We start from the raw sequence: 115,343 nt of genomic DNA, 5'->3' as shown, positions 1-115,343 counted from the left end.
CACGCGCGCACCACCGGGGATGGCGCCAAAGCGGGCGTCGAAGGCGGCGGGTGTGGTGAAGTGCGGGTTGGTGCCCACTCCGGAAAAAGCGAACTCCACCATGTGGGTGCGGCCCACAATGCTGCCGCCCGCGGCGCGCAGCCGGGCCACGGCGGGCGCATCGCTTGCGGCTGCCGGGGCGTCTTGCAAAGCCAGCGAACCTGCTGCGGTGACTTGCCCTGCCATGTCAAAAAGGTCTTTGACGGAGATGGCCAGGCCCGCCAGGGGTTGGTGTGCTGTTTCGGTGTGTTGCAACCGATCACGTTCTTGCTCAAAGGACGAGGAAAGAAAACAGTGGGCCGCAGCAGGGGCTTGTGCCAAGCGCTCCGATGCCTCCATGGCCTGGGCTGCGGTCAGGGCGCCCTCTTGTATCAGGGCGCGGGTCGCGATCAGGTCGGCTTGCATGGGTGTGCTAGAATCTTTGGGTTTTGCTGTACGCGGTGGCGCGTGGTCTTTTGGCCTGAGCCCGCAGTTGCGGCAAAACCAATCGCAAACCAGCCCCGTCAAGGTGTTGCGGCTTCAAGCAGAAGTCGCAAGTTATGGGGCTGGATTTTAGACCCAACCTTTGGAGTATTTTTATGTCCGTTACTATGCGCGAGATGCTGGAAGCCGGTGTCCACTTTGGTCACCAAACCCGCTTCTGGAACCCCAAGATGGCCCCGTACATCTTCGGTCACCGCAACAAGATCCACATCATCAACCTGGAAAAGTCGCTGCCACTGTTCCAGGAAGCCCAAAAATTCGCCAAGCAACTGGCTGCGAACCGCGGTACCATCCTGATGGTGGGTACCAAGCGCCAAGCTCGCGAAATCCTGTCCACTGAAGCGCAGCGCGCTGGCGTGCCATTCGTGGACCAACGCTGGTTGGGCGGCATGCTGACGAACTTCAAGACCGTGAAGACTTCGATCAAGCGCCTGAAGGACATGAAGGCCCAGATGGAAACCGGTCTGGACAGCCTGAGCAAGAAAGAACAACTGACTTTCAGCCGCGAAATCGCCAAGCTGGAAAAAGACATCGGCGGCATCCAGGACATGGCTGCCTTGCCTGATGCCATCTTCATCATCGACGTGGGCTTCCACAAGATCGCCGTGGCTGAAGCCAAGAAGCTGGGCATCCCACTGATCGGTGTGGTTGACACCAACCACTCGCCTGAAGGCATCGACTACGTGATCCCTGGTAACGACGACTCGGCCAAGGCTGTGACGCTGTACGCCCGTGGCATCGCTGACGCGATCATCGAAGGCCGTGCCAACGCCGTGAACGAAGTCGTGAAGGCTGTGGCTTCGGAAAGCACTGACGAATTCGTGGAAGTGCAAGAGTCGGCTGCCTGAGCGCCCGGCTGCGCGACCGTGGTCGCGAATGAAAGCGGGGCTCCTGGTTAGCCCCCTTTTTTTTAGCCCGAGTTTTGAATCGTTTGAACTGAATACTGAAGGAACACAGATGGCTGCAATTACCGCAAGCATGGTTGCTGAACTGCGCGGCAAGACCGACGCTCCCATGATGGAATGCAAGAAGGCACTGACAGAAGCCGACGGCGATATGGCGAAGGCGGAAGAGCTGCTGCGCGTCAAGCTGGGCACCAAGGCTGGCAAGGCTGCTGCCCGCGTGACGGCTGAAGGCGTCGTGGCCAGCTACATCAACGGCGATGTGGGTGCCCTGATCGAAGTGAACAGCGAAACCGACTTCGTTTCCAAGAACGACAGCTTCATCGCCCTGGCCAACGCTGCTGCCAAGCTGGTGGCTGACCACAACCCCGCTGATATCGCTGCACTGAGTGCTCTGGCCTACGAGCAAGAGACTTTTGGCCCCACGCTGGAAGACGTGCGCAAGGGTCTGATCGGCAAGATCGGCGAGAACATGTCGTTCCGCCGCTTCAAGCGTTTCTCGGGTGGCAACCTGGCTTCCTACCTGCACGGCACGCGCATTGGCGTGGTCATCGAATTTGACGGTGATGCTGCTGCTGCCAAGGATGTGGCAATGCACGTGGCTGCAATGAAGCCCGTGGCGCTGACCAGCGCTGATGTGCCTGCCGAACTGATCGAAAAAGAGCGCTCGGTGGCCGCAGCCAAGGCGGCTGAAGACAAGGCCAAGGCCGAAGCTGAAGGCAAGCCAGTGCAGTCCGACGAAATCGTGTCCAAGCGCATCGAAGGCGGCGTGCAGAAGTTCCTCAAGGAAGTCTCGCTGTTCAACCAAGTCTTCGTGAAGGCTGCGGATGGCAAGCAAACCGTTGAGCAAATGCTCAAGGCCAACAACACCACCGTGAAGGGTTTCACCCTGTACGTGGTGGGTGAAGGCATTGAGAAGAAGGTGGACGACTTTGCTGCTGAAGTGGCTGCCCAAGTGGCTGCTGCCAAGGCTGCTGCCTGATCTACTGACTCCCGCTTAACCCTCAAACACCATCATCCATTGGAGAAATTGCCCATGACCACCGCCGCGCCAGCCCACAAGCGTATTTTGCTCAAGCTGTCCGGTGAGGCGCTGATGGGCGATGACTCCTTTGGCATCAACCGCGCCACCATCGTCCGGATGGTGGAGGAAATTGCAGAGGTGACCCGCCTGGGTGTCCAGGTCGCGGTGGTGATTGGGGGGGGAATATCTTCCGTGGTGTGGCGGGCGGCTCGGTTGGTATGGACCGGGCCACTGCCGACTACATGGGCATGCTGGCCACGGTCATGAATGCCCTGGCCTTGGCAGATGCCATGGACAAGCAAGGCCTGACGGCGCGGGTGATGTCGGCCATTGCCATTGAGCAGGTGGTTGAGCCCTATGTGCGCCCCAAGGCGCTGCAGTACCTCGAAGAGGGCAAGGTCGTGGTGTTTGCCGCAGGCACGGGCAACCCGTTTTTCACCACAGACACCGCCGCTGCCCTGCGCGGCGCCGAGATTGGTGCTGAGGTGGTGTTGAAGGCCACCAAGGTCGACGGCGTATATACTGCCGACCCTCACAAGGACCCCACCGCAACGCGCTACACGAAGCTCAGCTTTGACGAGGCTATGTCCCGCAATCTGGGCATCATGGATGCCACGGCGTTTGCCTTGTGCCGTGATCAAAAGCTGCCCGTGCGCGTGTTCTCCATCATCAAGCATGGCGCTCTCAAGCGCGTGGTGATGGGTGAAGACGAAGGTACCTTGGTCTACGCCTGACCATCCGAGTGCCCCGCAGCAGCTTCGCCCTGAGGAAACAACATGACGATTGCCGATATCAAAAAAACCGCTGAAACCAAGATGGACCAGTCCATCGCAGCGTTCAAGAACAACCTCCAGAAGATCCGCACGGGCCGTGCCAATCCTGCGTTGCTCGATAGCATCCAGGTGGAGTACTACGGCTCCATGGTGCCCCTGAGCCAGGTGGCCAACGTGACCCTGCTGGATTCGCGCACCATCAGCGTGCAGCCCTGGGAAAAGGGCATGGGCGCCAAAATCGAAAAAGCCATCCGCGAGAGCGATTTGGGCCTGAATCCAGCGTCGATGGGGGATTTGATTCGCGTGCCTATGCCGCCCATGAGCGAAGAGCGTCGCAAGGAAATGACCAAGCTGGCCCGCAATGAGGGCGAGAGCGCCAAAATCGCCGTGCGCAACCTGCGTCGCGATGCCAATGAATCCGTGAAGAAACTGGTCAAGGACAAGCTCGCTTCGGAAGACGACCAAAAGCGTGCAGAAACCGACGTGCAGAAATTCACCGACAAGCACATTGCTGAGATCGATGCGCTGGTCTCTGCCAAAGAACAAGAAATCATGGCGGTCTAAGCTCCCGTCAATGGAGCTGACTGATCGTTTGCATGTCTGATTCGCCGGTGGTGCCCCACCACATCGCCATCGTGATGGATGGCAACGGCCGCTGGGCCAAGCGCCGCTTCATGCCGCGTTTGGCCGGGCATAAGCAGGGTGTGGATTCGCTGCGCCGCTGTGTTCAAGCCTGTGTGCAGCGGGGTGTTGCGGTGCTCACCGTCTTCGCCTTTTCATCCGAAAATTGGAATCGCCCTGCGGATGAGGTCTCTGGCCTCATGGAGTTGCTGGCCATGGCCTTGGGGCGCGAGGTGCCGCAGCTCAAAAAAGATGGGGTACGGCTTTATTTTGTAGGCAGCCGTGAAGGCCTGTCGCCCAGGGTGCGCGACGGCTTGGCCCAGGCCGAAGCAGCCACGGCCGACAATACGCGCCTGATCCTCAATGTGTGTTTCAACTATGGCGGCCGTTGGGACATCGCACAGGCGGCGGCCTCACTGGCAGCCCGTGGCGAGGCCATCACCGAAGCGAGTTTGCACGCTGCCATGGGAATGTCCCATGTGCCAGATCCAGACTTGATCATTCGCACTGGAGGGGAGATGCGTATCAGCAATTTCCTCCTCTGGCAGGCAGCCTATTCCGAGTTGTACTTCAGTGATCGCTTGTGGCCTGACTTTGATGAGTCGGCCTTGGACGAGGCATTGAACGCCTTCCAGGCGCGTGAACGCCGCTTTGGCAAAACGTCTGAACAAATAGTGTCCGTGCATCCTGATCCGATGCCGGGCTGAAAAGGCACCATGCTTCTACAGCGCGTTATCACTGCCCTGGTCTTGCTGGCCATTTTGCTGCCAGCCCTGTTTTACCCCTCCATCGCGCCCTTTGCCTTGGTGGTATTGGTGTTCATGGCCGCCGCCGCGTGGGAGTGGGGTCGTTTGAATGGGTGCAGCCATGCTGTGTCCATCGGCCTTGCCGTGGTGTGCTCCGCTTTGTGTGCGGCCGCATGGTGGGCAGGCTGGGTGGTGCAGCCCTTGTCCACGCTTTGGATGGTGGGCGGTGGGCTGTGGGTGGTCTGCGCCGCGTGGTTGTTACGCGCCGGGGTACCGGGCTGGCCTCAGGTGCCTGCGCCTGTGCGCATCGTGCTGGGCGTGCTGGCGCTGTGGCTGGCGTGGCTGGCCGTGGTGCAGGCGCGTAGTTTGGGTATCAATTTTCTTTTGTCCGTGCTCACGCTGGTGTGGGCGGCTGATATTTTTGCCTACTTTGCGGGGCGGGCATTTGGCCTGCGTTTTACGCGGGGCAAGCTTGCGCCCTCCATCAGCCCAGGCAAAAGCTGGGAGGGTGTGTGGGGGGGCTGGCAGGTGTCTTGTGTCTGGCCATCGTCTGGGTCGTAGCGGATCGCTATTGGCAAGCAGATGTCGCCAGCTTCTACACGCGGCTTTATGGTGCGGGGTGGTGGTTTTTGGCGATTGCCGTGGTGTTCATGGTGGCCATGAGCGTGGCGGGTGACTTGGTGGAATCGCTGATCAAACGCAGCGCTGGTGTGAAAGACAGCAGTGGCCTGCTGCCAGGCCACGGTGGGGTGCTGGACCGGGTGGATGCCCTGCTGCCTACCTTGCCGCTGGCGTTGATGCTCACCCGACTTATTTCTGTATGAAGCAAAGAATCACGGTATTGGGCTCCACGGGCTCCATTGGCAAAAGCACGCTGGATGTGGTGTCTCGCCACCCTGAGCGGTATGAGGTGTTTGCTCTGAGTGCGGCGACCCAGGTCGATCTGATGCTGGAGCAGTGCGCTCGCTTTCGCCCCCAGTTTGCGGTGATGGCCAGTGGGCCGCACGCCCAGCTGTTGTCAGAAAAAATCAAGCAAAATGGGCTTCCAACGTCCGTGTTACAAGCGCAAGATGCTCTTGAAATCATAGCGTCGCATGAGTCGGTAGATGCGGTGATGGCGGCCATTGTTGGGGCAGCTGGGCTGGCGCCCTGTTTGGCTGCCGCCCGTGCGGGCAAGCGATTGCTGCTGGCCAACAAAGAGGCCCTGGTAGTGGGCGGCGGCTTGTTCATGCAGGCGGTGCGCGATGGGGGCGCGACGCTGCTGCCCATCGACAGTGAGCACTCCGCCATTTTCCAGTGCCTGCCAGAAGACCCAGCCTGCTGGGCCGAGCGCGTTGACCATATTTTGTTGACGGCTTCGGGTGGCCCGTTTCGTACGCGTGCGCCTGACACGCTGGCGCAGATCACACCGCAGCAAGCCTGTGCGCACCCCAACTTCTCCATGGGGCGCAAAATTTCGGTGGACTCCGCCACGATGATGAACAAGGCGCTGGAGGTGATCGAAGCCCGTTGGCTGTTTGGCTTGGCACCCGAGCAGATCAAGGTGGTGATCCATCCTCAGCAAATCATCCACTCCATGGTTCAGTTCAACGACGCTTCCATCCTTGCCCAACTGGGTACGCCGGACATGCGCGTGCCGATTGCCTGCGGCCTGGCCTGGCCTGAACGCATTGAGAGCGGGGCCGGCCGATTGGATTTCGCTGCGTTGACGGCGTTGACCTTCGAGCAAGCCGATGCCCACCGGTTTCCGGGCCTGCATCTGTCCTGGCAAGCATTGAATGCGCCAGAGGGCACCACGGCGGTGCTCAATGCCGCCAATGAAGTGGCGGTGGAGGCCTTTTTGGCTGAGCGTTTGCGTTTTGACCATATTCACGCGGTCAACCTTGCAACTTTAGAGGCCGTGCCGCCCTCCAAGCCGGATTCGCTGGAGTCGCTGCTGGGGCTGGATGTACAGGCCCGCGATGCAGCCCGGCGCATTGCCGCCTCCATGGCGCTTTGATCGGCCGTTTCTTCTGGAGCTTCGTATGCTGACCGTGGTTGCTTTTTTCGTCGCGCTGGGTCTGCTCATTGCTGTGCATGAATACGGGCATTACCGTGTCGCAGTGGCTTGCGGAGTCAAGGTGCTGCGGTTCTCCGTGGGTTTTGGCAAACCCCTGCTGATGTGGCGTGCCAAGGGCTCAGGCACTGAGTTTGTTTTGGGTCTGTTTCCTCTGGGAGGCTATGTTCGCATGCTGGACGAGCGCGAAGCCCCGGTAGAGCCCCATGAGCGCCACCTGGCTTTCAATACCCAGCCCTTGCGGTCGCGTGCCGCAATCGTGGCGGCAGGTCCCTTGGCCAATTTGTTGTTGGCGGTTTTGCTGTATTCGCTGGTCAATTGGGGGGGCGTGCAAGAGCCCAAGGCCGTTTTGTCCAGCCCCGTCGCGGGCTCTATCGCCCAAAGTGCAGGCTTTGCGGGCGGCGAGTTGGTGCGTCGCGCTGCGGCGGGCGATGAAGAGCTGGCCCCTATGCGTTCTTTTGAAGAGCTGCGCTGGGTTTTGACCCAGGGCGCCCTGGATGGCCAGCGTGTGCGCCTGGAGCTGGAGCCTGCACCCGGCGCATCACTGCGCGAGGTGACTTTGGACCTGTCCACCCTGAACGTGCGTGATGCCGATGCCCAACTGTTTCGGAAGATTGGGGTGTTTGCACCCTGGACGCGCCCAGCCATTGGCGAGGTGATGGCTGGCGGTGCTGCCGAGCGTGCGGGCCTTCGCCAGGGGGATCTGGTGCGCAAGATTGGGCAGACTGCAGTGGTGGATGGCATGCAGTTGCGTGAATTGATTCGCACGTCGGTGCGCGGCGATCAAGATGTCATGCAGTCGTGGCAGGTTGAGCGCGGGGGGCAATTGGTGGCGCTGGAGGTGATGCCTGATGTGGTCCAGGAGCCCACGGGTGCGGTGGGGCGCATCAATGCCTACGTCGGTGGCAACCCTGAAATGGTGGAAGTGCAGTACGGCCCCCTGGAAGGCTTGCTTAAAGGCGCTGACCGTACCTGGGAGGTGTCTGCCCTGACTTTGCGCATGATGGGGCGCATGCTGGTGGGCGAAGCATCGCTCAAGAACCTGAGCGGCCCATTGACGATTGCTGACTACGCAGGCCGCTCGGCTGAAATGGGGTTGATGCAGTACTTGGCCTACCTGGCTCTCATCAGCGTGAGCCTGGGGGTGTTGAACCTGTTACCTCTGCCAGTGCTCGATGGCGGGCACCTGATGTATTATCTTTGGGAGGGAGTCACAGGCAAAAGTGTCTCCGACACCTGGACGGAATACCTTCAGCGTGGCGGCGTTGCAGTCCTTGCCGTGATGATGTCTATCGCTCTCTTTAACGATATCTCCCGATACCTCGCCAAACTTCTGGCCGTATTTGCCTAGCCATATCGGCTTCAGTTTCATTCATGAAAAAACACATTACTCGCCTTGGCGTGCGTACTGCATCTGCCGTTGCTGCCATGGTATTCGTCGCCAACGCGGCGTGGGCCCTGGAGCCTTTCAAGGTCCAGGATATCCGTGTGGAAGGTCTGCAGCGCGTGGAGCCTGGGACGATCTTTGCCTCCATGCCGCTGCGCGTGGGCGACGATTACAACGACGACAAGGGGGCGGCCGCCATTCGCGCGCTGTTCGCTTTGGGTTTGTTCAAGGATGTGCGTCTGGAAGCCAATGGCAATGTGTTGGTGGTCGTGGTGGAAGAGCGCCCCACGATTGCCGATGTCGACTTTGCGGGGACGCGCGAATTCGACAAAGAGGTTCTCAAGAAAGCCATGCGCGACGTGGGCCTGACGGAAGGGCGCCCGTTTGACAAGGCGCTGGCAGACCGTGCGGAGCAGGAACTCAAGCGCCAGTACATCAACCGCAGCCTGTATGGCGCCGAAGTGGTGACGACGGTGACCCCCATTGAGCGCAACCGGGTGAACCTGACGTTCACCGTGGTGGAGGGCGAGCCCGCCCGCATCAAGGAAGTGCGCATCAATGGCAGCAAGGCATTCAGCGAATCCACGCTGAAAGGCTTGTTTGACCAGGACACTGGCGGCTGGCTGAGTTGGTACACCAAGTCCGATCGCTATTCGCGCACCAAGCTCAACGCCGATCTGGAAACCCTGCGCTCTTACTACCTGCAGCGTGGTTACCTTGAGTTTCGGGTGGACTCCACCCAGGTGGCGATTTCGCCAGACAAGCAGGACATCACCATCACCGTGAATGTGACCGAGGGCGAGCGCTTTGTGGTGGCAGGAGTGAAGCTGGAAGGCAACTACCTGGACCGTGAAGACGAGTTCAAATCGCTGGTGAGCATCCGTGCGGGTGAGCCCTACAACGCAGACCAGGTGACGGAAACCACCAAAGCTTTCTCTGAATACTTTGGCCGTTTTGGTTTTGCTTTCTCGCGCGTTGAGGCGGTGCCTGAAATCGACCGCGAAAACAACCGCGTCACGCTGGTGTTGCAGGCTGAGCCATCGCGCCGTGCCTACGTGCGCAAGATCAATGTGAGCGGTAACAACCGCACCCGCGACGAAGTGATTCGCCGTGAGTTCCGCCAGTACGAGGCCGCATGGTACGACGGCGAGCGCATTCGCCTGTCGCGCGACCGCGTGGACCGCCTGGGCTTCTTCACCGAAGTGAATGTGGAGACGCAAGATGTGCCCGGTTCTCCTGATCAGGTGGACCTGGTGGTGAACGTGGCTGAGAAGCCCACAGGGTCGCTGCAACTGGGCGCTGGCTTCTCCAGCGCTGAAAAAGTGGCGCTGTCGTTCGGCATCAAGCAAGAGAACTTCTTTGGTTCGGGCAACTACCTGGGCATTGACGTCAACACCAGCAAGTACCGCCGTACGCTGGTGTTCAGCACCACCAACCCCTATTTCACGCAAGACGGTATCTCCCGCACCGTGGACGTGTACTACCGCACCGACAAGCCTTACGAGGACCAGGGCGGCAACTACGAATTGGTCACCACGGGTGCCTCCATGCGCTTTGGTGTGCCATTCAGCGAGATCGACACCGTGTTCTTTGGTGGTGGTCTGGAGCAGACCCAGATCAAGGCAGGGACCAACATCCCCGCCACGTACTTGGCCTACGCCAACACCTATGGCGCCACCAGCAACTCGATTCCTTTGACGATCGGCTGGTCGCGCGATGACCGTGACAGTGCCTTGGCACCCAACTCGGGTCGCTACCAGCGACTCAATTCCGAGTGGTCGGTGGCCGGTGACGCCCGTTATGTACGAGGCAACTACCAGTACCAGCAATACATCCCTTTGAACAAGCGCTTCACGGTCGCCTTCAATGGTGAGTTTGGGTATGGCAAGGGGCTCAATGGCCGTCCGTTCCCTGTGTTCAAGAACTTTTACTCGGGTGGTCTCGGCTCCGTGCGTGGCTTCGATCAAGGCACGTTGGGTCCTCGTGACGTGACTGGCGCATCCTTGGGTGGCCCGAAGAAGGTCACGCTCAATGCCGAGTTGGTGGCCCCATTCCCAGGCGCGGGCAATGACCGCACTTTGCGCGTCTTCACTTTTGTGGACGTGGGTAACGTGTACGGCGAAGACCAGAAGGTGACATTCAGCGACATGCGGGCTTCGGCAGGGGTCGGTTTGAGCTGGATTTCCCCCTTGGGCCCATTGCGCCTAGCCTTTGCGCAGCCAGTGCGTAAGTTCGCTGGCGATAAAATCCAGAAACTGCAATTCCAGATTGGAACGTCTTTCTAATGAAATCCCTTTTCCGTCAGACATCTTTGGCCCTGTTGATGGGCGCAACCGTCTTTGCCGTCTCGGCACAGGCGCAAGAGTTCAAGGCAGGTTTCGTCAACACGGATCGTATCTTCCGTGAAGCCAACACCGCCAAAACGGCGCAGGCCAAGCTGGAGCAGGAATTTGCCCGTCGTGAGAAAGAACTGGTCGACATCGGCAGTTCGCTCAAGACCGCCACTGACAAATTCGAGCGCGAAGCCCCCACCATGGCGGAGAGCCAGCGCACCACCCGCCAGCGCCAGTTGGTCGATCAAGACCGTGACTTTCAGCGCAAGCGCCGCGAGTTCCAGGAAGACCTGAGCGCCCGCAAGAACGAAGAGTTGGCCCAGGTTCTGGAGCGCGCCAACAAGGTCGTCAAGCAAGTGGCTGAGGCCGAAAAGTACGACGTGATCCTGCAAGAGGCTGTGTACATCAACCCCAAGCACGACATCACCGACAAGGTGATCAAGGCTTTGAATGCTGCCAAGTAATTGGATGCAACGGGTGGTCGGCGCGTGAGCTTGCTTCTTGGGCAGATGGTGGATGCGCTGGGCGGCTCGCTCGAAGGTGGGGGGCGGGACACCGCCATCCACCGGATCGCGCCGCTGGAGGTTGCCGGCCCGGGTGACATCAGTTTTCTGAGCCACCCGCGCTACCAACAGCAACTGGCCGCCTCTCAGGCGGCCTGTGTCATTGTGGCGCCTGCCATGCGCGAGGCCGCCTTGGCGCGCGGCGCCTGCATCGTGGTGGACAACCCTTATGTCTACTTTGCCAGGGCCACGCAGCTGTGGAAGCAGCAGCATGCGCCTGCGCGCCCGGTGGGCATTCACCCCAGTGCGGTGGTGGATCCCACGGCTCAAATTCACCCCACGGCCACCATCGGTCCGTTGTGTGTGGTCGAGCGCGGTGCTGTGGTGGGGGAGGGCACAGTGCTCACCTCTCGGATCACGCTGGGCGAGAACTGCCGCGTGGGTGCGCGTTGTCTGCTGCACCCCGGCGTGGTCATTGGGGCCGATGGCTTTGGATTTGCGCCCTCTCAAGGCACCTGGGTCAAGATTGAGCAACTGGGTTCGGTGCAGATCGGGGACGACGTGGAGATTGGCGCCAACACCTGCATTGACCGTGGCGCACTGCAAGACACCGTGGTCGAGGACGGTGTGAAGCTCGACAACCTGATCCAGATTGGGCACAACGTGCGCATTGGACGCCACGCGGCCATGGCGGGGTGCGTAGGGGTGGCCGGCAGTGCCACCATTGGCGCCCACTGCACTGTGGGTGGTGGTGCCATTGTGCTGGGCCACTTGGAACTGGCAGACAATGTGCACGTCTCTGCAGCCACGGTGGTCACCCGCTCGCTGTCGCGCCCAGGTCAATACACTGGCATGTTTCCCATCGACGACAATGCGAAGTGGGAAAAGAACGCTGCAACACTCAAACAACTGCACAGCTTGCGTGAGCGCATCAAGGCGCTGGAGCAAGCCCTCAAAGCAGCATGAACGGAAGAACAATTCGATGATGGATATCCACGCAATTCTCAAGCAACTGCCCCACCGTTACCCGTTTCTACTGGTGGACCGCGTGCTCGAGCTCGAGCGCAATGAGCGCATTCTGGCCATCAAGAATGTGACTTTCAACGAGCCCTATTTCATGGGGCATTTCCCAGGCCGCCCTGTCATGCCTGGGGTGCTGATTCTGGAAGCGCTGGCACAGGCCGCAGGCCTGCTGGCCTTTGATGCCATGGGCCAGGTTCCTGACGAAAACAACATCTACTACTTTGTTGGCATTGATGGCGCCCGTTTCAAGCGCCCGGTGGAGCCTGGTGACCAACTGCACCTGGAGATCAAGATCGATCGCGTGCGCGGTGGCATCTGGAAGTTCAAGGGCGTGGCCCGCGTGGGCGATGAAGTGGCCTGCGAGGCTGAGTTGATGTGCACCATGCGTGCCGTGGGCTGATTTGACCGATCGTGAGCAATATCCACGCAACTGCGGTCATCGATCCAGCCGCCAGTATTGACCCGACGGCGACCATCGGGCCTTATGCGGTCATTGGCCCGCAGGTCTCGATCGGCGCGCGCACGGTAGTGGGTGCCCATTGCGTGATCGAGGGGCGCACCACGATTGGCGAGGACAACCGGATTTTCCAGTTTGCCTCGCTCGGGGCGCAGCCCCAGGACAAGAAGTACGCGGGCGAGGCCACCGAGCTGGTTATTGGCCATCGCAACACCATCCGCGAGTTCTGCACCTTCAACACCGGCACGGTGCAAGACCGTGCCGTGACCCGTGTGGGGGATGACAACTGGATCATGGCTTACGTGCACATTGCGCACGATTGCCAGGTGGGCAACCAGACCACGCTGGCCAACAACACCACCTTGGCGGGCCATGTGGATGTGGGTGACTGGGCCACGGTGGGTGGCTTGACCGGGGTGCTGCAGCGCATGCGCATCGGTGCGCACACCATGGTGGGCTTTGCCAGCCATATCGGCAAGGATGTGCCTCCGTTCATGGTGGTCGATGGCAACCCGCTGGCTGTGCGCGGCGTGAACCTGGTGGGTTTGCGCCGCCGCAGCTTTTCTGATGAGCGCATTGCGGCCATCCGTGAAATGCACAAACTGCTGTACCGACAGGGGCTGACGCTGGAGCAAGCGCGTGAAGCGATCTTGGCGTTGCCCCAGCAGATGCCGCAGGCGCAGGACGATGTGGCGTTGATGGACGCCTTCATCGCCAGCTCTGCCGCTGGCATTGCCCGTTGAGCGCGTGCTGATGGAATCCACCCCTCGCATCGCAATGGTGGCGGGCGAGGCCTCTGGCGACTTGCTTGCAGGCCTGCTGCTGGATGGTTTGCAGGCCCAGTGGCCTGACCTCCAATCCCAGGGCATTGGCGGCCCGCACATGGCACGCCGGGGTTTTGAATGCCTGTGGCCCAGTGAAAAGCTGGCCGTGCATGGCTACAGCATGGAGGTGCTGCGCCGTCTGCGCGAGTTGCTGGGCATCCGCAAGCAACTGCGCGAGCGGCTGCTGCGCGAGCGCCCCGGCGTCTTCATCGGTGTGGATGCCCCCGATTTCAATCTGGGGCTGGAGGCGGACTTGCGGGCGGCGGGCATCAAGACCGTGCATTTTGTCTGCCCCTCCATTTGGGCGTGGCGTGCCAACCGGGTGGAGAAAATCCGCCGCAGTGCCGACCATGTGCTGTGCATTTTCCCGTTTGAACCTGCACTGCTGGCCAAACATGGCATTGCTGCCACCTACGTGGGCCATCCCCTGGCCAGCGTCATCCCTCGGGTGCCTGACCGGGCCGCGGCACGCGCCGCGCTGGGGTTTGCGGATCAAGACGAGATCCTGGCGATCCTGCCCGGCAGCCGTTCGTCTGAGGTGCAGTACATTGCGCCGCCCTTCTTTTCGGCTGCAGCGCTTATCCATCAAGCGCGACCAGCTACTAAATTCATAGTGCCAGCGGTGCCGCTGCTGCAGGGGCGCATTGAGCAACTGGTGCGTGCCGCCGGGCTCGAAGGGGTGGTGCGCGTTGTCACGGGCCAGTCGCACACGGTGCTGGCCGCCTGCGATGCCACCTTGATCGCCAGTGGTACCGCCACGCTGGAGGCCGCTTTGTTCAAGCGCCCCATGGTCATCGGCTACCACATGCAACCGCTGAGCTGGTGGCTGATGCGCCGCAAGCAATTGCAGCCCTGGGTGGGGTTGCCCAATATTTTGTGCGGTGAGTTTGTGGTGCCGGAGCTGATCCAGGATGCCGCCACCCCCCAGGCGTTGTGCGCGGCCACCCTGCAATGGCTGCAGGCCAAAGAGCAGCAGCCTGAAAAGATCCACGCGCTGGAGCAGCGCTTTGATGCCCTGCATGAAAGCCTGCAGCGCAACACCTCTCAACTGGCCGCCGATGCGATCCAAAAAGTCCTCGCATCCTGACGCCTTTCCTGAGCAAACCAGCCTGCCGTGGCACCCGCCAGGGCTGGTGGCGGGGGTGGATGAGGCCGGGCGCGGCCCGTTGGCTGGGCCTGTGGTGGCGGCGGCCGTCATCCTGGACGACCTGCGCCCCATTGCGGGCCTGGCCGACTCGAAGAAGCTCACCGCCGCCCGGCGCGAAAAACTGTTCGATGAAATCCGTGCCAAAGCCCTGTGCTGCAGCATTGCGCAGGCCAGTGTGGAAGAGATCGATCAACTCAACATCCTGCAGGCCACGATGCTGGCCATGCGCCGTGCCGTCATGGGCTTGCGGCTCAAGCCGGTGATGGTGCTGGTGGATGGCAACCGCATCCCGCAGCTCGATATCCCTGCAGAGGCCATCGTCAAGGGCGATGCGCTGGTGCAATCCATTTCCGCAGCGTCCATTTTGGCCAAGGTGCACCGCGACCGCTGGTGCACCGAGGTGCACGGGCAATTCCCCCAGTACGGGTTTGCAGGGCACAAGGGCTACGGCACGGCCGTGCACATGGCCGCCTTGAAAGAGCACGGGGCCTGTGTCCACCACCGCCGCTCGTTTGCGCCTGTAGCGCAGGTGCTGGCGATTGCCGCTGGTGCCCCTGAGAAAACCATCGCATGACCTCTGCTGCCGTCACCCTCATCCAGTCCCGCGACAACGCCCTGATCAAGGACTTGCGCCGCCTGGCGCAAGACACCACGGCCTACCGCAAGCAAGGCCGCGTGTGGCTGGAGGGTGACCACCTGTGCCGCGCAGCGCTGGACCGCTCGATCCGCCCCTCCATGGCGGTGTTTTCAGAGTCTTTTTGGCCCCAATGGCAATACGATAAAGCGCTGGCAGCTATCAAAATAGTAGTGATTCCAGACGCCTTGTTCAAAGACATCAGCGGGCTGGAGTCTCCGGCCGGCATGGGGTTCTTGTGGGACATGCCTGCGGCACAGCCCCTGGACCCCGCCGCTGCCACGGTGGTTCTGGACCGGGTGCAGGACGCGGGCAATGTGGGTTCCATCTTGCGCAGCGCTTCGGCCTTTGGCTTTCGCCAGGTGCTGGCCATCAAGGGCAGTGCGGCCCTGTGGTCGCCCAAGGTGCTGCGTGCGGGCATGGGTGCCCACTTCGCGCTCAGCTTGGTCGAGGGGGTGAGCGAGCAGGATCTGGACGCCTTGCAGGTGCCTCTGGTGGTGACCAGCTCCCATGGCGGCAGCTACCTGCACCAGGCAGCCTTGCCCTGGCCTTGCGCCTGGGTCATGGGGCACGAAGGGCAGGGCGTTGCTGCGTCGCTCGAATCCCGGGCTGCCTTGCGCATCCGCATTGCCCAGCCGGGGGGCGAGGAATCTTTGAACGTGGGCGCCGCCGCCGCCATTTGCCTGCATGCCAGCGGCGCCATGCGCTCCGCGTAAGCGAGCGCTTAACCCTTTCTCTGCGAACCATGTTGCGGTGCATCATTTTGCATCGTGGTTTTTGCCTGATGCGGGTATAATCGGGGGCTTTTCTCGCAACAGCGTCGCCCGACCGCACCCAAAGCAATAACCCATCTGAGAGCAGCCACTGGCACTCGCCTTGCGAGTGGCCTGCAGGCGCCGGGCGACCGTAACCATCCGGAGAACCCAGTGCTTTTGTCTATCCAGGGAACCTTCCCGCCCGCCATCCTGGCGCTCGCAGACGGCACGGTCTTTATCGGCAATTCGATTGGTGCCACCGGCACCACCGTCGGCGAAGTGGTTTTCAACACCGCTATCACCGGCTACCAGGAAATCCTCACAGACCCCAGCTACTGCCAGCAGATCGTGACGCTCACGTATCCGCACATCGGCAACTACGGTGTCAATGCCGAGGACGTCGAAGCCGACAAGATCCACGCCGCAGGTCTCATCATCAAAGACTTGCCTTTGCTGTCCAGCAACTTCCGCGAGTCCGAAACGCTCTCGCAGTACCTGGTCCGTGAAAACACGGTCGCCATTGCCAACATCGATACCCGCAAGCTCACCCGCCTGCTGCGCAGCAAGGGCGCGCAAAACGGCGCGATCGTCGGTCTGGCGGCAGGCCAGTCGGTGACGCAGGCATTGATTGATGAGGCGGTGGCCAAAGCCAAGGCTGCCCCCAACATGGCGGGCCTGGACCTGGCCCAGGTGGTGACCACGGCCACCCGCTACGAATGGACCCAGACCGAATGGAAGCTGGGCTCGGGCTATGGCGAACTCACTGCCCCCCAGTTCCATGTGGTGGCTTACGACTTTGGCGTCAAGAAAAACATCTTGCGCATGCTGGCCGAGCGCGGCTGCAAGGTCACCGTGGTGCCCGCCAAGACGCCCGCTGCCGACGTGCTGGCCCTCAACCCCGATGGCGTGTTCCTGTCCAACGGCCCGGGTGACCCAGCCCCTTGCGACTACGCCATTGCCGCTGCGCGCACCTTGATGGACAGCGGTGTGCCCACGTTCGGTATCTGCCTGGGCCACCAGATCATGGCCCTCGCCTCGGGTGCCAAGACCTTCAAAATGGTCAACAGCCACCATGGTGCCAACCACCCCGTGAAAGACCTGGACACTGGCCGCGTGAGCATCACCAGCCAGAACCATGGCTTTGCGGTGGACATGGAGTCGTTGCCCGCCACGCTGCGCCCCACCCACATCAGCCTGTTCGATGGCACGCTGCAAGGTCTGGAGCGCACTGACAAGCCCGCGTTCTGCTTCCAGGGCCACCCTGAGGCTTCTCCCGGTCCGCACGACATCGCCTACCTGTTTGACCGCTTCACTCGCGCCATGCAGGCAGCGAAAGCTGCGTAAGAAGCTCGTTTCGAGAAGGTCTTGCCCCATGAAATTGTTCAGTTTCCCCGCAGCCTCGCTGGAAAAAGCGATCCACAAGCGTGTGCTCACCTTGCCTTCGCCCCACAAAGAGTGGTTCACCGAGCGTTGGCAGCAAAAGCCTTACAAAAAGGCGTTCATTGAAAACAAGGCCATGCCGTTGGTGACCCTGGTGGCCAAGGGCAAAACCTGGGATGACGCCACGTTTGCCGAGGCAATGCAGGACTGGGATGTGACGTTTTATGAGGCCGAAGCCGAAGTGCTGCGCCCGCTGATTCAAGGCGATGGCCTTTTGCAGCTGATGCAAAAGAACCTGCCCCCAGAGCGTGTGCAGGCCCTTCTCGACAAGCTGACCCTGCGGCGCGACGCGATTGCCGCCGCCCCATCCTCCAGCCCCCAGGCAGCCGAACCTACGATCGACTGATCGACGCACCATGCCAAAACGTACCGACATAAAAAGCATCCTCATCATTGGCGCCGGCCCGATCATCATCGGCCAGGCCTGTGAATTCGACTACTCCGGCGTACAGGCCTGCAAGGCCCTGCGCGAAGAGGGCTACAAGGTCATCCTGATCAACAGCAACCCCGCGACGATCATGACCGACCCGGCCACGGCCGACGTCACCTACATCGAGCCCATCACCTGGCAGACGGTCGAGAAGATCATCGCCAAGGAACGCCCCGACGCCATCCTGCCCACCATGGGTGGCCAGACCGCGCTGAACTGCGCGCTGGACCTGTGGCACAACGGCGTGCTGGACAAGTACAAGGTCGAGCTCATCGGCGCCACGCCCGAGGCCATCGACAAGGCCGAAGACCGCTTGAAGTTCAAGGACGCCATGACCAAGATCGGTCTGGGTTCCGCGCGCTCGGGCATCGCCCACAGCATGGACGAAGCCTGGGCCGTGCAAAAGAGCGTGGGCTTTCCCACCGTGATCCGCCCCAGCTTCACGCTGGGCGGCACGGGCGGCGGCATCGCCTACAACCCCGAAGAATTCGAGACCATCTGCAAGCGCGGCCTGGAAGCCTCGCCCACCAACGAGCTGCTGATCGAAGAGTCGCTGCTTGGGTGGAAAGAGTACGAGATGGAAGTGGTCCGCGACAAGGCGGACAACTGCATCATCATCTGCTCCATCGAGAACCTGGACCCCATGGGCGTGCACACGGGCGACTCGATCACCGTGGCCCCCGCGCAAACGCTGACGGACAAGGAATACCAGGTCTTGCGCAATGCGTCCCTGGCCGTGCTGCGCGAAATTGGCGTGGACACCGGTGGCTCCAACGTGCAGTTCTCGATCAACCCCAAGGACGGCCGCATGGTCGTGATCGAGATGAACCCGCGCGTCTCGCGCTCCTCGGCGCTGGCCTCCAAGGCCACGGGCTTCCCGATCGCCAAGGTCGCGGCCAAGCTGGCGGTGGGCTATACGCTCGATGAGCTCAAGAACGAAATCACGGGCGGTGCTACGCCCGCTTCGTTCGAGCCCTCGATCGACTACGTGGTCACCAAGATCCCACGTTTTGCGTTCGAGAAATTCCCGACGGCCGACAGCCGCCTGACCACGCAGATGAAGTCCGTGGGCGAAGTCATGGCCATGGGTCGCACCTTCCAGGAATCCTTCCAGAAGGCCCTGCGCGGCCTGGAAGTGGGCGTGGACGGCATGAACGAGAAGACCCAGGACCGCGAAGTGCTCGAAAAGGAACTGGGCGAGCCCGGCCCCGAGCGCATCTGGTATGTAGGTGACGCCTTCGCCATGGGTTTGTCGGTCGACGAAGTGTTCGACCTCACCAAGATCGACAAGTGGTTCCTGGTGCAGATCGAGCAGATCGTGAAGATCGAGTTGGACATCGACAAGCTCGTCGCTGAAAAGGGCGAGGGCGCCCTGGCGGCGCTCGACGCGGGCACGCTGCTCACGCTCAAGCAGAAAGGCTTCTCCGACCGCCGCTTGGCCAAGCTGCTCAAGACCACGGAAAAGGCGGTGCGTGAAGCACGCCGCGCGCTCAAAGTACGCCCCGTGTACAAGCGTGTGGACACCTGCGCCGCCGAGTTCGCCACAGACACGGCCTACCTGTTTTCGACCTATGAGGTGGCCACGCACGGCGGCGTTGCGGAATGCGAGTCGGAGCCCACCAGCAACAAGAAGATCATGGTGCTGGGCGGTGGCCCCAACCGCATCGGCCAGGGCATCGAGTTTGACTACTGCTGCGTGCACGCGGCGCTGGCAATGCGCGAAGACGGCTACGAGACCATCATGGTCAACTGCAACCCCGAGACCGTGTCCACCGACTACGACACCTCCGACCGCCTGTATTTCGAGCCCGTGACGCTCGAAGACGTGCTGGAGATCGTGGACAAGGAAAAGCCGGTCGGCGTGATCGTGCAATACGGTGGCCAGACGCCCCTCAAGCTCGCCCTGGGCCTTGAAGCCGAAGGCGTGCCGATCATCGGCACCAGCCCCGACATGATCGACGCCGCCGAAGACCGCGAGCGCTTCCAGAAATTGCTGGGCGAGCTGGGCCTGCGCCAGCCGCCCAACGCCACGGCCCGTACCGAGCCCGAGGCGCTGGAAAAGGCCGCCGCTCTGGGCTATCCCCTGGTGGTGCGTCCCAGCTACGTGCTGGGCGGCCGCGCGATGGAAATCGTGCACGAACAGCGCGATCTGGAACGCTACATGCGCGAAGCCGTCAAGGTGAGCAACGACTCGCCGGTGCTGCTGGACCGCTTCCTCTCGAACGCTATCGAGTGCGACGTGGACTGCGTGCGCGATTCGACGGGCGTGACCTTCATCGGTGGTGTGATGGAGCACATCGAGCAGGCCGGCGTGCACAGTGGCGACTCCGCCTGTTCGCTGCCGCCGTACTACCTGTCGCAGCCCACCATCGACGAGATCAAACGCCAGACCGCCGCCATGGCCGATGGCTTGAGCGTGGTGGGCCTGATGAACGTGCAGTTCGCCATCCAGGAAGTCGACGGCCAGGATGTGATCTACGTGCTGGAAGTGAACCCGCGTGCCTCGCGCACGGTGCCGTTCGTGAGCAAGGCCACTGGCATCCAGTTGGCCAAGGTGGCTGCGCGCTGCATGGCCGGCCAGACCTTGGCCTCGCAAGGCATTGCCAAAGAGGTCACGCCCCCTTACTTCAGCGTGAAGGAAGCTGTGTTCCCCTTCGTGAAGTTCCCGGGTGTAGACACGATTCTTGGCCCCGAGATGAAGTCCACCGGTGAAGTGATGGGCGTGGGAAAGACCTTTGGCGAAGCCTTCGTGAAGAGCCAGCTCGGCGCGGGCACCAAGCTGCCCACCTCGGGCAAGGTGTTCCTCACCGTGAAAAATGCCGACAAGCCGCGTGCTGTGGACATCGCCCGCCAACTGGTGGCGTTGGGCTTTGAGTTGGTGGCGACCAAGGGCACCGCCGCTGCGATTGCCGAAGCTGGCGTGCCTGTGGGCGTGGTGAACAAGGTGACCGAAGGTCGCCCGCACATCGTGGATGCGATCAAGAACAACGAGATCGTCATGGTCATCAACACCGTGGAAGAGCGCCGCAATGCGATCGCCGATTCGCGTGCGATCCGCACCAGCTCGCTGCTGGCCCGCGTGACCACCTTCACCACCATCTTTGGTGCCGAGGCGGCTGTGGAAGGCATGAAATACCTCGACAAGCTTGATGTGTATTCGGTGCAGGAACTCCACGCCCAATTGGCAGCTTGAGGCGCCCCGATCGCATTGTTTGAGGGTGGCCCTAGCCATCGCAAAAGCGGCATAATCGGCCCCTGACCAGACACCGCCGCGCGGCAACGTGCGGCGGTTTCCTTTTGTAGGGTCGTGAATACGTGGTGTCTGCGCAGCAGCACCGACCGACCTCATACCGACCCAATGGCTGCAGCCCTGTGGCGCTGCAGTTGTCCTGATTTATGGAGAGTGACACGAATGGCCACCATTCCAATTACCAAGCGCGGCGCTGAAATACTCAAGGAAGAGCTGCATCGACTCAAAACCGTGGAGCGCCCCTCCGTGATCACTGCGATTGCGGAAGCCCGTGCCCAGGGTGACCTGAGCGAAAACGCTGACTACGACGCAGCGAAAGACCGCCAGGGTTTTATCGAAGGACGCATTCAGGAGATTGAAGGCAAGCTCTCCGTGGCCCAGGTGATTGACCCTAGCGCCGTCGACGGTGGCGGCAAAGTGGTGTTTGGCGCCACGGTGGAACTGGAAGACGAAGAGTCTGGCGATTTGGTGAAGTACCAAATCGTGGGGGAGGACGAGGCCGATCTGAAGAAGGGGCTGATCAACATCTCCAGCCCTATCGCCCGTGCGTTGATTGGCAAGGAAGAGGGCGACACCGCTGAAGTGCAAGCCCCCGGCGGTATCCGCCGCTATGAGGTGGTGGCTGTCAGCTACCTGTGACCAGGGATTGACCACCATGCCTGGGCGTATTCCCCTGCTGGCTGCTGCCTTCTGGTGGGGCAGCCTATCCACTGTTGGCTTGTTGGTGGTGCCTTTGCTGTTTGCCCACCTTCCATCGCCTGCCATGGCAGGGGGCATGGCTGCCCAGTTGTTTGCCGCACAGACGTGGGTGTCTGTCGGCTGTACCTTGCTGTTGCTTTTGGTGTCCAGGCCAAAAGGGTCTGTAGCGCAATACCCATGGGCGCAAGCAGCTATGATTTTTATAGTGGGCGGCATGTTGCTGGCGCTGCTGTCCCAGTACGGTGTGGCGCCACGCATTGTGGCGCGGCAGGACTTGCGCCTGTGGCACAGCGTGGGGTCGGTGATGTTTGCGCTTCAGTGGGTGTGTGCCTTGGTGGTTTTGCTGCACATGCTGCCGAAGTCTCAGGCCTTGGTGCCTTCAGAAGCCGATGGTGTGGACGGGCCTGCGCGGGGCGCCTGAGTGCGTTTGCGCTGTTTTGGCTGCTCCGCATTGACAGCGGTGTTGCGCAGTCCACGGCCATAAAAAAACCCGCTGAGTGCGGGTTTTTTTATGGCCGTGGTGGGGTACTGGACTATTCTTTCCAGTGCTCTGCCACCCACGTGGCGGGGCGTATGTAGCGAAAGCGTCGATTGCGTCGGCCCGCTAGCGCGTCGGGGGGGTTGCACTCGCCATGAAAAATCACCACGCGTGCATCGGGCGGCACAAATGGGGCTTTCCAGTAGTTGGTGGGCCAGGCTGGAATGCCATGGTATTTGAAGCTGGGGCACCAGCTGGCAGGCCAGTATTGCAACTTGCCTTGCTTGTGCAGGAAATCCGAAAGATACGCCTGCTCGTTGCGAAACTGCTGCCGAATCTCGGCAAAGTGGCCGCGAAAGTACTCCAGCACATCGGGGTGGGCGCCCAGTTCAAAGCGGTACACCGACGAGTTGCCCGTGACGCGCCAAGGCCGCTTGTAATCGTGAATGATCAGGAATTCGCCCGGTTGGGTGAAGAAGTCATCCAGGCTGCCGGTGATCACCACGTCCACATCCAGGAACAGTGCCGTGCCCTTGAGCCCGTGCAGGTCCGCGCTGAACGTCACCAGCTTGGTCCAGCCCCGCTCGGGGATGCCGGGCGGCAAATCCAGAGGGGGAATCGGCAGGCACTGCACCTCGCTTCGGATACCGGTGTTATCGTCGGTCAAGCAGACAAACCGGAAGTCGCCAGTGAGGTGGCGCCGCACCATGGCGTAGAGCCGATTGACGTACTCGGGGCCGTATTTCTTGCCCCATTTCATGCAGATGATGTGGCGTTCGCGCCCGGCGGTGTCTCCGTGTCCTGGCATCGGGATCAGTCAGCCTGGCGCTTTTTGATGGACTTTTGCTTGGGCTTGGCGCGCTTGATCTGGCCGCCGGACGTCAAGCGCTGGTTGCCCAGCACGCGCAGCTGCTTGATTTCAGGGCGCTGGCCGCCGCGTTTGCTGAACTTGAGCACCTTCACATCGCGAGGGCCAGGCATGCGGTCCTCGTCGATCGCACGCTCTTTGGCAGGCATCGGGCGCCACAGCACCAGCAGTTTGCCGATGTGCTGGATCGGGGCGGCATTGAGCTCTGCCGCCACTTCTTGGTAAATGAGTTCGCGAGCGACCCGGTCATCACCGAACACGCGGACCTTGATCAGTCCGTGGGCGTTGAGCGCCGCGTCGATTTCTTTTTTGACCGCAGGGGTCATGCCGTCTCCACCGACGAGGACCACAGGGTCCAGATGGTGGGCATTGGCGCGGTGTTCCCGGCGCTCTGCGGGAGTCAATTGAATTTGGGGCATGGCCGTATTATCGAGGCAGGAAGAAAAACACAATGAAAGTAAAAACCCAAAGCAAGAAGGTCAACAAGGCATGGCTCAACGACCATGTCAACGACACCTACGTCAAGTTGGCCCACAAAGAGGGTTACCGCGCCCGCGCCGCCTACAAGCTCAAGGAAATTGATGAGCAGCTGGGGTTGATCAAGCCTGGCTACACGGTGGTCGATCTGGGCTCCACCCCCGGAGCCTGGAGCCAGTATGTGCGCCGTCGTCTGTCTCCGTCGGGGGCGGCTGCAGGGCAGCTCAATGGCAGCATCATCTCGCTGGACATCTTGCCCATGGAGCCCATTGAGGGCGTGACCTTCTTGAACGGCGATTTTCGCGAGCCTGAGGTCTTGGCGCAACTGGAACAGGCACTGGATGGGCGGGTGGTGGACGTGGTGGTGTCAGACATGGCGCCCAACCTCTCCGGCATCGAGTCTGCCGACGCTGCCCGTATTGCGCACCTGGTGGAGCTGGCGGTGGAGTTCGCCTGTGCCCATTTGAAGCCTGATGGCGCTTTGGTGGTCAAGCTGTTTCACGGCAGTGGCTACAGCGACTTGGTGAATTTGTTCAAACAGACCTTCAAAGTCGTCAAGCCTCTCAAACCCAAAGCCTCGCGTGACAAGTCGTCGGAAACTTTTTTGGTTGGCATGGGGTTGAAGGCCAAGCCGTAATCGGATGGCGGTTCTGCAGGCGTTTGCTTCAAGTGTGCGAGGCTCCTGCACTGTCCTCGGGATTGAATTTTCTTGATGAAAATCAATTTTGGCCTGTAACGCCCCCTCCATCCCGCGTGGAGTCCATGGGCACTAGGGGGAATAAGACTGGCTCTGTGGCTTGAAAGACCTAAAATCACCCAAAGCTATAGCCTCAATGGGCATGTAGCCATTTTTCTCCCTTGTAACTGGAGTTCCGCTTGAACAATCAGTGGTTTTCGAAATTTGCCGTGTGGCTGGTCATTGCCATGGTGTTGTTCACGGTGTTCAAACAGTTTGACACCCGCGGCAGCGGTGGTGCTACGACCGTCGGGTACTCCGAGTTCCTGGATGAGGTTCGCAACAACCGCATCAAGAGCGCTGTGATTCCTGAAGGGTTGAGTGGCGGTGAAATCATCGCCACCACCAACGATGATCGGAAGATCCGTACGAACGCATCGGTGCTGGACCGTGGCTTGGTGGGCGACCTGATCGAGCACAAGGTCAAGTTTGATGTGAAGCCGCGTGAAGAAGGCTCCTTGCTCATGACCTTGCTGGTCAGCTGGGGCCCCATGCTGCTGCTCATTGGTGTGTGGATTTATTTCATGCGCCAGATGCAAGGTGGTGGCAAGGGCGGTGCCTTCAGCTTTGGCAAGAGCAAAGCCCGCATGCTGGACGAAAACACCAATCAGGTGACTTTTGCCGATGTGGCTGGCTGCGATGAGGCCAAAGAAGAAGTCAAGGAAGTGGTGGACTTCCTCAAAGACCCGCAAAAATTCCAGAAGCTGGGTGGGCGCATTCCCCGTGGTCTGCTGCTGGTTGGCCCTCCAGGCACTGGCAAAACATTGTTGGCCAAGTCCATTGCTGGCGAGGCCAAGGTCCCGTTTTTCAGCATCTCTGGTTCTGACTTCGTGGAAATGTTTGTGGGCGTGGGTGCTGCCCGCGTGCGCGACATGTTTGAGAACGCCAAGAAGAATGCGCCTTGCATCATCTTCATTGACGAAATTGACGCGGTGGGCCGCCAGCGCGGTGCGGGCCTGGGCGGTGGTAACGACGAGCGCGAACAGACCCTCAACCAGATGCTGGTGGAGATGGATGGTTTTGAAACCAACCTTGGCGTGATCGTGGTGGCTGCCACCAACCGCCCAGACATTCTGGACGCCGCCCTGCTGCGCCCCGGTCGCTTTGACCGTCAGGTGTATGTGACATTGCCGGATATCCGTGGCCGTGAGCAGATCCTCAATGTGCACATGCGCAAAATTCCAGTGGGACAGGATGTTGCGCCTAGCATCATCGCCCGCGGCACACCTGGCATGAGCGGCGCGGACCTGGCCAACCTGTGTAACGAAGCTGCGTTGATGGCTGCCCGCCGCAATGCGCGCACCGTGGAGATGCAGGACTTCGAGAAGGCCAAGGACAAGATCCTGATGGGCCCCGAGCGCAAGAGCATGGTCATGCCCGAAGAAGAGCGGCGCAATACGGCGTACCACGAAGCAGGCCATGCACTCATTGGCAAGCTGCTGCCTAAATGCGATCCTGTGCACAAGGTCACCATCATCCCCCGTGGCCGCGCCCTGGGTGTGACCATGAGCCTGCCTGCGCAAGACCGCTATAGCTACGACCGTGAGTACATGCTCAACCAGATCAGCATGCTGTTTGGTGGCCGTATTGCGGAAGAGGTGTTCATGAACCAGATGACCACGGGTGCCAGCAACGACTTTGAGCGAGCCACACACATTGCGCGTGACATGGTGACCCGTTACGGCATGACGGAGGCTCTGGGCCCCATGGTGTATGCCGAGAATGAAGGCGAAGTCTTCTTGGGGCGTTCCGTGACCAAGACGACCAGCATGAGCGAGCAAACGATGGAGAAGGTGGACGGCGAGGTCCGCCGTATCATCGATGAGCAATACAACCTGGCCCGTCGCTTGATCGAAGAGCACAGCGACAAAATGCATGCCATGGCGAAGGCTTTGCTGGATTGGGAAACCATCGATAGCGAGCAACTGGACGACATCATGGCTGGCAAGGAGCCCCGCCCTCCCAAGGACTGGACTCCCCGCACACCGTCTTCTGGTGGCGATGGCTCCAGCGGTGGTACACCCGCTGTGGCGGCAGATACTGCACCCACAGCGGCCTGACCTGCAGGCTTTTGAATGAAAGAACGGGGCGCATGCCCCGTTTCTTTTTTGCACTCCTCGCGTTTTTCGCAGGCAAACCACAAGCACCCGGATCACATGGATTGGCAGACTTCAAGGTTCTCTCTTGCGCTGGACAGGCCCCTCGTCATGGGCATCGTCAATGCCACGCCTGACTCCTTCTCGGACGGCGGTCAGCACTTTGATACGGCCATTGCTTTGCGCCATTGCGAGCGCTTGATCCGTGAGGGGGCGGATATCCTGGACATTGGGGGCGAATCTACCCGCCCAGGCAGCCCCGCTGTCGGGCTTGAGGAAGAGCTGGCCCGCGTACTTCCCGTGGTTCGGGATGCGGTGTCTTTGGGTGTTCCTGTTTCTGTGGATACCTATAAGCCCCAAGTCATGCGGGCCGTTCTTGACTTGGGCGCAGACGTCATCAACGATATCTGGGCGCTGCGCCAGCCGGGGGCGCTGGCCGTAGTGGCTGCCCACCCCTCTTGCGGTGTATGCCTCATGCACATGCACCGTGATCCGCAAACCATGCAGGTGTCTCCCATGTCAGGAGAGATCGTGCCGCAAGTGAGAAAATTTTTGCAAGAATCAGCAGCCAATTTGCGAGCGTCCGGAGTGCAGCGCGAGCGTATCGTGCTGGATCCGGGCGTGGGTTTTGGCAAAACGGTAGAGCAGAACTTTGCCTTGTTGTCTCACCAGTCCGAGCTGCTGGCCGATGGTTACCCCTTGCTGGTGGGATGGTCTCGTAAATCCTCACTAGGGGCTGTGACAGGTTTGGACGTGGATGCCCGCATGGTCCCTAGCGTGGCTGCCGCCTTGCTGGGGGTGGAGCGGGGGGCTCGCATCGTTCGCGTACACGACGTGCGAGAGACGGTGGCGGCCTTGACCGTGTGGCGGGCTGCGGGCCAAGGTCTGCAGCCCGATCTGCGCGATGGGCTGGCAACACCATAAGGCGTTGGATACGCCTTCGTTAACGATTGGAGATTGAGAGACATGACCCGCAAGTATTTCGGCACAGATGGCATTCGAGGCACGGTGGGGCAGTACCCCATCACTCCCGATTTTGTGTTGCGCTTGGCCCATGCCGTGGGACGCGTCTTGCGCCGCACAGAAGACCGCCCCACCGTGTTGATTGGTAAAGACACGCGCATTTCTGGGTACATGCTGGAGAGTGCCTTGGAGTCAGGGTTCAACTCCGCTGGGGTCGATGTAGTGCTGCTCGGGCCGCTGCCCACGCCTGGGGTGGCATACCTGACGCGGGCTCAGCGCGCCAGCTTGGGTGTGGTGATCAGTGCAAGCCACAACGCCTATCCAGACAATGGCATCAAGTTTTTCAGCGCCCAAGGCACGAAATTGCCAGATGCCTGGGAGCAGGCGGTTGAGGCCGCGCTGGACGAGACACCGGTCTGGGCTGATTCTTCTAGCCTGGGTAAAGCGCGTCGATTGGACGATGCGGCAGGGCGCTACATTGAGTTCTGTAAAAGCACGTTCTCTCAGGACCTGACCTTGCGTGGGCTCAAGATCGTGGTGGATGCAGCGCACGGCGCAGCCTACCAAGTGGCTCCCAAGGTATTCCATGAACTGGGCGCAGAAGTGCTGTCCATTGGCTGCGCACCGGATGGCCTGAACATCAACCATGAGGTGGGCGCCACACACCCCGAAGCTCTGGTGCGCTCTGTGCGTGCCAATCGCGCTGACTACGGTGTAGCGCTGGATGGCGATGCGGATCGCTTGCAGATGGTGGATGCGGCAGGGCGCCTCTATAACGGCGATGAGTTGCTGTATTTGATGGCTGCCGACCGCATGGGGCGTGATGAACATGTGCCGGGCGTCGTGGGCACATTGATGACCAACATGGCGGTGGAGGTGGCGCTCAAACAGCGTGGCGTTCGCCTGGAGCGCGCCAAAGTGGGTGACCGCTACGTACTGGAAGAATTGGCCAAGCACCGCTGGACATTGGGTGGCGAAGGCTCTGGCCATTTGTTGGCACTGGACAAGCACACCACGGGAGACGGTCTGGTGAGCGCCCTGCAAGTGCTCCAAGCCTGTGTGCGCAGCGGCTCCAGCTTGCCGCATTTGCTCAAGGATCTGGTGTTGTTTCCGCAGGTGTTGTTGAACGTGCGTCTCACCCCTGGGCAAGACTGGAAGGGCAATGCCCTGCTGTCCGACGCGATTGTGCAAGTGGAGGCCGAGCTGGGCGAAACAGGCCGGGTACTGATCCGCGCCAGCGGGACTGAGCCCCTGCTGCGTGTGATGGTGGAGGCGCGAGACGAGGAACAGGCCAATCGCTGCGCTCAAAAATTGGCTGACGCAGCGCGGGCCGGTTGATGGGTTGGCGGGTGGTTCCTGCGGCCATCCACTTTTGATGTAGATGTCAATCGGCCATGGACTGATGGCCCTGTGTCATGAATTCGCCTTGGCATTGCAACGTCAGTGTCATCGGGTTCTTTCAAACTTCCAAAAAATGGACCGGGTTGAGGTGTTTGCCTGGCTCCAGATTCTTGGGTTGAACGAAGGAGCCTATTCATGCAAGAGCCCACCCATGGCGGTTTATCCCCCGTTGTCGAGTCTGTACATAGCGCGTCCGAGCGCTCGTCTGCGCCTGGCGTAGTCTGGGGCGCTGGCAAGCCAGTCCAGGCGGGCATTCAGGTCCGCTGGGCGCGCCATCTGGACGAAGTCAGGCAGGCACAAAGACTGCGGTTCGAGGTCTTTGGCCTTGAAATGGGTGCACGCCTATCGACTCCAGTGCCGGGTCACGACATTGATCTGTTCGATGACTATTGCGAGCATCTCTTGGTGCTTGATGAGGCGAGCCAGGCCGTCATCGGAACCTACCGGGTCCTGACACCCGCCCAGGCCCAGCGGGTTGGGGGCACCTACAGCGACACGGAGTTTGATCTCACACGTTTGCGTGGGCTGCGGTCAAGGATGGTGGAGTTGGGGCGCAGTTGCGTGCACCCGGCACATCGCACTGGCGGTGTGATCATGGCGTTGTGGGGCGCGTTGGCCGATTTCATGGTTCGCAACCAGCTCGACACCATGATCGGTTGCGCAAGCATCCCCATGCTGCACAACGGTGTGGTCAGTGGCGACGTGGCTGCCAGTATCTGGGAGCAGCTTCGCCAAACCCACCTTGCGCCCATTGAATACCACGTACGTCCCCGCCTTCCTCTGCCTGTAGAGCAGCTCGACAATTCGGTATTGGCCGAGCCACCAGCCTTGATCAAAGGCTATCTGCGCCTGGGGGCCCGTGTATTGGGCGCACCCGCATGGGATCCCGATTTCAACACCGCAGATCTGCCCATGTTGATGCGTTTGGCAGATTTGCATCCCCGCTATCGCAAGCACTTTCTGGGGGCTTGATGCGGGCCGCGTTGGATGCTTCCGGTGCATGGGGTGGTATGAACCTGCCTTTTCTGCCACCCGAAGCGCAAGCCGCGGATTCAGACAGCCCGGAGGCGGATTCTCACCCCAGGTACCGGGCCATTTTTATCTCTGATTTGCATTTGGGAACTCCAGGCTTTCAGGCTGCTGCATTGCTGGATTTTCTGCGTCACCACTCCAGCGACTCGCTGTATCTGGTGGGGGATATTGTGGATGGTTGGCAACTCCGCCGCCGCTGGTTTTGGCCCCAGTTGCACAACGACGTGGTGCAGAAATTATTGAGAAGTGCCCGCAAAGGTTGTCGCATCGTCTTTGTTCCGGGCAACCACGACGAGTTTGCAAGAGCGTTTGAGGGGCACTCCTTTGGGGGGATCCACGTGCAGACCGAAGCTGTACACACCACAGCCGATGGGCGAAGGCTTTGGGTGGTCCATGGGGACTACTTCGATGGCGTCATCCAATGCGCCAAATGGTTGGCCTACCTGGGGGACAACCTGTATGAATTGACCCTCAAACTCAATAGGCACCTCAATCGCTTGCGCGCACGCATGGGCTTGCCCTATTGGTCGCTTTCAGCCTACCTCAAAGGCAAAGTCAAAAAGGCATTGAACTACGTGACTGATTTTGAGAACGCCGTGGCGGCTGAAGCCCGTCGCAGGGGGCACCAGGGCGTGGTGTGTGGCCATATCCATCGGGCAGAGATGCGTGAGATTGACGGTATCTTGTATTGCAATGATGGTGATTGGGTGGAGAGTTGCACGGCTTTGGTTGAGCACCGCGACGGGCGCTTGGAACTCGTGCATTGGCATGGAAATGCATTGCCCCGCGTGTCGGAGCCCGTGGGACAGCAGGTGGCCGCATGAAAATTGCCCTCGTCACCGATGCATGGCAGCCCCAGGTCAATGGCGTTGTGACAACGCTGGTGGAACTGGTGCAGCAACTGGAGTCGCGTGGACACCAGGTGATGGTCATCCATCCAGGGTTGTTTCGCACCCGCCCCTGTCCTGGCTATGCAGGCATTGATTTGGCGGTACGGCCATTCAAAGTGTTGACTGGCTTGTTGAACGATTACCAGCCCGACGCGATTCACCTGGCCACGGAAGGCCCTCTGGGCTGGGCTGCTCGCAAATATTGTTTGCGGCACCGCTTGGCGTTCACCACCGCCTTTCACACGCGTTTTCCAGAGATTCTGCAAGCGGCGCTGGGTATTCCACTGGCTTGGGGGTATGCCCTTTTTCGCCATTTTCACCGACCCTCTTCAGGGGTGATGGTGCCGACGCGGGACGTGATGAATATGTTGGCCCAACGTGGCTTTCGCAACTTGCGTCAGTGGACTCATGGGGTAGACACTCAGGCATTTCAATTTGAAGCCGTCACAAAGCCTTGTCATGTGACAGGGGCATTGGCGCACCCCGTCAGTTTGTATGTCGGCCGTGTTTCCTACGAGAAAAATATTGAGGCCTTCCTGCAAATGCAGATGCCTGGGACCAAGGTGGTCTGCGGGGTTGGGCCGCTGGAAGCGGGGCTGAAGGCGCGGTTTCCCCATGTTCGCTGGTTGGGCATTTTGGACAGGCCCACGCTGGCGCAGGTCTATGCAGCGGCCGATGTATTTGTTTTCCCCAGCCGCTCTGAAACTTTTGGCTTGGTGATGCTGGAAGCCATGGCTTGTGGCACTCCGGTTGCTGCATTTCCTGTCGATGGGCCTGTGGAGGTGCTGGGTGTGCATGACGGTGCAGCAGCCCAGGGCGGTGTGCTGGACGAAGACCTGTTGTCAGCTTGTCAGCAGGCTTTGCGTATCCCTCGGCATGAGGCGCGTCAGCGTGCCCTGGCATTCACCTGGGGCTCGGCTGCAGATCAGTTTCTCGGCCATCTTGTGCCGGTCAATCGTTTTGTGACACCGCATAAGGTGATGCAAAAAACTGTCACATCACTGTCATCTGAATAGCAAATACTGCGCGTCTGATTGTGACTTTGATTGCGCCTCTCATGCTGCCCTTGCCTTTGGACAAACCGCTGACCGATGCTGTTGTTGAGGGTGCTGAAGAGTCGGGCAGTCCTGACGATTCTGGAACTTTCCGACGCAAAAGCCCCCTGTCTCCTGCTGTGATGCTGGACCGTGATCAGAGCATCCTGGCATTCAACGAGCGGGTGTTTGATTGGGCGGCACGCACGGATGTGCCCTTGCTGGAGCGGCTGCGTTACCTGTGCATCGTGTCATCCAATCTGGATGAGTTTTTTGAGGTGCGGGCCGCGCCACACATCACTGCCGCCAAGAATGGGGACGCCAAGGGCCTCTACAGTGCAGCGTCGCTGGAGTCCTTGTCCGCAATCGTCCATAACCTGGTGGTGCGCCAGTATGCGTTGTACAACGAGTCCTTGGTCCCCGCGTTTGAGTCGCATGGAATTCGCATCGTCTCTCACGGGGAGCGCAATGCCGCGCAGCGGCGCTGGGTACAAGACTACTTTGTGAAAGAAGTGCGGCCTTTGCTCATACCGGTGGGGCTGGATCCGGCCCATCCGTTTCCGCAAGTGGCCAACAAGTCTTTGAATTTCATTGTGCGCTTGCGCGGGCCAGATGCCTTTGGTCGTGAGAACGAAGTCGCCATTGTGAAAGTACCTCGGGCCTTGCCACGCCTGGTGCGCATGCCCAGCAAGGTGGCCCCGCAAGGCACGTGGTTTGTGAGTCTTTCGAGCATCATCCGCGCCCATCTGCACGACCTGTTCCCAGGCCGCGAAGTCACCGAGTTCTCGCAGTTCCGGGTCACCCGGCATTCGGACATGGCGCTGGACGAGGAGGATGTGCGCAATCTGCGAACAGCTTTGCGCCAAGGGCTTCAGCAGCGTCACTATGGCCAAGCGGTTCGCTTGGAGGTATCTGCCGGTTGTTCTTCGTTTTTGTCTGAGTTTTTGAGGGCGCAGTTTGCGCTACCGCCTGCAGCGGTGTACCGGGTTCCGGGGCCCGTCAATCTGGTGCGGCTGACGCAATTGGTGGATCTCGTCAATGACCCCGCTTTGTTGTTTCCGCCCTGGCGCTCGTCCTGGCCACGGCAGTTGCAGCAGGGGGTCTCTATCCTGGAGCAGGTGCGCCAGCGGGACGTGGTGATACACCAGCCATTTGAGAGCTTCGATGGCGTGCTGGCCTTTTTGCGCGAGGCCGTCAACGACCCTCAAGTGCTGGTGATCAAGCAAACGATCTACCGCACCGGGGCTGATTCAGAGTTGATGGAGTTGCTGACGGAAGCGGTGCGCCGTGGCAAAGAGGTCATGGCGGTTGTGGAGCTGAAAGCCCGCTTTGATGAAGAGGCCAACATCAACTGGGCAGAAGCGCTGGAGTCTGTGGGGGCACAGGTGGTGTATGGGGTGGTCGGCCTCAAGACCCACGCAAAGATGCTGCTGGTGACCCGCCGGGAAGGTGGGCGTTTGCGCCGCTACGGGCACCTCTCCACGGGCAACTACAACGTGCGCACAGCACGCTTGTACACAGACCTCAGCTACCTGACGGCGAATGAGGAAACCACTGCAGACATGGATGGCGTTTTCAGCCACCTTGCCAGCCAGAATCGCCCACCTAAGCTGCGCCAGCTGATCTTGGCCCCGTTTCATTTGCAGCGCCGCATGCAGGAAAAGATTGAACAGGTGGGGCAAGCTGCCAGCCGAGGAGAAGATGCACGCATCGTGCTCAAGATGAACGCATTGACCGACGAGGCTTTGATCCGGGCGCTGATCTTGGCCGGGCAGTGCGGTGCGCGCATTGATCTCATTGTGCGTGGCGCGTGCATGTTGGCAGCTCAGGTACCAGGCGTCACCGACAACATCCGGGTGCGCTCGGTGATTGGCCGGTTCTTGGAGCACACGCGGGTGTTTTACTTTCGCAGCAATGGCCAAGAAGACTTGTATCTGTCGAGTGCCGACTGGATGAATCGCAACATGATGCGGCGCATTGAGCTGGCTTGGCCGGTGATGGACCCGAAACTGCGCCAGCAAATTGTGGATGAGTGCTTGGTGGCCTATTTGCATGACGACCGCGATGCATGGACTTTGGACGCCAATGGGGCGTACCAGCGTGCAAGTCGCCCATCGACAGGACATGGCGCGCAGAACGCCTTGATGGTGCGCTATGGTGCGGCGGGGCTTCGGTCTGCGTGACGGGGGATGAAATGGATTTGATTCTCTGGCGACATGCCGAGGCCGAAGAGGCGGCAGAAGGTGTGGATGACTTGGCGCGCTCTTTGACACCGCGCGGTGAAAAGCAGGCGGCCAGAATGGCCGCCTGGCTGGACCGCCAATTGCCTGAGGGGTTGCGTGTGATTGCCAGCCCGGCGCGCCGAACAGAGCAGACCGCAGCAGCGTTGGGCCGCAAATTCAAAATGCGTGCTGAACTGTCACCAGGCGGCACAGTGCAGGATTTGCTCGACTTGGTGCAATGGCCCAACGCCCGGGGCACCATCTTGGTTGTGGGGCACCAGCCCGTACTGGGGCAGGTGATTGCCCAATTGCTCGGGCTGCAGTCGCCTGAGTGTGCTGTACGCAAAGGGGCTGTGTGGTGGCTGCGCCAGCGGCAACGCCTGGAACAGAGCCAAACGGTCCTGATGACCGTTCAGTCCCCCGAATACCTGTGATGCTGGGCTCTGCCGGTGGGCTTACTTGGTGCGAGCCTTGGCGGCTGGCTTTGCTTTAGGGGCAGCCACTGGTTTGGGTTGTGGTGTCTGCGCTTCTTTGGTAGGGCGCCCGGTTTTGATGGAAGGCACAGCCTGCAAGGCGGTGCGCAGCGCGGCATCAGAAAGGCCTGCGAGCAGCTTCAGTCCAGCGCGCAGCAGCTCGCTCTTTTTGACAGGGTGCGAGAGACCCAGTGCCCGTTGCTTCAGGTTTTCAATCACCAGGTATTCGTCCTTGGGGATGGTGAAACTGTCGCGCACCAGCTTGGGCTTTTTGGCCTTGGCTTCCTTGATGGGGCTCGCCTTGCTCGGGACTGCTTTGGCTTTGGGGGCCGCAGCTATCTTGTCTTTTTCGGCTTTTGCCTTGGCAGGCGATGCTGGTGCTTTTTTTGCGGGAGTGGCGACTGCTTTGGTGGCTTTTGTCGGTTCTTTTTCAGCAGCAGTAGCGACGGGCGTTGTTTCTTGGGCGGTGTTCATGTAGCTCTCCTTAAACGGTATAAACAGTTTATACCGTTTAAGGAGGTGTATCAATCACCCACGATGTGCAAATCCCAAGGCGTTTTTTGCCAAGCGGTGACTTCTTCCTGCAGCAAGTGGGCCGATTGGGGATAGGCCTTTGACCAAGGCGGTGGGGCTGAGAGCGTGAATACGCCAGGCTGTGCGTGCAACCGTATGCCGGAGATATCGGGGGCGCGCCGTGCGTGGCACAGCGCCACGGCCAATCGCAGGCACAGCAGCTGCAGCGCAAAGATGGGGTCGGACAAATCCGCCTCCAGCTTGCGCACTTTTCCACGTTGCCCCAAGACGAGCACGCTCAGTCGATGCAACTCGGGCAGCGCAAAGCCTGCAGCGTCTGTGTTGTCGAGGATGTAGGCGCCGTGCCGGTGGTAGTCGCTGTGCGAAATGCGGCAGCCCACCTCGTGCAACTTGGCGGCCCATTCCAGTTTGCGTGCGGCCCGTTCACTGTCGGGCTGCGCCGCTTGCAAGAAGAGCTTGCAGGCGGTTTCGGCAACACGTTCGGCGTGGGGTACGTCCACGGCAAAGCGCTGCATCAGTGCGTTCACGGTGTCGGTGCGCAGGTCGGTCTCGGGCTGCTCGCGGTCCAACAGGTCGTAGAGGGCACCTTGTCGCAAGGCGCCCTGGGCCACCTGCATCTCGTCAATATCCAGAAGATCGAACACCGCCCGCAGGATGCTGATCCCGCCGCCAATCACGGCGCGCCGGTCTTCCTTGAGTCCTTCCATGCGAACACGGTCTGCGCTTTGGGCGCGCAGCAGCTTGTCGCGCAATGCCTCCAGGCCCGAGCGAGTGATGATGCCCTTGGGGCCGCCCATGGCTGCCAGCACATCGCCCACGGCACCGGCTGTACCCGATGATCCATACGCTACATCCCACGCGTCTCGGCGAAACACGGCCAGAGCCTCGTCCAGCACGGCTTTGGCGGCGATTTCAGCGGCCAGGAAGGCTTGGGGGGTGAAGGCGCCATCCGCAAAATAGCGGGACGACCATGCCACGCTGCCCACCCTGAACGAAGCCACGGACTTGGGGGAGAACTGCTGGCCCAAAATCAGTTCGGTAGAACGCCCCCCAATGTCCACCACCAGCCGGCGTTCATCGGATTGCGGCAGCAGCCGGGCCACCCCTTGGTAGATCAGTCGGGCTTCTTCAATGCCAGACACCACGTCAATCGGGTATCCCAGCACCTCGCTGCCGCGGGTCAGAAAATCGTCCCGGTTGCGGGCTTCGCGCAGAGTCTGGGTGGCGACGGCTCGAACATGTTCGCGAGGAAATCCTGCCAGTCGTTCACCAAACCGTGCCAGGCAAGCCCAGCCGCGCTCCAGTGCGTCTTGTGTCAGGTTGCGGTTGTCGTCCAGCCCGTTGCCTTGGCGCACGGTCTCCTTGAGGTATTCGACTTTGTGGATGTGGCCGTGCTCGAAGCGGCCAATTTCAAGGCGAAAGCTGTTGGATCCAAGATCCACAGCGGCGAGCAATGTTCCGTTTTGCATGGGGTGGCGCAGTGTGCGCAGTCTCTCTGGCTCTGATCTTGGGCAGCATAGCATCTGCCTTGCGCGAATGGCGGCCGGGGCTCAGCCCACAATGCGGCCGTCGGATGACAGCATGCTTTGGGTCACAAAGGGCGCCGAGCGTTTCTTGTCTTGATAGGAAACAGCCCAGCCACCCACGGTGACAGGCTTGCGTTGCTGGAAGGCCGCCAGCGCATTGGCCCGGGTGATGGGGCCGCTGATTTGTTGCAAGACCTCGGCGGTGTACTTGGCGGCAATAAAGCCGGCCAACCCCTGGGGCGAAGGGGGCTCGTCGTACAAACGTGCCAGGGCTTCTCGGTATGCGCGGACGATGGGCAGGCCCGCAGTGACCAGGGGAACGGTCTGTGTGGCGACGATGGACACTTTTTTGGGCAGATTGCCCATCTGGGCCAACACCTGCAAATTCACGTCGGCCAATGCAATCACGTAGCACTGGCGCCCCGCTGGCAGTTTGAGTTTTTCCACAAACGCGTGCAGTTCGGGGGTGCCTCCCACAAAAAGAACGATGGGCTGCGTCAGCTGCGCGCCCGCGCTGATGGTTTGCACCTTGACGTTCTGCTCGCGAGCAGCCTGTGCCACTGCGGCTTGCCAAAGGGCCGGGTCATGGCCCGCCGCATAGGCGACGGCCAGCTCAGGGACCCCCATGGATGCCAAGGACTTCAACGCATGGGTGACTTGCGCGCGCAAGTCGGCAAAAACATCAAATACGGTATCGACCGCACCTTGGGCTGCCGTGTGGTGCAGCCATGGGGCCACCAACGGCAGCGGGTTGTTGATGTCCGCACCGGTTTGCAGCTTGGCAAGCCCTTGGGCCGCGTTGTGCCCTACGCAGCCTGCCAGCGCTGCGCATTGGCTTTGGCGGTGGGCAGTTTGCCAGGCCGCCTGGAGTTGTCCTGGGGTGCCATCGGTTTCCAGAACCATGTGCTGCACCGGTTTGCCCTGGATGCCGCCGCGTGCATTCGTGTCTTGCCACGCCGCCCGCGATCCGGTCAGAAAATCTCGGCTCACATCCTGTTGGGTGGGCGACATGTCCACCACTTGCGCAATCGAAACGGTGCGCGAGCTGTCCCCCTGTGCCCAGGTGGGCTGTCCGGCCGCAGCCCATACCCCCATGCCTGTTGCGCAGCGAAGCCAATCACGTCGCCCCAGCGCGAAGGCGCCAGTGCTCCTGCGCCGGGGAGGCGAGGCTGAGTGGGGCGTGATGTGGGCGAGCATGGGGGGCGAGTTGGGGTGTCGGCGGCGCTCTGGTGCGGTCATGGCTGGTGCTTGTCTCGGGCGGGCAGACCTGCGATGGGTCCTAAATTAGGGCAGCGTCCATGCCATCGATGTCTCTTGCGAGGTCGTAGCAGCGCGTAGGCCGGTGGCGGGAGACTAAGGGGGCTTTGTGTCAGTCTTGTGACGGAGTGCCGCAAGAACTCCACCAGTCGGTCCGCGTGATGTTGTCGCCTGAGGGGGATAGTCCTGCGCAGTTTTGATGCGGATCGGTAAGGCATTGATGCGCCCACGACTTCCTGAAAATCGCTCCTTCCGCTGTTGTGACAATCCATTTTTTGTGTCACAACACTGTCATAGAGTGATCCTAGAGTACCGACATCCCAACTTATTCACTCTAGAGGTCTTTCCATGAAACTGTCTGCGATTCGAGTTCTGGTTGCCGGTGTGGTTGCTGCGGGTGCTTTTTCCAGCGCCATGGCGCAGCAAGAGGCAACTGGCGCGGGTGCCAGCTTTCCTGCACCCCTGTACTCCAAGTGGGCTGCTGATTACAACAAGGCCACTGGCGTGAAGATCAACTACCAATCCGTTGGCTCCGGAGCTGGTCTGCGCCAGATCGAAGCCAAGACGGTGGACTTTGGTGCCTCTGATGCCCCGCTCAAAGATGAAGATCTGAGCAAAAAGGGCTTGGTTCAGTTTCCTACCGTGATCGGTGGCGTGGTGCCTGTGGTCAATATCAAGGGCATTGCGGCTGGCCAGATCAAGCTCAGCGGCCAAGTGTTGGGTGACATCTACCTGGGCAAAATCACCAACTGGAACGATGCCGCCATCAAGGCGCTCAACCCCAGTGTGGCTCTGCCTGATGCCGCCATCGCTCCTGTGCGCCGTGCCGACGGTTCGGGCACCAGCTTCATCTTCACCAATTACCTGAGCAAGGTGAATGCGGAGTGGAAGAGCAAGGTGGGTGAGGGCACTGCAGTGAACTGGCCTACCGGTGCAGGTGGCAAAGGCAACGAAGGCGTGGCTGCTTTTGTGGGCCGTCTGCCTAACTCCATCGGTTACGTGGAGTACGCCTACGTCAAGCAAAACAAGATGACCTATGTGCAGATGCAAAATGCCGATGGTCAGTTTGTCGCCCCTGACGACTCGGCCTTCAAGGCTGCCGCTGCAGGTGCCGATTGGGCCAAGAGCTTCTACCAAATCTTGACCAATCAGCCTGGCAAGGAATCCTGGCCCATCACTGGCGCCACCTTCATCCTGATGCAGAAGTCGCAAGACAAGCCTGTGCAGGCTGCTACGTCTCTGAAGTTCTTTGAATGGGCTTACAAGTCTGGGGACAAGACCGCTGAAGACCTGGACTATGTGCCTATGCCTGACGCTGTGAAGGGTGTCATTCTGAAGTCTTGGGCTGGTATCCAAGACACGGCTGGTAAGGCGATTGCATACAAGTAAGTAATCTGGTGGGGCTGGCTGGCTTAGTGGCTTGGCCAGTCCCCCGATTGCATTTATAGAAGGCTCTTAACGTGTCCACTATCTTGCCGGTCCCGCAAACCCCGTCTGCCAAGGCGGTGCGTGGCGCTCAACGGACCACGCCACCTCGTCCGCAGCCCTTGATCTCTGGCATGTTGGCTGACCGCATTTTTGGTTGGCTCGCTCGCAGCGCAGCCGTGCTGACCCTGCTGCTCCTGGTGGGCATCCTTGTTTCTTTGGTGATCGGAGCCTGGCCTTCGATCGCGAAATATGGCCTCAGTTTCCTGACCCGTAGCGTCTGGGACCCCGTACAGAACGAGTACGGCGGCTTGGTCATGATTTACGGCACTTTGGCCACCTCGGTCATTGCCTTGCTGATCGCCGTGCCCGTGAGTTTTGGCATTGCGCTGTTTTTGACCGAACTTTCTCCCGCCTGGCTCAAGCGTCCTTTGGGGACTGCGATCGAGCTGCTGGCGGCCGTGCCGTCGATTGTGTATGGCATGTGGGGGCTGATGGTGTTTGGCCCCATTCTTGCGCGCTTTGTGCAGCAGCCTTTGCAAGCGATGTTCAGCGGCGTGCCTTACCTGGGCGCTTTTGTGTCGGGCCCTCCCGTGGGCATCGGCATTTTGTCGGCGGGCATCATCCTGGCCATCATGATCATCCCCTTCATTGCGTCGGTGATGCGTGATGTGTTTGAGGTGACCCCCGCCTTGCTCAAAGAGTCTGCCTATGGTTTGGGTGCGACCACTTGGGAGGTTGTCTTCAAAGTGGTGCTGCCGTTCACCAAGACCGGTGTGCTTGGTGGCGTCATGCTGGGCCTGGGCCGTGCGTTGGGCGAAACCATGGCCGTGACCTTCGTCATCGGCAATATGAACCAGCTCGACTCCCTGTCGGTGTTTGAGGCAGCCAATAGCATCACCTCTGCATTGGCCAACGAGTTCGCCGAAGCGGGCGAAGGCCTGCACCAGGCATCGCTGATTTACCTGGGCTTGGTGTTGTTCTTCATCACCTTCGTGGTGCTGTCTTTGTCCAAGCTGTTGCTGTCGCGTCTTAAAAAGAGTGAAGGGGCGCGTTCATGAGTACCTCTCAACGCCTGATTTCTGCCGCCGATTTGGCGCAAATGCGGCAAACCCGCTACAACGGCCGCAAGCGCGTCAACCAGATTGCGCTCACGCTGTCCTTGGCGGCCATGCTGTTCGGTGTGTTCTGGCTGGTCTGGATTCTGTGGGAAACCATCCGCCTGGGCCTGGGTGGCCTGAGTGTGGCGCTGTTCACACAGATGACCCCTCCACCCAACGAGGTGGGCGGTATCTCCAACGCCATCTTTGGCTCGCTGGTCATGGTAACGATGGCCACGTTTGTGGGCACGCCCATCGGCATCATGGCCGGGATTTACCTGGCCGAGTACGAGTCGCGCAGCTGGCTGGCGGCCACGACCCGGTTCGTGAACGACATTTTGCTGTCCGCCCCGAGCATCGTGATTGGCCTGTTTGTGTACGCAGTGGTGGTGGCCCGGTTCAAGAGTTTCTCAGGCTACGCCGGGGTGCTGGCCCTGGCGCTGATCGTGATTCCGGTGGTCATCCGCACTACCGAAAACATGTTGCTGTTGGTGCCTGCCAGCCTGCGTGAGGCGGCTTATGCCCTGGGCACGCCCAAGTGGCGCGTCATCACCATGGTCACCTTGCGCGCGGCCCGTGCCGGTGTGATCACTGGGGTGCTGCTGGCTGTGGCGCGCATTGCGGGTGAGACAGCACCTCTGCTGTTCACCGCGCTCAACAACCAGTTCTGGAATGCCGATCTTTCCAAACCCATGGCCAGCCTGCCGGTCACGATTTTCAAATTTGCGATGAGCCCTTATGAGAACTGGCAGGAGCTGGCGTGGGCCGGCGTGTTCCTGATCACGGTAGCGGTTCTCGGTCTCAATATCCTGGCGCGTGTTTTGACACGCCAGAAATAAACAAGGAAGACATTCATGCCCTCCACCCTGCAAGCATCCGCATCCGCCAACTCCAAGATCACGGTGCGCGATCTGAACTTTTACTACGGCAAATTCCACGCCCTCAAGGGCATCAACCTGGACATCCCCGAGAACAAGGTCACGGCCTTCATCGGTCCATCGGGCTGCGGCAAGTCCACCTTGTTGCGCACCTTCAACCGCATGTTCGAGCTGTACCCTGAGCAGCGCGCCGAAGGCCAGATCGTGCTGGACGGTGAAAACCTGCTGACCAGCAAGCAAGACGTGGCCTTGGTGCGCGCCAAGGTGGGCATGGTGTTCCAGAAACCCACGCCGTTCCCCATGTCTATCTACGACAACATTGCGTTTGGTGTGAAGCTGTTTGAAAGCCTCAATGCCACCGACATGGACGACCGTGTGGAATGGGCGCTGCGCAAGGCGGCACTGTGGAACGAAGTCAAGGACAAGCTCAACCAAAGCGGCTCCAGCCTCTCGGGCGGCCAACAGCAGCGCCTGTGTATTGCACGCGGCATTGCCATCAAGCCCGAAGTGCTGTTGCTGGACGAGCCTTGCTCGGCGCTGGACCCTATCTCCACCGCCAAGGTCGAGGAACTGATTGCCGAGTTGAAGAACGACTACACCGTGGTCATCGTGACCCATAACATGCAGCAGGCCGCGCGCTGCAGCGACTACACCGCCTACATGTACCTGGGCGATCTGGTGGAGTTTGGCGAGACAGAGCAGATGTTCTTCAAGCCCCAGCGCAAGGAAACCGAAGACTACATTACCGGCCGTTTCGGCTGAGGAGACACCATGCCTGAAAAACACCTGTCCACCCAGTTTGACAGCGAACTCAACAACGTCTCTTCCCGTGTGATGGAGTTGGGCGGCTTGGTGGAATCCCAAATCCGCCAGGCGATCTATGCCTTGTCGCAGTTCAGCATGGAGGCCGTGGAGCAAGTGGTTGCCATGGAGCAGCGCGTGAATGCCATGGAAGTGGAGATTGACCATGAGCTTTCTTCCATCATCGCCCGCCGGCAACCCACGGCGCGCGACCTGCGCTTGCTGATTGCCTTCTCGAAGGCCACGGCCAACCTCGAACGCATGGGCGACGAAGCACACAAGATGGCGCGCATGGTCAAGTCCATCATTGAAAGCGGTGCCGCGCGCTCACTGCCCTCCAGTGATTTGCGCATGGCGGCAGATTTGGCCTCTGGCCTGCTGCGCAAGGCCCTGGATGCCTTTGCCCGCCTGGACACCAAAGCCGCGCTCGCCATCCTGAAAGAAGACGATCTGATCGACAAGGAGTTCGACGGGTTTGTGCGCAAGCTGGTCACCTACATGATGGAAGACCCTCGCACCATCTCTGCCAGCCTGGACTTGCTCTTTTTGGCCAAGGCGATTGAGCGCATTGGCGACCACTCCAAGAATGTGGCCGAACTCATCATCTATCTGGTCAAAGGCAAGGACGTGCGCCATGCCGCGATGGACGATATTGAATCGACCGTGTTGCAGTAAGGGAAGGGCGTAGCCATGAAGAAAATGCCCCGGGTCTTGATCGTTGAGGATGAACCCGCGATTGCCGAGCTGATTGCCGTGAACCTGCGGCACAACGGGTTCCAGCCCATCTGGTCGGAAGACGGCGAGTCGGCCCAGCGCGAGCTGGATGCCGTGCTGCCAGACGTGATCCTGCTGGACTGGATGCTGCCAGGCCAAAGCGGCCTGCAGCTCGCCCGCAAGTGGCGCGCCGACAGCCGCATCAAGGCCATCCCGATCTTGATGCTCACTGCGCGTGGGGACGAGCCTGACAAGGTGGCCGGTCTGGATGCTGGTGCAGACGACTACATCACCAAGCCGTTTTCCACGCAAGAGCTGTTGGCCCGCATCCGCGCCGTGCTGCGCCGCCGCGCGCCCGAGCAGGTGAACGACAGCGTGACCATCGGCGATCTGGTGTTGGACGCGGCCACCTACCGCGTCACCTTCCAGACGCAGCCCCTCAAGGTGGGCCCCACCGAGTTCAAGCTGCTGCACTTTCTCATGAAGCACTCGGAGCGGGTGCACAGCCGCTCGCAATTGCTCGACAAGGTGTGGGGCGACCATGTGTTCATTGAAGAGCGCACGGTGGATGTCCACGTCAAGCGCCTGCGCGAGGCGCTGGGCACGGCGGGCACCATGGTCGAGACCGTGCGCGGCGCAGGCTACCGCCTCACGGCCCAGCCCCAGGCGCTGATGCAGGCCTGAGGGCCAGCCCCCAGCTGCCGCTGGGTTTGCACTGAACGGGCCACAGGCGGGCCTGCCATCGAAATGGCCCGCATTTTTGAGAAAGCTGTGCGTCTCGCATGTTTTGGCGTTTTGTGTTTTTCCTGACCTGGCAACTGGCCGGGGGCGGGCTGGGCTGGTGGCGGGCAGGACCCTGGGGTGCGGCGCTGGGGGCTGCGCTGGCGGGCTGGGCATGGTTTGTCTGGGATCTGTCGAGGGGGGCTCGCGTGCTGCTGTGGTTGCGCACGGGCGAGTTGGCCAAGGCACCCAACATGCGTGGCATGTGGGGCGAGGCCGCAGACCGTGCTCGGCGCCTGCTGCGCCAGAGTGATGCCAGAGAACAAGACAGTCTGAGCCGACTGCACGAAATTTTGGCCGCGCTGCAGGCCACGCCCAATGGCGTGGTGCTGCTCGACAGCGAGGGCCACATTGAATGGTGCAACCAGATCGCGGCCAGCCAGTTTGGCATCGACGCGCAACGCGACGTGATGCAGTCCATCGGCAACCTGGTGCGCGACCCCGACTTCAGTGCCTACTACGCCGCACATGATTTTTCGCATGACGTGGTGCTGCAGGGCCGCGACAGCAAGCCTTCACGCCCGGTGCGCATCTCGGTGCACCTGCACCCCTATGGCGACGGGCGCAAACTGCTGCTGTCGCGCGATGTGACGGCCTTGGAGCAGGCCGATGCCATGCGCCGTGATTTCGTGGCCAACGTGTCGCATGAGATTCGCACGCCGTTGACGGTGTTGATCGGCTTTGTGGAGACTTTGCAGACTCTGCAGCTCTCGCCACAAGAGCGCAACCGCTACCTGGGCATGATGGCGCAGCAGGCCTCGCGCATGCAAAGCGTGGTGCAGGATTTGCTCACGCTCTCGCGCCTGGAGGGCAGTCCGCCGCCCGGCATTTCGGAATGGACGCCTGTGCAGGCGTTGCTTCACCGCTGCGAAGAGGAAGCTCGGGCGTTGTCCTCACTGCTTACGCCCAACCAGGCGCGCCCGCATGTGCTGGGGTTTCCTGCGCCCGAACAGTTGCGCGCCATGGGTGACATTGCCGGGGTGCCCGCTGAGTTGCAAAGCGCGCTTTCCAACATCATCAACAATGCCATCCGCTACACGCCAGTCGGCGGCAGCATCACGGTGACCTGGGAGCGCTCCAGCGATGGATCGGCCGTGTTCTCTGTGCGCGACACCGGGCCAGGCATTGCCGCCGAACACATCCCCCGGCTGACAGAGCGTTTTTACCGTGTGGACCGCAGCCGCTCGCGGGAAACCGGAGGCACCGGCCTGGGGCTGGCCATCGTCAAGCATGTGCTGCAGCGCCACGGTGCTTCGCTCAACATCGCCAGTGAGGTGGGCAAAGGCTCGACCTTCTCGGTGTCCTTCCCGGCCAATCGCCTACGCTGATGGCGAGGGCAGCGCCGTCCGTGCGGCGGCTTTGAGCAGCATTGCAGCAAATGCGGCGGCGGTGATGGCCAGGGCCAGAGCGCTGCAGGCCCAGAATGCGGTGGGTGAGTGGGCCATCTGCGCCCAGGGGCTCCACGTGCCGTAGGCCAGCAGGTAGCCGCCCCCCAGCCCCAGGCCCCACAGCAGCACGCAATACACCACCAGTGGCGCCACCGTGATGTGGTAGCTGCGCAGCACAAAGACGCACAGGGTTTGGCAGGCATCGGCCAGGTGGTAGGCCGCTACCCACAGCAGCAGGCCCGACGCCACCGCCACCACGGCAGGGCTGCCCGAGTACAGGCTGGCTATGGCATGGTTTGCTATAAATAACATAGCTGCTAGCGCAATACCTGTGAGCGCTGCAAGCCTAAATCCCATATGAACGATGCGGCGGGCGTGTTGCGGGTCACCCGCGCCCAGCCAGTAGCTCACGCGGGTGCTGGTGGCAATCGCCAGTGACAGGGGCACCATGTACAGCAGGGCCCCCATGTTCGAGGCGATCTGATGCGCCGCGGCCGCCGTGGTGCCCTGGCGCGCGATGAACAACGCCATCAGCGTGAACGACGTCACCTCCACCATGATGGCCAAGCCCGCAGGCACGCCCAGTTGCAAGAAACTGCCCAGCGTGGGGCCATGGGGGCGCTCCAGCGGGCGCCACAGTTGCAGGGGCTCGTAGATGCTTTGGTTGCGCAGCAGCCACAGCGCCAGCCCCAGCATGGTGTAGTTCACGATCAGCGTGGCCCAGGCGCACCCCACCACCCCTTGGGCGGGCAGGCCCGCGCCGCCCAGCGTGAACCAGATGGACAGCGGGATTTTGATAAAAAGCGAGCCCACCTGCAGCCAGGTCACCAACTGCGGCCTGCCCAGCGCCTGGTTCAGTGTGCTGTAGATGCGAAACAGCAGCGCAGCAGGCAGTGCGAAGGCCAGCACCGCCAGGTATTGCACCACCTCGGCGCGCAGCGTGGGCGGGATCTCGGTCCATCGCAGCAGAGGGGCGGGTGACAGCAGCAGCCCCATGCCCAGCACCGATGCGGCTGCACACAGGTACAGCGACTGCCGCACCGACCGCCCCACTGCTGGCAGGTCGCCTGCGCCACGTTGCTGCGCCCACACCGGCATCAGTGCCTGCAGCACCCCCATAAGGCCCACATAAATGCTGATGAAAATCGCCGACCCCACCGACAGTGCTGCCAATGACGCTTCGCCATCCCGGCCTGCGACCAGGGTGTCTGTGACGCCAAACGCCATCACCGCCAACTGCCCGGCCAACACGGTGGCGGCGTGGCGGGCAATCTGGGGCAGTTCGGGCGGTTGTTCTGCAGTGTGGGGCGGGGCGGAGGTCATGCGGGACAGGGTGGGGAAGGCGGGTTGGCCCGCAGGAGGCGAGATTTGATCGCGGATGGAGCGTATGCGTCCTTGGCCCACCCATCCACAACACGCCGCCAGCGTTGCCCAACATGGGGCTGCACGGGCGTGTTCTGGCTCTAGGGCGCCAACTGCGAGGTGCGTTGGAACACCAGCACCTGGTCGTTCTTGTCGGTAGGGCGGGGCACATTGGCGACGGGCGTCCATTCCGCGGCCTGAACAATGCCCGGAGGTGCAGGCCATGCGCTCGCATCCACCAGCAACCAGTTGCAGTCCTTGTTGCCATTCTTGCTGTCGGCAGGCTGCAGGGTGAGTCCGCCGTGGTACTGAAAGGCCGCCGTTTGCGCGCGGCTGAGCCCATAGGTCTGTACGCAGCCTTGCTGCGCATCTGGCATCACCCGCAGCATGTTTTGCACCTGAGGCACATAGCTGCGCGCGTGGTTGAGCAATGGCAACCACAGCGTCATGAGCAGCAGCCAGCCCAGCGCGGCACCGCTGGCGGGCAGCACCAGGCTCTTCCAGATAGCGGCGCGGTCGCGCGAAGCCCGCCACCACACAAGGCTGCACCAGGCCACCGAAGCAGCCAATGCCGCCAGCAACGCGAGCCACGAGAAGGAGGGCGCAAACTCAGGCGCCAGCTTGGCCACGTTGGCTGCCGGTTTAGCGGGTACGCCGGTTTGCATGGCAATCCAGATCACCCAGATGGCCAAGGCTGAAAGGCTGAAGAACAGCAACGTGAACCAATCGATCAGCGCCGCCACGGCGCGGCTGAGGGTGGGCAGGGCAAAGGCCGCCAGCGTGGCCATGGCCGGCAGGCCCAGCAGCAGGGCGCGGTCTGCCGGGTTGGTGGTGATGGTGGCCCCGATGGACACCAGCGAAAACCACAGCGGTAGCCACAGGTGGCGGTGCCATTGGGCACTGGCAATCTGCTTGCGCCAACGCCACAAAGTCCAGATGGCCAGAGGCCAGGCAGGCCAGCCAAACCACAGCAGCAGGCGTGCCAGGCTCAGCCATTCCTTGCCACCTGCTGCAATGCCCACAATGCGCCAGCCCCACAGGCCCAACAGCCAGGTCATTCCGGCGATGGCTGCCAGCAGCGCCAGGGTGGCGCAGGCCCAGGTGCGGCGGTGCGCTACTTCTTGGGCCGGGGCATGCCATAGCACCCAGGCCCCACCCAGGCCCAGCAAGGTGGCCAGTGCGGGCGCACCTGCCAGCGCCAGGCCTGCCAGCCCGGCCACCAGGGCCAGCGCAGGTGCCACGCGGTGAAACGCCAAGCTTGCGAAGCCAAAAAACACCAGCGCGGTGCAGCACAACTGCACCAGGTAACTGGTGGCCTCGTGCGAGAGTTGCGCCAGCCCCAGGCAGGCCAGCAGGGCCAGCAGCCCGCCATCGGCCATGGCGCGGGCGTAGTCGGTGGGAAGGGCCTCACCACCAAACGCAAACGCGACCGGCTGGGCGGCAGGGCTGCGGGCCAGGTAATACACGCCGTACCAGGTGGCCACCAGGGTCAGCACCAGCAGCCCCACAAAAGGCAAGCGCGCAGCCATGTCGGGCGATATGCCTGCGGGCGCCCACTGGATGGCCAAGGCTCCCAGCCAGTAAGGCAGCAGGCCATCGGTCTCGGGTGCTACCCCGCCCAGCAGCGGGTTTAACCAGGAGGTCTTGCCCCGCGCCAGCTCCAGCATGTAGCCAAAGGCGCTGACATCAGAACTCTTCCACGGGTCGCGTACCACAAAGCCCGGGATGACATACGCCATGCACAGCAACAGCAGTGCCCAGCGGGGCAGTGCCTTGGCGGCTTTTTGGCTAACGATGGCGGGGGTGGGCGGGGTCACGCGAAATGCCAGGCAAGAAGATGAGGGGGACGAAAAAAAGGGGCGTTACCGAGGATAAAGGCAAAACCAAAGAGCCAGAGCCAAAGAAAAAAGGCAGCACGGTTGCCCGGGCTGCCTTTTTGGCGAAACGGCCGCGAATTACTTCGCTGCGGTGGTCTTGCCGAAACGGTTGCGGAACTTCTCCACGCGGCCGCCCATGTTGTCCACCGACTTTTGTGTGCCAGTGTAGAAGGGGTGCGATTCAGAGGAAGTGTCCAGCTTGAACAGAGGATAGTCCTTGCCTTCGAAGGTTTCGGTTTCCTTGGTGTTCACGCAAGAACGGGTCACGAACTTGAAGCCGTTGGACAGGTCAACGAACAACACTTCGCGGTAATTGGGGTGAATGCCTTCTTTCATGATCAATCCTTGTCAAGTGCGGGAGCCGTGCAGGACCCGGGGCAACCTTTGCACCGTGGAACATCCAGCGTACTTTCCGCAGAAAAAGCCCTCTATTATTGCACAGGCGGTCGGACGGCATTTTTGCGATGGCCTGTGACCGCTGAAACTGGCGTGGCCTGGGCCAGAACCGCCGCGCAAGGGCCGCCCCGCCGCGCTGGCGGTGTCCCCCTTCCCAAATTGCGTAGCAATTCGAGAGAAGGGGGAAGGCGCGACAGCGCCTCAGGGGGTTGTCACCCCCCTCGTCTCATCATGTCAAAGAAGTCCACATTCGTTTTTGTGGCCTTCATGTTCTTGATCATGAGCTCCATCGACTCGATCTCGTCCATGTTGTACATGAACTGGCGCAGGATGCGGGTTTTTTGCAGGATCTCGGGCGCCAGCAGCAGCTCTTCGCGGCGCGTGCCGCTCTTGTTGAGCTCGATGGCGGGGAACACGCGCTTTTCGTACAGGCGGCGGTTCAGGTGGATTTCGCAGTTGCCCGTGCCCTTGAATTCTTCAAAGATCACTTCGTCCATGCGGCTGCCGGTGTCGACCAGCGCGGTGGCGATGATGGTGAGCGAGCCACCTTCTTCGACCTTGCGGGCAGCGCCGAAGAAGCGCTTGGGGCGCTGCAGTGCGGCGGCGTCCACACCGCCGGACAGCACCTTGCCGCTCGACGGCACGACGTTGTTGTAGGCGCGGGCCAGGCGGGTGATGGAGTCCAGCAGGATCACCACGTCCTTCTTGAGCTCGACCAGGCGCTTGGCGCGCTCGATCACCATCTCGGCCACGTGCACGTGGCGGGCGGCGGGCTCGTCGAAGGTGGAGGCGATGATCTCGCCCTTGACCGTGCGCTGCATTTCGGTCACTTCTTCAGGGCGCTCGTCCACCAGCAGCACCATCAGGTGCACGTCGGGGTTGTTGGCCGTGATGGCGTGGGCGATGTGCTGCATCATCACCGTCTTGCCGCTCTTGGGCGGCGCAACGATCAGCGCGCGCTGGCCGCGGCCGATGGGGGCGATGATGTCGATGATGCGGCCGGTGATGTTCTCTTCACCCTTGATCTCGCGTTCCAGGCGCATCTGTTCCTTGGGGAAGAGGGGCGTCAGGTTTTCGAACATCACCTTGTGCTTGTTTTGCTCCGGTGGGCCGCCGTTGACGGCATCGAGCTTGGTCAGGGCAAAGTAGCGCTCGCCATCCTTGGGCGTGCGCACTTCGCCTTCGATCATGTCGCCGGTGTGCAGGTTGAAGCGGCGCACCTGGCTGGGGCTGATGTAGATGTCGTCCGTGCTGGCCGTGAAGCTCGTGTCGGGGCTGCGCAAGAAGCCAAAACCATCGGGCAGGATTTCCAGCACGCCGTCTGCAAACACCTGTTCGCCCGCCTTGGCGCGCTTTTTGATGATGGCAAACATCAGCTCCTGCTTGCGCATGCGGCCCGTGTTTTCGATTTCGAGTTCTTCGGCCTGCTTCAGGACTTCAGACACGTGCAGTGCCTTGAGTTCGTTTAAGTGCATGGAATGACTCCTTGGCGGAGCTGGTAAGAATCTTGGGGGAGTGGGGGCTGGTGCCAGATGGGCTGCTGTTTGCAGGTCCGGCTTGCCGGGGATCTTGGTCCGTCTGCCAGTGCGTGCAGGCCGGTGATCTGAAGGAATTATGACAGGAAAAAATGCAGGCGCTTTGCGTGATCGCAATGGGGGCTGGTGCTGCGGCAGGGCTTTGGATCCATTGCGTGTCGCACGCACCCCAAAAAAATGCCCCGCAGGCAGCAAACCAGCGGGGCTTGGGGGATCAGGCCAGTTGCTGATCGATGAAGGCAGTCAGTTGCGCCTTGCTCATGGCGCCCACTTTAGTGGCGGCCAGTTGGCCGTCCTTGAACAGCATCAAGGTGGGGATGCCGCGGATGCCGAACTTGGCGGGGATTTCGCGGTTTTCGTCGACATTCATCTTGGCGATTTGCAGCTTGCCTTGGTAGGTGCCGGCGACTTCGTCCAGGATGGGGGCAATCATTTTGCAGGGGCCGCACCACTCGGCCCAGTAATCCACCAGCACCGGGGTGCCGGGTTGTAGCACGTCGGCTTCAAAGCTGGCGTCGGAGACATGTTTGATGAGTTCGCTGGCCATGGCGGATTCCTTGATTTTGAGCGGGTTGTGACCGGTGTACGTTTAAAGTCTGGGCATTGTGACAGAAACCAATACCACGTACACCGTTATGGCCGGGGCTTGTGACGCTATGACTGTCATAGCGAAAAGCGATCATGGCACGGGCCTGGGCGCGGCCCTGTGGCAACGTGCGCTGGCCCAGGTGGCCGTGCATGCCCAGGCTCACGGTGCCCATTTGGCGCGCACCGTGGTGCTGGTGCCTTACGCCCAGCTCATGCCCTGGGCCCAGCGCCACTGGGCGCTGCAGTTTCCGCAAGGCTTTGCGCCGCGCTTTGAAACCAGCCGCAACTGGGCGCGCCAATTGCAGGTGTTTGAGCCTTCGGCCGATGACTTTGCGGGCGACGTGGCGCGCGACACCCTCACTGCCCGCGCCTTGCTTGAGCGCGTGGGGCAGGGCGCCCAGCGCGAGATGCTGGCCACGCCCTTGCAAGAAGCCGCTGCCCAACTGGCCCCCGCCGTGGCGGCCGTGCCCCCCGCGCAGCGCGCCGCCTGGGGCGACGAGGCCCGCAGGCTGCTGGCCACCGCCGACGAGGGCAGCACCCTGCACTACGAGGCCTTGGTGGCGCGCCTGGCGCTGGAATGGGTGCTGGCCTCGCGCCATGCCACCGATGTGCTGTTTGAGCCTGGCGTGCGCGCGGCGGTAGATGCCGTGGTGGTGCTCGAAGGCTTTCAGTCCGACGCGCTGACCCCGGCCCTGATGGTCCACTGGGGCGAGCAAGGCACCTGCATTGCGTTGCCCGCCCTGGTCGATGATGTGGTGGGCGATGCCCCCGCCCCGCCGCAGTGGGCCTTGCATGCCGCCACTGATGCCGAAGACGAAGCCCACCGCGCCGCCGCCTGCGTGTTGGCCCATGTGCGCGATGGCCGCGTGCCCGTGGCGCTGGCCGCCACCGACCGGGCGCTGATCCGCCGCGTGCTCGCCCACCTGGACAGCAGCGGCGTGCTAGTGCGCGATGAGAGCGGCTGGATTCTTTCCACCACACGCGCCGCCTCACGGGTCATGGCCGCGCTGCAGGCTGCGGCGTGGAATGCTTCTTCCAACGAGGTGCTGGACTGGATCAAACACACCCCTGCGCTGATGTCGGGCGAGGTGAACCGCCTGGAGCAATGGCTGCGCAAGGGCGTGGTGCAGCACTGGAGCGCTGCCGCCGCCCGCGACCTGAGTGCGCAGCCCCACCTGGCCCGCACCGTGGCTACGGTGGAGGCCTGGCGCGACACCCTGCGCACTGCGCGCCCGCTGGCGCAGTGGCTGCCCGCCCTGCGCGCTGTGCTGGAGCAAGCCGGCCAGTGGCAAGCCCTGCAGGCCGACCCGGCCGGCATGCGCGTGCTGGCCGCGCTGCGCCTGCAAGACGGCCAGCAGGCCGAGCTGGACGGCTGGGGCGACGGCGTTGGCCGCCGCATGGCGCTGGCCGAATTCACCCGCTGGGCCAAAGACGTGCTCGAAGCCGGGCGCTATGTGGCGTCTCAGGCGGCCGATGCCCCCGTGGTCGTGCTGCCGCTGCCCCAGCTGCTGGCCCGCCCCTTTGCCGCCGCCGTGCTGCCGGGCTGCGATGAAAAGCGTTTGCAAGCCGCGCCTGAGCCCGCAGGCGACTGGTCGCAGGCCCAGCGCGAGGCCTGGGGCCTGCCCACGCGCGCATCGCTCGAAGCTGCCCAGCGTGCCGCCTGGGCCCACGCCCTGCGCACGCCCGTGGTGGATGTGCTGTGGCGCACCGGCGACGAGGGCGGTGAGCCCCTGCTGGCCAGCGCCCTGGTGCTGTCCCTGCAACTGGACGGCACCGCCACGCCCGGCGCGGACGACCGTGCGGCCCGCGCAGTGGCTACCACGCCCACGCTGCGCCCCCAGCCCGTGGGCCAGGCGCTGCCGGTGGCACACCTGTCGTCCACCGCGTATTCCGACCTGCGCCACTGTCCCTACCGCTTCTTTGCGCAGCGCCAGCTGGGCCTGCGCGAGGCCGACGAGCTGGACGCCGAGGTGGACAAGCGCGACTTTGGCACCTGGCTGCACGCCGTGCTGCAGCAGTTTCACGAGGCCTTGCTGGCCGACCCGACCGACCACGCGGAGGAGCGCCGCGCCCGCATGGACGCCGCCGCCGAGGCCGTCACCCGCGAGCAGCGGTTGCAAGACGGCGACTTCCTGCCCTTTGCCGCCGGCTGGGCACAACTGCGTGATGGCTACCTGCAGTGGCTGGCGAGCCATGAGCAGCAGGGCGCCACCTTCCGCCAGGCCGAGGTCAAAGCGCGCCAGCCGCTGGGCGACCTGGAGCTGGTTGGCACCCTCGACCGCATCGATGGCGTCTCGTCCACCGGCGAGCCCACGGTGCTGGTGATCGACTACAAAACCGAAAGCGACAGCGTGACCCGCCAGCGCATCAAGAGCGGAGCGGAGGACACGCAACTGGCCTTCTACGCCGCCTTGCTGAGCCACGACACCCTGCGCGCTGCCTACGTCAACGTGGGCGAGCGCGGCGAGACGCAAATGCACGAACAGGACGAAGTGGTGCACCTGCGCGATGTGCTGATCGAAGGCATCCAGCACGACATGGCCCGCATCGCCGCCGGCGCGCTGCTGCCCGCGCTGGGCGAGGGATCGGTGTGCGAGTTCTGCGCCGTGCGCGGCCTGTGCCGCAAAGACTACTGGGCGGACGCTGAACAGGCGTTGCCCGCGCAAGAGACGCCATGACCGAGAGCCATTCCCCACCCGCCCAGGCCGCTTACGAACACAACGGCCGTCCCGTATCGCGCGAAGCCTTCTACGCTATTGCCTGCGACCCCGCGCGCAGCGTGGCGGTGGAGGCCTGCGCCGGTGCGGGCAAGACCTGGATGCTGGTCTCGCGCATGCTGCGCGCGCTGCTCGATGGCTGCGCGCCGCACGAGATCCTGGCCATCACCTTCACCAAAAAGGCGGCGGGCGAAATGCGCCAGCGTCTGCAGGAGTGGCTGGAGCAATTCAGCCACAAGCCGCTGGAGGAACTCACGGCCGAGCTGATTGCGAGGGGAATCAGCCCCCAGGGCGCACTGGACAAGCGCGAGGCGCTACAAAATTTATACCGCCAGTTGCTGGAGGCTGGCCGCCCGGTGCAGATCCGCACCTTCCACAGCTGGTTTGCCGCGCTGCTGGGCACGGCGCCGCTGGCGCTGCTGCAACAACAAGGCCTGCCCGCGCACTTTGAGCTGCTTGAAGACGATGCCGAGGCCGTGCGCGAGGTGTGGCCCCCGTTTCTTCAGACCGTGGCCGACAGCGCCAGCCTGCGCGCCGACTACGAAGCCGTGGTGGCCCGTCACGGCCGCTCGCAAACGCACAAGGCCCTGGCAGCGGCGCTGGCCAAGCGGGTGGAGTTCGATCTGGCGGACGAGGCAGGTGTGGTGGATGCCTCGGTGCCGTCGTTCCAGCAGGCCTACCCCGAACTGGCCTCGTTGGCAGAGCCGGCCGATGCTTTGCAGACCGACGCTGCTCTTCAGCGCTGGCGCAGCCGTGCCAGCGCGCTGGGCGCCGAGGCCAACAAGACCCCCCAAAAGGCGGCCGACGCCATCATCGACGCGCTGGCCTGCGCCGACATGAACCAGCGCCTGGACCAATTGCGCCGTGCGATGTTCGTGGCCAAGGAAGACCGCCTCTCCAAGAACCTCGAGAAGTTCCCCGCCGCGCAGGAGGCCGAGCCCGAGCTGCAGCGCCTGCTCACCGCCCGCCGCCAGCACGAGGCCTGGCAACACCAGCAGCGCATGGCCCGGCTGGCGCGTTGTCTCATCGCGCAGTTTGTGGTCGTCAAGCAGCAGCATGGCTGGGTGGACATGAACGATGTGGAGCGCACGGCCCTGGTCATGCTGGCCGACCCAATCCTCTCGGGCTGGGTGCAGGAGCGCCTCGATGCACGCATCCGTCACCTGCTGGTCGATGAGTTCCAGGACACCAACCCGCTGCAGTGGCAGGCGCTGCATGCGTGGCTGGCGGGCTACGCGGGCTCGGGCGGTGGTTCGACCGCGCCCAGCGTGTTCATCGTGGGCGACCCCAAGCAAAGCATCTACCGCTTCCGCCGCGCCGAGCCGCAGGTGTTTATCGCCGCGCAGGCGTTTGTGCGCGATGGGCTGGGCGGCGACCTGCTCAGTTGCGACCACACACGCCGCAATGCGCAGGGCGTGATCAGCGCCGTCAACGCCGTGATGGGCGAGGCCCAGGCGCAGCACGAGACCAGCGGATTCCGCGACCACACCACCGAATCGAAACACACAGGCCAGTTGCTGCGCCTGCCCGCCATCACCGATGCGGACGACGATAGCCAAGGCGCAGGCCGCGACCCCCTGGCCTGGCGCGACAGCCTGACCGAACCCCGCCACGAGGCCGAAGAAACCCAGCGCATGCGCGAATGCACCCAGGCCGCCGCCTGGGTGGCCGCGCAGATTGCCAGCGGCACCCCACCCAAAGAGGTGCTGGTGCTGGCCCGCAAGCGCGACCGCCTGGCCAGCATGCAAGACGCCCTGCGCGCCCTGCACCTGCCCTGTGTGCAGCCCGAAAAAGCCGACCTGTTCGACGCGCCCGAGGTGCAGGACATGGTGGCGCTGCTGGATGTGCTGGTCTCGCCCACGCACGACCTGCCTTTGGCCCGCGCGCTCAAGTCGCCGTTGTTTGGCCTGGGCGATGACGCTTTGGTGGCACTGGCCGTGCTGCGCCGCCAGCCTGAACATGCGGGCAATAGCTGGTTTGATTTGCTATTAAAAAGTGAGCTTCTACCGCTTGATATGCAAGCGCTGGGGCCTGTTTTGATTCAATACCAGGCCTGGGTAGGCAGCCTGCCGCCGCACGACGCGCTGCATGCCATCTACGAGCATGGTGACGTGCTGGCCCGCTTTGCCGCTGCTGCACCCCCCACCCAGCGCCTGTCGGTGCAGGCCAACCTGCGCGCTCTGCTGGCCGCAGCGCTGCAGCACGATGGGGGCCGTTACCTCACGCCCTATGCCTTGGTGCGGGCCATGAAGAAGGGCGGCGTGCGCGCCCCCGGCCGTGCCGACGCGCAGGCCATCCGCCTGCTGACGGTGCACGGCGCCAAGGGGCTGGAGGCCGACTGCGTGCTGCTGCTGGACACCGACACCCGCCCGCAAAAGGCCGAGACCATGGGCGTGCTGGTGGACTGGCCTGGCGAGCAGACCGTGCCCTCGGCCTTCGTCTTTTTGGCCAGTGAATCGAATCCGCCGCCCAGCGCGGTGGACGCACTCGCCGCCGAGCAGCAGGCCCGCAGCCGCGAGGAGCTGAACATGCTCTACGTGGCCATGACACGCGCCAAGCACTGTCTGGCGCTGTCGTCCGTGCAGCCCAGCAGTTCGGCGCCGGGCAGCTGGTGGAACCGGCTGACACCCTTGGCTCCGTTGGTGACCGAGGTGGACGTAGGCATGGCCCCGGCACCTGCCGTCGGGGCCGGGGTAACTCCCGATACCTTCACCATCGCCGCGCTGCAGCCCCTGCCCGAGGCCCTGCAAAGCGCCCGCACCAAACCGGGTGCAGCGGCCGCCGCCGACCCCAGCGGTGCCGCGCCCGTGGCCATGCCTGGCGATGGCGATTCCACCCCCCTGTCGCGCCAAGGCGATGCCATGCACCAGCTGCTGGAGCAGGCCGGTGTGGCCGGTGCCCCGTTGGCCGACTTGCGCGCCCACGGCTGGCCTGCGGCGCGCATCGCCCGGCTGGCCAGCGACCACGACATTGCCCCGGCTGCCGCCGAACTGGCCGCCCGCATGGCACAGGGCATTCTGGCGGGCGAGGGCGCATGGGCCTGGGACCTGGCCCAGGTGCAGACCGCCATCAACGAGGCCCCGCTGCACTACCAGGGCCAAAGCCTGCGCATCGACCGGCTGGTACAGCGCCGTGCGTCGCCCGCAGATGACGCCGTGGCAGGCTGGTGGGTGCTGGACTACAAAAGCGCTGCCCAGCCCCAGCGCCAGCAGGCGCTGGTGGCGCAACTGCAGCGCTACCACGAGGCTGTGCAGGCCCTGATGCCGGGCGAGGTGGTGCACGCGGCCTTCCTCACGGGCGATGGGCGCATGGTGCGGGTGGGCGATGGGCCTGCGGGTGGCACGGGGGCGAGCGGGGGTACGAGCGAGGGGGGCAAAGCAGACCCATCGGCTGCCCAGGCCTCTGGCGTGGGGCATACTTCCGCCCCCGTTGCCTCGGCCTCGGCCGCGGCCCCGAAGTCCGAACGCCCGCGCTCCGCGCCGGGGCCTGCAGATTCTGCACAAGGCTCCTTGTTTTGACCCGCACCCAGGGCCCTCAATCCGCGCAACGCCCCTCTTTTTAGCAAGGTTCTCCCGTGTCCCACACCCTCTCTTCTTCCCCCACACCCGTTGCGCCAGCCCTGCCTGCGGGGGCCTTGTCGTGCGACGTGGCCGTCATCGGCGGTGGCCCGGCGGGCCTGATGGCGGCCGAGGTGCTGGCCCAGGCCGGGGTGGCCGTGCATTTGTTTGACGCCATGCCTTCGGTGGGGCGCAAATTTTTGCTGGCGGGCAAAGGCGGGCTCAACCTCACGCACTCCGAGCCGCACGAGCCCTTTGCCAGCCGCTACGCCGCACGCCAGCCGCAGATCGAGCCGCTGCTGCGCACCTTTGGCGGCCCCGAGGTGCGCGCCTGGGCGCAGGGCCTGGGGGTGGAGACGTTTGTAGGTACCTCCGGCCGTGTGTTCCCGTCAGACATGAAGGCCGCGCCCCTGCTGCGCGCCTGGCTGCACCGCCTGCGCGGGCAGGGCGTGCAACTGCACATGCGCCACCGCTGGCTGGGCTGGGCAGATGGCGTCAAGGCATCCGAAGAAGGGCCGCACACGCTGCGTTTTGCCACGCCTGCGGGCGAGGCGGTGGTGACGGCCCGCGCCGTGGTGCTGGCCCTGGGCGGCGGCAGCTGGGCGCGGCTGGGGTCGGACGGTGCCTGGGTGCCCCTGCTGGCCGAGCGCGGTGTGGCCGTGGCCCCGCTGCGCCCGTCCAACTGCGGCTTTGATGTGGCGGGCATGCACGCCCCGGCGGGCGAGACGCGGCGCGCCTTTTTGCAAGAGCTGCTGGGCCGCACGCCTGCCGTGCCTGTGGGCTGGACACCGCATTTTGTGGAGCGCTTTGCAGGCCAGCCGTTCAAGTCGGTGGCGCTGGGCTTCACCAGCAGCACCGGCCAGCATTTCCAGCGTCGGGGCGAGTTCGTGGCCACGGCCACGGGGGTGGAGGGCAGCCTGGTCTACGCCGTCTCCAGCCTGCTGCGCGATGAGATCGAGGCCCATGGCCACGCCACCTTCCACCTCGACCTGCTGCCCGACCACGCCCCTGAGCGCGTGCTGCAGGAAGTGCGCCACCCGCGCGGCTCGCGCTCACTGTCCAGCCACCTCAAAAGCCGTTTGGGCCTTGATGGCATCAAAGCCGGGGTGCTGTTTGAGCACCTGGGCAAAGACGGCATGAACAACCCCGTGGCCCTGGCCCAGGCCATCAAGGCGCTGCCCATCACCGTAGTGGCCGCCCGGCCCATCGACGAGGCCATCAGCACAGCGGGCGGCGTCACGTTCGAGGCGCTGGACGCGCACCTCATGGCCCAGGCCGCCCCCGGCGTGTTTTGTGCGGGAGAAATGTTGGACTGGGAGGCGCCCACGGGGGGCTATTTGCTCACCGCCTGCCTGGCCAGTGGCGTGCAGGCCGGGCAGGGTGTTTTAGCGTTTTTGGGGCGTAGCGCTTGATGGATAAGCGCTAGCAGCTATTGGATTGATAGCAATGGTGTGCACAGTTGTGTTCCCTCTAAACAGCTTCTGGGGGATACCATGCGCCCGTGCTCTGCTGGCAACGTGTCAATGAAAGGGAATTTTGTATGAGCCAGTCCAATGCCCCTCACATCGCCGGCATGAAAGCCCAGATCGCTGAGTTGCAGGCGCAGATTCGCACCCACGAAACCGCCATTGCCGAGCTGCGCGAGAAGGAGGCCGAGCTGAAAACCATCGTCTCCACGCTGGAAGAGATGGAAAAATTCATGCGCGAGTCGGGTGTGGGGCGCTGAGCGCCTGCTTCAGGTACGGCACAAGGCCCGCCTGGCGCGCGTCAGCGGCCAAGGGTTTTGGCATGGGCCGATGCTTGCAATCACTGTGTGGGAACGATGCACCTAGGGTGTGCTTGGTTGCACGGGTGCGGTGCGCATGACGGGCATGGCATTCAAAGAAGTTGACGAGCCTTACCCCCGGCACTGACTCTACAGTTAGGGCTGCTTGGTTCCCCACCTGACCCGGTTGGCTGCTTTGCCATGCGGGGAGGCCCGTCAGCGCGCATTGTACTTCGGATGCAGGGCACTTTGCGGCGCGCAGGGGATTTGTGGGTGCGGCAAAAAGAGCAGGCACCGCCCAGCCCGTAGAATCCCGCCCATGTCCTATCTCGTGCTCGCCCGCAAGTACCGCCCCCGCAATTTCACCGAAATGGTGGGGCAGGAGCATGTGGTCCAGGCCCTGTCGAATGCGCTGACCCAGCAGCGCCTGCACCACGCTTACCTGTTTACCGGCACGCGCGGCGTGGGCAAGACCACGGTGTCGCGCATCCTGGCCAAGTCGCTCAACTGCCAGGGGCCGGACGGCACAGGCGGCATCACCGCCACCCCCTGTGGTGTGTGCCAGGCCTGCATGGACATCGACAGCGGCCGCTTTGTGGACTACACCGAACTGGACGCCGCCTCCAACCGGGGCGTGGACGAGGTGCAAAGCCTGCTGGAGCAGGCCGTCTACAAGCCGGTGCAGGGCCGCTTCAAGGTCTTCATGATCGACGAAGTGCACATGCTGACGAACACGGCGTTCAACGCCATGCTCAAGACGCTGGAAGAGCCGCCCGAGTACCTCAAGTTTGTGCTGGCCACGACCGATCCGCAAAAGGTGCCGGTCACCGTCCTCTCACGCTGCCTGCAGTTCAACCTGCGCCCCATGGCGCCCGAGACGGTGCTGGACCACCTCACCCGCGTGCTGGCCCAAGAGAACGTGCCCGCCGAACCCCAGGCGCTGCGCCTGCTCTCACGCGCTGCGCGGGGCTCCATGCGCGATGCGCTCTCGCTCACCGACCAAGCCATCGCCTTTGGCAGCGGCCAGTTGCAAGAAGCCGGTGTGCGCCAGATGCTGGGCGCGGTAGACCGCTCCTACGTCTTCCGCCTCATCGACGCGCTGGCCCAGGGCGACGGCAAGACCGTGGTGGAAACGGCCGATGCCCTTCGCATGAACGGCCTGTCGGCCGCATCGACGCTGGAAGAAATGAGCGCCGTGCTGCAACGCATGGCCGTGTACCAGGCCGTGCCGCAAATGGCGCAGGCCGTGGATGCGAACGACCCCGAAGCCGTGGAAACCGCCCGCCTGGCGGGCCAGATGCCAGCCGACGAAACCCAGCTGCTGTACAGCCTGTGCCTGCATGGCCGTGCCGAGCTGGGCCTGGCGCCCGATGAGTACGCCGCGCTGACCATGGTGCTGCTGCGCCTGCTGGCCTTCAAAGCCCCTGCAGACCCGGCTGAAAAAAAAACTCTGACGCGGCCTGAGCCCGCACTGCCATCGACCCCAGGCCCCGCCTTGGCGCCTGCAGCGGTTGCTCCGCAGGCTGCCCCAATGCCGCCCGTAGCCCCTGCTGAGCCGGTGCCTCCCGCTGCGTTAGCACCCTCCGCTCCAACGACCACAACGACCACAACGACCCCAATGGCTCCTGCCGCTGCGCAGCCACCAGAGCCTGCGCCCCGGGCCGTGCCGTCTGCGCAGGCCCCTGTGGCGGCGCCCGCCCCGGCGGCTGCCCCAGCCCAGGCGGTTGCCCCGTGGGATGACGCTGGCAGCGAACCCCCGCCCTGGCCCGACGCGGACGATGGATCGGTACCTGCCCCTGCCGTTCCGCCAGCGCATGCGGCTCAAAATTCAGAACAAAATCTGCCTCCAGCGCTTAACAATCAAGCGCAAGCAGCTCCTGAATTGGTAGCAATCCCGGTGCGCGAGGCGTCTGAGCCCAGCGAGCGCTTGCAGCCCTTGCCCCTGTCGGCCCCCACCCCGGTATCGACCCGCTACACGCCCACCGAAGAGGGCGATGTGTGGCACGCCACGGTGCAGCAGCTGGTGGCGGCCGAGGCCATCACCGCCCTGGTGCGCGAGCTGGCCTTGCAATCCCAACTGGTGGCGCGCGATGGCGCCCACTGGCTGCTGCGGGTGGAGCGCGAATCGCTCAACCAGCCCACGGCCCGCGAGCGCCTGCGCTCGGCGCTGGAAACTGCAGGCCACGCCACGCAGATCAGCGTGGAGGTGGGCCGCGTGATCGACAGCCCCGCCCGCCGCAACGCCGCCGCGGCTGCCGAACGCCAGCGCCTGGCCGAAGAAACCGTGATGAACGACCCCTATGTGCAGACGCTGATGCGCGACCACGGCGCGAAGATCGTGCCTGGCAGCATCAAGCCACTGTAATTTTTGACCCTCGCCATTTTTCAAAAGAAGGAAACCATCCATGTTCAACAAAGGACAACTCGCCGGCCTGATGAAGCAAGCCCAGGCCATGCAGGACAACCTCAAGAAGGCCCAGGACGAACTGGCGTTTGTCGAGGTGGAAGGCGAATCGGGCGCGGGCCTGGTCAAGGTGGTGATGACTTGCAAGCACGATGTCAAACGCATCACCATCGACCCGAGCCTGCTGGCCGAAGACAAGGACATGCTGGAAGACCTGGTGGCGGCTGCGTTCAATGCGGCGGTGCGCAAGGCTGAAGAGACTTCTTCGGAGAAGATGGGCAAACTCACAGCAGGGATGCCAGGCCTCCCCGGCGGCATGAAATTCCCTTTCTGATGCTGGCTACCGAGCGGGCGATCTGCGTCGTTGGGCGGTGCTCGCAATCCTCACGTACTTTAAGTACGTTCCGGTTGCTGTGCTCCGTCCGCCTAGCAGCTCATCCCGCTCGCTACGCCCTTGAGGGTGGGGTGTGAAGGCAGGAGAGGACAGGGGTTGGATGGGATATTTCTGATCTTTCTCCAGCCCGTTCGGGCTGAGCTTGTCGAAGCCCTGATCGCCCACCACCGTTCGGGCTGAGCTTGTCGAGGCCAGGGCTATCCCCTCATCGTTCAGGCTGAGTCTGTCGAAGCCTTGCACCGCACTTTCCCGTATTTCTGTCCCGACTCTCCCAGATTGCCCACCCACCCATGTCCTCCACCAACGCCCTTGATGTCTTGATTCAGGCGCTGCGCCGTTTGCCGGGGGTGGGGGTCAAGTCTGCGCAGCGCATGGCGTTTCATTTGATGCAGCATGACCGGGATGGGGCCGAGGCGTTGTCGGTGGCGCTGCATGGTGCGGTGCAGAACGTGCACCACTGCGCACGCTGCCATACGTTCACCGAGGATGACATCTGCAGCACCTGCCTGGACCCTGAGCGGGATGCTTCGCGGCTGTGTGTGGTGGAGACCCCGGCCGATCAATCGGCGCTGGAGCGCACGGGGGCGTTCAAGGGGCTGTACTTTGTGCTGATGGGGCGCCTGAGCCCGCTCGATGGCATTGGCCCCAAGGAAATTGGCCTGCACAAGCTCATGGAGCGCGCCAGCGATGGCGTGGTGCAAGAGGTGATTTTGGCCACCAACTTCAATGCCGAAGGCGAGGCCACGGCGCATGTGTTGAGTGAAGCTCTCAAGAGCCGGGGCCTGCATGTGACCCGCCTCGCACGCGGCGTGCCGGTGGGCAGCGAGCTGGAGTACGTGGACCTGGGCACCATTGCGCACGCGCTGGTCGACCGCCGCTGAAGTGCAGGCCTGAGGCCTGGCCATCGTGGGTAGAATACTCCCGAATTCATAGCGGCTAGCGCTTATACACAGGGGCTTTGAGCCCTTAAAGGCTTAAAAATGAACACATCCATGCAACTGGCCCGCTTCACGGTGGCGTACTGGTGCGTCCTGGTGGCCGCGTTGCTGCCCATCGTGTGCGCCTGGATCGCCAAGCGGGGCGCCCTCGGCAAGCCCGTAGACCAGGGCGGCTTCGACAACAGCGACCCACGGGGCTGGCTGGCCCGCCAGTCCGATTGGCGGGCCCGTGCCAACGCCGCGCAGGCCAACAGTTTTGAAGTGCTGCCGTTTTTCATCGGCGCGGTCATCATTGCGCACCAGCTCGGGGCCCGGCAGACTTGGCTGGACTTGCTGGCCATGCTGTTCATCATGTTGCGCATCTTCTACATCATGATGTACGTGTCCAACATGCCCACGGCCCGCAGTGCGGTGTGGGGGGCGGCGTTCTTTGTGAACATCGCCATTTTGTTTGTGGGCTACCACTGACACCAGTGTTGAGGTGCCAAACGCTCACCTTTCGCTCAACCGCTCCCTCTCCATCACATTCACGCGCCTCTACGGTGCAGGTTCAGGCAAACCCTGGTCTGCGCGGTGGGGGCGCTTTGGCTTTAGAGCTGTCGTAGAACCGGTTTGCAGGCCCGTGACGGGGGCTCGGGCATGTTCGTCCCTCGCGTTGCCCGCTGGTTACCTCAGTTTTTCGACTGTTTCCCCACCTTTTTCACAGTACGTAGAAGCCCGCAGGGGTGATCCCTGATGTTTTCGCCCGATGGCTCCGGCACAATTGTTGCAGTGCAGCATCTTTGGTCTTTTCTGCGCTGCATTGTGTGCGTTGCACTTTTTTGGGCTGTCTTGATTCCATGTCGCGTTTTCTGATCCACCGCCGTACCCTGGGGGCCGCATCCGTTGCGTACGCCGCTGGCGTTTTTGCGCCCTTGCTGGGCGCCCAGTCGGCCCCCGTGGGCGACTTGGGGCGGGTGACGCTGGCGGTGGCCGGGCAGAACGAGATGTACCACCTGCCGGTGCTGCTGGCCGACCAGCTCGGGTTTTTCCGCGCCGAAGGGCTGGATGTGGTGCTGCGCGACTTCAATGCCGGTGCGCTGGCTTTGCAGGCGTTGCAAGAGGGGGCGGTGGATGTGGTCTCGGGCGCTTACGAGCACACCATCCGCCAGCAGGTCCGTGGGTTGCCCCTGCGCTCCATGGTGCTGCACGGGCGCGCACCCCAGGTGGCCCTGGGCATATCGCAGCGTGCGCTGCCCAAGTACGAATCCTTGCGTGACCTGGCCGGGCGGCGCATTGGCGTGTCGGCCCCGGGCTCGTCCACCCACACCTTTGCGCGCTGGGTGTTGGCGCGTGAAGGGCTTGCACCAGAGGAGGTGACCTTTGTCGCCATGCCTTCTGGGGCGGCAGCCCTGGCTGCCCTGCGCGCGGGGCAGATGCACGCGCTGTGCCATTCAGACCCCATCGTGGCGCAGGCCGAGCAAAAGCTGGCCCTGCGCGTGGTGGCCGATGCGCGCACGCTCAAGTCCTCGCAGGATTTGTTTGGCGGCAACATGCCCGCCAGTTGTCTGTATGCAGCCCAGCCCTTTGTCCAGAAGCGCACCGACCAAGTGCAGGCCCTTGTGCACGCCATGGTGCACACCCTCAAGTGGCTGCAAACGGCAGAGCCTGCCGATATCGTCAAGGCGTTGCCGGCGGCCTATCTGGCGGGCGACAGGGCGTTGTACCTGGCCGCTTTCTATCGCATGCGCGAGACCTTCTCGCCCAACGGGGTGATGCCGGACGACGGCCCTGCCGTGGCGCTGCGCACCCTGACGCTGGCCTACCCTGAGTTGGCGGGCAGCAAGGTGGACTTGGCGCGCACCTTCTCGAACGACTGGGTGCGCAAGGCACGGCAAAAATTCAACGTGTGAGGGCGCGGGGCAGGGTGTGCTCGGGCAAGATAGCGGCCTGTTTCACTTTGTGCAGAAAGACCCGCCATGTCGTTGAGTCTCAGTATCGGCCCTTTGGTGTCCCTGATTGCTGGCATCCTGATCCTGGTCATGCCCCGTTTGCTCAGCACCATCGTGGCGCTGTACCTCATCATCATGGGCATTTTGGGCCTGATGGGCATGGCGTCGCTGCGCCTTTAAGAACCTGTTCAACGTCTTTTGGGAGATTGCATTGGAGTGCAATCGGGATGAGTGGATGCCTCGGATGCGCCGCATGGGCTCATGCCCATGCAAGCAGCCGGGGCGTTCAATCGCCCGATTTCACTCCAACCCGTAGGGCAAGTGCCTTGCCGGGCGGTCTGCGGCGTTGCGGCGCTTGCCAATAGCCGAGCTATTGGCGGCACACCGCGCCTAGCACCCCATCCCGGCAAGACACTTGTGCAACTCCAAAAAGACGTTGAACAGGTTCTAAGGCCTTGCATAAACACAAAGCGCCTGTCTTTGCAGGCGCTTTGTTAAGTGAATGCAGGGGCGTGCTCAGCGGCGGCGTACTTTAGAGGGCGTGCCACCACGGCGCGTTGGGGCCGATGCGGTCTTGCTGGCGCTGCTGCGGGCTTGCACGCGTGGCTGTGCGGCGGCAGCGATTTGGCGCACGGGCAGGTACATCACCACCTGTTGTCCGGCCTTGAAGGCGGCGCTCAGCTTCACATCGTTCCAATCGGCCACGTTGGCGGCACTGACCTTGTAGCGCTGCGCAATGCTGGCCACTGTTTCGCCTTTGGCGGCCCGCACCGAGGTGCGCCGTGTCACGATTTCGGGGGCCAGCGCCACTTGGCCGTTGTCTGCCAGGTGCGATGAAACGTCCTGGCGCGTGGTGGCGCTGCGCGGCACGATGAGTGCCGAGCCCGCCTTGATGAGCATGCGCGGGGGGATGTTGTTGAGGCTGCGCAGGTCGTTCTCGCTCATGTCCGTGCGGCGCGCTGCTTCGGCCACGGTCATGGTGCTGGGGGCAGACCACACGGTCCAGCTCGCGTACTGGCCTTCGCTGCGGGCTTCCAGGTTGCGTTGGAAAACTTTGGCGTTGTCCCAGGGCAAGAGGATCTGCGGGGTTCCCGCCGCCAGGATCACGGGTTTGTGGAAAGAAGGGTTCAGCGCCTTGAAATCTGCTTCGCGAATGCCCGCAAGGCTCGCCACCAGCGACACATCGATGTCGTGGGTGACGTCCACCGTCTGGAAATAGGGGTGGTTCTCAATCAGTGGCAGCTCGGTCTTGAAGGCGTCCGGGTTGGCCACGATGTTCTTGACGGCCTGCAGCTTGGGCACATACAGGCGTGTTTCAGCGGGCATGTTCAGGTCGGTGTAGCTGGTGCCCAGGCCTGCCTTTTGGTTGCGCGCAATGGCACGGCCCACGCTGCCTTCGCCCCAGTTGTAGGCGGCCAGGGCCAGGTGCCAGTCGCCAAACATGCCGTAGAGCTTTTGCAGGTAATCCAGCGCTGCGCGGGTGGAGGCCAGCACATCGCGCCGGTCATCGCGAAACGCGTTTTGCTTCAGGTCGAAGTAGTTGCCGGTGGCGGGCATGAATTGCCACATGCCCGCTGCCTTGGCGCTGGAGACAGCCTGCGGGTTGAAGGCGCTTTCAATGTAAGGCAGCAGGGCCAGTTCGGTGGGCATGCCGCGCCGCTCCAGTTCCTCAACGATGTGAAAGAGGTATTTGCTGGAGCGCTCGGTCATGCGCTGCATGTAGTCTGGTCGGCTGGCATACCACTGCTCGCGGTCTTGCACCAGATCGTTTTGCAGGTCGGGCATGGCAAAGCCGCGACGGATGCGATCCCACAGATCTGCAGGAGCGGAGAGCGATGCCACTTCGCGGCTGGAGGCGTTGGCGGCCGTGATGGGCTGCAGCGGCCCCTTGGGGATGAGTGGCGTGTGGCCTGCCTGGCGGCTGGTGGGTGTTTCGTTGGGCGAGTTGCTGGCGGTATCCGGCGCTCCACCGGTGGTGGCGCAGCCTGTCAGCCACAGCATGCCAAGCAGGCTGGCAATGTGCAGAAATTTCATCGAAACTCGTTCTTCCATGTGCGCAAAGCGGCCAGTACGGCGATTGCGTCGTTGCTGTCGATCTGCGGCGCGTGGGCCTTGGCTGCTCGTGCAACCTCTGGCTGCTGAACCCGCAGGAATGGGTTGATGCTGCGCTCCAGTGCCATGTGGGATGGCAGCGTGGGGCGGTTGGCGGCCCGTTGGGCCAGGCACCAGGCGTTGTAGTTGAGCAGTGCTGCGTTGGCGGGTTCCACCGCCAGCGCAAATTTCAGGTTAGAGAGTGTGTATTCGTGCGCGCAGCATACCCGTGTGTTGTCGGGCAGTGCACTGAGCTGGCTGAGCGATGTGTGCATTTGTGCCGGAGTCCCCTCAAACAACCGACCGCAGCCACCCGAGAACAAGGTGTCTCCACAGAACAGCAGGGGCTCGTCCCCGCCTCCAACGCCAGCGCCGTAATAAGCAATGTGCCCGGCGGTGTGTCCGGGCACGTCCAGCACGTCCAGCGTGAGGCCCAGCACCGTGACCTGGTCGCCCTGGCTCAGGCCCGTGAGGGGCTGGGGGATGTCTTCGCCTGCCGGGCCGTACACGCGGGCCCCGGTGTGCTCACGCAAAACCCCTACGCCACCGACATGATCGGCATGGTGGTGGGTGACTAGAATTGCCTGCAAGGACAGCCCCATGGACTGCAGCGCCTCCAGCACGGGCGCGGGGTCTCCAGGGTCCACCACCACCGCATGCTGCGCGTCGTGCAGCATCCAGATGTAGTTGTCGGTAAAGGCGGGTAGCGGCAGCAAGTTCATGAGCTCTCAAATTATAGATTTGCACCAGTGGTTCGACTCTGCGCCCGGAAGGTACCTGCTGGCCTGGGAGCAGGCTTGCATGGACGAGGCCGTGGCCGACATCTTTGGCTACCATGCAGTGCAACTGGGCATGCCCCGCATTGATGGCCTGCGCACCAACCGCATGCCCCACCAGTGGCTTGCCTTGGGCGCAGATGCATTGCTGAATGAACCGGGGGACTGGGGCGGCCCCATCCCCCCTGATGCACCGCGCGCAGTGGCCTTGTGGGCCGAGCCTGTGGCGTTGCCGTTTCCCAGCGCCAGCCTGGACCTGGTGGTGTTGCCCCACACCCTGGAGCTGAGCGAAGACCCGCACATGGCACTGCGCGAGGTCGAGCGTGTGCTGGTGCCCGAGGGGCGTGTGGTGATTGCCGGGCTCAACCCCCTGAGCCTGTGGGCCCTGCGCCAGATGCGGGTGCGCTTGTGCCAGCGCTGGATGGGCGGCTCGCTGTATTTGCCAGATGCTGGTGAGTTCATCGGCTTTGGGCGCTTGCGTGACTGGCTGCGATTGTTGAGCTTTGAGGTCGAGTCGGCCCAGTTTGGCTGTTATCGTCCAGCGGTGCGCAGTGCCGAGTGGCTGGAGCGCTTTGCCTGGGTGGACCCGCTGGGCGAAAAGTGGTGGCCCATTTTTGGTGCGGCCTATTTTTTGGTAGCGGTCAAGCGTGTCCATGGCATGCGCCTGCTGGGCCCTGCCTGGCGCTCTGGCAAGGCCCGCGTGGCCGCAACGGTGCCCGTGGTGCGGCGCACGGACCCAGGTGGCCCGGTGCGCAGGCGCTGACCCAGGGGCTGCGCAGGCCACGCATGGGCTCGCTGCTGGGCAGGGCGATTGGGCTTTGCGCTCTCACACCCTCCTATTCATCATCTTCACATTTGCAGGAATCCAGTTTGAACCAGGTCGAGATATACACAGATGGCGCATGCAAAGGCAACCCTGGCCCAGGGGGCTGGGGGGTGCTGCTGCGTTCAGGTACGCTGGAAAAAGAGTTGTTTGGCGGCGAGCTGGGCACCACCAACAACCGCATGGAGCTGATGGCGGTGATCGAGGCGCTCACGGCCCTCAAGCGGCCCTGCGCCGTCACGCTGTTTCTGGACAGCGAATACGTGCGCAAAGGCATCACCGAGTGGATTCATGGCTGGAAGGCCAAAGGCTGGCGCACGTCGTCCAACCAACCAGTCAAGAATGTGGAGCTGTGGAAGCGCCTTGACGCGCTGGTGAGCACGGGGGGGCACCGCATTGAATGGCGCTGGGTCAAGGGCCACTCGGGCGATCCGGGCAATGAACGGGCAGATGCGCTGGCCAACAAAGGCGTGGACAAAGCCAACGGCCGTTGAGGTAAGGGCTTCGCCCCGGGCGCTCGGGGCAGGCTCTGCGCAAAGCGCCTTGCTTGAGGGGTGAAGCGCACCGCGCCGTGGCTGCGTGTAAAGCTTGTGTAAATCTCGCACAACAGACCACGGGGGTAAGCGCCAAAGTGAATGCACAACTTGGTACGCACTGATACATTGCTTCGCTGCATGTCGCAACTCCCCAGGTTTGATGGATCCATGGCGCTCAAGAACAAATACGTCGTTTTTGCGGTTATCGGTTTGGCCGCTGCTTCCGGTGCGGCCTGGTGGCTCCAGTCACCCTCGAAGGCTTCGCGCCCCGATGCGGCAGCCCTTCAGGCCAAGTCGGCGCCTCAAGGCGGTGGAAAGCCTGTGATGGTGGAAGCCACCGCTGTGCGCCAGATGGCCTTGCGCGACGACGCCGAGGCCGTGGGCAGCCTGCGGTCACGGCGCAGCGTGGTGCTGCGGCCTGAAATCAGTGGGCGCATCACCCAATTGAACTTTCGCGATGGACAGCGGGTGCGCAAGGGGCAGTTGCTGGTGCAGCTAGACGACCAACTGCCCCGGGCCCAGGTGCAGCAAAGCCGGGCTGAGTTGTCGATTGCCCGCGCCAACCACAAACGCAACCAGGAGCTGGTGGCCCAGGGCTTCATCAGCCAGCGTTCCGTGGACGAAAGTGCGGCCAACTTGGAGGTGGCAGAGGCCAAGCTGGCCCTGTCTGAGGCCACGGCGCAGCGCCTGCGCATCCTGGCGCCCTTCGATGGCATCGCGGGCATTCGGGGGGTGAACGTGGGCGACTACCTCAAGGATGGCGCCGACATCGTCAACGTGGAAGACCTGGACGCGGTGTATGTGGACTTCCGCCTGCCCGAGCGGCTGCAGGACAAGGTCAAACCTGGCCAACTGGCCCGCGTGGCCTTTGATGCGCTGCCGGGTGTGCAGTATTCGGCAGTGGTGCAGGCCATCAACCCGCAAATTGACGCCGATGGGCGCTCCATTGCCGTGCGCGGTTGCATCGACAACCGCCGCTTGCAGTTGCGCCCCGGCATGTTTGCCCGCGTGACAGCGGTGTTTGGCGAGCGTGCAGACGCCCGCGTGATCCCTGAGGAAGCCATCGTGCCCGATGGCACCGCACCCTATGTGCTGCGCATCGTGCCCGGCAAGGAAGAGGGCAGCAAGATTGCCAAACGCACCCCGGTGCGCCTGGGCGCTCGCACCCCCGGCTTTGTCGAGGTGGTGGAAGGGTTGGCCGCCGGGGATGTGGTGGTGACCGCCGGGCAGCAACGCTTGCAGCGCGATGGTCTGGCCGTGCGTGTGGTGGAGCTGGGTCAGTCTGCGGGCGATGCCAAGGCAGCGGCGGCGCCCACTCCAACTCCGCCTGCATCCGCTGCAGACACTGCGGCTGCAGTCCCCGCTGCGGCCTTCGCCACGGTGGTGGCGACCAGTACCCGCGCAGCATCTGCTGCTGCCAGCCCGCAGCCTGGGCTGCCCGATGCGCGTGCTGCCAATCCGTGCCAAGGGGCGGCAGAGCCTGCGGTGCCGCCTGGCCCCACGCGCGCGGCCCGTGGCGCGCGTTCCTCCTGAGTTCTGCATTTTTGACATCGCCCGACGCCTGCCATGCAACTTGCTGAAATCTCCATCCGTCGGCCGGTCTTCGCCACCGTCCTGTCTTTGCTGGTCTTGCTGGTGGGGGCCGTCAGCTTCACCCGCTTGACGGTGCGTGAGTACCCCAAGATCGACGAACCCGTGGTCACCGTGAGCGTGCGCTACGCGGGGGCCTCGGCCGAGGTGATCGAATCCCAGGTCACCAAGCCCCTCGAAGACTCGATTGCCGGTATTGATGCGGTGGACGTGATCACCTCCATCAGCCGCGCCGAGCAAAGCCAGATCAGTGTGCGCTTTCGCCTGGAGAAGGATGCCGACAACGCCGCCGCCGAGGTGCGTGACCGCACCGCCCGCGTGCGCAACCGCCTGCCCGACGCGGTGGACGAACCCGTCATCGCCAAGGTGGAGGCAGATGCCTCGCCCGTGATGTGGCTGGCCTTCAGCAGCGACACGCGCAGCCCGCTCGAAATCAATGACCTGCTCAACCGCATCGTCAAGCCCCGGCTGCAGACGGTGACGGGCGTGGCCGATGTGCCGATTTACGGCGAGCGCCGCTATGCCATGCGCATCTGGCTGGACCCCGAGCGCATGGCCGGCTACCGCCTCACAACGCAGGACGTGGAAGACGCCATCCGCCGCAACAACCTGGAGCTGCCCGCGGGCCGCATCGAGTCGCAGCAGCGCGAGTTCAGCGTGACCTCGCAGACGGAGCTGGCGCGTCCGGCGCAGTTCTCTGACATCGTCATCCGCACGGTGAGTGGTTTTCCGGTGCGCATGCGCGATGTGGCACGGGTGGAGGAAAGCGCCGCCAGCGACCGCAGCCGCGTGCGCCTCAATGGCCGCGAAGCCATATCGATGGGCGTGATCCGCCAGGCCACGGCCAACCCGCTGGAGCTGTCTGCCGGTGTGCGCGCCATGCTGCCCACCTTGAAGGCCGACCTGCCCGCCGACATCACCATCGACGTGGCCAACGACAACTCGCTGTTCATCGACCGCTCGGTCAAGAGCGTGTACCACACCATTGGCGAGGCGGTGGTGCTGGTGGCGTTGGTGATCTTTGTGTTCTTGCGCACCTTGCGTGCCTCCATCATTCCCATCATCACCATCCCGGTGAGTCTGGTGGGTACGTTTGCGCTGATGTCCCTGGCGGGCTTCTCCATCAACACCTTGACCTTGCTGGCCCTGGTGTTGGCCATCGGGCTGGTGGTGGACGATGCCATCGTGATGCTGGAGAACATTTACCGGCACATTGAAGAGGGGCTGGACCCGTTCTCGGCCGCCATCAAGGGGGCGCGTGAAATCGGCTTTGCCATCATCGCCATGACGCTCACGCTGGTGGCGGTGTACGCGCCGCTGGCGTTCACCCCGGGCCGCACTGGGCGGTTGTTTGTGGAGTTTGCGCTGGCCCTGGCCGGGGCGGTGGTGGTGTCGGGCTTTGTGGCGCTGACCCTGTCGCCCATGATGTGCTCGCTGCTGCTCAAGCACAACCCCAATCCGAACTGGTTTGACCGCTCCATGGAGCGGTGGCTCACGGCCCTGTCAGACGCCTATGGCCGCCTGCTGCGCTGGGTGGTGACGGCGCGGTGGGGTGGGCGCGGGGAAGACGGCTCTGGTGGAGGGCTGCGTGGTGCGCTGTTCCAGGCCCGCTGGCTGGTGGTGGCGGTGATGCTCGTCAGTGGGGCCGGTTTGGTGGCGATCTACCCCAAGATGAAGCAAGAGCTATCGCCCATGGAAGACCGGGGCACGATTCTCGTCAACGTCACCGCGCCCGATGGCGCCACGCTGGACTACACCAACCGCTACGCGCTGGAGCTGGAAAAGATTGGCCGCGAGTACCCCGAGTTCGACCGCATCTTCGCCAACATCGGCAACCCCACGGTAGCGCAAGGCAGCGTGATCTACCGCACGGTGGATTGGGAGCAGCGCGAGCGCAGCACCCTGGCCATGGCGCGTGACCTGCAGCCCAAGGTGGCTGCTTTGCCGGGGGTGAATTCGTTTTTGATCACCCCGCCGTCGCTGGGCCAGGGCTTTCGCTCGCGGCCCCTCACGTACGTGATACAGACCTCGGACAGCTACGAGAACCTGAACGCCGTCACCAACCAGATGATGGCCGAGATTGCCAAGAACCCCGGCATCATCTCGCCCGATGTGGACCTGCGCCTGAACAAGCCCGAGCTGCGCATCAGTGTGAACCGCGAGCGCGCCGCCGACCTGGGCGTGAGTGTGGACGTGGTGGCCAAGGCCATTGAGACCATGCTGGGCGGGCGCACCGTGACGCGCTACAAGCGCGATGCCGAGCAGTACGACGTGATCGTGCAAACCGAGGCCCGGGGCCGCACCACGCCAGAGAACATTGACAGCATCTACGTGCGTGGCCGCAACGACGCCATGATTCCGCTCTCCAGTCTGGTGAACGTGAAGGAGAGTGTGAGCCCGCGCGAGCTGAACCACTTTGGCCAGCGCCGCTCGGTCACCATCACGGCCAACCTGTCGCCCGACTATTCGCTGGGCGAGGCGCTGACCTTCATGGACTCCACCGCCGCCAAGGTGCTCAAGCCTGGCTACACCACTGACCTCAACGGCACCTCGCGCGAGTTCAAAAGCTCGCAGGGTGCCCTGGGCATCGTCTTCCTGCTGGCGCTGGTGTTCATCTTCCTGGTGCTGGCCGCGCAGTTCGAGAGCTTCATCGATCCCCTGGTCATCATGGTGTCGGTGCCACTGTCCATGATCGGTGCGCTGCTGGCGCTGCAGTGGAGCGGGGGCTCGCTCAACGTGTACTCGCAGATCGGCCTCATCACGCTGGTGGGCCTGATCACCAAGCACGGCATCTTGATTGTGGAGTTCACCAACCAACTGCGCGAAGAGGGTATGGACATGGTGGACGCGCTGGTCAAAGCCTCGGCCCAGCGCCTGCGCCCCATTCTGATGACCACCGGCGCCATGGTGCTGGGCGCTGTGCCCCTGGCGCTGGCCACCGGGGCTGGGGCCGAGACGCGGTCACAGATTGGCTGGGTGATCGTGGGCGGCATGTCGCTGGGCACCTTGCTCACCATTTTTGTGGTGCCCACCATGTACACCCTGTTTGCCCGCAAGGCGGTGCCGGGGGCCAAGACCACCGTGGCGGTGGAGAGTGCCACGCCGCACGCCGATGGCCCTGTAGGGTCTGCGGCGGCGCACGGCTGAGTCGCACTGGCTGCACCCACAAAAAAAGGCCCTTGGCATCACGCCAAGGGCCTTTTTAATTGAATGTGCCTCTAGCGCTTGTTGGATAAGCGCTAGTAGCTATTAAATTAATAGCATTTGGGTGGTTGCTTACTGAGCCGCCCAGCCGCCGTCCATGTTCCAGGCCACGCCACGCACGTTGTTGGCGGCGGTGGAGCAGAAGAACACCGCCAGGTCACCCAGCTCCTCGGGGGTGGTGAATTGCATGGAGGGCTCTTTCTCGCCCAGCAGCAGCTTGGTGGCTTCTTCGTTGCTCAGGCCGTGGGCGGCGGCCTTGGCGTCCACCTGCTTTTGCACCAGCGGTGTCAGCACCCAGCCGGGGCAGATGGCGTTGGCCGTGATGCCTGTGGTGGCGGTCTCCAGCGCCGTCACTTTGGTCAACCCCACGATGCCGTGCTTGGCGGCCACATAGGCGGACTTTTGGGCCGAGCCCACCAACCCGTGCACCGACGCCACGTTGATGATGCGGCCCCAGTTGGCCTTGCGCATGCTGGGCAGTGCCAGGCGCGATGTGTGGAAGGCGCTGGTCAGGTTGATGGCCAAAATGGCATCCCACTTCTCCACGGGAAAGTCTTCCACATTGGCGACATGCTGGATGCCCGCGTTGTTGACCAGAATGTCCACCTGGCCAAACTGGGTGGCGCTGTAGCGCATCATGTCTTCGATGTCTGCCGCCCGGCTCATGTCCGCCCCGTGGTAAGCCACCTGGGCACCCGCCGCCTGGCCTGCGGCCAGCACCTCGGCCCGGGGCGCATCCACGTCACCAAACCCGTTGAGCACGATGTTGGCCCCCTGGCGGGCCAGGGCTTTTGCAATGCCCAGGCCGATGCCGCTGGTAGAGCCGGTGACGAGGGCCGTTTTGCCTTTCAGCATGAGAGTTTCTCCCTAATGAACATGACTGGGGAACATGACTGGCGCAACCAGGGTGCCGGCGGCCCCACCGCAGGGCAAAGGCTTTTGCTGCATACCGGTTTGCGCAAGTCCTAATGAATTACGATGCAACGCAGCCATTATCAAGCGCTGCCTTCGGATTTCGCACCCATGATTGAACCTACGCTGAACTACGTACCGTGCCCAGGCCTTGCTGCGGCCTCGGCACCAGCAGCCCTGACCGACGTGACCGACGCATCGCCTGCGCAGCATCCTGTGGCGCAACCGGCCGTCCACCCAGCAGCCCACCGCATGGCGTATTGGGAGTGGAATGCCACCGGCAACCCCGCCCACCCGCATGTGGTGGTGTGCGTGCATGGCCTGTCGCGCCAAGGGCGCGACTTTGACACCCTGGCCCGCAGCCTCAGCGCCCACGCGCGCGTGATTTGCCCGGATGTGGTGGGGCGTGGCCAAAGCGACTGGCTGGCAGACCCCATGGGCTATCAGCTGCCGGTGTACGCGGCCGACATGCTGGCCTTGCTGGCGCAGGTGCACCAGCAAGGCCCCATTGCCACCCTCGATTGGGTGGGGACCAGCATGGGGGGGCTCATCGGTATGGCCCTGGCGGGGCAACCGGGCTTGCCCTTGCCAGCACCCGTTCGCCGATTGGTGCTCAACGATGTGGGTCCGGTCATCCAATGGCAGGCGCTGCAGCGCATTGGCCAATACCTGGGCTACCCAGCGCGGTTTGAATCGCTGCAGCAGGCGGCCGATGCGATGTGGGCCATCTCCAGCAGCTTTGGGCCGCACACCCCCGCGCAGTGGCTGGCGCTCTCTCAACCCATGGTGCGCAGCCTGCCCGAAGGGGGTTTGGCGCTGCACTACGACCCGGCGATTGCCGTGCCGTTCAGGGCGCTGACGCTCGAGGCCGCTGCCGCAGGCGAAGCCGCCTTGTGGCAGCTGTACGACCACATCCAGGCGCAAACCCTGTTGCTGCGCGGTGCGCAGTCAGACTTGCTCTCGCGAGAAACCGCCAGCGCCATGCAGGCCCGTGGCCCCAGGGCACGCTGCGTGGAGTTGGAAGGCGTGGGGCATGCCCCCACTTTGGTGGCTGCCGACCAGGTGGCCGTGGTGCAGGACTTTCTTCTGGCCGCTCCCCTCGAAAAAGGTGCCTTGGCAGAATGAAGACGAACCCCTCGACCCACGTCCCCACCCTCGCGCCCTCCGAGCCCCTGCCGCAGCTGATTGCTGCCACGGCCCATGCACTGCCCGAGCAAGTGGACGCTCTGGCCCGGGCCCGGGCTTTTGCCGAGCCCTTGCTGGCCTGCGAGACGCTGGACTCTGGCGAAAACACCCTGGTCCACGCCGACGCCGTGGCGGCCATCCTCAAAGGCATTGGCGGCTCTGAAGCCATGCAGGCCGCGTGCTACCTGGTGTATGCCTGCGTGCACCTCAACAAGCCCGAAGAGGTGATCGCCAAAGCGTTTGGCGACAACTTTGCTGCCCTGGCGGTCGAGACCACCAAGCTCATGCGGGTGCAGCGCCAGGCCCTGGCCGCCGAGCAGGTCGATGACCCTGCAGTGCAGACCGAGAACGTGCGCAAGATGCTGCTGGCCTTCTCGCGTGACTTGCGGGTGGTGATGCTGCGGTTGGCTTCGCGTCTGCAAACGCTGCGCTTTCATGCGGCCAGCAAGCGGTCGGTGTCGCCCAGCTTGGCCCGCGAATCGCTGCAGGTGTTCGCGCCGCTGGCCAACCGCCTGGGCATCTGGCAGATGAAGTGGGAGCTGGAGGACTTGTCCTTTCGCTTCCTGGAGCCCGACACCTACAAGGAAGTGGCTCGGCTGCTCGATGAAAAGCGCGGCGAGCGTGAGGTGTACATGCAGCAGCTGCGCCAGCGGCTGGAGTCCGAACTGCGTGGGCGCAGCATCAGCGCCACCGTGCAGGGGCGGCCTAAGCACATCTACAGCATCGTCAAGAAGATGCGGGGCAAGTCGCTGAACTTTGACCAAGTGCTGGACTTGCGTGCGTTGCGCGTGGTGGTGCCCAGCGTGAAGGATTGCTACGCGGCCCTCAGTTGGGTGCACGAGCAGTTCACTCCCATCGTGGAAGAGTTTGACGACTACATCGCCAAGCCCAAGCCCAACGGCTACCAGTCGTTGCACACCATCGTGCGGGACGAGCAAGGCCGCCCGGTCGAAATCCAGATCCGAACCCAGGCCATGCACGACCACGCCGAGCATGGCGTGGCGGCGCATTGGGCGTACAAGGAGGCAGGCAGCAAAGGCTACGCAGGCGTGTCTGCCGCAGGCGAGTACGACGCCAAGATCGCCGTGCTGCGCCAGCTGCTGGCCTGGGAGCGCGATCTGGCGGGCACCGTGCCCAACCGGGGGCTGTTTGAAGACCGCATCTATGTGCTGACGCCCGATGCGGCGGTGATCGAGCTTTCGCAAGGCGCTACCCCGGTGGACTTTGCCTATGCCGTGCACACCAGTGTGGGGCACCGCTGCCGGGGGGCACGGGTGGACGGCGCCATGGTGCCGCTGAACACCCCATTGCAAAACGGCCAGACGGTGGAAATCAGCACCGTCAAGGAAGGCCGCCCCTCGCGCGACTGGCTCAATGCCGAGCTGGGCTACCTCACCAGCAACCGTGCCAAGGCCAAGGTGCGCGCCTGGTTCAACGCCCAGGCCACGCACGAAACGGTGGCCCGTGGGCGTGAGGCGGTGGAAAAGCTGCTACAGCGCGAAGGCAAAACCGCCATGAAGCTGGACGACCTGGCTGCGCAGCTGGGCTTCAAATCTGCGGACGGTTTGTTTGAAGTGGTGGGCAAGGACGAGTTTTCGCTGCGCAACATCGAGAACCTGCTGCGCCCGCCCGAGCCTGTGTTGCAGCCGGACGATTACCTGCTGCTCAAGAAAACCCGCACCAATGAATCTGCCCCCAAGGGCGGGGTGCTGGTGGTGGGCATTGATTCGTTGATGACCCAGCTGGCCAAGTGCTGCAAGCCAGCGCCGCCCGATCTGATTCGGGGTTTTGTCACGCGCGGCAAGGGTGTGAGTGTGCACCGCGCTGACTGCAGCAACTTCCGTGAGATGGCCGCGCGCAGCGCCGAACGGGTGATCGAGGTGGAGTGGGGTACGCCCAAGGCCGCCGCTGCTGCCGTGTACCCGGTGGATGTGGCGGTCGAGGCGGCTGACCGCCAGGGGCTGCTGCGCGATATCTCGGAAGTATTTGCCCGTGAAAAGACCAACGTGATCGGGGTGCAGACCCAGTCCGTCAAGGGCACCGCCTGGATGACTTTCACGGTAGAAGTGGCAGACTCTGGCCGCCTCAACAAGGTGCTGGGCATCGTGGCTTCGGTGCCGGGGGTGCGCTCAGCACGGCGGCGCTGAGTGCAGAGTTTTGCGAGACCTGCATTTTTGATGCTATACTCGCATTCTCGAATACAAACAGGCGCGTAGCTCAGCTGGTTAGAGCACCACCTTGACATGGTGGGGGTCGTTGGTTCGAGTCCAATCGCGCCTACCAACTAACCATTGGTAAAAAGCCTTCCAAAGCAAGCTGCTTGGAAGGCTTTTTTATTTTCCGCCGTGAAACCGGGTGTTGGGTCGGCGCGCACGCCCATCAGGGTAATCCTCGGAGAATCTCCACCCCGTGGCTCTCTAGAATGTGTTGCACTGCAATACCCACATGGGCGTTCGCCCAAGGAGCCACGATTTGCCTGAATCCACCAGCGCCTCTGCCAAACCAGCGCAGCGCGTGATTAAGAAGTACCCCAATCGGCGCCTGTACGACACCGATACCTCCACCTACATCACGTTGACCGAGGTGCGGCAACTCGTCATGGATCACCAAAATGTGGTGGTGCGCGACGCCAAGACCGGTGAAGACCTCACGCGCAGCATCTTGCTGCAGATCATTCTGGAAGAGGAAGCGGGTGGGGCGCCTATGTTCAGTGAGGCGGTGCTGGCCAACATCATCCGGTTCTACGGCCATGCCATGCAGGGCTTCATGGGGGCTTATCTGGAGAAAAACGTCCAGGCCTTCACCGATGTGCAAACCAAGCTGGCCGAGCAGTCGCAAAGCGTGACACCAGAGATGTGGGCGCAGTTTATGAACCTGCAGTCGCCGATGCTCAAGGGCATGATGGGCAACTATGTGGAGCAATCCCAATCGATGCTCACGCAAATGCAGGAACAGATGCAAAAGCAGACCGAGCAGATGCTGGGCGCGTTCGGAATCAAAAGGTAGTCCCTGGGCTGCGTGGCGGCGGTCCCCGTCACAGGGGCTCTGCCCGCGCCAAACCTTGCCTTGAATAGGCAACTCCACCCGCCGAACGCCGGAACTGGGACAATACGGGGATATGAGCGAAGCAATTGCCCCCACCAAAACACCCAAAGTCGGATTCGTGAGCCTTGGCTGCCCCAAGGCACTGACCGATTCCGAACTCATCCTCACGCAACTGAGCGCTGAGGGTTATGAAACCTCCAAAACCTTCCAGGGCGCCGATCTGGTGATCGTCAACACCTGCGGTTTCATCGACGATGCCGTTAAGGAAAGCCTGGACACCATCGGCGAAGCCCTGGCTGAAAACGGCAAGGTGATTGTCACCGGCTGCCTGGGCGCGCGCGCAGGTGAGGGTGGCGGCAATATGGTGCGTGAAATGCACCCCAGCGTGCTGGCGGTGACCGGCCCCCACGCTACGCAAGAGGTGATGGACGCGGTGCACTTGAACCTGCCCAAGCCGCACGACCCGTTCATCGATCTGGTGCCCGGTGGCTTCGGTGTGGCGGGCATCAAGCTCACGCCCAAGCATTACGCCTACCTCAAGATCAGCGAAGGCTGCAACCACCGTTGCACGTTCTGCATCATCCCTTCCATGCGTGGCGATCTGGTATCGCGCCCGGTGGGGGATGTGCTGAGCGAGGCCAAGGCCTTGTTTGAAGGCGGGGTGAAAGAGCTGCTGGTCATCAGCCAAGACACCTCGGCCTACGGTGTGGATGTGAAGTACCGCACCGGTTTTTGGGATGGCAAGCCCGTCAAGACCCGCATGCTGGAGCTGGTGCAGACGCTGGGCGAGATTGCCGAGCCCTACGGCGCCTGGGTGCGCTTGCACTACGTGTACCCGTACCCGAGCGTGGACGAGGTGATTCCGTTCATGGCCACGGGCAAAGTGCTGCCTTACCTGGATGTGCCTTTTCAGCACAGCCACCCCGACGTGCTCAAGCGCATGAAGCGCCCCGCCAGTGGCGAGCGCAACCTCGAGCGCATCCAGCGCTGGCGCGAGGCCTGCCCCGAGATCGTGATTCGCAGCACCTTCATTGCCGGATTTCCGGGTGAGACGGAAGAAGAATTCCAGCACCTGCTCGACTTTGTGCGCGAGGCGCAGATTGACCGTGCAGGCTGCTTTGCCTACAGCGATGTGAATGGTGCTGCCGCCAACGAATTGCCCGGCATGCTGCCGATGGAAGTGCGTGAAGAGCGCCGTGCGCGCTTCATGGCGGTGGCCGAGGAAGTCTCTATCGCCCGGCTGCGCCAGCGCGTGGGCTCGACCATGCAGGTGCTGGTGGACCATGCCCCTGCGCTGGGCCGCAAGGGCGGCACGGGCCGTACTTACGGCGATGCCCCCGAGATCGATGGCGTGGTGCATCTGCTGCCACCCGAGAAGATCAGCAAGACGCTCAAGGTGGGTGAATTCACCAAGGCGCGCATTGTAGGCGTGCAAGGGCACGACCTGGTGGCTCTGCCCATCTGATCTGCATTGCCCGTGCCGAGGGGCGCATGGCCTTTGTCTTGTGGGTTTTCAGCGTGTTTCTCGGCCCGTTGTGGCGGTTGACGGGGCGCGCGAAGGTGCGCGTGCTATCGCAATGAGAACACGCCGTACGAGCAAAGCAAGGCCATGCCCAGAAAGGCACCAAAGTCCATCAACAAGTCGGTGCTGTCGGGCTCCTGGTCGCGGATGAGCACCCAGGTGGCGGCCCCGGCCAGCAAGGCACAGACGGGCAGGATCAGTGGAAAGTAAAAAAGCCATTTGGCCATGGGCAAACCTTTTGGGGGTGGATGTTGGGCGGTGCTTCAAGGAATGAAGGTGCGCCAGCTGGGCTGCCAGCCGGCCTCCCGCAGCGCACGCAGACCCGTATAGATCAGCCAAGCCCACAATGCCATGTTGGCGATGGGCGTGAAGGAAGCCACGGCGTAGAGCAGCGCGGTGGTGGTTTGTGCCCCCAGTCCATAAGACAGCCGCACCGCTCCGATGGCGCCCAGCGCTGCTGCCGCCGTGCCCAGCAGTTGCGCTGGCCCCAGACGCATGAAGGGGCTGAGCTTCCACAGCAGCGCTCCCAGCACGAACGCCACCAGGGCCGCCAGCAGGCATTGCATGCCTGTGGTCACGAGGTGCGAGTCCTCGATGTCTCCAGCGTTTGCGAAGTCTTGCCTGGCATATCGCTCTGCTGTCTCTGGCTGCTCCAGCGCTGCCGCAGCGGATGCGCCGCTGATTTGGGCGGCAGCGGCCGGTGCGGCATGGGGGCGCTGTGTCGTCTGGCTTGCGCTGCCTTGGTCGGCTTCCTCGGTCTTTTTGCGCCTGCGTTTGCGTTTTGCTGGCTTGAGCGAAGCGGGTAGCCGTACGTGCAGGCGCCAGCCGGTCTGGTCAAAGTGCAGCAGGCAGCCCGACAGCTGCTGCGGCCCGGCGGCTGCAAATTCGGTGTCTGCGGCATCAAACAGCTGGGCCTGGGCGGCTGTGTCGTCTGCCGGTGCGAGGGCCATCCAGCCTCGGCGTGGCATGGCCACCACCACGCCGGATGGGAACCGTGCGAGCAGCCCACGCCAGAAATTGCGGTCGGTGAGGTGGCTCTCCAGTAGCAGGGGCTGGGGTGACTGCAAGCGGTAGGTGCCGTTGGCTTGCGGCTGCAAGGTGGGGGTTGCGCCGGACTTGCGCAGGTGCATGGTGGCCAGGGCCAGAGCTTTGTGAGGCGTCAGGTCGAGCCGGGCCAGATCGCTGGCGCGGGCCAGGGCCATGAATTCGGTGCCGGGTTGGGTGAACACAAAGCGCAGGCGCAGGTCTGCCAGGTACCCAAGGGCCAGGACTTCGCGGGCGTCTTCATCGCGTGCGAGGGATTGCTCGGGCGGCTGCAGTTGTTCCTGTGGCTGGCAGGTGCCCGGCCAGCGGTGCACGATGGCGTAGAGGTGCTCGCTGGTGCGCTCGGCGAACGCGGGTGGCGTGGGGGCTGTTGCTGGGGTGGTGCTTTGCATGGAGCATGTGGCGGGCTGGGGTGCTAAGGGGCCACCTCGGGCCACCCTGTGCAACCCGCGATGGTGCCAGCGTGCCCCAGGTTTGGGTGGGCTGCGCGCGCGCCAAAAGGACCAGCGGATAAAAAAAGGAGCCACGCGGGCTCCTTTTTGTGCATTTATGCCACGCACACCCTGCGGTGAGCAGGGCGGTGGCGGGGTGCCCCCGGTGCAAAGGCTTAGACGCGCTTGCGGTATTCGCCAGTGCGGGTGTCGATTTCGATCTTGTCGCCTTGCGACACGAACAGGGGCACGGGCACTTCAAAACCAGTGGCGATCTTGGCGGGCTTCATGACCTTGCCAGAGGTATCGCCCTTGACGGCGGGTTCCGTCCAGGTGATTTCGCGTTCCACGCTGGTGGGCAGTTCGACCGAGATGGCCTTGCCGTCGTAGAACACCACTTCGAGGGCCATGCCGTCTTCCAGGTAGTTCAGTGCGTCGCCCATGTTTTCGGCTTCGACTTCGTACTGGTTGAACTCGGTGTCCATGCAAACGTACATGGGATCTGCGAAGTAGGAGTAGGTGCACTCCTTCTTGTCCAGGATCACGTTGTCGATCTTGTCGTCGGCCTTGAACACGTTTTCAGTGCCGAAGTTGCCGATCAGGCTCTTGAGCTTCATGCGCACGGTGGCTGCACCGCGGCCGCCACGGGCGTACTCAGTCTTCAGGACGACCATGGGGTCCTTGCCGTGCATGATCACGTTGCCGGCGCGGATTTCTTGAGCGATTTTCATAGCTGATTGCTTGGGTTGGGGCCGCTCAATGCGGGCGGGCTGCCTTGTGGGGCGGTGCCTGCCGGCGCATGTTCCGCGGCGGAAGTGCGCGGTTGCGGGGCACTGGTGTGCCGCGCTGGATTTGCGCAAAGCCTCGGATTTTACCGTTTTTCCGCGATAAAGCCCAAAAGCTGTGCCACAAGGTTGTCTTGCATCAGCAGCCGTGCCCTGGCGGCTTGCACGCAGGCGGTCCATTCGCGCAGGGTGGTGTCGCCTGGCCATTGCAGTGGCTGGGTGTCCAAACCGTTCCAGGTGCAGTGAAACTGGCGCATGGAGGCTGGCGCCTGCAGCCAGTCCAAAAACGCCAGCAGTTTGGCATGGTGGGCATTGTCGTCCTGGGGGTAGATGTGCCACACCAGCGCCTTGCCCGCCCACAGGGCCCGCACCAGGGAGTCCTCGCCGCGCACGGCGTTGAAGTCACAGGCCCAAAGCATCTCGTCAAAGGCAGGCTGCGGGCAGTGCGATTGGTATGAAATGTATAGCTGCTCGCGCTTGTCAGTAGAGGGCTGGAGGTCGATTTCACCTTGAGGGACAAGCGCCTGCTGCACCGCGTGCGTGGGGCGGCCAGGGGCCACCAGCAGGTGCGTGGGCGTGGCGGCAGTCTGGCACAGCTGCAGCCATTGGGGTAGGGCGTGGGGCTCGTAGCAGAACAGCGACATCCAGCGCGTGGCAGGTTCGTTGGCCGCAGTTTGCGTGGGCCGTTGGGGGTGTGCGTTGGCTGCGCGCCAGGCCAGTGCATCAAAGCCTTGGCAGCGCGGCAGCAGATCGGGCTCGCGCAGCAGCCCCCCCGTGGCGGGCGTGAAGCCGGGGTAGAAAAACCACCGTGTCCAGCCCTGCGCAGGCCCTTGCGAGATGAGGGAGGGCAGGCGGTGGTTGCGCTCCACATAGCGCTCGGCAGACAGGTATTCGAGGTTGATCCAAACAGGTTTTTGGCCTCTAGCGCTTGCCTGATAAACGCAAGCAGCTATGAATTCAGGAGTAATTTCGCAGCCAAAGGCTTCCACCATCACATCGGTGGGGGCTTCGTCGGCGCTGGGGGGCGGGGCATTCCAGTCGCGCAGTTCCACACCGGGGCAGCCGCTGGGGGCCATCCAGGCCAGGGCCGATGCATCGTCCACCCACAGGCGCACGCGTTGACCTTGCCCAGCCAGTTGCGAGGCCAGGCGCCAGCACACGCCAATGTCGCCAAAGTTGTCGATCACACGGCAAAACACATCCCACTGCAGCGGCGGGGCTGGCGGCGCAGACGGCGGGGTGGGTAGCAGGCTCATACCGTGGCCTCGGTCGGGTTGCGCAGGTGGTCTGCCAGCAGGCGGGCCACGCTGGAGAGCGATTCTTCCGACCGCACGCACAGCTTGAGGTGGCGGTGCGCCCAGGGCTCGTTCAGGGTGATGGCGCGGATGCCCAGCGTGCCTTTGTACAGTGCCGCACTGCCCCGGGGCATCACGCCCACGCCCAGGCCCGCGTTCACCATCAGACACAGCGCGTCGTAGCTGGTGACCTGGATACGCAGCTTCAGCGGCAACCCGGCCTGCGCGGCGGCCTGGTTGAGCTGGTTGTTGATGGCGCTGCCGGGGTGGGCACCCACAAAGTCGTAGGCCAGCGCTTCGCGCAGCCGCACGGCCTTGCGCCGGGCCAGGGGGTGGTCTGCGGGTATCACCAGCACCAGTTCATCGGTGCGGTAGGGCAGCAGGGTGACGCGGTCACCATAGTCGCCATCGTTCAAGATGCCGATATCGGCCGCGTTCTCCGCCACCGAGGTGGCGATGGCGGTGCTGATCTGCTCTTGCAGGCGCACATCCACCTGCGGGTGCAAGGCCATGAAGCTTTGCAGTTGTGCAGGCAAGAACTGCGTGATGGCTGAAATGTTGGCCACCACCCGCACATGGCCGCGCACGCCGCTGCCGTACTCGCGCATCTGGGTGGTGATGCTGTCCAGATCATTCAGCACCCCACGCGCCAGGTGCAGCAGCGCAAACGCCGCAGCGGTGGGCGTAGCGCCCCGGTTGCTGCGGGTGAACAGCTCCACCCGCAAGGCCTCTTCGAGGTCGGCCAGGCGGCGGCTGACGGCCGAGGCCGCCATGTGTTCGCGCTCTGCGGCGGCAGCGATGGTGCTTTCTTCCATCACCGCAACGAAGAGGCGCAGGGAGACTGGGTCTAGTTTCATGGTCGTCAGATCGTACCCCGGCCATGCCCGTTGGCGATGGCAGCTTCGCGCATCAGCGTTTTGCAGAGGGCGTGGGCTTTGCGCATGATGCGCGCCATCCCCTCCATGTTGCATGGAGGGTGCATTGATTGTCTGATGGACCCCAGGAGAACCCCCGTATGGCTTTGCCACCCGCCCACCCGCCCGCTTTGCCCATCCCAGCCAGCCCCGCCGCGCTGCAAGGCGTGCGCGTCATCGAAATGGGCCAGCTCATTGCCGGGCCTTTCTGCGGCAAGACGCTGGGCGAGTTTGGCGCCGACGTGATCAAGATCGAAGCCCCCGAGACTGGCGACCCCCTGCGCAACTGGCGTCTGATCAAGGAAGGCACCTCCGTCTGGTGGCAGGTGCAGTCGCGCAACAAGCGCTCGGTGGCGTTGGACTTGCGCCAGAAAGAAGGCCAGGACATTGCTCGCCAGCTGATTGCCGAGGCCGACGTGCTGGTCGAGAACTTCCGCCCCGGCACGCTGGAAGGCTGGGGCATGTCGCCCGAGGAGCTGCACCAACTCAACCCCGGCCTCGTGATGCTGCGCATCTCTGGCTACGGCCAGACGGGGCCGTACCGCGACCTGCCAGGCTTTGGCGCCATCGGCGAAGCCATGGGTGGCCTGCGCCACCTGACGGGCGAGCCCGGCCGCGTGCCGGTGCGCGTCGGTGTCTCGATTGGCGACACGCTGGCGGCGCTGCACGGCACCATCGGCGTGCTCACGGCGCTGTACCACCGCAAGGTCAACGGCGGCCAGGGCCAGGTGATTGATGTGGCGCTGCACGAGGCGGTGTTCAACGTGATGGAAAGCCTGATCCCCGAATACAGCGCCTTCGGGGCCGTGCGCGAGGCCGCAGGAAGCGCGCTGCCGGGCATTGCACCGAGCAACGCCTACCCCTGCACGGATGGCTGGGTGCTGGTGGCGGGCAATGGCGACAGCATCTTCAAGCGGTTGATGGACGCCATCGGCCGGCCGGACCTGGGCGCCGCGCCCGACCTGGCCAACAACACCGGCCGCGTGGCGCGGGTGGAAGAGATCGACGCTGCGATTGGCGCCTGGAGCGCGCAGCGCACCGTGCAGCAGGTGCTGGATGCATTGGGCGCCGCCCGCGTGCCTGCGGGCAAGGTCTACACCGCCAAAGACATTGCCGAAGACCCGCACTACCGCGCCCGCGACATGCTGCTGACGCAACAGACGCGCGACGGCTACAGCGTGGAAGTGCCCGGCATCGTGCCCAAGCTCTCGGCCACGCCGGGCAGCATCCGCAGCAGCGCGCCGCACCTGGGCGACGACACCGATGCGGTGCTGACCGAGGCAGGCCTCACGGCCGAACAGATCGCGCTGCTGCGCAGCAAGGGGGTGATTCAATGAGTGCATCCAACACCGTATGGCAGGGCGCAGGCCGCCGCATCCACATGCAGGAAGTCGGCTTGCGCGACGGCCTGCAGATGGAAAAGGCGTTTGTGCCCACGGCCGACAAGATCGCGCTGTGCAATGCACTGTCGGCGGCGGGCCTGGCCAAGATCGAGGTGACCTCGTTCACCTCGCCCACGGCCATCCCTGCGCTCAAGGATGCCGAGATCGTGATGCGCGAGATCACGCGCCGCCCTGGCACGGTCTACACCGCGCTGGTGCCCAATCTGCGCGGTGCGGAGCGCGCCATCGAGTCGCGCACGGACGAGCTGAACCTGGTGATGTCGGTCAGCGCCACCCACAACCTGGCCAATCTGCGCATGACGCAGGAACAGTCGTTTGCGGCGCTGGCGCAGGTGGTGGCCCTGGCGCAGGGCGCCAACGTGGCGGTGAATGTGTCGCTGTCCTGCGTGTTCGGCTGCCCCATGGAGGGCGATGTGGCCCAGGCCGATGTGTTCGGCTGGGTGCAGCGCTTTGTGGACCTGGGTGTGCTTGGCATCACGCTGTGCGACACCACGGGCATGGCCTACCCCACGCAGGTGCACCAGCTCACGGCGGTGGCCCGCGCGCGCTGGCCGGGGGTGGCGTTCACCCTGCATTTTCACAACACGCGCGGCATGGGGCTGGCCAATGTGCTGGCAGCCATTGGCGCAGGTGCGGACCGGTTCGATGCCTCGCTGGGCGGCCTGGGTGGCTGCCCCTATGCGCCGGGCGCCAGCGGCAATGTGTGCAGTGAGGAGATCGTGCATGCGCTGGCGCTGATGGGCTATGACACCGGGGTGGATCTGGCACAACTGGTGGCGGCGGCGCAGCAACTGCCTGCGTTGATCGGCCACGACATTCCCAGCCAGATCGCCAAGGCGGGCCCGCGCTTGGCGCTGCACCCGGTGCCTGCCGATTTCGAGGCGATCCGCGAAAGGGCGCTTGCCCGCTGAATGCGGGCGAGCCTGCATTCACCCATAACACCAGGAGACAAAAGCCATGACATTTCAAACGACGCTGTCCCGCCGCATCTTTACCGCCGCCGTGCTGTGCTTCGCTGCTTTGGCAGCGGGCGCGCAGGACAAATACCCCTCCAAGCCCATCACCGTGGTGGTGCCCCAGGCTGCGGGTGGCGCCAATGACGCCATTGCGCGCGTGGTGGCGCAAAAACTCAGCGAGCAGCTGGGCCAGAGCGTGATCGTGGACAACCGCCCTGGTGCGGGCGGCACGCTGGCCACCGGCGCCACGGCCCGTGCGCGCAACGATGGCTACACGCTGCTGCTCACGGCCGACAGCGCCCATGTGATCGGCCCTGCGCTGTACAAGAACCCGGGCTTTGACCCGGTGAAGGACTTTGCACCCGTGGCGCCCGTGGCCACGGCGGGCTATGTGCTGGTGGCCCATCCATCCTTCCCGGCCAACACCGTGGCCGAAATGGTGGCTTTGGCCAAGGCCAACCCCGGAAAATATTCGATTGCCTCGGCCGGCAACGGCACGCTGAACCACCTGATTGGCGAGATGCTGCAAAAGGCCGCGGGCATCCAGCTGCAGCACATTCCGTACAAGGGTTCGGCTGCAGCCGCCACCGACGTGGTGGGCGGACAGGTGCCGCTGTCGGTGCAAAGTCTGCCCTCGGCCATTGCGTTCATCAAGGCGGGCAAGCTCAAGGTGCTGGGCGTGGTCAACGAAAAGCGTGTGGCCGCGCTGCCCGATGCGCCCACCATTGGCGAGACGATCAAGGGTTTTGGCCAGGCGCCCTGGTATGCGCTGTTTGCCCCGGCTGGCACGCCCGCGCCCATCGTGGCGCAGTTGCAGGCCGAGGTGGCGCGCGCGCTGGAGCACAAGGACGTGGTGGACAAGCTGGCCACCGTGGGCTGCGAACCCTTCAAGGGCACGGCAGCGCAGCTGGCCGCGCTGGTGCAGTCCGACCTGCCCAAGTGGAGCCGCGTGGTCAAGGACACGGGCGCCACGGTCGATTGACCGCGCATTTTTCTGGGCACCCAACGGCCCCTCACTTTTCAGATTTTTGACAACAACGACAACGGAGACATCGCTTTCATGAAAACCATCCGCAAGCAGTTCACCACCCTGGCCTTTGCCGCAATGGCCACCGGCTTTATTGGCCACGCAGCGGCACAAGGCGCTTACCCGTCCAAGAACGTCACCATGGTGGTGCCCACCGCCGCCGGTGGCACCACCGACCTGTCGGCCCGCATGCTGGCGCAAGCGCTGGCGCCGGTGCTGGGCCAGTCGGTCATCGTGGACAACAAGGGCGGGGGCAACGGCAACATTGCCGCCAGCGCCGTCAAGCGGGCCGAGGCCGATGGCTACACGCTGCTGATGCAGTACTCGGGCTACCACGTCATCTCGCCCCACATCACCAAACAAAAGCAGTGGGAGCAAGGCGACTTCCAACCCGTGGCCAACGTGATTTCGGCCCCGCAGATCATCGTGGTGCGTGCCGACCTGCCGGTGAAAACACTGCCCGAGCTGATTGCCTATGCCAAGGCCAACCCCGGCAAGCTCAACTACGCCTCGTCGGGCAACGGCTCGCTGCAGCACGTGACCGGTGCCATGCTGGAGCAGCAGGGCGCCATCAAGATGGTCCACGTGCCCTACAAAGGCACGGGCCCCGCGCTGCAGGACCTGCTGGGCGGCCAGGTGGACCTGACCTTCGGCACCGCGCCCCCCTTCATGCCCCACATTGCCAGCGGCAAGCTGCGCGTGCTGGCCGTGACGGGCAAGCAGCGCCTGCCCAGCCTGCCCGATGTGCCCACCACAGCCGAGGCGGGCTACCCCAAGGTCGATGCCACCTCGTGGTTTGCAGTGTTTGCCCCCGCCGCCGTGCCCAAGGCCGTGGTGGACAAGCTCACGGCCGACATCCGCACCGTGGTGCAGAACCCGGTCTTCCAGCAAAAGGCGCAAGAGCAGGGTGCCACGGCGGACTACCAGACCCCTGCGCAGCTGGGTGATAAGGTGAAGGCTGATCTGGCCAACTGGGCCACGGTGGTGAAAACCTCCAAGATCGAGGCGGAGTGACCCGGAGGATTCAGAAAATTGAATTAAAAAGCCTCCTGGCGCCCGCTAAATAAGCGCTAGCAGCTATTTATTTGATAGTGGATGGGGCAGGCTGCGCGCGGGGCCACAATACGCGCCATGTCTGATGTGCATTCCGAAGAACTCCTGGCGCAGGTGGCTGCGCTGCCCGCGCTGCCGGGTGTGTACCGCTATTTCGACGCGCAGGATGCGCTGCTGTACGTGGGCAAGGCGCTCAACCTCAAGCGCCGGGTGTCCAGCTACTTCCAGAAGAACCATGGCGGCACCCGCATCGGCCACATGGTCATCAAGATCGTGCGCATGGAGACCACGGTGGTGCGCTCTGAGGCCGAGGCGCTGCTGCTCGAAAACAACCTCATCAAGACGCTGAACCCCAAGTTCAACATCCTGTTCCGCGACGACAAGAGTTATCCCTATCTCAAGATCACCGGCACGCCCGGCGCCCACACGCGGAGCGATGCGCCGGGCCAGGTGTTTCCGCGCATGGCGTACTACCGGGGCGCGGTCGATAAAAAACACCGCTACTTTGGTCCGTACCCCAGCGCCTGGGCGGTGAAGGAAACCATCCAGCTGCTGCAAAAGGTCTTTCGGCTGCGCACCTGCGAAGACACGGTGTTTGCGAACCGCACACGGCCCTGCCTGCTGTACCAGATCAAGCGCTGCACCGGGCCTTGTGTGGACTTGATCTCGCCCGAGGCTTATGCCGCCGACGTGTCGCATGCCGAGGCGCTGCTGCGCGGCGAAACGCAGGAGCTGCTGCAGGCGCTGGAGGCGCGCATGATGGCGCATTCGGACAAGCTCGAATTCGAGCAGGCCGCCGAGGTGCGCAACCAGATCCAGGCGCTGTCGCGCGTGCTGCACCAGCAGTCCATTGAGACGGTGGATGACAAGGATGTGGACATTCTCGCCGTGCGCGTGCAGGGCGGCCGCGCTTGCGTGAACCTGGCCATGGTGCGCGGTGGCCGCCACCTTGGCGACCGGCCGTATTTCCCGGTGCATGTGGAAGACGCTGCAGCGGTGTATGCGGAAGAGGGGGGCGAGGGGATAGATGTTGTGGAGGGCGTTGAAGGGGAAAACACCGCGCCTGCGCAGCCCGCCCGCCCCGTGGAGGCGCTGGTGCTTGAAGCCTTCATCGCCCAGCACTACATCGGCGTGCCGGTGCCCCCGTTGCTGGTGACCAGCGTGCCGGTGGACAAGGGCTTGCTGGATGCGCTGACCGAGCAAAGTGGCCTGCGCGTGAACGCCATCCACCAGCCGCGCGAACAGCGCCGCGCTTGGCTGGACATGGCGCAAAAGAATGCCGATCTGCAACTCGCCCGCCTGCTGGCCGAGGAGGGCTCGCAGCAGGCCCGCACGCGGGCGCTGGCTGAGGCGCTCGATTTGCCGCCCGAAGACCTGGATCAGCTCACCATCGAGTGTTTCGACATCTCGCACACGGCGGGCGAATCTACCCAGGCATCGTGTGTGGTGTTCCACCACCACAAGATGCAAAGCAGCGAATACCGCCGCTACAAGATCGAGGGCATCACGGGGGGCGACGACTACGCTGCCATGCGCCAGGTGCTCACGCGCCGCTACAGCAAGGTGGTGGAGGCGCAGCGCGAGGAAGGGGGCATCGACTACGCGCAATCGCCCGAGGCGCAAGCGGCAGCACGCCCCAAGGGCCAGGCGCGCCTGCCCGACCTGGTACTCATCGACGGTGGCAAGGGCCAGGTGGGCGTGGCGCGCGAGGTGTTCACGGCACTGGGGCTGGACCTGACCCGCATCGTGGGCGTGGAGAAAGGCGAGGGCCGCAAGGTGGGCCTGGAAGAGCTGGTGTTTGCCGATGGGCGTGAGAAGGTCTACCTGGGCAAGGATTCGGCCGCGCTGATGCTGGTGGCGCAGATCCGCGACGAGGCCCACCGCTTTGCCATCACCGGCATGCGCGCTGCGCGGGCCAAGGTGCGTGTGGGCGGTGGGCAGCTGGAGGAGATCACTGGCGTGGGCCCCAAGAAGCGGGCGCGGCTGCTGCAGCGGTTTGGCGGGGTGCGCGGCGTGGCAGCGGCCAGCGTGGAGGATCTGGCCACGGTGGACGGTATTTCGCGTGAGCTGGCCGAAGAGATTTACCGCGCGTTGCGGTGAAGTTGCAAGGGCATGGTGCCAGGGCTTTGGGCGCGTGACACAATCGCCGCATGTTTTGGACTATACCGACCCTGATGACTTGGACGCGCATTGTCGCGATACCTTTGATCGTCGGAGTGTTCTATGCGCCGGTGGATCCGGCCACTCGCAACCTCATCGCCACGGTGATGTTTGTGGTGTTTGCTGCCACCGATTGGTTGGATGGTTTTCTGGCCCGCAAGCTCAATCAGACTTCGTCGTTTGGGGCCTTCCTCGATCCGGTGGCTGACAAATTCCTCGTTTGCGCATCGCTGCTGGTGCTGGTGCACTTGCAGCGTGCCGATGTGTTTGTGGCCCTCATCATCATTGGCCGAGAGATCGCGATCTCGGCCCTGCGCGAATGGATGGCGCAGATCGGTGCCAGCAAGAGCGTGGCCGTGCACATGATCGGTAAGGTCAAGACCACGGTGCAGATGGTTGCGATTCCCTTTCTTTTGTACGACGGCCGTTTGCTGGGTGTGGTGGACACGGGGGTCTGGGGCACTTGGCTGATCTGGGCCTCCGCTGTGCTCACGGTGTGGTCCATGGTTTACTACCTGCAAAAAGCCCTTCCGGAGATTCGTGCGAGGGTTCGATAGCGCTGGGTTCGCGCGGTGCTTGCAGGTCACTCGGGCCTGTGTGCCCGTGTCAATCGGTGAAGGTGCGCATGCAGCGCGATTGAGACAAAAACACGCAGCAAGCCAGGCCAGGCTGAGAAATGCGACTAGAATTCAGGCAAACATCGCCGCCAAACGGCATGTTGTATTGACACCCGGAAAGTCGATGGTTTTAATCTGACGCAGCAGCCATTGCTGTGTATTCCAGTCATTCTCCCGTCCATTGATCTAGGCCTCTTTTTGAGGCGCTTTGACGTGTGAAGACCAGATACCCAAGACAAATTCCATCAACGTTTTTCCCGAGAGGCTTCTTGTGAACAAAACCGAATTGATCGAGCACATCGCTAACAACGCCGATATCTCCAAGGCAGCTGCTGCACGCGCACTGGAGTCGACGATTGAAGCTGTCAAGAAGACCCTGAAGAAGGGCGGCACCGTGTCTTTGGTGGGTTTTGGTACATTCGCTGTCGGCAAGCGCGCTGCGCGTACAGGTCGTAATCCCCGTACCGGCGATGCGATTAAAATCAAAGCTGCTAAAGTTCCAAAGTTCCGTCCAGGTAAAGCATTGAAAGATGCTGTGAACTGAAAATTGTTTTAGGCTGGGTCCTTAGCTCAGTTGGTAGAGCGGCTCCTTTACACGGAGTAGGTCGGCGGTTCGAGTCCGTCAGGACCCACCACCATCAAACAAAGGCGAACGAAAGTTCGCCTTTTCTTTTTGTCACTGAAAGATCGATCATGTTTGAAGCCATCCGCAAGCACTCCAAGATCGTGATGTTCTTGTTGTTCTTGCTGGTCATTCCTTCGTTTGTTCTTGTGGGTATCGACAGCAACTACTTCTCTGAAAAGAGCCCAGTGGTTGCGCGTGTTGATGGGCACAAAATCACCCAAGCCGATTGGGACAATGCCCACAGGACGGAGACAGATCGCATCCGCGCGCAGTCCCCCAATGTGGATCCCAAGCAACTGGATACGCCCCAGGCCCGGTATGCAACGCTGGAGCGCTTGGTGCGTGATCGTGTGTTTGCTGCTGCTGCGCAAAGCGCCCATCTCGTGACGGGTGATGCCCGCCTTGCCCGTGCGCTGCAAGACATTCCTGCCATTGCAGGGTTGAAACGACCAGATGGCTCGCTGGATACCGAGGCCTATCGCGCGCTGGTGGGCGCCCAGGGGCTGACGCCTGAAGGGTTTGAGTCGAATGTTCGCCGAGAGCTGTCTGTGAGCCAGGTGATGGGTGGCGTGATGGGCTCGGCCTTTGCCACAGATTCGGCCACGCGCCTGGCTTTTGACTCCTTGTATCAACGCCGTGAGATTCAGGTGGCCCGCTTCAATGCCACGGACTATGCCAAGCAGGTCAATCCCAGCGACGCTGATGTAGAGGCTTTCTACCAAGCCAACAGTGCGCGCTTTCAGCAGCAAGAGCAGGCTGCAGTCGAATACGTGGTGCTGGATTTGGACAGCGTGCGTGGCAGCATTCGCGTCAACGAGGATGATCTGCGCACTTACTACAAAGAAAATCTGACCCGTCTGGCGGCAAAAGAAGAGCGCCGTGCCAGCCATATCCTGATCAGCGCAACCAAGGATGCTCCTGCTGCGGAGCGCGAGAAGGCCAAGGCCCGCGCCGAAGAGTTGCTGGCGCAAGTTCGCAAGGCGCCAGGCTCGTTTGCTGAAGTGGCCAAGAAGTCCTCGCAGGACACCGGTTCTGCAATCGTTGGTGGTGATCTGAATTTCTTTGGCCGCGGCGCCATGGTCAAGCCTTTCGAGGAAGCCGCTTTCTCCATGAAGAAAGGCGATATCAGTGATGTGGTGGAGTCGGATTTCGGCTATCACATCATTTTGCTGACGGACGTCAAAACCCCTCGCCAGCCGTCTTTTGAGGAACTGCGTCCTTCGCTGGAAGCTGAACTCAAGCAGCAACAAGCCCAGCGCAAATTTGCCGAGGTGGCAGAGTTGTTCACGAACAGTGTGTATGAGCAGCCAGACAGCCTCAAGCCTGTGGCGGACAGTTTGAAACTCAAGATTCAAACGGCAGATGGAGTAACCCGGGTTCCCGCGGCTGGTGTGACCGGCCCCCTGGCCAATGCCAAGTTTTTGGAAGCCTTGTTTTCCAGTGATTCCATCGAAGGAAAGCGCAACACCAGCGCTGTCGAAGTGGGTCCTAGTCAACTGGTGGCTGGGCGCGTTTCTACCTATGCGCCTGCCCGTACGCTTCCTTTGACTGAGGTCCGCGACCGTGCCCGCAGCCTGCATGTGCAAGAAAAGTCGCTGGAGCTTGCCCGCAAGGATGCAGAGGCCAAGAAGGCTGCATGGACTGCCAATGCAGCCGCTGCGACCGGTCTTTCGGCTGCTGTGACGGTTTCTCGTGACCAGACCCAAGGTCAGCCTCGCCAAGTGTTGGACGCGGCCTTGCGCGTCTCTCCAGATGGATTGCCTGCGTGGGTGGTTGCAGACCTTGGTGCTCAAGGCGCTGCCTTGGTGAAGGTGTCGCGCATATTGCCCCGTGAGACTGCAGACGCCCAGCAAACGGCGCAACAACGCCAGCAATTGCAGCAGTGGTGGATCACGGCCGAAGGTTTCGCTTACTATGAAATGCTCAAGGAGCGTTTCAAGGTGCAGATCAAGCCCACGCGTCCACAAGCGTCCGCTATTTGACATAGAAAGTTCTTGAAGTTGATTGGAGTGCTCAAATTTCCGTTATAATTTGAGTCTACGGTGGCTGTAGCTCAGTTGGTAGAGTCCAGGATTGTGATTCCTGTTGTCGTGGGTTCGAGCCCCATCAGCCACCCCAAATAAAAACCCGCAGTGTGAAAGCACTGCGGGTTTTCTTGTTTTTGGTTCGGCGTTATCGGTGCAGTTTGTGTGCTGCTTCAGTAGGGCTGGGCTCTGGCGCCTGCTGCTGTGCAAACAGGCCACCGATGGCGGTTCAATTTGCTTGGTGGTGTCGAGGTGCTGTCGTTGCGGGTTTTGACCTGCTGCACTTGACTAACAAAACACCAGAGCAAGCAATGCTGCATCTTCCGTTAAATTGAAGACTGCAAATGCGGCCAGCCGATAGAGTGTTGCCAGGGTGATTTCAACCCATTCTTGCGGGCTCATCTTTGATCTGGAGGAGTGCCATCGCCATGGGCAACATCGTCCTTGGATGTTTCGCATGACCTGACTGGATTGGCCTGCCCGGAGGGACTCGAACCCCCGACCTATTGCTTAGAAGGCTATATGTAAAACCGTTGTAATGCCGATGCATACCGCATTCTCACATTTTTTCCTGCACAAATGTGCGGAAAATGTGCGGATCAGCATCCTGATTGAGGCATTCATGGCTATCGTCGTTCGCAAGCGGAAAAATGGTCAAAATTCGTACATGGTGCGCTACGAGCCCGCAGGGCAGCAGGCCGTAACGCGCACCTTCCATCTGCGCTCGCAGGCTGAGGCGTTCGAGCGGGAAATCAAACGAGCCAAGGGGTTGGATACCCTTGAACAACTCACCGGATCGGCTCAGAAGGTCACGGTCTCTGAAGCCATCAAGGTCTACAGAGCGGATGCCCTGCCGCACTTGGCCAATGGTGGCCAGGCGCGCCATGCCCAGCTCGTGCGGATCGAAGAAGAGTTTGGCCGAAAGTACGTCACAGCGCTGAAGGTGTCCGAGCTCACCGAGTGGTGTGGCAAGCTTTCAAGACTGGATCTGAGCGTGCAGACCATCCACCACCACCTCAACGCCTTTTCAGCGTTGGTTGAGTTCTCACGTCGATCCTTGGGGGTGCATTTGCCTGAAAACCCGTTGCGCCTCGTCACCCGGCCAAAGTTGGCAAAGCCACGCGACCGGCGCTTGCGCGGAAGTGAGCTCGAATGGCTGACGAAGGCAGCGAAGCTTTCACCGCATCCCGATTTGGCTTGCATCATCACCGTGGCGATCGAAACGAGCATGCGTCTTGGCGAACTGCTCGCCATGCGCTGGCCACTGGTCGATCTGCAGAGGCGAATCGTTCACCTGCCTACGAGCAAAAATGGAGAGTCCCGAACCGTTGCCCTTTCATCGGTGGCGGTGGCTGCCTTGGATGGCCTTCCAAGGCGCATAGACGGTAGGGTTTGGGGGTGGGTGGCTGACGACTCGTTTGAGAACGCCTGGCGCCGCTGCAAGGGCCGTGCCGTGCGGATTTATGAAGAGGCTGTGCCTGAAGAACGACGGGAGCCAGATTTTTTAAGCGATCTGCGCTTTCACGATTTGCGCCGCGAGGCTACCTCTCGGCTTTTTGAAAAAGGGCTCGGCATCATGGAGGTGGCCAGCATGACAGGTCACAAGACATTGTCGATGCTGCGGGTCTACACAAAAATGGATGCAGAGCGCCTTGCTGCAAAGCTTGGGTGAGCGTCGTGCGTGCGCGCACGTGTTGTTGTTGTTGTTGTTATTTAAATATAAATAACAACAACAACTACCGGTTTCTCCGTTTCAGAGCGAATTGTGGACAAAGTTATCCACAGAAGAAGGGGCGCAAAAACAGTGCTTCCTTGCGGAGGGCACGGGGGTGTTCAACGGTTGACATGGGGGATTTGCACCCCCATACCCCCAGCCCCGCAGAGCCGACACAAGGTCGGCGAGCGGGTCCCCTTTGTCATTCAGAAGATGGATTCTTAGCCTGCCACTCAAGGTAAAAACCGGCCTTCGATCGCCTGCGGAAGTAGGAGCCACAGACGTGTAAGCTTGACTCTCAAACGGCATACCAACGAAGGGCTTGGCCGGCTGCACATTCCGGCGATGGTGACCGGCCAGCCCGGCACCATGAACACCCACAGCAGGTATCCTCGGTCAGCGGCCGCAAGCGGCCGAGGCTGTGTGAAAACGTCGAGGGCTGAATTTTGTGGGGGTGCTTGAACCATTGCTCGCATCGAGATCATGCGTTGTAGGCCCTTCTGAGTGGTCGATTTCTGATTGGGTCGTTAAACGGAGGGCCGAATGCGCGTTTTCACACAGCCTCGGCCAGAAGGCGACATACGGTAAATATCCTGAAAGCCGACATCCAGCGATCAATCGCCGGATGTCAGCTCCGACCTTCTTCGGTAGGCGTATGCGCCGCAGGCGAAGCTGTTTGATAGAACTCTGGGAGGTCGAGGATGCAGCGCCGGATCGATCTTAGGTCCGTGTGTGGGACAGTTACGGAATAGTCCGCTGTCACATCACCGAGATCCAGTACGCCTTGCGGCGCCCGCGCAGTAGAGATCAAGTCGATATAGCAGCCGTAATCGATGCCGTAGACGGTGTATCGCCGTCCGGGCTGATCCTTTGCGGAGATCCCCTTCCGAAGCACGTGCAGTACGCGTTCATCGTAAAGAAAGTCAATCAATGGGTCGCGCACGCCGCTCTCAAGCAAGAAACCCTTTGCGCGCCGCTCCTTGATCACCTTGTCGATCAACCACATCAGCAGGCGCTTGCCTTCGTAGTGTGCCGATACGGCAGCGTCCTTGCTGCCGAGATACCAGCTCTGTGCTGCATTTCGCACGTCCCCAATTGAAATTGTCGCATCGTTCGCCCGCTGGGCAGCGGCGCTAAGGATGTTGATGGCATCTCGCGGCACGCCTTCACAGGCTCGGACCACTTCGTCGAACGCATTGCTTTGGGTGAAGCCTTCCGCGATCAATGAGGCCTCGTCCTTCGGAAGAGTAGCCTTAGCGTCTTCTAGTTCGGCGCATGCATGCTTGTAGATCAATGATCGGAAAAATGCCACAGCCTTCTGGTCGTCATTGTCGAAAACCATGTAGTCGTCGAGATTCACAGTGGTCGACACATCTGCGCCCAGCTCGATACCGACGTGGCCGACACTTGCGTCCGGGACCATGAATCGGCTCCGCTGCTCGATGGCCGCGATCTTGACCGTCACCCCTTTAATCGGCAGTACAGCACGCCTCAAGAGGTCCGCAAGCATAGGTTGAAGGTCAAGTGGCACTTCGCTCCACTCGTCTATCAGAAGCCACATCCGCCTGTTTGGCAGCGTCTCCACGATCCTCCGCAGCGCATTCCCAACGCTTCCGAAATTGACGCGATGTATTTCTTGACCCATCACAGTCTTTTTCGCAGTAACAGCTTCCTTGCCTGCATCTGTTACCTTGAAATCGCCGACAAGGTTGGCCGCAGACAACGACAAGGTCGCGCCAACCTTCGCTTCCGCACCGTATGAACTCTCCGCAGCGGCCATAGTCTCGACAGTCGTAGTGCCGACTACCCTTACGGCCCGATGAGCCTCAAAGAACTCATCAAGTGCCGGGCCTGCAACTCCTAAGTCCACACGCCCCTCATTGGCAACTGCCTGCTCAAAAAGTTGCCCGTGAATAGCGGCGAGCACGTCGATAAGAAGCCGGGTCGCCCTCTGCGCGACAGGAATCGATGGATCCGCGTAGACGCCTCCAGTCGATCCAAGATTGCGCATGTCGAGTTGCATCGCGACCGTGCCGTCTTGCTCACGACCTTTGCGCAGGACAGTCAACAGATGCGTTTTCCCAGTCCCGCGTCGGCCGAAGATGATGTGGTGATCTACCGAAGACAGTGCAGCGACCACTGCTCCGAAGTCAACGAAAGTTCGAGCCAGGGTCGCATCGTCTTGTCGTTCTGCGCGCTTTGCGATCCTGAGAAGCGCAAGGTTGATCTGCGATGTCACTGGAACTCCATTAACTAGGTCTGCAAATCGTATCGGATTGAGACTGATGGGAATGACCGGTCGTCCGGGAGTGAGGGGCCGGAATGGGCCGAGGCTGTGTGGAAACGCTCAACGAGCATGTGGGCCAGCCCTGTACCGCAGCTTTGCACCGCATTCTTCACCAGCATTGCTGTAGTGCCGTTTCCGGCGTACCTGAAGCCTTTTGACGCCCTCCCGAAGCCTTTGCCGGCTGTAAACGCCAACAAAGGCTTCACGCCTTCACCATCCGCATCGCCTGCATCATCTGCGTGATCCCCATTACGCCCATCACCCGCTTGAGGTTGTAGGCCAGCACATGAAGGCTCATCTCTGTGCCCACGTGCTTGAGGGTCTTCATCAAGAAGTGCGTCGAGCCCATCCAATGCTTGAGCGTGCCGAAGACGTGCTCTACCGTTGACCTTCTCAACGTCATGGCCTCGTGGTTACTGTCCAATCGTTGCTGAACGCGCTCCAGAACCTCTTCGTGCTCCCATCGGCGAATGCGCCGGTTGCTACTGGTCGTGCACTTGGATTTGAGCGGACACTTTGGGCAGGCACTTGACCAATAGACGCTCAGGTTCAGGCCCTTTTCGATCGTTTTGAAGCGATAGATCGCACGCTCGCCTGCAGGGCACTGGTACTCGTCATCCTTGGCGATATAGATGAAGTCGGCCTTGTCGAAGCGCCCTTCGGCCTTTGCGTTGGACGTCTTCGGCTTGGGCACGAAGGTCGTGATGCCAGCGTCCTCGCAGGCCTTGAGCTGTGGACCACTGAAGTAGCCTCGATCGGCAAAGGCCTGCAGGTTCTCGCATCCCATGGCCTGGTCTGCAGCGCAGGCCATGTGGTGCAACTGCGCGCGGTCATTGCCGACGTTAGTGACCTCGTGCGCGACGATCAGATGGTGCCTGGCATCGACAGCGGTCTGCACGTTGTAGCCCACCAGGCCCGATCCCTTGGCCTGGGTGGCCGTCGAACGTGCATCGGGGTCGGTGAGTGATATCTGGCTATCGGGCAGGTTCTTCAATTGCTCCTTGAGCCCATCGAGTTGCCGCATCTGCTCACGCAACTTTTTTAGCTTCTCTTGCAGCCGTTCTGTCTTGGCTTCAACCTCTGTAGGCTGCGTGCGATCGGCAGTCTCCAGCGCTTCCAGGTAACGCTGGATGCTCTGCTCGATCTGCTGCTGGCGGGCTTCGATCTTGCCGGGTGTGAAGTTGCGGTCGCGGCTGTTGACGGCCTTGAACTTGCTGCCGTCAATCGCCACGATGGCCTGCGAGAAGAGGTTCAACTGTCGGCACAGGGCGATGAAGCGCTTGCAGACGTTGCGGATGCCAGCACCGTTGCTTCGACGGAAGTCGGCGATGGTCTTGAAGTCTGGCGCAAGGCGCCCTGTCAGCCACATCAGCTCAACATTGCGCTGGGCTTCACGCTCCAAGCGGCGGCTCGACTGGATACGGTTCAAGTACCCGTAGATGTACAGTTTGAGCAGCAAGGCCGGGTGGTACGCGGGCCGGCCAGTGACAGCAGGATGGACCCCATCGAAGCCCAGTGCCCCAAGATCCAACTCTTCGACAAAGACATCAACAACCCGCACTTGGTTGTCCTCGCAGATGTAGTCGTCCAGGCACTCAGGCAGCAGGGTGAGCTGTTGTCGGTCTTCGCCTTCGATGAATCGCTTCATGGGCACCTCGCTTGAATCGGGTGCCATTATTTTAGTTTTGGGCAGCGGTTGGGGGTTGGGTTTTCACACAGCCTCGGCCCAAAGCCGCCATTTGACAGAACTACCCCAAAGCTGCCGTTGATTCGCTAGCTACTGGCTGGCCGTGCAAATCGCGGCGCCTACGCGCCCGGTGCGGACCTACTAGCAAACTATACGTAGAAGCTTGCGGGGTTTGGCGGGGATTTTTATACCTGTGCACACTGACCGCAAACCGAAGCTGTAAGCCAACTCCAAGAGCAAACAGTGTCCATAATACCCAGCATAGTCTGTTACATCCCACAGGTTTTTCGATCTAAATCACGTTAGGCTTTCAGTGAACTCAACTACTTGCTACTGCTGTGACAATCCCGCTGTTGGACAGGGTGACCATGTTCCACCGAAAAATCTTTTCCCCAAAGGTTTGTTCTCAAATACGACGCCCATAATTGTTCCATCTTGTCAAGAACACAACCAAAATAAGTCTAAGTCAGATGAATACCTTAAGTTTATTCTAGCGGCTTCCGCAAAATCTACTCCAAGCGATGTCTTGGCAAGTACAGTCCGCGGGCTTGTTCGGCACGTAAAAAATGATAGTAGAAACCTTCCGAATTTTGGGATTAAGAAGACGGATCAAGAATTTCTTATAGAAGACTCTGCCCCTATAGATATCAAACTTCTAAATGAGGCGCTAGACAAGATAGCTAGAGGAATCTATTACCACCACTCGAAGGGGAAGAAAAAACTTCTTGATGGATTGATTGTTTTTCCCATTTTTATTGGAATTCATCCGCTTGCAAATCCCGAGAAGCGTGAACAGCTAATGCATATTGAAAGCCTAACGAAGCAAGACATGGAGCTATATGAAATGCTCGGTGAATTCAAGGATCTTTTCTCTTATCAAGTTTTTGAAGAATCTGGCAATTTAGTTATCAACATGAAATTCTATGCCACCCTAATTGTTTCTGTAGTACGCGGAAATGCATGAACGGCGACAGCCTTCCACAGGCTAACCTGACGGTTCAGTAAATCGGCTATGCCGCTGACTAAACTTCAGCGTTAGTAGTCGCAGCCGCTACCTCTTCTACCCGCGGGCAGTTCACAAGTCCTCACCAATGCTCACTGACATCTTCGCGTATCGGTACCTAAAGTATCCAATTTGGTCTGTCTACTCGGAGTCGGAAAGGCGACTCTTGAATCAGACCATCGCGCTAGCTAAAGATATCTTTCCCTACTACAGTACGGACGGGAAGGAGATCGAGGCGAATAAAGCGAAGTGGAAGCTTCTGCACGATCGCCTTGCTCGCGAACTTGGCGTTGACGAGTTAACTCGGCGGTACTACTCGTACACACAGAAAGGCCCAATGGGTCAAGACTGGCCCGTCTCCGGCTTCTTCGGCTGGGACTATGCGTGTGAGCAGTTCGTACAGGCACTCCCGCCAGCCGGATTGGCAAACCCGGATAACTTCATCAAGGAGCGCCTCAGCTTCATTGAACTAGCCATGCGCCTGCGCGAAGAAGAGATCGCCCAAGCGAATGCACGGCTCCCTCAGACGCTGATGGATGCGAAGTTGCGAGATAGCACACTCTCCCGGGGACTCCGCCTACCGGGAAGCGCCGTCGATAGCGCCAAGGCTTGGAACGCCACATTGAATGCGACGTTTCAATCACAGGTAGATGAACTGAATGAAAGGTTTCGTCGAGCGTCGGCACCTCTGACATATCACAATGGCTTCGTTCAGGTTTCTCTCGATCAGACCATTGAGCAACAAGTCGCGAAGCCCTTTTGGCAACTTGTCGCCGATCCGATATGGCGCAACGTCGACATTGACATAAAGGAGGCCCTTGATCGCCGTGACTCCAACGATAAGGATCCTGCCATCTTCGCCGCGAAGGCCCTGGAGAGCGCGATCAAGATCGTGTCCGACGCGAAGAGTTGGACCAGGGGCAATGAGAATGGCGCAGCCGCGTACATTGATAACCTCATGAGCAAGAGCAATGGTGGCTTTATCGCAGTTTGGGAAGGCGAGATGCTGAAGGACTACTTTCGCAAGGTCCGTAACTCTCTCGGGCATGGCCCCGGCTCAGAGCCAATGCCCGCACTCTCGCTAGCCCAAACCGACTGGGCTATAGAAACGGCAATGTCTTGGGTTCGTACGCTCGTCCGCAGGATGTGAAGGCGACGCCTAATTCCTCGCTCAAGCGGAGCGCCAACGGCAGGACGCCAGGCCCGGTCTAGCGGTACGCGGTACATTTTCGCCAGCCCGGGCTTGGCGTCCTGCCGTCGTCGCCCGCTTAGCTCGACCGTTGAGCGTCCGCATTCATTTGCGGTGACCGGCTGCTCCTGGCCGACTGCGGCTACACCTCTCCACGACCCACGGCCATGGCGATTTGGTATGCGACGTGCTCGGCCTGCCCCTTTCCTGGGTAGTCGTCAGGGACAACCTCAATAGACTCGACTTCAAGGCGACTTCCATTCTCAGAATTCGCCCGAGCGACCCCAGCAAGTATCTCGGACACGTGATTCGACAGATCAAACTGGACCGCAGTTTCTGTCCGGTTCATCGCAAGTAGCCGAATCAACGTTGGGCCATCCGGTGGACTTTTTCCAAACCGAACGGAAACCAGAACGCACTTTGGGCCGGTCACGTGCTGATAGCGGTAGAAAACTGAGCGCTGAATTCGTGTGATGTCCATTTTGGATTGCGGTTACGAATGACAGGTTCTGGCCGAATTCTGCCGTAGAAGAGCGCCTGCGCATCGCGCTGGTGGTTTTTCTTCTAATCAACATAAGGCCAGTTGACTCAAATTGACTAAAAATGAGTCAATTTGAGTTAGCTTGACTATTAAAGCGCTTGGCGTTTCGCATCGATTTTTCTCCTGTGGTTGTTATGCACCGGGCCGCTAGATTCAGAGCCGGAACAACTGTTGTCTGTTGCCCGTGCAAGTGGCCCCTGCTTGCACCGTTCCCCTGAGTTCTTCGCCGTGCCATACGCAAACCCGTGATTGGGCTTGTGCAGGGGGAGGGTTTGTAAAGCTCTGCTTTACGGATACCCCCTGCACAAGCCCAAAGGCCCCCTGGGGCCGGTCATGGGTTAGCGTTGGCCTCCGAGGCGAAAACTCATGGGAATGGTGCTGGGCGCGCTCTTTGACGGGCAACGGACGCCGCGCGGCGAGCGCTTCTCGGCGCGAAGCAGCCGCTAATTTGCACAGCATGGCGCGTAGCGCCTTGCAGGGGGCGTTAGGGGGTGAGGGCTTGGCCGAGGGGGAGGCCTTCAGGCGTCCCTCTGCACGAGGGATCGTTAGTCGGTCGCAGGCCGATGAAGACTGCTTGCGGGCTTCACCCTTTGGGCAAGAGCCCGGCCCCGCCCTTTGGGCGGGGCGTGCCCTGGAATGAGTAGCTAGCTCGCTCGCAAAAGACTCATTAAATAAGCGCCAACACCAATCATGGGTAAGACAAATATCAACATTATAAAAGCGGTGAGTTGATTTCTCAGTTTTGAGTTTTGTTCTCGCAGTTGTGATTTTGATTTTTCCAATTCCTCTATTTCTTTGTTTTTCCTGTTTTCTATAATTATTTTGTCAATGCGAAAATCATCCCAGAGATCCCATGCTTTTTCCGCAATTTGCTCTGCCGATAGATCAGAGTTTGCGAGGGATTCGTAGTTCGATAGTGCAAACTGGAGCACTAGCGGACGCCAAATGTATTCGTGCTCTGATGCCTCGTCAGGTAAATATGGTTGGTCGGAAAAATCATAGAAATTAATTCGTGAAAATAGTTTGTGCTCTAGGTTTGATGCTTGATCTGCTCGATTAAATAATACCATCTCAACGAGTAAAAATATTGGGCCATGCGACTCTTTGGGATATTCATTTCTTTTTATTCCTGCAATGTCTATTAGTTTGTGTGCGCATTCATGCAAATAGATGCATGCTATTGTTTCTTTTCTCCAAAATTGATATTGCCCACTCAAGTAAATGAATGGTTTTAATCCGCGAAAGTGCCGAACAGGGCTCATGCCGGCGCAGGGGTATTTGCCTGTGTGTAGCGGTGATATGGTTACTTCAATTTTTCTTTCGAAGCGGCAAGCGTCAACAAGAGGTAAAAGAATATTGTTCAGCCACTTACTCTTTGCTTGATCAACAGGCGCATATTCGCAAACAGAGACTTGCTCGCTCATGGCTCAACCCCAGAACTTTGCTCACCGCTGGATTTTTCATCCTGTGCGTTAGCCTCTAGCTTCTTTTGGTGAACTACTGGAGCAAAAACATTAATCAATGAGTAAATAAAGTTTTTGAAAAATTCAAAAAATATATGAGGGTTTGAGAATGGCTCTGTTAAACCCTTTGCTATATTGCTTTGATGAATGTAGCTCAGGCCATCATCGACACCATGTTTGATGATTAACTCCGCGATGTGGTGTTCCAGCTTGGGCATTTCTCCTCGTTCTAGTGAGAAAAATTGATGTGCCTCCGAACATAAATACGCCATTTGTATTTGGCCTGCATGCTTTGAGAAGAAAGTGCTGAGAATGTCTTGAACGTCTTGCAGATCATTACGATCGTCTTGTAGTTTTGTGACTAGATCCTCAGCGTCTTGATCAACGTATTGCCACCCGATTGCATTTACAAGGCGCTCTGAAAATTGATCATCAGCAAGGTAGTCTTTTTCTTTGTCGATTTGAAGAAGTCCATTGCTTGCATCACTCCACCATTTAAAGCTTTTCAAATTGGCAATGAAATTGCCATCATCGACCTCGTAGAAAATTCTATGCGCTAATGAGCAATCAATTGGGCCTGGTTTTTTCCAAATCTCCGCTCTTTCATCATTGGAGAGAAGTTGTTGTTTTTTGTTTTTTTGGATCAAGATAGACATTAGTTGTGTTCCTTGCAGGTTGCGCCAAAAACCATCAAATCAGGGGCTTCAGTTAATAAGCGTGTTGTCTCCGGTGGCATTTTGAGAAGTTGCTCAAACGCCTGCCGATAGGGGATGGGTTCTGATATGGTCTTCCATGTACATTTGCGACCTCTGCGATATATTCTTTTCTGAATAACAAAAATATCGGAATTTTCATATGGAAGGTGATTCAAGTTCATTTGAATTACTCCGTTTTTGAATTGATTTAGATTGAATTGGGACGAGGTGCGGTGTGGGTTTTGGTGACCAACCCAGGCTGACCAGCTCCCGCTCTATCTGGCGCGCTTCGTCATCGATTTCGCGTTTCCGCTGGGGGCGGTCATGGACGTTTAGATCGTCCCGGCGGCGCGAACCGACACCGCGCCGCAGGCGCGCCGAGGCTGTTGGGCCGAGGTGTTGACCTGGCTCTCGATTTACGATGCCTTGGTCAACTAGGCTTCGGTGGTCCACTCGCGCAGCAAAGCCCGCCCGTGCAAGTGCTTTGTTTGTAAGCTCAGCCAAGAGTGCACGCGTTTTAATTAGCCACTCCTGCGGCTTGAGGTCTTCCGTTTTTCTGGCTCCACCGCTCGCCGGATTTTTTCCTCTGGCCGCAGCTCTGGTGAACCATGTTTTTGAGTCGCGGTCGCACCCGTCATTCACCCGCTCACTCACCATCAAATGGACATGTGGGTTGCCCCCCTTGCCCTCATGTGCTGCGAGTAGAAACGGAAGTGGGACGCCTTCGTCTGTTCGCGCTACCCGTTCGCAAAACTGAAGCGCAAGGTCAAATTGTTTGGCCGGGCTTAACTCGATCGGGAGAGCAAATTCCAGGCTTTTGAAGAGCCTGCCGTTTGCTCTCTCATGTAGATCTGCCGCCTGCCAGTACTCGAGTCGCTTGTTTGGACCTGAGGCCCAATTTGGCATGTTCCCGGCCTGCGAAAAAATGCAGCGGTCGAGGCCCGCTTTTTTGTACTTGCCCAGCCGCAAAACGTAGGCTGCGCTTGCAGCTGCGCTCGCTCCGCCAGCGCGCGAAGCAGTCCTCGCGCGCAGGTGAAAAATAGCCATGCTATTCACCTGCGCTGCAGGGGAGCAGGGGGGCGCAGCCACCCGCCGCACACGGTTTCATTTCACATTGTGAAATGAAACCGGTATGTGCGCCCTGTGCCTTTTGGCACATGGGAGTTTGGGTGCGGCACGCAGTCATGGCGCGGCTCCAGACCCGGGCGCAGACGAAGAGGGCGGAAGGTCGAAAAGGGCGCGGTCATCCGTCCGACTCACCCATGATGAGAACGCCCGACCTTGCACGACAAGCTGCGCTGCACCATCTCGGCCAAGTTGATCGAGCAAAAACGCGCCGACTAAAATTTTCCGGCGCGTGTCCCGTGCGCGTTCGACCTTACCCTGAGTAGCACGCTGGCGCGCTTCTTCAGCTCGCGCCCTAGCCTTGAGTTCAGCTAGTTTTTTCTCCAGCTGAAGTATTCTTTGCTGCCGAGGCGTGGTCATTTTTTGCCCCCTTGCAAAAGCTGCAGCTGCAGCCGGCGCTCAGCGTGTCTTTCTCTTATCTTCTGGGCTTCGAGTCGCGCAGCGGCGATCGTCTCGGGCCGAGCCATCTGTGTAGATACGGGCTGTGTTGGTTTGGAGGTTGTACCCTCAGCCTTGCGAAGCTCTGCTTCAGACTGCCAGTTGTACCAATAATCAGTGCCGCAGCGTGTAGCCTCGCGCGCCAGAAGTGCCGCCAATGCTCGTGGGTTTTTAATTCCGGGTTTGCCACGACCGCGCTGCCGGACTTGCCCTGCTAGCTCGTCGACAATGATTTGTGCATCCGGGTGGTGCGTCAAAAAGCGCGACAGAAATGCTTTCTCCGAATCCGTGATCGCACAGTCGTGCGCAAATTCAAGCTGAATTTCAGCCGGGTCCTGGTGCTCATTTCGAACCAAAACAAGCCGTGCTCTGGCGTTCATTTTTCACCCCCACGGCTCAGTTCCTTGCGAGGCCTGCCACGGCCTCTTTTTTGTCCGGGGGCGGGTGCTGCAATGCTAGGTTGGTGTGCGGCCTGACTCCCTGCGCGAAGCCAACTCTCAACTTCGTCGGGCAGCCAAATATAGTTACGCCCAACGCGGCGTGCGGGGTGGGGTAACCGCTCGGGGTTCAGGCGCATGGTTCGCAGAACCACGGACCGACTTTGCCGCACGATTATTGAAAGTTCGTCGACACCGATCGTTGCGACCGGTAAGCTTGATTTTGGAGTGATGTTCACAGTCACTCGGCGCCATGGCAGGCGCCGACCATAGTTGTGTTTTGTGCGTCTCGCCGCCAGACGCATCGTCCAGCCGCCAATGACTGAACGTGTTCGGGAGTCAGAGCTCCCGAGCGGGCAATTTGTCACCGCTTGGACCTTGCCTTGCATCCCAGAACACCGCCCGCGCAAAGCGCTGGGGGGTGGTCTAGGCTGACTGTGCGTCAGGCAAAAACCGAGCATCCCGAAGCCGCAGGCTTCGAGTGTGGCAATCAAACACAACTATGGACGGCCGATTGTTTCGACCTGTTTGAACTTTAAAAGAGTTTTCTACGCATTGTCAAGCGGCATTTCGTCGCGACAGTTCGCGGCAAAAATGTGCGGGAAATGTGCGTTTGCGAGAGTCTTCGAAAGTCGTTTTTAAACTTCGAAAAATCACCAGAGTCGCCATAAGTTGTTGATTTTTATGGCTGTACTGGCCTGCCCGGAGGGACTCGAACCCCCGACCTATTGCTTAGAAGGCAATTGCTCTATCCGGTTGAGCTACGGGCAGATGGATGGGATAGCCTCAATGGGTTTTGAGGTGCTGTGCATGTGCACATGCTGAACCCGAGAGTCCGATGATAACCCGCAGACACTTGTCCGACGGGGCTGTAGGCGCAAATATGCGGACCAATGCCTGCTGTGCCGATGTGCTTTTGGTCCTTTTCAGACCGTTCAGCTTGCAGCAGGTGAGGTGCCTTTGGTGTCTGAATCAGTCGGCTTCTTCAAAAACCAGGGAGGGGGTGGCCATGACGCGAGCTGTGTGCTCCAGCTCGCCGATCAAGTGGTTTGCAAAGTAGCTACTCTGGGTATCGGGCTCTAAAGCCGCCACGGCGACGTGTGCCAAGGCTTGGTTCAGCGGAATGTAGTAGCTGCCGGTGGGGACGTCGATGGCTGCGCGCACTGGTGCCACCTTGATGCGGATGGTGTCACTGCTGGCTGCAATGGCGCCCCGCACGTCGCGCCGTTCCCCGATTTCTCTTGCGGTTTCCTGGTATTTTTCCGCGAGTAGCGAGCCTGCTTCTGCAACCTTCATCACTTGAACGCCCATCAGCTTGAGCCGCTCTACAGCAGCGGTTGCACTGGCATCCAGCCAGTAGCCGCATGGGCGTGCCCGGGTCTGCAGTTTGCGCAGGCTCAGTGAGGAATTCCAGTCCACCCGCAGGCTGCGATCTTCTCCGGTGGTTGGGTCCAGCAAAATAAGGTCGCGTTGGGTGGGTGTGGCGGCGGCTTCGGTTACGACTTGGTCGCGGCAAGCCTGCGCAGCGGTGTCTCGTGCAACAAATGAGCGCACTTGCTCCAGTGGGCCTACCTTGTCGGCCGTGCTGCGCAATGCGCTGGTGATGGCTGTGACCTGGGTGTGTACCCGCCTTTGTGCGTGCAGCCTGCCAATACCAACGCCCCGTGTTTCGATCAACAGGCTTACCGCATTTTTAAGTCCGTGCACATTTCGGCCGGTGTCGGGCTGTGTGCCGCCCATGGAAATGCTCTTGTCTTCGCGGTCGGTGGATGTGGTGTAGTACCACTCGCTGCTCAGGCCTTGCTCTTTCAGGGCTGCCACCATGGGGGCGTGGTACCACTCCAGGGAGGCCTTGGTCAGAAACTCTGGGTAGTTTGCTGTCGTCGCATGCTGCAGCAAAGCATCGTATTTCTGGATGGCATTGAACTTGTCCTTGAACCGACCTGCCACGGTGTATTCATGTGAGTCAATGACAAGCAACGGGCGGTAGTCGCGTACCAAGCGTGCTATCGCTTGGGCCTCGGGGGTTTGCAGCAGCAGGTGGTCGCGGTTCATGTCGACACCGTTGGCCGTGTTGCGCGTTCCTGCTTCGGCGCCATCGGGATTGGCGCGCGGCACCACAATCACGTTGATCTTGTCCAGCAGCGCGTCGAGCAGCCCATTAGGGGCCAACTCGCGGGCCATGATGAGGAGAGCTTCCGCTCCTGCCGGCTCGTCCCCGTGCTGCTGCCCTAGCATGATCACGGTGGGGCGGCCTGCAGTTTCCAGTGTGGCTGGGCTGGGGTTTTTGGCTTTGGTCAGCAGCAAGCCCAAGATTGGAGTGCCACGTTGAGACACGCCTAGCTGAAGCAACTGGGGAGGTGGGGTGGTCCCAGATCGCATGTCTGCAAGCCCTGTCAGCCATTGCGCTAGCTCGGCATTGGTGGTGAATGAGCGGCGATCTTTCCCAAGCCCAGGGGTGCTGTATTGGATGGCTGGATCAGGAAAACGTGCTGCCACCGCTGCGCTGTAAGGTGGCGTGAGTGGTTCTTCGTTTCTGCCCACCAAAGCTGGGGTTGGCAGGACAGGCGTCGCTGTGGCTTCGGCTGCTTTAGGTGTGGTGCCGAGTGGAGGCGGAACCTGCTTGGCCGATGCGGCGCGTGGCAACGGTGCAGGGACTGTTGCCGTGGGCTTGCTCCCGGCGCTGGGCCACGGTGGCAACGGTGTGCTGCTGCAAGCCGCCAGCAAAGCCGCTGAAATGATGGTCGCGGTGAGTGCATGCAGCCGCCACCTGCCGCTTGGCTCGGGGCTCTCAGGCATTGACTGGGGGCCAAGGGCATTGAAGAGTGCGGAGCGCAAAGTCATGGTGTGGGGCTGTAAAGGTCGCAAGAGGGCGTCACGGAACTTGCGGATGTTACCCGTTGATGCCTGTAGGAGATGTTGGCGTGTGGCTGCGGGTTTACATCAGCCTGCACTGCGGGCGTGGGTGCACCCAGGGTGTAATGAGTTTGTGGGCCATCTGCAGTTCTGTCACTCAGATGTGACTGTGCCCGACATCCCTGGCATCTTTGCGGGAGGTCGGGCACTCAGACCCTCAGCGGGTGGATGAACTTAGCGGTTGAACGAGCCGCCGCGAGGGCCGCCGCCAGACCCGCGAGGGCCGTTGCTGCGGCCGCCACCGCCGCCGTATCCACCGCCGCCATTGCCACCACCACTGCGGTAGCCGCCACCACCGCCACGGCGACCGCCGCCGCCCATGCTGTCTACGCTGGTGCGCATCGGGTCAGGCTGGCCGCCCGCCGAATGGCCTGAGTGGCGGTTGCCTGGGTTGCTGTGACCCGAGTGCGTTCCCAGGTGGGCATTGGCGCGCGGAGGTTGCGAGTCGTCATAGCGATTGCCGCCACCGCCGCCTTCGTAACCGCCGCCGCCGGAGCGACCGCGAGGGGCTTGGCCGCCAGCGCGTGCGCCGCCGCCCTGGCCACCACCACCGGCACGACCGCCACGTGGGCCATTGCCGCCGCCATTCGCTGCGGCACCGCCACCGGCGCGACCGCCACGGCCACCGCCGCCATTGCCGCCACCGGCAGGACGGGGGCCGCGCTCGCCGCCGCCATTGCCGTTGCCTGCACCCTGGCCGGCTTTGTTGGTGCGGATGCGTTCCATCATTTCACTGCGGGCGGCCTTGGCGGCGGCCTGCATCACTTCGCGGCTTGGGGGCTTGCCTGCACCGCCCCAGATCGTCTGGCGGCCCATGGCAATGGGCTCTGCCTTTTCACCTGCGTCTGGGCCAAAGCCCTCGATGACTTGCACTGGAATCTGCTGCTTGGTGAAGCGCTCGATGTCCATCATGAAGCCTTCTTCGTCCATGCAGACCAGGCTCACGGCTTCGCCCGTAGCGCCTGCACGGCCCGTACGGCCAATGCGGTGCACATAGTCTTCGGAGACGTTGGGGATTTCGTAGTTAACGACATGGGGCAGATCGTCGATGTCGATGCCGCGGGCAGCAATATCGGTAGCCACCAGGGCGCGGATATCGCCACTCTTGAAGCCCGCCAGGGCCTGTGTACGGGCACTCTGGCTCTTGTTGCCATGCAGTGCCATGGCTTGAACACCGTTTTTGGTCAGAAACTCGGCTACGTTGTTGGCGCCAAACTTGGTGCGGGTGAATACCAGCACTTGGCTCCAGTTGTGCTGCTGAATGATGTGCAGCAGCACTTGCTTCTTCTTGCCACGGCCCACAGGGTGAATCACCTGGGTGATGCGTTGCACCGTGGTGTTGCTGGGCGTGACCTGGATGCTTTGCGGGTTCTTGAGCAGCGTGTTGGCCAGTTCGCGGATTTCATCGCTGAATGTGGCGGAGAACAGCAGACTTTGCTTGTCTTTAGGAACCAGCGCCAGGACTTTCTTGACGTCGTGGATGAAACCCATGTCGAGCATGCGGTCGGCTTCGTCCAGAACGAGAATTTCGACGGTAGAGAGGTCCAGGAAGCCTTGCTGCTGCAAGTCCAGCAAACGGCCTGGTGTGGCAACCAGCACGTCCACACCACGCTTGATGCGGTCGATTTGCGGGTTCATGCCCACGCCACCGAAGACCACAGTGGAGTTGATGTCCAGGTATTTGCCGTAGTCGCGCACCGACTCTTCAACCTGGGCTGCCAATTCACGGGTGGGGGTCAGGACCAGGGCGCGGATGCCCTTGCCGCCGAACTTGCTTTTGGGGGCTGTGCCCTGGCTGAGGCGGTGCAGCATTGGCAGTGTGAATGCTGCGGTCTTGCCGGTACCCGTCTGTGCTCCGGCCAGCAGGTCATGGCCTGCGAGTACGGAGGGAATCGCCTGGGCCTGAATGGGGGTGGGTGTCTCGTAGCCTTGTTCGAGCACCGCCTTCAGGATGGCAGGAGCCAGATTCAGTTCTTCAAATTTCATGTCGTAGATTGCGCCCGTCCGGGCGCTGGGTATCGGCCTGTCGTCGCAACCAAAGAGGGGTTGCTGAGCCAGTCTCAGGCAGATGAGGTTCAAGATTGGGAGCCAGGAAAGTGATTCCTTCGTCCCCAGCAAACTGCTGATGTGACGAGCAACTGGAGCCCGTTACGCCGCTTATTGTCGCATGGCCCGATAATCTCGGTTTGAACGCAGAATTTCTGCCCACTTTCGCAGGTTGAACAAGTAATGGCCCAATACGTTTTATCGAAACAACTGCCCGCCTTTGGCGGCCTTCACTCGCTTTGCTCGTGGGGGGGCATGTAATGGCTCAGTATGTTTTCTCCATGAACCGCGTCGGCAAGATCGTGCCGCCCAAGCGGCAGATTTTGAAAGACATCTCCCTGAGCTTTTTCCCAGGCGCCAAGATCGGCGTGCTGGGGACCAATGGCTCGGGCAAGTCCACCCTGCTGAAAATCATGGCAGGCATTGACAAGGAAATCGAAGGCGAAGCCATTCCCATGGCGGGCCTGAACATTGGTTACCTGCCTCAGGAACCCCAGCTGGACCCCACCCAGACCGTGCGTGAAAGCGTGGAAGCTGGCATGGGCAAGGTGTTCGCCGCCAAGGCGCGCCTCGAAGAGGTCTACACCGCCTACGGCGCCGAAGACGCCGACTTTGACGCTCTGGCCGCCGAACAGGCCGAGCTGGAAGCCATCATCGCCACGGCTGGTACCGACTCCGAGCACCAGCTGGAAATCGCTGCCGACGCGCTGCGCCTGCCCCCGTGGGATGCCAACATCGGCGTGCTCTCCGGCGGTGAAAAGCGCCGCGTGGCGCTGTGCCGCCTGCTGCTGTCCAAGCCCGACATGCTGCTGCTCGACGAGCCTACCAACCACTTGGACGCCGAATCGGTGGACTGGCTGGAGCAGTTCCTGCAGCGCTACTCCGGCACCGTGGTGGCCATTACCCACGATCGCTACTTCCTGGACAACGCCGCCGAGTGGATTCTGGAACTGGACCGTGGGTCCGGCATCCCGTACAAGGGCAACTACTCCGACTGGCTGACCCAAAAGGGCGCCCGCCTGGAAGCCGAACAAAAGGGTGAAGAAGCCCGCGCCAAGGCCCTGAAGAAGGAACTGGAATGGTCGCGCCAGAACCCCAAGGCCCGCCAGGCCAAGAGCAAGGCCCGTCTGGCCCGCTTTGAGGAACTGAGCGACTTCGAATACCAAAAGCGCAACGAAACCAACGAAATCTTCATCCCTGTGGCTGACCGCCTGGGCAGCCAGGTGATTGAGTTCAAGAACGTCACCAAATCGTTTGGCGACCGCGTGCTGATCGACAACCTGAGCTTCAACATCCCTGCAGGCGCCATCGTCGGCATCATCGGGCCCAACGGCGCCGGTAAGTCCACGCTGTTCAAGCTGATTGCGGGCAAGGAAAAGCCGGACTCGGGGGAAGTCGTCATCGGCTCCACCGTCAAGATGGCCTTTGTGGACCAGCACCGTGACGACCTGTCCAACGACAAGACGGTGTGGGAAGACGTGTCGGGTGGGCTTGACATCCTGAACGTCGGCAAATTCCAGATGGCCAGCCGTGCCTATTGCGGTCGCTTCAACTTCAATGGTGGCGACCAGCAAAAGAAGGTCGGCATGCTCTCCGGGGGGGAGCGTGGCCGTTTGCACTTGGCTAAGACCTTGATTGCGGGCGGCAACGTGCTGATGCTCGATGAACCGTCCAACGACTTGGACGTGGAAACCCTGCGCGCCTTGGAAGATGCGCTGTTGGAGTTTGCTGGCACGATGTTGGTCATCAGCCACGATCGCTGGTTCCTTGACCGTATTGCCACCCACATCTTGGCAGCCGAAGGTGACAGCCAATGGACGTTTTTTGACGGCAATTACCAAGAGTACGAAGCGGACAAGAAAAAACGCCTGGGCGAAGAGGGCGCCAAGCCCAAGCGGATGCGTTACAAGGCACTCAAGTAAGGTTCCAAAGTTCTGCAGGTCAAGTAGGATTGCAACTGGAAACCCCTTTTTCTTCCTTTCACCATGTCCCAGGCAGCGTCCCGTTCGAGAACTGTTTTTCGCGCCTGCGTCGTTAGCGCTGTGCGCGAGGGCGAAGCGCTCATGGGCAAATTGGTGGAGGTCACGCGCAATGCGTTGACGCAAGAGGAGTCTTCAGTTCGCAACGTCCAGCAGCGCAACAACATCAGCGATGCGCTGGGTGTGCTCAAGCAGCACGAAGCTGGCATGGTCAAGGGCTACTCCATGGCCTTGCTGGAGATCTTTGCAGAAGGCCCTTCCAACGCCAAAGCCCGTCCGGCCGACGAGACCGGGATGGATTTTGGCGAGCTTTCGCTCATGGACGAGAGCGAAATGCAAGACCAGGTGGAGCTGTCCAAGGCACAGCAACAAGCGGTGCATGCGACCGAAGCGGTGTTGGCAGAGCTCAATACCTTGGTCAGCTCGGCCCAAGGCCTGCGCAGCGTGCAGCCCGAGCGCAATCCTCTGCGTCCCGAAAATTACATCCGCGCTTTGCAGCGTGTGGTGTCTGAAACGGGCGCTCCGTCTGAGGTACGCCAGTTGTGGATGCAACACATGCGTAGCCTGCTGGGTAAGTTATTGGAGGTGGAATACCAGCGCTTGGCCAAAAGCCTGCGCGAGCAAGGCATTGAGCCCGTGGGCTATGCCGTGCTGGGCTCGCCCGCCATGGCTGGGCGCACAGGCTACGGCCCGGCGCAAGGCATGGGGGGGGGCGCGGGGTATGGCAGCGGCTATTCCACGGGCTACGGGCAACCCAGTGGGTACGGCGGCACCACGGGCTACGGTGGCAACACAGGCTATGGCCGTGGCATGGGTGGGCACACGGGCTGGCAGGGCGAATCGGCCATGCAGCCGCAGATGGCTGCCGAGGCGGAAGAGGCCATCTTGACGGTGGGCATTCTGCGCCAGATGCTGGCGGGGGGCGACCCCTTTGACCCCCGTGGGGCCTATGTGGCCGTGCCTTCTCAGGCGGTGCCCTTGCAGTCTGGCCAAATGCCTGCGGTGGGCTGGGTGGATGGGCGCACGGTGGTGCCCAGTGGCCATGCCGCCATGGGCTCTGCCTACGCGGCAGTGCCTGCAGTGGCGGCCGACGCCATGGAAGACATTGCGCAGCTGGAGAGGTTGGTCAACCGCCTGAGCGGCGGCAGCCAGGCGGCGCCCCTGTCTGCCTGGCGCGCACCCACCCAAATGGGGCAGCCCATCTACACCGTGCCCTTCGTAGCACCCACAGAATCGCCCGTGGTGGCTGCCGATGTGGTGGGGGGCATGATGTTGGCCCTGGCGCAGGACACCCGCTTGCTCCCTCCGGTGCAGCGTGCAGTGCAAAACTTGGAGCCCGCGCTCAAGCAGTTGGTGCGGTTTGACCCCCGCTTCTTCTCCGATGCAGGCCACCCCGCGCGCCGTTTGCTGGACGAAATGACCCAGCGCAGCTTGGCATTTGCCTCGGAAGAGGCCCCAGGGTTTGCCCAATTTGTGCGACTGATCAATGAAGCGGTGGCCCATTTGGCGGCAAGCCAGATCAAGGACGCCACGCCCTTTGAAACCGTGCTCAAGGCGCTGTACTCCGCCTGGGACACCCAGGAGCAGCGCGCCAAAGCGAAAGAAGCGGCGCAAAAGAGGGTCCTTCAGCGGGCCGAGCAGCGCGCCATGCTGGCCGAGAAAATTGCGGCCGACATCCGACGGCTGCCCGACATGGGGCAGGTGCCTGCCGATGTACTCGACTTTGCCGCAGGCCCTTGGGC

93 protein-coding genes, 4 tRNA genes, 1 other RNA gene and 2 pseudogenes (2 of these 100 only partly in view) are annotated in these 115,343 nt (G+C 61.7%); 71 read left to right on the top strand and 29 right to left on the bottom strand.

Annotation, left to right across the window (positions count from 1 at the left end; all coding sequences use genetic code 11):
• Nucleotides 1-444, bottom strand: partial view of an amidase gene (locus CLU88_RS08445; protein ID WP_099656208.1) — the start only. It extends 900 nt beyond the left edge of the window; the window shows 444 of its 1,344 coding nt (coding positions 1-444); it begins with the start codon at nucleotides 442-444; its stop codon lies off the left edge, out of view.
• Nucleotides 445-617: 173 nt separating this feature from the next.
• Here CLU88_RS08445 and rpsB point away from each other — a divergent pair, with 173 nt between their 5' ends.
• From rpsB to CLU88_RS08340, 21 genes and pseudogenes are all read left to right on the top strand, one after another.
• Entirely contained in the window at nucleotides 618-1,370 is a 753-nt protein-coding gene (rpsB, locus tag CLU88_RS08440) for a 30S ribosomal protein S2 (RefSeq protein WP_099656207.1), read from the top strand.
• A gap of 109 nt (nucleotides 1,371-1,479) precedes the next feature.
• Nucleotides 1,480-2,406, top strand: coding sequence for a translation elongation factor Ts (gene tsf / locus CLU88_RS08435; RefSeq protein WP_099656206.1), 927 nt, complete (start codon nucleotides 1,480-1,482; stop codon nucleotides 2,404-2,406).
• Between the two features lie 54 nt (nucleotides 2,407-2,460).
• Nucleotides 2,461-3,182 (top strand): annotated as a pseudogene (gene pyrH, locus CLU88_RS08430) (UMP kinase).
• 42 nt (nucleotides 3,183-3,224) lie between these two features.
• The gene (gene frr / locus CLU88_RS08425; RefSeq protein WP_099656205.1) at nucleotides 3,225-3,785 is read left to right on the top strand and encodes a ribosome recycling factor; all 561 of its coding nucleotides are present in this window, start codon (nucleotides 3,225-3,227) and stop codon (nucleotides 3,783-3,785) included.
• Nucleotides 3,786-3,817: 32 nt separating this feature from the next.
• On the top strand, nucleotides 3,818-4,549 hold the full coding sequence (gene uppS, locus CLU88_RS08420; RefSeq protein ID WP_099656204.1) for a polyprenyl diphosphate synthase: 732 nt from the start codon (nucleotides 3,818-3,820) through the stop codon (nucleotides 4,547-4,549).
• Nucleotides 4,550-4,558: 9 nt separating this feature from the next.
• A pseudogene (locus tag CLU88_RS08415) lies at nucleotides 4,559-5,337 on the top strand (phosphatidate cytidylyltransferase); the annotation flags it as partial.
• A gap of 71 nt (nucleotides 5,338-5,408) precedes the next feature.
• Complete coding sequence (gene ispC, locus CLU88_RS08410; protein ID WP_099656203.1) at nucleotides 5,409-6,587, top strand: 1-deoxy-D-xylulose-5-phosphate reductoisomerase; 1,179 nt, start codon at nucleotides 5,409-5,411, stop codon at nucleotides 6,585-6,587.
• 25 nt (nucleotides 6,588-6,612) lie between these two features.
• Nucleotides 6,613-7,995, top strand: coding sequence for an RIP metalloprotease RseP (gene rseP / locus CLU88_RS08405; protein ID WP_099656202.1), 1,383 nt, complete (start codon nucleotides 6,613-6,615; stop codon nucleotides 7,993-7,995).
• A gap of 23 nt (nucleotides 7,996-8,018) precedes the next feature.
• Nucleotides 8,019-10,316: an outer membrane protein assembly factor BamA gene (gene bamA / locus CLU88_RS08400; RefSeq protein ID WP_099656201.1), complete on the top strand. Its 2,298-nt coding sequence runs from the start codon at nucleotides 8,019-8,021 to the stop codon at nucleotides 10,314-10,316.
• Nucleotides 10,316-10,828, top strand: coding sequence for an OmpH family outer membrane protein (locus CLU88_RS08395; protein WP_099656200.1), 513 nt, complete (start codon nucleotides 10,316-10,318; stop codon nucleotides 10,826-10,828). The genes bamA and CLU88_RS08395 overlap by 1 nt, the downstream gene beginning before the upstream one ends.
• A gap of 24 nt (nucleotides 10,829-10,852) precedes the next feature.
• Nucleotides 10,853-11,833 (top strand): UDP-3-O-(3-hydroxymyristoyl)glucosamine N-acyltransferase, encoded by a 981-nt coding sequence (lpxD, locus tag CLU88_RS08390; protein ID WP_099658732.1) that lies wholly within the window; start codon nucleotides 10,853-10,855, stop codon nucleotides 11,831-11,833.
• Nucleotides 11,834-11,849: 16 nt separating this feature from the next.
• Nucleotides 11,850-12,290, top strand: a complete 441-nt coding sequence (gene fabZ, locus CLU88_RS08385) for a 3-hydroxyacyl-ACP dehydratase FabZ (protein ID WP_099656199.1) — start codon at nucleotides 11,850-11,852, stop codon at nucleotides 12,288-12,290.
• Nucleotides 12,291-12,301: 11 nt separating this feature from the next.
• On the top strand, nucleotides 12,302-13,090 hold the full coding sequence (gene lpxA / locus CLU88_RS08380; RefSeq protein ID WP_099656198.1) for an acyl-ACP--UDP-N-acetylglucosamine O-acyltransferase: 789 nt from the start codon (nucleotides 12,302-12,304) through the stop codon (nucleotides 13,088-13,090).
• A gap of 10 nt (nucleotides 13,091-13,100) precedes the next feature.
• On the top strand, nucleotides 13,101-14,258 hold the full coding sequence (gene lpxB, locus CLU88_RS08375) for a lipid-A-disaccharide synthase (RefSeq protein ID WP_099658731.1): 1,158 nt from the start codon (nucleotides 13,101-13,103) through the stop codon (nucleotides 14,256-14,258).
• Nucleotides 14,230-14,892 carry a ribonuclease HII gene (rnhB, locus tag CLU88_RS08370; RefSeq protein ID WP_099656197.1) on the top strand — a complete coding sequence of 221 codons (663 nt, stop codon included), beginning with the start codon at nucleotides 14,230-14,232 and terminating at the stop codon, nucleotides 14,890-14,892. The genes lpxB and rnhB overlap by 29 nt, the downstream gene beginning before the upstream one ends.
• A complete protein-coding gene (locus CLU88_RS08365; protein WP_099656196.1) occupies nucleotides 14,889-15,668 on the top strand; it encodes an RNA methyltransferase in 780 nt (259 codons plus the stop codon). Before rnhB ends, CLU88_RS08365 begins: the two co-directional genes overlap by 4 nt.
• A 210-nt stretch (nucleotides 15,669-15,878) precedes the next feature.
• Entirely contained in the window at nucleotides 15,879-17,051 is a 1,173-nt protein-coding gene (carA, locus tag CLU88_RS08360) for a glutamine-hydrolyzing carbamoyl-phosphate synthase small subunit (RefSeq protein ID WP_099656195.1), read from the top strand.
• 28 nt (nucleotides 17,052-17,079) lie between these two features.
• Nucleotides 17,080-17,493 carry a hypothetical protein gene (locus CLU88_RS08355; RefSeq protein ID WP_099656194.1) on the top strand — a complete coding sequence of 138 codons (414 nt, stop codon included), beginning with the start codon at nucleotides 17,080-17,082 and terminating at the stop codon, nucleotides 17,491-17,493.
• Between the two features lie 10 nt (nucleotides 17,494-17,503).
• Nucleotides 17,504-20,770: a carbamoyl-phosphate synthase large subunit gene (carB, locus tag CLU88_RS08350; protein ID WP_099656193.1), complete on the top strand. Its 3,267-nt coding sequence runs from the start codon at nucleotides 17,504-17,506 to the stop codon at nucleotides 20,768-20,770.
• Between the two features lie 219 nt (nucleotides 20,771-20,989).
• Entirely contained in the window at nucleotides 20,990-21,466 is a 477-nt protein-coding gene (gene greA / locus CLU88_RS08345; protein WP_099656192.1) for a transcription elongation factor GreA, read from the top strand.
• A 16-nt stretch (nucleotides 21,467-21,482) separates the two neighbouring features.
• Nucleotides 21,483-21,947: a DUF4149 domain-containing protein gene (locus CLU88_RS08340; RefSeq protein WP_099658730.1), complete on the top strand. Its 465-nt coding sequence runs from the start codon at nucleotides 21,483-21,485 to the stop codon at nucleotides 21,945-21,947.
• Nucleotides 21,948-22,059: 112 nt separating this feature from the next.
• Here CLU88_RS08340 and CLU88_RS08335 read toward each other — a convergent pair whose 3' ends face one another.
• Nucleotides 22,060-22,812, bottom strand: coding sequence for a glycosyltransferase (locus CLU88_RS08335; protein ID WP_099656191.1), 753 nt, complete (start codon nucleotides 22,810-22,812; stop codon nucleotides 22,060-22,062).
• A 5-nt stretch (nucleotides 22,813-22,817) separates the two neighbouring features.
• On the bottom strand, nucleotides 22,818-23,291 hold the full coding sequence (locus CLU88_RS08330; RefSeq protein WP_099656190.1) for a YhbY family RNA-binding protein: 474 nt from the start codon (nucleotides 23,289-23,291) through the stop codon (nucleotides 22,818-22,820).
• 32 nt (nucleotides 23,292-23,323) lie between these two features.
• On the opposite strand from CLU88_RS08330, the gene CLU88_RS08325 reads away from it, so the two are divergent.
• From CLU88_RS08325 to sixA, 9 genes are all read left to right on the top strand, one after another.
• Entirely contained in the window at nucleotides 23,324-23,986 is a 663-nt protein-coding gene (locus CLU88_RS08325) for an RlmE family RNA methyltransferase (RefSeq protein WP_099656189.1), read from the top strand.
• A gap of 239 nt (nucleotides 23,987-24,225) precedes the next feature.
• Nucleotides 24,226-26,145, top strand: a complete 1,920-nt coding sequence (gene ftsH / locus CLU88_RS08320; protein ID WP_099656188.1) for an ATP-dependent zinc metalloprotease FtsH — start codon at nucleotides 24,226-24,228, stop codon at nucleotides 26,143-26,145.
• A 96-nt stretch (nucleotides 26,146-26,241) separates the two neighbouring features.
• Nucleotides 26,242-27,105: a dihydropteroate synthase gene (folP, locus tag CLU88_RS08315; RefSeq protein ID WP_099656187.1), complete on the top strand. Its 864-nt coding sequence runs from the start codon at nucleotides 26,242-26,244 to the stop codon at nucleotides 27,103-27,105.
• 42 nt (nucleotides 27,106-27,147) lie between these two features.
• Nucleotides 27,148-28,482, top strand: coding sequence for a phosphoglucosamine mutase (gene glmM, locus CLU88_RS08310; protein ID WP_099656186.1), 1,335 nt, complete (start codon nucleotides 27,148-27,150; stop codon nucleotides 28,480-28,482).
• A gap of 198 nt (nucleotides 28,483-28,680) precedes the next feature.
• Complete coding sequence (locus CLU88_RS08305; protein WP_099656185.1) at nucleotides 28,681-29,517, top strand: GNAT family N-acetyltransferase; 837 nt, start codon at nucleotides 28,681-28,683, stop codon at nucleotides 29,515-29,517.
• Nucleotides 29,517-30,401, top strand: coding sequence for a UDP-2,3-diacylglucosamine diphosphatase (locus CLU88_RS08300; protein WP_099656184.1), 885 nt, complete (start codon nucleotides 29,517-29,519; stop codon nucleotides 30,399-30,401). The genes CLU88_RS08305 and CLU88_RS08300 overlap by 1 nt, the downstream gene beginning before the upstream one ends.
• Complete coding sequence (locus tag CLU88_RS08295) at nucleotides 30,398-31,483, top strand: glycosyltransferase family 1 protein (protein ID WP_099656183.1); 1,086 nt, start codon at nucleotides 30,398-30,400, stop codon at nucleotides 31,481-31,483. Before CLU88_RS08300 ends, CLU88_RS08295 begins: the two co-directional genes overlap by 4 nt.
• Nucleotides 31,484-31,644: 161 nt before the next feature.
• Nucleotides 31,645-33,684 (top strand): polyphosphate kinase 1, encoded by a 2,040-nt coding sequence (ppk1, locus tag CLU88_RS08290; RefSeq protein ID WP_233205587.1) that lies wholly within the window; start codon nucleotides 31,645-31,647, stop codon nucleotides 33,682-33,684.
• Between the two features lie 11 nt (nucleotides 33,685-33,695).
• A complete protein-coding gene (gene sixA / locus CLU88_RS08285; RefSeq protein WP_099658729.1) occupies nucleotides 33,696-34,157 on the top strand; it encodes a phosphohistidine phosphatase SixA in 462 nt (153 codons plus the stop codon).
• A 21-nt stretch (nucleotides 34,158-34,178) separates the two neighbouring features.
• On the opposite strand, the gene CLU88_RS08280 is transcribed toward sixA, so the two are convergent.
• The 3 genes from CLU88_RS08280 to CLU88_RS08270 all read right to left on the bottom strand — a co-directional run bounded on the left by CLU88_RS08280 (nucleotide 34,179) and on the right by CLU88_RS08270 (nucleotide 37,351).
• Complete coding sequence (locus CLU88_RS08280) at nucleotides 34,179-34,724, bottom strand: hypothetical protein (protein WP_233205407.1); 546 nt, start codon at nucleotides 34,722-34,724, stop codon at nucleotides 34,179-34,181.
• Nucleotides 34,721-36,199, bottom strand: coding sequence for a Ppx/GppA phosphatase family protein (locus CLU88_RS08275; RefSeq protein ID WP_099656181.1), 1,479 nt, complete (start codon nucleotides 36,197-36,199; stop codon nucleotides 34,721-34,723). The genes CLU88_RS08280 and CLU88_RS08275 overlap by 4 nt, the downstream gene beginning before the upstream one ends.
• A gap of 81 nt (nucleotides 36,200-36,280) precedes the next feature.
• Nucleotides 36,281-37,351 (bottom strand): ABC transporter substrate-binding protein, encoded by a 1,071-nt coding sequence (locus tag CLU88_RS08270; protein ID WP_099656180.1) that lies wholly within the window; start codon nucleotides 37,349-37,351, stop codon nucleotides 36,281-36,283.
• A gap of 510 nt (nucleotides 37,352-37,861) precedes the next feature.
• Between CLU88_RS08270 and pstS the strand changes: the two genes are divergently transcribed.
• The 7 genes from pstS (at nucleotide 37,862) to phoR (ending at nucleotide 44,539) form a co-directional block, all read left to right on the top strand.
• Entirely contained in the window at nucleotides 37,862-38,902 is a 1,041-nt protein-coding gene (pstS, locus tag CLU88_RS08265; RefSeq protein ID WP_099656179.1) for a phosphate ABC transporter substrate-binding protein PstS, read from the top strand.
• 170 nt (nucleotides 38,903-39,072) lie between these two features.
• Nucleotides 39,073-39,999, top strand: coding sequence for a phosphate ABC transporter permease subunit PstC (gene pstC / locus CLU88_RS08260; protein ID WP_233194960.1), 927 nt, complete (start codon nucleotides 39,073-39,075; stop codon nucleotides 39,997-39,999).
• A complete protein-coding gene (gene pstA / locus CLU88_RS08255) occupies nucleotides 39,996-40,877 on the top strand; it encodes a phosphate ABC transporter permease PstA (RefSeq protein ID WP_099656178.1) in 882 nt (293 codons plus the stop codon). The genes pstC and pstA overlap by 4 nt, the downstream gene beginning before the upstream one ends.
• A 15-nt stretch (nucleotides 40,878-40,892) precedes the next feature.
• Nucleotides 40,893-41,678 (top strand): phosphate ABC transporter ATP-binding protein PstB, encoded by a 786-nt coding sequence (gene pstB / locus CLU88_RS08250; protein WP_099656177.1) that lies wholly within the window; start codon nucleotides 40,893-40,895, stop codon nucleotides 41,676-41,678.
• A 9-nt stretch (nucleotides 41,679-41,687) separates the two neighbouring features.
• Nucleotides 41,688-42,392 (top strand): phosphate signaling complex protein PhoU, encoded by a 705-nt coding sequence (gene phoU / locus CLU88_RS08245; RefSeq protein ID WP_099656176.1) that lies wholly within the window; start codon nucleotides 41,688-41,690, stop codon nucleotides 42,390-42,392.
• A gap of 15 nt (nucleotides 42,393-42,407) precedes the next feature.
• On the top strand, nucleotides 42,408-43,115 hold the full coding sequence (phoB, locus tag CLU88_RS08240) for a phosphate regulon transcriptional regulator PhoB (protein WP_099656175.1): 708 nt from the start codon (nucleotides 42,408-42,410) through the stop codon (nucleotides 43,113-43,115).
• Between the two features lie 98 nt (nucleotides 43,116-43,213).
• Nucleotides 43,214-44,539: a phosphate regulon sensor histidine kinase PhoR gene (phoR, locus tag CLU88_RS08235; protein WP_099656174.1), complete on the top strand. Its 1,326-nt coding sequence runs from the start codon at nucleotides 43,214-43,216 to the stop codon at nucleotides 44,537-44,539.
• Here phoR and CLU88_RS08230 read toward each other — a convergent pair.
• The 5 genes from CLU88_RS08230 to trxA all read right to left on the bottom strand — a co-directional run bounded on the left by CLU88_RS08230 (nucleotide 44,531) and on the right by trxA (nucleotide 50,316).
• Nucleotides 44,531-45,922 (bottom strand): MATE family efflux transporter, encoded by a 1,392-nt coding sequence (locus CLU88_RS08230; RefSeq protein ID WP_099656173.1) that lies wholly within the window; start codon nucleotides 45,920-45,922, stop codon nucleotides 44,531-44,533. The two genes, phoR and CLU88_RS08230, sit on opposite strands and share 9 nt — an antisense overlap.
• A gap of 140 nt (nucleotides 45,923-46,062) precedes the next feature.
• The gene (locus CLU88_RS08225; RefSeq protein ID WP_099656172.1) at nucleotides 46,063-47,778 is read right to left on the bottom strand and encodes a hypothetical protein; all 1,716 of its coding nucleotides are present in this window, start codon (nucleotides 47,776-47,778) and stop codon (nucleotides 46,063-46,065) included.
• Nucleotides 47,779-47,916: 138 nt separating this feature from the next.
• Nucleotides 47,917-48,174 (bottom strand): type B 50S ribosomal protein L31, encoded by a 258-nt coding sequence (locus CLU88_RS08220; RefSeq protein ID WP_099656171.1) that lies wholly within the window; start codon nucleotides 48,172-48,174, stop codon nucleotides 47,917-47,919.
• Between the two features lie 272 nt (nucleotides 48,175-48,446).
• Entirely contained in the window at nucleotides 48,447-49,709 is a 1,263-nt protein-coding gene (gene rho, locus CLU88_RS08215) for a transcription termination factor Rho (RefSeq protein ID WP_063459546.1), read from the bottom strand.
• Nucleotides 49,710-49,983: 274 nt separating this feature from the next.
• Complete coding sequence (gene trxA / locus CLU88_RS08210) at nucleotides 49,984-50,316, bottom strand: thioredoxin TrxA (RefSeq protein ID WP_099656170.1); 333 nt, start codon at nucleotides 50,314-50,316, stop codon at nucleotides 49,984-49,986.
• 109 nt (nucleotides 50,317-50,425) lie between these two features.
• On the opposite strand from trxA, the gene CLU88_RS08205 reads away from it, so the two are divergent.
• The 4 genes from CLU88_RS08205 (at nucleotide 50,426) to CLU88_RS08190 (ending at nucleotide 58,357) form a co-directional block, all read left to right on the top strand.
• Nucleotides 50,426-53,035 (top strand): PD-(D/E)XK nuclease family protein, encoded by a 2,610-nt coding sequence (locus CLU88_RS08205; protein WP_099656169.1) that lies wholly within the window; start codon nucleotides 50,426-50,428, stop codon nucleotides 53,033-53,035.
• A complete protein-coding gene (locus tag CLU88_RS08200; protein ID WP_099656168.1) occupies nucleotides 53,032-56,592 on the top strand; it encodes an exodeoxyribonuclease V subunit beta in 3,561 nt (1,186 codons plus the stop codon). Before CLU88_RS08205 ends, CLU88_RS08200 begins: the two co-directional genes overlap by 4 nt.
• Before the next feature lie 161 nt (nucleotides 56,593-56,753).
• On the top strand, nucleotides 56,754-58,043 hold the full coding sequence (locus CLU88_RS08195; protein WP_233205586.1) for a TIGR03862 family flavoprotein: 1,290 nt from the start codon (nucleotides 56,754-56,756) through the stop codon (nucleotides 58,041-58,043).
• Between the two features lie 128 nt (nucleotides 58,044-58,171).
• Complete coding sequence (locus tag CLU88_RS08190; RefSeq protein ID WP_099656167.1) at nucleotides 58,172-58,357, top strand: hypothetical protein; 186 nt, start codon at nucleotides 58,172-58,174, stop codon at nucleotides 58,355-58,357.
• A 160-nt stretch (nucleotides 58,358-58,517) separates the two neighbouring features.
• On the opposite strand, the gene ffs is transcribed toward CLU88_RS08190, so the two are convergent.
• An RNA gene (gene ffs, locus CLU88_RS08185) (signal recognition particle sRNA small type) lies at nucleotides 58,518-58,614 on the bottom strand.
• A 101-nt stretch (nucleotides 58,615-58,715) separates the two neighbouring features.
• Here ffs and dnaX point away from each other — a divergent pair.
• From dnaX to CLU88_RS08155, 6 genes are all read left to right on the top strand, one after another.
• On the top strand, nucleotides 58,716-60,761 hold the full coding sequence (dnaX, locus tag CLU88_RS08180) for a DNA polymerase III subunit gamma/tau (RefSeq protein ID WP_099656166.1): 2,046 nt from the start codon (nucleotides 58,716-58,718) through the stop codon (nucleotides 60,759-60,761).
• A 40-nt stretch (nucleotides 60,762-60,801) separates the two neighbouring features.
• Nucleotides 60,802-61,134, top strand: coding sequence for a YbaB/EbfC family nucleoid-associated protein (locus tag CLU88_RS08175; protein WP_099656165.1), 333 nt, complete (start codon nucleotides 60,802-60,804; stop codon nucleotides 61,132-61,134).
• Between the two features lie 350 nt (nucleotides 61,135-61,484).
• Complete coding sequence (gene recR, locus CLU88_RS08170) at nucleotides 61,485-62,075, top strand: recombination mediator RecR (RefSeq protein ID WP_099656164.1); 591 nt, start codon at nucleotides 61,485-61,487, stop codon at nucleotides 62,073-62,075.
• 99 nt (nucleotides 62,076-62,174) lie between these two features.
• On the top strand, nucleotides 62,175-62,600 hold the full coding sequence (locus CLU88_RS08165) for an MAPEG family protein (RefSeq protein WP_099656163.1): 426 nt from the start codon (nucleotides 62,175-62,177) through the stop codon (nucleotides 62,598-62,600).
• 371 nt (nucleotides 62,601-62,971) lie between these two features.
• Nucleotides 62,972-64,024: an ABC transporter substrate-binding protein gene (locus CLU88_RS08160; RefSeq protein WP_099656162.1), complete on the top strand. Its 1,053-nt coding sequence runs from the start codon at nucleotides 62,972-62,974 to the stop codon at nucleotides 64,022-64,024.
• Nucleotides 64,025-64,090: 66 nt separating this feature from the next.
• A complete protein-coding gene (locus tag CLU88_RS08155) occupies nucleotides 64,091-64,243 on the top strand; it encodes a DUF3096 domain-containing protein (RefSeq protein ID WP_099656161.1) in 153 nt (50 codons plus the stop codon).
• A gap of 336 nt (nucleotides 64,244-64,579) precedes the next feature.
• Here CLU88_RS08155 and CLU88_RS08145 read toward each other — a convergent pair whose 3' ends face one another.
• Nucleotides 64,580-66,097, bottom strand: coding sequence for a transglycosylase SLT domain-containing protein (locus tag CLU88_RS08145; RefSeq protein WP_099656160.1), 1,518 nt, complete (start codon nucleotides 66,095-66,097; stop codon nucleotides 64,580-64,582).
• Nucleotides 66,094-66,876, bottom strand: coding sequence for a hydroxyacylglutathione hydrolase (gene gloB, locus CLU88_RS08140; protein ID WP_099656159.1), 783 nt, complete (start codon nucleotides 66,874-66,876; stop codon nucleotides 66,094-66,096). The genes CLU88_RS08145 and gloB overlap by 4 nt, the downstream gene beginning before the upstream one ends.
• Between gloB and CLU88_RS08135 the strand changes: the two genes are divergently transcribed.
• The 4 genes from CLU88_RS08135 to CLU88_RS08120 all read left to right on the top strand — a co-directional run bounded on the left by CLU88_RS08135 (nucleotide 66,875) and on the right by CLU88_RS08120 (nucleotide 73,026).
• Nucleotides 66,875-67,693 (top strand): class I SAM-dependent methyltransferase, encoded by an 819-nt coding sequence (locus CLU88_RS08135; RefSeq protein ID WP_099656158.1) that lies wholly within the window; start codon nucleotides 66,875-66,877, stop codon nucleotides 67,691-67,693. The two genes, gloB and CLU88_RS08135, sit on opposite strands and share 2 nt — an antisense overlap.
• A 107-nt stretch (nucleotides 67,694-67,800) precedes the next feature.
• Nucleotides 67,801-68,247, top strand: a complete 447-nt coding sequence (gene rnhA, locus CLU88_RS08130; protein WP_099658725.1) for a ribonuclease HI — start codon at nucleotides 67,801-67,803, stop codon at nucleotides 68,245-68,247.
• A gap of 210 nt (nucleotides 68,248-68,457) precedes the next feature.
• Nucleotides 68,458-69,822, top strand: coding sequence for an efflux RND transporter periplasmic adaptor subunit (locus CLU88_RS08125; protein ID WP_099656157.1), 1,365 nt, complete (start codon nucleotides 68,458-68,460; stop codon nucleotides 69,820-69,822).
• Between the two features lie 33 nt (nucleotides 69,823-69,855).
• Complete coding sequence (locus tag CLU88_RS08120) at nucleotides 69,856-73,026, top strand: efflux RND transporter permease subunit (protein WP_099656156.1); 3,171 nt, start codon at nucleotides 69,856-69,858, stop codon at nucleotides 73,024-73,026.
• Between the two features lie 129 nt (nucleotides 73,027-73,155).
• Here the strand turns inward: CLU88_RS08120 and CLU88_RS08115 are convergent, their stop codons facing one another.
• Nucleotides 73,156-73,938 (bottom strand): 3-hydroxybutyrate dehydrogenase, encoded by a 783-nt coding sequence (locus CLU88_RS08115; protein WP_099656155.1) that lies wholly within the window; start codon nucleotides 73,936-73,938, stop codon nucleotides 73,156-73,158.
• Nucleotides 73,939-74,106: 168 nt separating this feature from the next.
• Between CLU88_RS08115 and CLU88_RS08110 the strand changes: the two genes are divergently transcribed.
• From CLU88_RS08110 to rimO, 5 genes are all read left to right on the top strand, one after another.
• Complete coding sequence (locus tag CLU88_RS08110) at nucleotides 74,107-75,120, top strand: alpha/beta fold hydrolase (RefSeq protein WP_099658724.1); 1,014 nt, start codon at nucleotides 74,107-74,109, stop codon at nucleotides 75,118-75,120.
• Nucleotides 75,117-77,327: a bifunctional (p)ppGpp synthetase/guanosine-3',5'-bis(diphosphate) 3'-pyrophosphohydrolase gene (locus CLU88_RS08105; protein WP_099656154.1), complete on the top strand. Its 2,211-nt coding sequence runs from the start codon at nucleotides 75,117-75,119 to the stop codon at nucleotides 77,325-77,327. The genes CLU88_RS08110 and CLU88_RS08105 overlap by 4 nt, the downstream gene beginning before the upstream one ends.
• Nucleotides 77,328-77,386: 59 nt before the next feature.
• A tRNA-Val gene (locus CLU88_RS08100) sits at nucleotides 77,387-77,463 on the top strand.
• Nucleotides 77,464-77,652: 189 nt separating this feature from the next.
• Complete coding sequence (gene phaR / locus CLU88_RS08095) at nucleotides 77,653-78,186, top strand: polyhydroxyalkanoate synthesis repressor PhaR (protein ID WP_233194959.1); 534 nt, start codon at nucleotides 77,653-77,655, stop codon at nucleotides 78,184-78,186.
• 112 nt (nucleotides 78,187-78,298) lie between these two features.
• Nucleotides 78,299-79,690, top strand: a complete 1,392-nt coding sequence (rimO, locus tag CLU88_RS08090) for a 30S ribosomal protein S12 methylthiotransferase RimO (RefSeq protein ID WP_099656152.1) — start codon at nucleotides 78,299-78,301, stop codon at nucleotides 79,688-79,690.
• Between the two features lie 104 nt (nucleotides 79,691-79,794).
• On the opposite strand, the gene CLU88_RS08085 is transcribed toward rimO, so the two are convergent.
• The 5 genes from CLU88_RS08085 to CLU88_RS08065 form a co-directional block, all read right to left on the bottom strand.
• Entirely contained in the window at nucleotides 79,795-79,974 is a 180-nt protein-coding gene (locus CLU88_RS08085) for a hypothetical protein (protein WP_099656151.1), read from the bottom strand.
• A 36-nt stretch (nucleotides 79,975-80,010) separates the two neighbouring features.
• On the bottom strand, nucleotides 80,011-81,183 hold the full coding sequence (locus CLU88_RS08080) for a hypothetical protein (protein ID WP_099656150.1): 1,173 nt from the start codon (nucleotides 81,181-81,183) through the stop codon (nucleotides 80,011-80,013).
• 215 nt (nucleotides 81,184-81,398) lie between these two features.
• Nucleotides 81,399-81,953 (bottom strand): elongation factor P, encoded by a 555-nt coding sequence (gene efp / locus CLU88_RS08075; protein WP_099656149.1) that lies wholly within the window; start codon nucleotides 81,951-81,953, stop codon nucleotides 81,399-81,401.
• Nucleotides 81,954-82,093: 140 nt separating this feature from the next.
• A complete protein-coding gene (earP, locus tag CLU88_RS08070) occupies nucleotides 82,094-83,263 on the bottom strand; it encodes an elongation factor P maturation arginine rhamnosyltransferase EarP (protein ID WP_099656148.1) in 1,170 nt (389 codons plus the stop codon).
• The gene (locus CLU88_RS08065) at nucleotides 83,260-84,159 is read right to left on the bottom strand and encodes a LysR family transcriptional regulator (RefSeq protein WP_099656147.1); all 900 of its coding nucleotides are present in this window, start codon (nucleotides 84,157-84,159) and stop codon (nucleotides 83,260-83,262) included. The genes earP and CLU88_RS08065 overlap by 4 nt, the downstream gene beginning before the upstream one ends.
• A gap of 158 nt (nucleotides 84,160-84,317) precedes the next feature.
• Between CLU88_RS08065 and CLU88_RS08060 the strand changes: the two genes are divergently transcribed.
• From CLU88_RS08060 to CLU88_RS08010, 11 genes are all read left to right on the top strand, one after another.
• Nucleotides 84,318-85,553 (top strand): CaiB/BaiF CoA-transferase family protein, encoded by a 1,236-nt coding sequence (locus CLU88_RS08060; RefSeq protein ID WP_099656146.1) that lies wholly within the window; start codon nucleotides 84,318-84,320, stop codon nucleotides 85,551-85,553.
• Nucleotides 85,550-86,530 carry a hydroxymethylglutaryl-CoA lyase gene (locus CLU88_RS08055; RefSeq protein ID WP_099656145.1) on the top strand — a complete coding sequence of 327 codons (981 nt, stop codon included), beginning with the start codon at nucleotides 85,550-85,552 and terminating at the stop codon, nucleotides 86,528-86,530. Before CLU88_RS08060 ends, CLU88_RS08055 begins: the two co-directional genes overlap by 4 nt.
• 46 nt (nucleotides 86,531-86,576) lie before the next feature.
• A complete protein-coding gene (locus CLU88_RS08050; protein WP_099656144.1) occupies nucleotides 86,577-87,557 on the top strand; it encodes a tripartite tricarboxylate transporter substrate binding protein in 981 nt (326 codons plus the stop codon).
• Nucleotides 87,558-87,635: 78 nt separating this feature from the next.
• Complete coding sequence (locus CLU88_RS08045; RefSeq protein ID WP_099656143.1) at nucleotides 87,636-88,616, top strand: tripartite tricarboxylate transporter substrate binding protein; 981 nt, start codon at nucleotides 87,636-87,638, stop codon at nucleotides 88,614-88,616.
• Nucleotides 88,617-88,733: 117 nt separating this feature from the next.
• Nucleotides 88,734-90,755: an excinuclease ABC subunit UvrC gene (uvrC, locus tag CLU88_RS08040; protein ID WP_099658723.1), complete on the top strand. Its 2,022-nt coding sequence runs from the start codon at nucleotides 88,734-88,736 to the stop codon at nucleotides 90,753-90,755.
• A gap of 50 nt (nucleotides 90,756-90,805) precedes the next feature.
• Nucleotides 90,806-91,372, top strand: coding sequence for a CDP-diacylglycerol--glycerol-3-phosphate 3-phosphatidyltransferase (pgsA, locus tag CLU88_RS08035; protein WP_099656142.1), 567 nt, complete (start codon nucleotides 90,806-90,808; stop codon nucleotides 91,370-91,372).
• Nucleotides 91,373-91,703: 331 nt separating this feature from the next.
• A complete protein-coding gene (locus tag CLU88_RS08030; RefSeq protein WP_099658722.1) occupies nucleotides 91,704-91,976 on the top strand; it encodes an HU family DNA-binding protein in 273 nt (90 codons plus the stop codon).
• A 15-nt stretch (nucleotides 91,977-91,991) separates the two neighbouring features.
• Nucleotides 91,992-92,067, top strand: a tRNA-Val gene (locus CLU88_RS08025).
• 58 nt (nucleotides 92,068-92,125) lie between these two features.
• Nucleotides 92,126-94,039, top strand: a complete 1,914-nt coding sequence (locus CLU88_RS08020; protein ID WP_099656141.1) for a SurA N-terminal domain-containing protein — start codon at nucleotides 92,126-92,128, stop codon at nucleotides 94,037-94,039.
• 60 nt (nucleotides 94,040-94,099) lie between these two features.
• Nucleotides 94,100-94,175: transfer RNA gene (locus CLU88_RS08015), tRNA-His, on the top strand.
• A gap of 450 nt (nucleotides 94,176-94,625) precedes the next feature.
• Entirely contained in the window at nucleotides 94,626-95,753 is a 1,128-nt protein-coding gene (locus CLU88_RS08010) for a site-specific integrase (protein WP_158235587.1), read from the top strand.
• A 670-nt stretch (nucleotides 95,754-96,423) separates the two neighbouring features.
• On the opposite strand, the gene CLU88_RS08005 is transcribed toward CLU88_RS08010, so the two are convergent.
• On the bottom strand, nucleotides 96,424-98,034 hold the full coding sequence (locus CLU88_RS08005) for a hypothetical protein (RefSeq protein WP_199173433.1): 1,611 nt from the start codon (nucleotides 98,032-98,034) through the stop codon (nucleotides 96,424-96,426).
• Between the two features lie 250 nt (nucleotides 98,035-98,284).
• Nucleotides 98,285-99,730, bottom strand: a complete 1,446-nt coding sequence (locus CLU88_RS08000; RefSeq protein WP_099656139.1) for an IS1182 family transposase — start codon at nucleotides 99,728-99,730, stop codon at nucleotides 98,285-98,287.
• Between the two features lie 352 nt (nucleotides 99,731-100,082).
• Here CLU88_RS08000 and CLU88_RS22765 point away from each other — a divergent pair, with 352 nt between their 5' ends.
• Nucleotides 100,083-100,733: a hypothetical protein gene (locus tag CLU88_RS22765; protein ID WP_143225969.1), complete on the top strand. Its 651-nt coding sequence runs from the start codon at nucleotides 100,083-100,085 to the stop codon at nucleotides 100,731-100,733.
• A gap of 127 nt (nucleotides 100,734-100,860) precedes the next feature.
• Complete coding sequence (locus tag CLU88_RS07995) at nucleotides 100,861-101,922, top strand: AbiJ-NTD4 domain-containing protein (protein WP_099656138.1); 1,062 nt, start codon at nucleotides 100,861-100,863, stop codon at nucleotides 101,920-101,922.
• A gap of 1,224 nt (nucleotides 101,923-103,146) precedes the next feature.
• Here the strand turns inward: CLU88_RS07995 and CLU88_RS22760 are convergent.
• The 7 genes from CLU88_RS22760 to CLU88_RS07970 form a co-directional block, all read right to left on the bottom strand.
• Nucleotides 103,147-103,926 carry a hypothetical protein gene (locus CLU88_RS22760; RefSeq protein ID WP_143225968.1) on the bottom strand — a complete coding sequence of 260 codons (780 nt, stop codon included), beginning with the start codon at nucleotides 103,924-103,926 and terminating at the stop codon, nucleotides 103,147-103,149.
• Complete coding sequence (locus CLU88_RS22755) at nucleotides 103,923-104,621, bottom strand: hypothetical protein (protein ID WP_143225967.1); 699 nt, start codon at nucleotides 104,619-104,621, stop codon at nucleotides 103,923-103,925. The genes CLU88_RS22760 and CLU88_RS22755 overlap by 4 nt, the downstream gene beginning before the upstream one ends.
• A gap of 195 nt (nucleotides 104,622-104,816) precedes the next feature.
• Nucleotides 104,817-105,707 (bottom strand): MobA/MobL family protein, encoded by an 891-nt coding sequence (locus tag CLU88_RS07985; RefSeq protein ID WP_099656136.1) that lies wholly within the window; start codon nucleotides 105,705-105,707, stop codon nucleotides 104,817-104,819.
• A gap of 434 nt (nucleotides 105,708-106,141) precedes the next feature.
• Nucleotides 106,142-106,603 carry a hypothetical protein gene (locus CLU88_RS22750; RefSeq protein WP_143225966.1) on the bottom strand — a complete coding sequence of 154 codons (462 nt, stop codon included), beginning with the start codon at nucleotides 106,601-106,603 and terminating at the stop codon, nucleotides 106,142-106,144.
• A 751-nt stretch (nucleotides 106,604-107,354) separates the two neighbouring features.
• A tRNA-Arg gene (locus tag CLU88_RS07980) sits at nucleotides 107,355-107,431 on the bottom strand.
• A gap of 201 nt (nucleotides 107,432-107,632) precedes the next feature.
• Nucleotides 107,633-109,504 (bottom strand): M14 family metallopeptidase, encoded by a 1,872-nt coding sequence (locus CLU88_RS07975; RefSeq protein ID WP_099656135.1) that lies wholly within the window; start codon nucleotides 109,502-109,504, stop codon nucleotides 107,633-107,635.
• A 246-nt stretch (nucleotides 109,505-109,750) separates the two neighbouring features.
• Nucleotides 109,751-111,562: a DEAD/DEAH box helicase gene (locus tag CLU88_RS07970; RefSeq protein WP_099656134.1), complete on the bottom strand. Its 1,812-nt coding sequence runs from the start codon at nucleotides 111,560-111,562 to the stop codon at nucleotides 109,751-109,753.
• 320 nt (nucleotides 111,563-111,882) lie between these two features.
• Between CLU88_RS07970 and ettA the strand changes: the two genes are divergently transcribed.
• Entirely contained in the window at nucleotides 111,883-113,544 is a 1,662-nt protein-coding gene (ettA, locus tag CLU88_RS07965; RefSeq protein ID WP_099656133.1) for an energy-dependent translational throttle protein EttA, read from the top strand.
• A 63-nt stretch (nucleotides 113,545-113,607) separates the two neighbouring features.
• Nucleotides 113,608-115,343, top strand: the 5' portion of a protein-coding gene (locus tag CLU88_RS07960; protein ID WP_099656132.1) for a DUF1631 family protein. It continues 685 nt past the right edge of the window; the window shows 1,736 of its 2,421 coding nt (coding positions 1-1,736); its start codon is at nucleotides 113,608-113,610; its stop codon lies beyond the right edge, outside the window.

Origin of the sequence: Acidovorax sp. 56, from assembly GCF_002749705.1 — a bacterium.
Taxonomy (GTDB): domain Bacteria; phylum Pseudomonadota; class Gammaproteobacteria; order Burkholderiales; family Burkholderiaceae_C; genus Acidovorax.
This window is presented reverse-complemented; position numbering and strand designations above follow the sequence as displayed.

Coding starts and splice junctions, on each gene's coding strand:
- rpsB (WP_099656207.1), top strand. CDS start 618: ATGTCCGTTACTATGCGCGAGATGCTGGAAGCCGGTGTCCACTTTGGT.
- tsf (WP_099656206.1), top strand. CDS start 1,480: ATGGCTGCAATTACCGCAAGCATGGTTGCTGAACTGCGCGGCAAGACC.
- frr (WP_099656205.1), top strand. CDS start 3,225: ATGACGATTGCCGATATCAAAAAAACCGCTGAAACCAAGATGGACCAG.
- uppS (WP_099656204.1), top strand. CDS start 3,818: ATGTCTGATTCGCCGGTGGTGCCCCACCACATCGCCATCGTGATGGAT.
- ispC (WP_099656203.1), top strand. CDS start 5,409: ATGAAGCAAAGAATCACGGTATTGGGCTCCACGGGCTCCATTGGCAAA.
- rseP (WP_099656202.1), top strand. CDS start 6,613: ATGCTGACCGTGGTTGCTTTTTTCGTCGCGCTGGGTCTGCTCATTGCT.
- bamA (WP_099656201.1), top strand. CDS start 8,019: ATGAAAAAACACATTACTCGCCTTGGCGTGCGTACTGCATCTGCCGTT.
- CLU88_RS08395 (WP_099656200.1), top strand. CDS start 10,316: ATGAAATCCCTTTTCCGTCAGACATCTTTGGCCCTGTTGATGGGCGCA.
- fabZ (WP_099656199.1), top strand. CDS start 11,850: ATGATGGATATCCACGCAATTCTCAAGCAACTGCCCCACCGTTACCCG.
- lpxB (WP_099658731.1), top strand. CDS start 13,101: ATGGAATCCACCCCTCGCATCGCAATGGTGGCGGGCGAGGCCTCTGGC.
- rnhB (WP_099656197.1), top strand. CDS start 14,230: ATGCGATCCAAAAAGTCCTCGCATCCTGACGCCTTTCCTGAGCAAACC.
- CLU88_RS08365 (WP_099656196.1), top strand. CDS start 14,889: ATGACCTCTGCTGCCGTCACCCTCATCCAGTCCCGCGACAACGCCCTG.
- CLU88_RS08355 (WP_099656194.1), top strand. CDS start 17,080: ATGAAATTGTTCAGTTTCCCCGCAGCCTCGCTGGAAAAAGCGATCCAC.
- carB (WP_099656193.1), top strand. CDS start 17,504: ATGCCAAAACGTACCGACATAAAAAGCATCCTCATCATTGGCGCCGGC.
- greA (WP_099656192.1), top strand. CDS start 20,990: ATGGCCACCATTCCAATTACCAAGCGCGGCGCTGAAATACTCAAGGAA.
- CLU88_RS08340 (WP_099658730.1), top strand. CDS start 21,483: ATGCCTGGGCGTATTCCCCTGCTGGCTGCTGCCTTCTGGTGGGGCAGC.
- CLU88_RS08335 (WP_099656191.1), bottom strand. CDS start 22,812: ATGCCAGGACACGGAGACACCGCCGGGCGCGAACGCCACATCATCTGC.
- CLU88_RS08330 (WP_099656190.1), bottom strand. CDS start 23,291: ATGCCCCAAATTCAATTGACTCCCGCAGAGCGCCGGGAACACCGCGCC.
- CLU88_RS08325 (WP_099656189.1), top strand. CDS start 23,324: ATGAAAGTAAAAACCCAAAGCAAGAAGGTCAACAAGGCATGGCTCAAC.
- folP (WP_099656187.1), top strand. CDS start 26,242: ATGGATTGGCAGACTTCAAGGTTCTCTCTTGCGCTGGACAGGCCCCTC.
- glmM (WP_099656186.1), top strand. CDS start 27,148: ATGACCCGCAAGTATTTCGGCACAGATGGCATTCGAGGCACGGTGGGG.
- CLU88_RS08305 (WP_099656185.1), top strand. CDS start 28,681: ATGCAAGAGCCCACCCATGGCGGTTTATCCCCCGTTGTCGAGTCTGTA.
- CLU88_RS08300 (WP_099656184.1), top strand. CDS start 29,517: ATGCGGGCCGCGTTGGATGCTTCCGGTGCATGGGGTGGTATGAACCTG.
- CLU88_RS08295 (WP_099656183.1), top strand. CDS start 30,398: ATGAAAATTGCCCTCGTCACCGATGCATGGCAGCCCCAGGTCAATGGC.
- ppk1 (WP_233205587.1), top strand. CDS start 31,645: ATGCTGGACCGTGATCAGAGCATCCTGGCATTCAACGAGCGGGTGTTT.
- sixA (WP_099658729.1), top strand. CDS start 33,696: ATGGATTTGATTCTCTGGCGACATGCCGAGGCCGAAGAGGCGGCAGAA.
- CLU88_RS08275 (WP_099656181.1), bottom strand. CDS start 36,199: ATGCAAAACGGAACATTGCTCGCCGCTGTGGATCTTGGATCCAACAGC.
- CLU88_RS08270 (WP_099656180.1), bottom strand. CDS start 37,351: ATGGGGGTATGGGCTGCGGCCGGACAGCCCACCTGGGCACAGGGGGAC.
- pstS (WP_099656179.1), top strand. CDS start 37,862: ATGAAACTGTCTGCGATTCGAGTTCTGGTTGCCGGTGTGGTTGCTGCG.
- pstC (WP_233194960.1), top strand. CDS start 39,073: ATGTTGGCTGACCGCATTTTTGGTTGGCTCGCTCGCAGCGCAGCCGTG.
- pstA (WP_099656178.1), top strand. CDS start 39,996: ATGAGTACCTCTCAACGCCTGATTTCTGCCGCCGATTTGGCGCAAATG.
- pstB (WP_099656177.1), top strand. CDS start 40,893: ATGCCCTCCACCCTGCAAGCATCCGCATCCGCCAACTCCAAGATCACG.
- phoU (WP_099656176.1), top strand. CDS start 41,688: ATGCCTGAAAAACACCTGTCCACCCAGTTTGACAGCGAACTCAACAAC.
- phoB (WP_099656175.1), top strand. CDS start 42,408: ATGAAGAAAATGCCCCGGGTCTTGATCGTTGAGGATGAACCCGCGATT.
- phoR (WP_099656174.1), top strand. CDS start 43,214: ATGTTTTGGCGTTTTGTGTTTTTCCTGACCTGGCAACTGGCCGGGGGC.
- CLU88_RS08230 (WP_099656173.1), bottom strand. CDS start 45,922: ATGACCTCCGCCCCGCCCCACACTGCAGAACAACCGCCCGAACTGCCC.
- CLU88_RS08220 (WP_099656171.1), bottom strand. CDS start 48,174: ATGAAAGAAGGCATTCACCCCAATTACCGCGAAGTGTTGTTCGTTGAC.
- rho (WP_063459546.1), bottom strand. CDS start 49,709: ATGCACTTAAACGAACTCAAGGCACTGCACGTGTCTGAAGTCCTGAAG.
- trxA (WP_099656170.1), bottom strand. CDS start 50,316: ATGGCCAGCGAACTCATCAAACATGTCTCCGACGCCAGCTTTGAAGCC.
- CLU88_RS08205 (WP_099656169.1), top strand. CDS start 50,426: ATGACTGTCATAGCGAAAAGCGATCATGGCACGGGCCTGGGCGCGGCC.
- CLU88_RS08200 (WP_099656168.1), top strand. CDS start 53,032: ATGACCGAGAGCCATTCCCCACCCGCCCAGGCCGCTTACGAACACAAC.
- CLU88_RS08195 (WP_233205586.1), top strand. CDS start 56,754: ATGGCGGCCGAGGTGCTGGCCCAGGCCGGGGTGGCCGTGCATTTGTTT.
- CLU88_RS08190 (WP_099656167.1), top strand. CDS start 58,172: ATGAGCCAGTCCAATGCCCCTCACATCGCCGGCATGAAAGCCCAGATC.
- dnaX (WP_099656166.1), top strand. CDS start 58,716: ATGTCCTATCTCGTGCTCGCCCGCAAGTACCGCCCCCGCAATTTCACC.
- CLU88_RS08175 (WP_099656165.1), top strand. CDS start 60,802: ATGTTCAACAAAGGACAACTCGCCGGCCTGATGAAGCAAGCCCAGGCC.
- recR (WP_099656164.1), top strand. CDS start 61,485: ATGTCCTCCACCAACGCCCTTGATGTCTTGATTCAGGCGCTGCGCCGT.
- CLU88_RS08165 (WP_099656163.1), top strand. CDS start 62,175: ATGAACACATCCATGCAACTGGCCCGCTTCACGGTGGCGTACTGGTGC.
- CLU88_RS08160 (WP_099656162.1), top strand. CDS start 62,972: ATGTCGCGTTTTCTGATCCACCGCCGTACCCTGGGGGCCGCATCCGTT.
- CLU88_RS08155 (WP_099656161.1), top strand. CDS start 64,091: ATGTCGTTGAGTCTCAGTATCGGCCCTTTGGTGTCCCTGATTGCTGGC.
- CLU88_RS08145 (WP_099656160.1), bottom strand. CDS start 66,097: ATGAAATTTCTGCACATTGCCAGCCTGCTTGGCATGCTGTGGCTGACA.
- CLU88_RS08135 (WP_099656158.1), top strand. CDS start 66,875: ATGAGCTCTCAAATTATAGATTTGCACCAGTGGTTCGACTCTGCGCCC.
- gloB (WP_099656159.1), bottom strand. CDS start 66,876: ATGAACTTGCTGCCGCTACCCGCCTTTACCGACAACTACATCTGGATG.
- CLU88_RS08125 (WP_099656157.1), top strand. CDS start 68,458: ATGGCGCTCAAGAACAAATACGTCGTTTTTGCGGTTATCGGTTTGGCC.
- CLU88_RS08120 (WP_099656156.1), top strand. CDS start 69,856: ATGCAACTTGCTGAAATCTCCATCCGTCGGCCGGTCTTCGCCACCGTC.
- CLU88_RS08115 (WP_099656155.1), bottom strand. CDS start 73,938: ATGCTGAAAGGCAAAACGGCCCTCGTCACCGGCTCTACCAGCGGCATC.
- CLU88_RS08110 (WP_099658724.1), top strand. CDS start 74,107: ATGATTGAACCTACGCTGAACTACGTACCGTGCCCAGGCCTTGCTGCG.
- CLU88_RS08105 (WP_099656154.1), top strand. CDS start 75,117: ATGAAGACGAACCCCTCGACCCACGTCCCCACCCTCGCGCCCTCCGAG.
- rimO (WP_099656152.1), top strand. CDS start 78,299: ATGAGCGAAGCAATTGCCCCCACCAAAACACCCAAAGTCGGATTCGTG.
- CLU88_RS08085 (WP_099656151.1), bottom strand. CDS start 79,974: ATGGCCAAATGGCTTTTTTACTTTCCACTGATCCTGCCCGTCTGTGCC.
- CLU88_RS08080 (WP_099656150.1), bottom strand. CDS start 81,183: ATGCAAAGCACCACCCCAGCAACAGCCCCCACGCCACCCGCGTTCGCC.
- efp (WP_099656149.1), bottom strand. CDS start 81,953: ATGAAAATCGCTCAAGAAATCCGCGCCGGCAACGTGATCATGCACGGC.
- earP (WP_099656148.1), bottom strand. CDS start 83,263: ATGAGCCTGCTACCCACCCCGCCGTCTGCGCCGCCAGCCCCGCCGCTG.
- CLU88_RS08065 (WP_099656147.1), bottom strand. CDS start 84,159: ATGAAACTAGACCCAGTCTCCCTGCGCCTCTTCGTTGCGGTGATGGAA.
- CLU88_RS08060 (WP_099656146.1), top strand. CDS start 84,318: ATGGCTTTGCCACCCGCCCACCCGCCCGCTTTGCCCATCCCAGCCAGC.
- CLU88_RS08055 (WP_099656145.1), top strand. CDS start 85,550: ATGAGTGCATCCAACACCGTATGGCAGGGCGCAGGCCGCCGCATCCAC.
- CLU88_RS08050 (WP_099656144.1), top strand. CDS start 86,577: ATGACATTTCAAACGACGCTGTCCCGCCGCATCTTTACCGCCGCCGTG.
- CLU88_RS08045 (WP_099656143.1), top strand. CDS start 87,636: ATGAAAACCATCCGCAAGCAGTTCACCACCCTGGCCTTTGCCGCAATG.
- uvrC (WP_099658723.1), top strand. CDS start 88,734: ATGTCTGATGTGCATTCCGAAGAACTCCTGGCGCAGGTGGCTGCGCTG.
- pgsA (WP_099656142.1), top strand. CDS start 90,806: ATGTTTTGGACTATACCGACCCTGATGACTTGGACGCGCATTGTCGCG.
- CLU88_RS08020 (WP_099656141.1), top strand. CDS start 92,126: ATGTTTGAAGCCATCCGCAAGCACTCCAAGATCGTGATGTTCTTGTTG.
- CLU88_RS08010 (WP_158235587.1), top strand. CDS start 94,626: ATGCATACCGCATTCTCACATTTTTTCCTGCACAAATGTGCGGAAAAT.
- CLU88_RS08000 (WP_099656139.1), bottom strand. CDS start 99,730: ATGAAGCGATTCATCGAAGGCGAAGACCGACAACAGCTCACCCTGCTG.
- CLU88_RS07995 (WP_099656138.1), top strand. CDS start 100,861: ATGCTCACTGACATCTTCGCGTATCGGTACCTAAAGTATCCAATTTGG.
- CLU88_RS22760 (WP_143225968.1), bottom strand. CDS start 103,926: ATGAGCGAGCAAGTCTCTGTTTGCGAATATGCGCCTGTTGATCAAGCA.
- CLU88_RS22755 (WP_143225967.1), bottom strand. CDS start 104,621: ATGTCTATCTTGATCCAAAAAAACAAAAAACAACAACTTCTCTCCAAT.
- CLU88_RS07985 (WP_099656136.1), bottom strand. CDS start 105,707: ATGGCTATTTTTCACCTGCGCGCGAGGACTGCTTCGCGCGCTGGCGGA.
- CLU88_RS22750 (WP_143225966.1), bottom strand. CDS start 106,603: ATGAACGCCAGAGCACGGCTTGTTTTGGTTCGAAATGAGCACCAGGAC.
- CLU88_RS07975 (WP_099656135.1), bottom strand. CDS start 109,504: ATGACTTTGCGCTCCGCACTCTTCAATGCCCTTGGCCCCCAGTCAATG.
- CLU88_RS07970 (WP_099656134.1), bottom strand. CDS start 111,562: ATGAAATTTGAAGAACTGAATCTGGCTCCTGCCATCCTGAAGGCGGTG.
- ettA (WP_099656133.1), top strand. CDS start 111,883: ATGGCTCAGTATGTTTTCTCCATGAACCGCGTCGGCAAGATCGTGCCG.